Genomic DNA, 114,381 nt, shown 5'->3' with positions numbered 1-114,381 from the left:
TATATTCGAACAGCAGAAGGGGTTAAGCATATAAAAACTGGCACGAGCCAGCCTTTTAGTTCCCGGCCTCTTCACTACCGGAACTTTGCTTACCCGCTAAAGAACATCGGTAATACCGAATATGAGATATGGTTAAAGGTTGCGTCAGATAGCTCCATACAAATTCCTTTGAGTTTATGGCCTGCACAGGTTTATTTCGAAGAGGAAACATTAAGCTCTTATGGCTGGGGCATATTTTGCGGGATCTTGTTGGCGCTAACACTGTATAACCTGTTTCTCTATGTTTCAGTGAAAGACCCTACATACATTTTTTATGTGATGTATCTGGTTGGGTTACTGGGAACGGTATTGTTCCTAAATGGGCTGGGGTTTCAACTATTCTGGCCCGGTAACGAGAGTTTAAACCAGCACGCGCTGCTAATTTTTAGCGTATTCGCCGTTTTTGGCGCGCTGCAGTTTTCCCGCTCCTTTTTAGGAACCAGAAAACTCACCCCAACGTTTGATAAGTTCATTGTTGGCCTAACATTTATATCGGCGGCCGCAGTGTTTATTGGGGTTGTTTTTGTCGATGTCAGTTTTCCAAAGATGTCTGGCTCTATTGCCGCACTCTTTTCGCTTGTGTTGATTGCTACTGGCTTAAAAACGCTGAAGCGAGGTAGCCCGACAGCCCCTTACTTTTTAATCGCATGGTCCTTTTTTCTGAGTGGCATTTTAATCTACTTGTCGAGCGTATTCGGAATGGTTCCAACTAACTTTTTTACCGAAAGCGCGATGCAGTTTGGCTCAGCAGCAGAGGTTATTCTGCTCTCTTTAGGGCTGGCACAGCGAATTAAAGTAGACAGAATGTTGAAATATGAAGCGTTGGAGTCAAAGCATCAGACAATATTAAAGTGGCAACAGGCGGAGAAGCGACTGCTGGAACGTGCAAGTTATGACTCACTCACCTCTCTGCCCAATAGTACGTCACTGTATAAGCGCATCGAAGATTTAAAGACCGAACCCGGTGGTGGCGTTAAATCGTTTGGGTTGGTTGTCATTCACTTTAACCGCTTCCACGAAATAAACAAAACGCTGGGTAAAAGTAATGCTGATCTTCTACTAATCAGAGCCTCTGACCGTTTGGCGCATGAGGCGGGGCGGGTAGATCATGTTTTACCTGTCGATAGAACGGATGACTATTTCCATTTTCTATCGGTTCTTGATGGGGTTAGCTTTGGCGTACTGGTTGAAATGAGTTCAGACACGCAGGCCCCGAACTATGTCGCTGAAAAACTTTTGAGCGTTATGAAAAAGCCTATCGAGCATGAGGGCATGTTTATTGATATTGATGCGATTGCAGGTATTGCGTTGTTCCCTATTCATGGGCAGGATCTGGATGCTTTAGCGCAACACGCGACTATCGCGCTTGAAAATTCAAAAAAGGCATCACAAAAGATAACCACTTACTCACCGGATCAGAACTATTACAGCACCCGTCGACTATCTCTGATGGGCGACCTGTCAAAGGCCATAGAGAACGACAAACTGGCACTGTTCCTTCAGCCACAGATCGACTTATCGACATCAAAAGTGGTGGGGGCTGAGGCACTTATTCGCTGGAGTCATGATGTGCACGGGTTTGTCAGGCCTGATGAGTTTATTCCTCTCGCTGAGCAGTCTGGCTTGATCAGGCCGTTGACTGCATGGGTGGTTGAAAAAGTGCTGCAATATGACAAAAAGTTTCAGGGGCTGGGGCATAACATTCAGCTCTCGGTGAATATTTCAGCCAAAAATATAGTTGAAATTAACTTTGTCAAAAATACATTGGATCAGCTGCTTGAATATGGTGTCGCGCCTGAAAGAATCGTGTTTGAGATGACAGAAACAACGATGATGGATAACCCGGATAAAGCGCTGAGCGTTCTTAATAGCCTCAGTGCGTTGGGTATTAAACTCAGCATTGATGACTTTGGTACCGGTTACTCATCGCTCTCATACCTAAACCAACTACCCGTTGATGAGTTAAAAATAGACCGCTCTTTTGTCTCTGATATGTTGCAAAACCCACAGAACCAGAAGATTGTTGAAATGACGGTTAATCTGGCTCATACCCTGGGGCTAACGGTTGTGGCGGAAGGCATAGAAGATCAGGAAACCATGCTGCAGCTCCAAAAGCTGGGATGTGATGTGGCTCAAGGTTATCATATCGGGCGGCCAATGCCTGAAGAGGCCTTTCTGAGCTGGCTTGAAAAAGAGTCACACAGCAATATCAGGTCTATCGCGCGAATTCTCAACGCTGACTAGTTAAAACAGTTCTTGTCGTATGAGGCTACTCGTTATTCGCTAAATCTTTGCGGGGCTGTATAAATGTTGCTCTCCCTCCCTTCACATTTCTGAGTATTGGCTATACTTAAGCTTAGCATCAGGAAATGCGGCTTCAATGTTGCCTCCTTCCCCCTCATTGTATTGATAGATGTAGTGATCGAAGTATTGGTCGAACACGGTTTGTTGTGCTGCTTGTGCCAAATATCGTGTATGTCGAGGGAGTGGCATGTCTACCGGCCGCGTCAGAATCTTGTTTAATTTGAAGGAGTAAAGTAAGCAAATGAGTGCTTCTACTACAAAAAAAAGCAATAAAAAAAGTGCTGACGTGTCTCCAGATATCATGGATCCGCAAGCCCAACTCAGGGAAATTCAACAGCTACTGTTTGGTCAGCAGGTCGCAGAAGTTCGACAAACCATTGAAAACTTGAGTGACCATAATGAAAAGCAGTTTGCAGAAATGGATCGGCAAATTACTCGCTCAATTAAAGAATTGAAAACTCATTTAACTGACAGGTTGGATGATTTGTCGGCGCATGTCACCAAGTTAAATGAAGAAGCGCAAAATCGAGATGCCTTATTAGAGGGCGAAATTTCGACGTTGCAGCAAGACCTGGACGCATTCCAAAAGCAGACTGTTGCCGCGCAGGATTCGCTCGAGGCGCAACTTTTCTCTGAAGCAGAAAAGCTTGCTGCAGATATGGAAGGAAAATACAAAGACGTGCTTGAAAAGCTGGGCAGTGCTAAGGGAGACTTGTCTGACAGAAAAACTGATAGAAAGACGCTTGCAGAGCTGCTGGTAAACATGGCGAATAGCCTGGAAGGTGAACCCAGCTGATATGTCAGAATCTCAAGGCAAAACGTCTATTGGCGAAATAGACAAAGGTTACGCTGAGAGCTCGGAGGAAGAAACGGAGCCAGATAACAACTACCTGAAATTGCGGCGGTTGTTATTGGGGGAGGAGTACTCTTCTGCATTGAATCGCTATATCACCAAAGAAGAAGATGCTGAACGCGTTTCAGAGGTGCTACCGAAAGCGGTTAGGCTCAGCACCCAAACAGATTTGGGTGAGGCTTTGTCGCCTGTTGTCGACAAAGCAATTGAGCAATCGATCGAACAAAACCCTACCCGTATTACCAATATTTTATTTCCTATTATAGGGCCTGCAATTCGTAAAGCGGTTGCCTCAGCGCTGGCTGAAATGGTCCAGTCACTGAATACCCTGCTCGAACAGAGCTTAACCCTTGGTTCGCTTAATTGGCGAGTGCGTGCCTGGCGCGCAGGCATGCCATATGCGCAATATGTTTTGCTGCAGACGGTTGAATACCGTGTTGAGCAAGTTTTGCTGGTACATCGGGAAACCGGTCTATTGTTAAACTCTGTCACCGCATCTGAGGTGGAAACACAAGACCCTGAGCTGGTATCAAGCATGCTGACCGCAATCAGTGACTTTGTTTCTGACTCGTTCTCTGCGGGAAAAGAAACACTTGAACGCATTCGATTCGGAGACCTGGAACTCCACCTTTTGGTAGGGCCTCATGCTGTTCTGGCCGTTGCCGTCAGAGGTTCGGCCTCTGATGAGTTAGCCCTGAAAGCCAATACCACAATTGAGACGGTTCATGCGCAATTTGACCATCAATTGGTTCACTTTGAGGGGGATCGCGCGGAATTTGATGAGACCACTCCGATCCTGTCAGAATGCCTGCTAACCCAGAAGGTTGAACAGAAAGAAAAGAAAAAGCCTTGGTTGGCACTGATATTATTGCTGTGCGTCGCCGCTTACCTTGTTGCAAACAGTATTGAAAGCTGGCGTATCCAAAGTCGATACCAAAAAGCAGAGGAACTGATTAGCCGCGAGCCGGGATATACTGTGCTATCGAGCAAGCGTGAAAACGATCAACTCTATGTCAAGGCGCTACGTAGCCCAGAGTCACGACCTGCATCGACTCTTCGCGACAATCTACTAAAAGGTGAAGGTGAAGGTGAAGGTGAAGGTGTAGGTGAAGGTAAAGGTGTAGCCGTGTTGATTGATGCGACCGTTGTCCACATGGGGCCATTGCCTAAACCCGAGGTAAAGCAGGTTGAGAAGGTGTCGGAAAAACCAGTGATCGATGTTGAGGCAATGACAAACTCCCTGCTTGCCGAAGGAGAGGAGGTCAGCATTATTGCGCAGGGTGAGTCTCTGAGTATTAAGGGGGACGTCAGTGAAGCAACACGTCAGCGGCTGATGAATAGCGAGGTGTTAAATAGCTATTATGAAGAGGCTGACTTCAGTGGTCTTACTGTTCTTGAAACGGAAACAGAACTGGAAAAATTCAAGCAACTGGTCGAGAAGGTGCAGAGCACAGTGTTCTATTTTGAACCGAATGAGTCCAGGTTATCTGAAGATGAAGTGTTGAAAGTACCCGGGGTTGTTGCAGCCATCAACGAGATGGAAACCATTGCTGCCGCAGAGAGGATCCGCGATTTGCAGATTATCGTTATGGGCTTTGCGGATCGCTCGGGATCTTCGTTTGGAAATAATACCGTGAGCCAACAGCGAGCAGACAGTATAAGGACTATACTGACTGATAATGCTGTGTCGTCTGATATTATTGTTGCCTGGGGGGTAGGCAATATTGATTTGGATGTGGTGTCGGATCAGGCTCAGCGAAGAGTAACGCTTCAGGTTCTGTATTCAGATAAAACAAGGCAACCGAATCAGGCTCAGAGTGCTGACACGCCTACCGGAAAAGGTGATGAAAAGGACGTTAACCCAGGAGATTCGTGGTGGGTAAAATGATCGCTAAAAAAGTTTGCATGGTAGGCCCGTTTGCCGTTGGCAAAACGAGCTTGGTACGTCGCTATGTTGAAAGTATTTTTAGCGATACATACCTTACCACGATCGGCGTGAAAATCTCTAAAAAAACAGTGGATGCATACGATGGCCAAGTACAGCTGATGATTTGGGATATCGAAGGGGTTGATGTGTTTACCGAGCTTAAACCCAGCTATCTTAGGGGGGCTTCAGGGGTTTTGTTGGTACTGGATGGGACGCGGCCAGCAAGCGTTGATATGGCGGAAGAGCTATCGAAGTTGCTTGCTGAGCAGTTACCCGGTGTACCTGTTGTAGGGCTATTAAACAAGAGTGACCTGACCTATGAGTGGAAGTTAGGTGACTCGGATATGAAGGGAATAGAAAAGCTTGGGATTACTCTCATTAAGACAAGTGCCAAAACCGGCCACAATGTTGAATTGGCATTTGATACGATCGTTGAAAAAATGGGGCTTGGGTCAGGAGTGCCCGAATCGACATGAGTATTTTGGATGGAGTCGTTGAAGAACTTGGCGTTGTGGTGCTGGTTAGAAAGGAAGAAGGTTTTTTTCAGCTAATCAACAACCAATGCATATGGTTCAGAAGCCTTTTAGAGTTACTTGCCTGCGATTTACCGAAGAACAGCGCAGAGATTGACAGTGCGTCTTTGTGTGCTGCATTCCCGTTCATAGAGAACTTTTTAATTGATGCAGACACGGTATGGGAGACTACAGATGCAGAGTCCGTTCGCTCAGGAATATGGACTGAAACAGACCCGTTTGGCTATGAACATCAATTAGAAGCCAGGGCATGTCAGCTTGATGGTCAGGCTGTTTTGCTCATCGAAAACCACACGGCCTCATTTTCTGAACGTCATGGTGTGTATCAAAAAGCGCGTGATATCGCTTTGTTAAATGAAAAGCTGGCATCAGAACTCAACCAACGTCAGCGCGAGCTACAGAGCGAAATAGAGCGACATATATTGCAGGATACCTCGATCCAAAGTGTGGCTGAAAGTGTCAAGGGTCATACCTCTGCAGTGATGATATGTCAGCCCGGTGGTCAGATTGAAGTCATTAACAAAGCGCTGATAGACATTTATCAAATAAGCGATGAGGCGGATCTGAAACGCGTATCGCTGTTGGATCAGTGGATCAGTGAGGCTGAGAAACAGTACCCTGAGCTGAAACGGGTCATCGAGAATGGCTCGTATTGGGAGGGTGAATTTGAAAGCAAGAGTTCAGGCGGGCTTGATCGTTGGGTTCGCCTTACAATAGGCCCTATTAAAGATGATGATGGCAGTGTTTCCCATTATGTTTGTGTAGCCAATGATATCAGTGAGTTTCGAAATATGGACGCCGCAGGAGGAGGGGATGGCGGCTACGATTTTACTACTCATCTTCCCAACCGAAGGCACTTTTGGCGGCACATTAATAATGTAGCGGAGGCTGGCCTGGCCGGTGAATACGGCATAGGGCTGATGTATATCGATCTGGATTACTTTAAACGTGTAAATGATAGTTTAGGGCATCAGGCAGGTGACTTTTTACTGAGCGCAATCGCGTCGAGAATCTCTCGCTGTGTTAAGCATCATGACTTTGTTGCGCATTTGGGGGGGGACGAATTTGTTGTGCTGGTGCGCTATATCGAAGATGTCAACCAGCTAAGTATTGTTGCTGATCGATTGTTAGCATCAATCCATGAGCCGCTATTTGTAAATGGGCAGTCGATTTTGATGTCTGCCAGTATTGGTATTACCACTCAATTCGAAAAGCAGTTTGACCCCACCCTGTTGGTCAGGCAGGCCGACTTGGCAATGTACGCCGCCAAAGAGTTGGGTAAAGGTCAGTCGCGTTTTTATGACCCGTCTATGGAGTGCAATATTCCCCATAAGTTACAGCGGGAAAGGGAGCTGATTGATGCGGTAGACAGGCAAGAGTTTGTGCTTCATCTTCAGCCTCAAATCAGCATATCGGGAGAAGAGGAGGTTCGGGTAGAAGCGTTGATTCGCTGGCAGCACCCGGTTCATGGTTTGCTGCATCCGGCAGACTTTATTGCGATTGCTGAGGACTCCGGGCTTATTATCCCTATTGGCTCCTGGGTGTTGCAACAGGCATGCAGAATAGGTGTCGATCTATTGGGCGAGAATAAGAGGGCCTGCATCGCGGTAAATATCTCAGCTAAACAATTAAAGCACCCTGACTTTTATAAAATACTCACGAAGACGCTGACTGAAACTAATTTTCCTGCTCCATTGTTGGAGTTGGAGATAACTGAAAGTTGTTTTCTTGAAGACTTGAATACGGTTATTTCGCTAATAGAGAATATTAGAAAACTCGGCGTTACGATTGCGCTTGATGACTTTGGAACTGGGTTTTCGTCACTTAATTATTTGCGTCAGTTGCCAGTAGATTATTTAAAAATTGACCGTTCGTTTATACAAGGGCTTCAAGTGGATCGAGAAAGCCAGGCTATCACCTCGTCGGTTATTAACCTGGCTCATGAGCTGAATATTGATGTGATCGCGGAAGGGGTTGAGACTGCCGAGCAGTTTGATTTTCTTCGCTGCCGTCAGGTTCACTTTGTACAAGGTTACTTGTTTTATAAACCCTTGTCTGTGAGTTCATTGGTTAAGTCGTACCGACAAATAAAGTCTTTGAACGATAAAAACAAGCTGGATCAATAGACTCGCCTGCGGCGGTTATTCGCTGGGTACAAATATCAGCTTTCCTTTTCCTACTTTGATATCGGCCGGTATGGTCGAAATAACTCTCTGTGTAAAGTCGGATTGGTCCAGACGGTAAACCGGGACGGTTTCCAGCAGTTTTGCCAGTACGCCCATAACATTATCAGTGACCAGCTTACTATTACCCTTGAAAAACATTGAGTCTACGCTGCTATCGAGCAGCTTTAGCCGTCGAATGTATATTGCGTTATCTTTGCTGATATATACGGGGGCACCTTCAATACTTACTGACACATCAACTGGCAATTCCATTAATACAGCATTGATGGCTATCTTGCCTTCTAATGCCAATTGAACAACGTCCCTGTTATCAGGACCAACGGCTATATCAATATCGTTGAGTTCTAGGCTGAGTGGTGAGCCCGCCTTCAACTGTTCATGATCAAACTGTTTAACCGCGTTTTGAAAGTAAGACTCAAGCTGAGACTCCGAGACTGTATAGCTGCCCATTGAGGCACAGCTGCTTAAAAAAAGTGTTGCAATGACAAGTACAAAAGCTTTCATACGGCCAACCTTTAAAATGAAGTGGGTTGTTCAATCTCATAGATTGCGTCACTAATGGTATCGAGCTTACTCACCAAAACTGTCTGAGCGTCGCGTAACCCTTGATTGTAATAGAACGCACCTAACTCCTTTGCGAAAAAATCCAGCAAAAAGTCTGCTTCAAATTGCCCAATTTCGTGGTCTAACTCGTCTTGAAAGTAGCGCTGAACTTTGTTGATTAAATGGTGCTTTTCTTCCTTTGAAAATTTTATCTCGGGCATGTGGCGTTATCCGTTATCAATCTTTCTTATCAATGGTGATTTCAATATGTTTAGTCGCTCCGGCAAACCACTTTTGCACGTATAGCGAGCCCACAATAGGTGCAGAGCCTTCCTGAGGTGTTTCTTTGTAGCGTACGCTGTTCTTGGTCTCTTTTTCGTACTCAAACTTTACGGTCACTTTAGACATTGGTTTCTCTTGTTTTCTCACTCTTGCTATTGGCTGGTGCTGACAATGTAACGGTGCGCCAATGCGTGTCAGTTTTAATTACGTCAATAGGATAACAGGAACTGGCGTGCAATGCAGAGAGTATGGCAGCTGTTAACAGGGGCTCTGATAAAACACTCCCCTGGGGGTTAGTGTTTTATCAGCTCAAGCCATGTTGGCTGATTTGAAATGCCGCTCTTCATATCGTAGGTTAGTCTATGGGTGCCATGACAGCGAGCACATGCCTGTACTGCCAGTGTGCCCAAGTATCTGCCCTGGTCTTTTGTTGTGCCGCTTTTCAAACTCTCTTCAAGACTATTCATGGTCTGGGTGATCGCATCTCCCGGATACACCTTGGTGTCTTTTTTGTGACAGTCTGAGCACACTTCACCCATCACAGTTAAGCCATTTTTAAGTGCTGAGAATGACGCTAGCGCAGGTTCTTTCATGCCATCTTCAGAAAAAATCTTAACCTGATTAACCTGTTCGGTTAGCTCTGCCATATGGGTGTTGAATGAAACGGACGGGGATATATTGATAGATGAAAAGTCGGGTGCCCGGAACTTCAATGCAGTGACTGTTCGATAGTCCGAATGACACGAGTCGCAGCTTTGGCGAATTGTTTCCAGGTGATTTAATGCTTGGCCATACTGCTGGTTTTTTATGTCTGCCTGTAGCTGGTTGATCGCGCCAATCTCAAGTTTTCTGGACCACTCTGGAACCATTTTGGCTATTTTCAGGTAATGCTCACTGAGTTTATTGGACCACTTCTCCAGGCTATCCGTATTGCCCTTGGTGCTAGCAATATCGCTTTGGTTTTTTTCAATATAATACCGTACTGCCTGCATCTCCCGGCGTAAACTAAACATGGTATGTAGCCATACTTGTCGCTTGTTTTCCGGTTTATACCATTGAGCTAAAGACTCGGGAGGCTTTTTAAGAACAATCAGTTTATCTTTGTGGGCATAAGCAACGGCACCAATCACAAAGATCAGCAGACATTGAATAATCATGAAGTGAGGCCATCGCATGGGGAGGTCTGTCTTTTGTTAAGTTAATATTTGAACAGAATAAATCTTTCAGTGAAGTAACTATTTGATATCCATAAACCTGCGGCCCTCATGGTGATAGAGGGTAAGAGAGGAATAGCGACTTAATACTAAACAATTAAACGTGATGGCCAGTAGCAACTTACTCGTCGTTACTGTCACTGCTTGCCGCAGCTTCAAGCTCTTCAATATTCTTAAGTGCGTTATCAAGCTTTTGCTTGTTTTGATCGCTTGTCTGCTTCAATTGGTTATAAGCAGATTGAAGTGTTTTGTTCTTTTTACGTTGTTCTGCAAGCTGGCTCTTCGAACGTTCAAGAAGCTTGTTTGATTCTGCTGTCGCTCGGCTTGCTTTGTCAGCTTTTTTTTCTGCTGCGTTCGCTTTTTGATCAGCGGCCAATAACAGCTTTTTTAACTTCTTAATCTCATCGTCTTTTGTGATCTCTTCGAGCTTTTCAATCAGATCGATTGTGATGTTTTCAGGCATGGATATAGTGACTCTGGGGTTGGTTAAGTTTATAAAGTGAGCAATATAGTTAAGAATGCTAGTATGTTCAACCTAGAATTTGTATCTGGTGATATTTTGTGTTGACTTAATGGCGAGTCGCGACTATGTAAACGCATGATTTTGGCAGGGAAAAGCAAGAATAAGCGGGCATTTGATTGTAGGCTTTTTCGTTTAGCTTATTGATATATAGCTACTTTTTGTCTGATATAACTGTTTCAGGCTATACTTGGAGTAGCGCAGGGACAGCGCTATTTTCATTTCGTGCTATTTTTCGAAATAGATACGCTATAAATTTCAATCGAGGTTGGTTACGTTGCCCAATGTAACAATTGAACACAATGACTTTCGGCGATCTGCTGTTAACTATTTCCCTTTTACGGTGCCTTCCCTGCGAGAATCGGCACCACCCATTAGCCCTGTTGACGTGACTACTATACCGTGCAGACCACTATTGAGATCGCGAATATTAACGTTGTGCCCTTTGCTTTCAAGAGGGGATTTGAACTTGGAAAGTGCTGTACCCGCTTCAAGGTCTGTCGTGCCGTTTCGGTTGGTTATGTTTGGCAGGTCGATGGCTTGTTGAATATCGAGCCCCCAATCCAGAACGCCTATAATTGCCTTGGCGACGTAGTTGATGATTCGGCTGCCGCCAGGGGAGCCTATAACCATTATTAGCTGATCATGCTCATCGAATACCATCATAGGAGACATTGAGCTACGGGGCCTCTTATTGCCTTCCACTTTGTTGGCAACGGCTTGGCCATTTTTTTCGCTACGGAATGAAAAATCGGTCAATTGATTATTGAGAAGAAACCCTTCCACCATCAGTGTTGAACCGAATGCCATTTCAATGCTGGTTGTCATGGATACCGCGTTGCCTGATGCATCGACGATAGATATATGAGAGGTGGATGGTTGCGCGAGGGTTTTCCCCTTCGAAAATGGGGGGGGGCCGGGGATTTTTCCGGCTGAGGCTGAACCCATGTCTTGCTGTTTGTCGATCACCGCAGAGCGCTCTTTTAGATAATCCAGATTGAGCAAACCTGATACCGGCACCTTAACAAAGTCACTATCAGCGATATAGTAGTCTCTATCTGCATACGCAAGTCTGGATGCCTGGCTAAACAGGTGTATTGCGTTCAAGTCCATCGGTGAGTATTGCTTGAGCTTATAGGGCTCAAGTAGTGACATAATCTGCAACACGGTAATCCCCCCTGAGGTTGGAGGCCCCATGCCGCACAGTTTGTATTGGCGATAAGGCGCGCAGACGGGGGGGCGCTCTTTAGCCTGATAAGCGATGAGATCTTTCTCGGTTAGTAAGCCGGGGTTGTCATGGGCTCCTTGAACGGCTGCTACGATCTGCTTGGCGATGTCGCCGGTATAAAACCCCTTGGGGCCTAGTGTCGCTATTTTTTTGAACGTGTTTGCGAGCTTAGGGTTGCGGAGTAGTGCGCCTGTTTGCAGTGGTTGTCCGTTAGGAAAGAAATATGACTTCGCTGTTTCATATCGACCTAATGCCGGGTTGGTATTGTTGGCAATAAGCAGGTGTAATCGCTCCGAGACCTTAAAGCCATTTTCAGATAATTCGATTGCTTCTTTAAATAGAGAACTCCAGGGGAGTTTTCCATGCTTTTTATGGGCCTCGGCCAGCATTGCGATAACACCAGGGGCACCAACTGAACGGCCGCCTGCCAGTGCCTCCCACCAGTCCATGGGCTGGCCTTTATCATCAAGAAATAAATCGCTGGTCGCCGCTGATGGGGCTTTTTCCCGACCATCCCAACTGGTCAGTTTCCTGCTGGGCTTATCCCAGTGGAGGAGAAATGCGCCTCCCCCAATGCCCGAAGACTGGGGCTCCACTAGTGTCAAAACCATTTGCACTGCGATAACGGCATCAACAGCGCTACCACCTTCTGCGAGAACTCGGTAGCCTGCATTCACGGCGTAAGGGTTTGCCGCTGATACCATGAATTGCTCAGCGGTCACTGCAGACTTTTGCTGGATTCCTGTTGCTGCCTCCGGGTCTCGTGCCTCAGGCACTGGCTGAGATGCGAAGCAGGCAGCAGAGATCAGAGTCATTGTAATCGCAATGCATATTTGGCTTAAGGCTGACATAGATAAATCCGTGTTTTTTGGCGTCCAGTTTGGTCTTTCGTTCTTTTTATTCTGTTACGTTGATTACACTCTAGTGTAGGCGAATAACCGTGTTTCGCGCCGATTAATTATAGTGACGACTAAGCAGACCCCTAACCTCAGGTGTGATGTAGCGTTCAGACATTATGTAGCGTTCATCTGTTATGTAGAGTTCAAGAGTAGTAGCGCTGAGATATTTCTTCATAGTTTGCGATAATCTTGCTGACATAGAGGCTGGTCTCTTCATATGCTGGCATCAAGCCATACTGGGTATAGATAGGCTCGCTTGTCCATGTTCTCGAAAGCCCTGCATTATAGGCAGCAGAAGCTGCAAGAATATTTCCGTTTCTAACTCTTAATGCATTCGCCAGCATTTTTACCATGGCAAAAATGGGCTTTTTATAGGTGAAGCGTTCATCAAACTGGTTGAAGAACTCTATTTCACCAAACAGATCCCGCTTGCCTAGCTCATTAATGTTGGTTTCCAAATAGTGAGTATAGTTCTCTTTTGCTTCGGTAATGTTTTGGTTGATCTCCTTAAGCCCTTCCAGATACTTCAGTTGCTTTTCTGCTTCTATAGCGCCGGACTTACCCTGCACCATGAAATCCAGCGCTTTTCTTAAATTAAAGAACTTTGCGCTTTTATTGCTCTTTATATAGTTATTCCGCTCTTTTATGAGCGTATCGTACTGTCGAAGCGAGTTTGCGAGTTCCGGCTTTTTATAGGGGGCCAGGTGATGTTCGGGGAGGTCGCCAGCGACGATCATTTGGTGCCCCGCGCGGGCTGTGTAAGGCATAAACTGGCAAATACCGGCGGCTAGAGAGCGGGATAACGCGAACTCACAGAACAGTGACTCAGCCTTAATCTGTGAAAGCACCCAAATGGGGTCGACCGGATAGAGCGCTTGGTGGTGTGCGATGGCTTTGTTAATCCAATAGATAATATTGGTTAGACGCTTCTCAAAGTCTATTTGTTCAAAGGGTTGATTCCAAAACTGTAGCGTGATGCCGTTGTAATGGGTTTTCATAAAGTCATAGACAGCGCGTTCCAGCTTTACTCTATTGTTGTTCGATAGCTCGAAAGAGGTGTTGCGATCAATAAGAAAGCGCAATGAATTTGCTTCGTTTGATGGCTCTGAAGCGGTTTGGCCAAATGCAGAGACGCTTAATGTAGAAAGGCCTAATGTAGCTAGCGCAATGCCCGAGCCGGTGGTAATAAAGGCACGTCTGGACAGCTTATTTGATCCGAGGTTCATGCAGGGTTCCGAGGCTAAAGGTGTGAACAAGAGTGCCAGGATTATTACAAAATAACGGGAAGAGGAATATATTCAAACGGCTTATATTATCTAAAATATTTGTAATCTCTGTGCTTGGGGGATACATCTCATTAGAAGAAACCCCGTTATAGCGCTGAGATTATGACTGCTTTTCTGGCGATATAGAACACCGCCCTCGGTCTGTATTCGGCTCTACTGTTTGGTGTACTCGCTTGCCTAACTCATCTGCGCCGCCAACGTAGCGACCATCAAGCCATATTTGGGGGACGGTTATCGGGGTTTTAGGGCCGACAATGGGTTTTACCCTCGCGAGCATTTCATAAAGATCTTTAGGGTTTTTTATAACGTCATGATAGTTGTACTCAATGTTGGCATTGTCCAAATAGTGTTTAGCTCTCGCACAGTGGGGGCAGGTGCCTTTACCAAACAGATGGTTGCCAGTAGGGGCGTTCTTATGGGCAAATGCTTCAATGACCGCTTGAGTCAGTACGCCTCGGTTTAATGCGGCCCCCTGACTTATCACTCTTCCTTCAACCATCACAATGGGGGCGTGCCAACCCCCTTTAACAAGTGGCTTCCACCACTCTGACAGCCAGTCACGAAGTTCAAGCTTGACTAGAATCCCGCCTAACTCTGTGTCTAGGGTGTCTTGAATGACATCGGCAGTGAGCGAGCATTCACCACAGGGAATTTTGACCTTAAAAGGCCCCCATGCTCCAGCCCAACGGTAGAGCGTTACTTCAACAGGTTTCGCGTCTAACATTTGATACTCTCAAACTTCGAAGGTAGATTAACTAAAGGACAGGCAGGGCAAGCCAAAGTTCAATCAGCGTGGCGCTCTAAATAGATACGTTGAGTTCTCTATATTGAAAATAGGTCAGACAGAATCTCTATTGAATATTGTACTGGCTTAATAATTGGTCAAGCATTCCGCTGCTGTATATATCCTCAAGCGCTAACGACAGCTGGTGGGCGATAGAGTCCGGTACCAACTGTACAGGAAAGTTCTCTGGGGAAAGAGGCATGGCCGGGTTATAGTGGGGGTTGGGCTGCTCTTTGTAGATGGGGGAAAAGCGTGATATGCCCGCATAGAGCTTTTGGGACTTACGCGGGCAGCAATGCTTATGCGTTTGAATGTTGAGGTGAGTTAAATCACTCGCGCCTTCTTTCTCTAAATATCGGTTATAGTCCTGCGTATCGATTTGGTAAAACACATTGCGACCCCAGCTGATCATTTTTATGGCCTTTGAGGGCGTGTGTGCCAGGCATGGCACTTAACTAGTTGGGTGAAAGTCCCGATACCAGGTATTCGCAGAGCCGAAGGTTAGCCAAAGGGCAAGGGCCAACTCGTGAGGGGCGGTCTGAAGGAAGCTCAAGGCAAATTCGCGGGGCGATGAACAAGAACCCAATAAGAGGTGTGACGTATTCGGGGCCAGTGGGCACGTGACCATTAAGCCCTCCATCTGCAATCGGGATACGTTTTATAAATTGGGCGTCTACGCGAGGAAAGTTAAGTGTCTTACCCTGGGAGGTCTCCTGATGTTGCGCTGGGACGCTGCGTGCAGCTGAAAACCGCTGAGGGTCGAGCAATTGACCCCGACCGCACAGGAGAAGTCAGCAGAGGGCATAGTACCGGTGATTACTCGGCTGGATTTTTTTTTCCAGAAGTGAATGTCTAAGGGAAGGCCCGAACGGTGCCCTTTATCGGGTTTAAATGAAGAGAGTAGTTATTGAAACAATGGATCTAGGTATGGCATCCGAACAGGATGAAACCCAGGTTGGGTTATTCAAAGAAGACGCTCCGGTTATCAATGATCAACTGATGGAACGGGTGCTGGAACGTGAAAACCTCCAACGTGCTTTCCGTCAAGTCAAACGCAACAAAGGAAGCGCGGGGATAGACGGGATGACCGTTGACGACCTGACCGCCTTTGTCAATCAACACTGGCCCAAGATTCATCAACAACTTCTGGAAGGTAACTACCGGCCACAACCGGTCAGACAGGTAGAAATACCCAAGCCCAAAGGCGGTGTTCGGAAATTGGGTATACCAACGGTACTAGATCGCTTAATCCAACAGGCATTGCTCCAGGTCTTACAAGCAGAGTGGGACGGAAGCTTCTCCCATTTTAGCTATGGTTTTAGACCGGGCAAGTCGGCCCATCAGGCTATCCGTCAATCGCAACACTTCATCAATGAAGGGTATAAGTGGACGGTGGACATGGATCTGGAGAAGTTCTTCGACAGAGTGAACCATGACAAGCTGATGAGCCTGATTAAACGCCGAACCCAAGATAAGCGTGTTCTTAAGCTGATCAATAGCTTCCTAAAGGCAGGAGCACTAAGCGGAGACGTTTGGGTTCCAGCTTCAGAGGGTACGCCCCAAGGAGGCCCCCTTTCACCACTGTTAGCGAATGTGCTCCTGGATGAATTTGATAAAGAGCTCGAAGCGAGAGGGCACAGGTTCGTGCGCTACGCGGACGATTGTAACATCTATGTGAAGAGTGCTCGTTCAGGCGAGCGCGTGTTGGCCTCGGTCACACGCTACTTATCAAACCGGCTAAAGCTCAAAGTAAACAGTGAAAAGAGTGCAGTTGATCGACCTTGGAATCGCTCATTCCTGGGATTAACGTTTAGCCGACGAAGAAAGCGAAAGGTGAGCGACGAGTCAATACAACGTTTTAAGTATCGAGTCCGTCAAATAACCAAGCGAACCCGTGGGCGTTCCATAGAAGCAATCTACAAAGAACTTTCGGCGTACATGCGGGGCTGGAAGGCTTACTTTGGTATAGCGGAAGTAAAGTCTCCTTTATTAGACCTAGCTAAATGGGTACGGAGGAAGTTAAGATGCTATCTTTGGAAGCAATGGGGACGATCAGGCTACCGGCAGTTAAGAAAACGGGGTATAGATAGATGGCTAGCCTGGAACACGGCGAAGTCAGCGCATGGCCCGTGGCGTTTGAGTGGGAGTCCGGCGTTAAGATACGCACTGCCAACGAAGTACTTTGTGGCAGTGGGTATACCGGAACTTGTTGATCGCAAATAACTCAATCAACCGAACCGCCATGGTACGTGATCCGTATGCCTGGTGGTGTGGGGGGAGAGGCATCGTGAGGTGTCTCCCTATCCCGATTAAGCCAACTAGCGCCTGATAAGGAAGTTGTTGTCGTTTTGCCTTCTCGACCGTTGTTCTACCCGCCTCAATGATCCATGTGAGCCCATGGTTTTTTATCTCTCCAATGCTTTCCAAATGAGAGACACTCAAAGGTGTTAAACCGTAGTATGTTTCATCCCTGAACAAACCATTTGGGGTGTAAAACAGGAATAGCGAACGTTTCTCATCAAACCCGGTGCTTGGATAAATATCTATCTTGCCTGATTGAAGCTGTCTTAAGGTTCGCTTCTTGGGGAAGCGTTTGATTACTAACTTGCAGCCGACTCTCTTGGCGGCTTCTGAATAAAGTGCCTTATACAATCCGCTGTTATTGGGCGATGGGGCCATATAGTCCGGTTTGCCTACATCCTTGTATGTCATTGAAAGTTCACAAGGAGGCTTAGCCAGTGAAGTGTTGCTGGTAGCAATTAGAACAGCGAAAATCAAAAACAGTTTTTTCATTGAACTGACTTATCGGTACGCCTAAGGCGATTAGTGGCGAATCTTTTGTATAGCTCTTTAAGTGTAGACTATTGTTGGCTGGTTTGGGTTGGTAGGGAGACTTGTTGAGTCGCAGGTAAGAGGGCTCTCACAAACCGCTCTATAGTCACTGACTGCTGTTGGAGAGTTAAAATTAACGAGCTCCCACCGTATAGAGCCATTATTTAACTCTACAAATTACTGCTTAAGTAAGTGTCATTCGTCACCGATCCCTTTATTTGTTGAAGGCGTGACTTCGCACTGCTTCATATACTTACATTGCAGTTGGGCGATGCTCCCATCGTGCTTCATTTCTTCATATACAGATCTAAAATCAGCCACTATTTTTGGTGATGTCTCTTTGTTAAATCCCACATAATAGGATTTGCTGTCATCAATCAAAAAAGCTTTCTCCAATTTAAGATTGGGGTCGTTCAGCTTGGCCATTCTCCAATTTAAGACAGGCTCCACAAACACAATCAGGTCTATACGACCATATCTTAATAGATCAAAGCGCTGTTTATCGCCGTTTACTATAATTAGATGCTTGTCAGCTTTAAAGCCATTTTTCAATAGAAATTTGGTAATAGCCTGGCCTCTAATGACGGCAGTTTTAAACGCTTTAGCATCGTTTAGCGTTTTGATTGAGATGTCATTTCTACGTCTTGCCTTATAAAAGAACACTTTTCTTGGTGCAATAGGCCCTAACCAATGATAGTTGTCTTCTCTCTCTTCTGAGCGCGTTAACGTATGGATGACTGTGTTGGCTGCTCGCAGAGATTCTCGCTCAGCGCGTGCCCAAGGATGTATATTGAAACTACCTGTGTGCTTGGTTTTAGCGAGTATCGCTTTTAGAATATCTACTGTGAAACCTTGGATTTTCCCATTTTCTTCGAACTCAAAGTGAGTGTAGTTTTCAGCCACAAATGTTAGGCGCTCAGCAATCGAGTGATTCGGAAAGAGGCAGGAAATGACCAGTAACGCAAACAGTACTTTCATGGACTAGGTGTATCTGATTGACTGTAGGTTAATCTACCTATGGTAAACGCACTAAGTTTGGATGTACAGTTTCGGATTTTTATGCGCGTTTTTAACAAGGCACCACGTCATAAAAAAGTAACCGTTTTTAACAAGATACCCATTAAAGAAACGCAAAAATCTAAATGTCAGTTTAGTAACTAAACAATTAAATTGCATCATGTACGACTGGTTTGGAGGTTACTATTCACTACTGAGCGAGTGATACCGCGCACTTAAGGTTCTAATGGCAACTTGAAGATAGGGGGCGTCCTCAGATCGACCTGATGTTTAATACTTTTTGTAAAAACGTACTGAAAAGTCGAAAAGATAGCTTATTTAAAGCCACAAACCCATCAATATTTAGAGTGTACTAAACTGTGTGCTAAATTCTGATGAGAGATTGAGCTGATGCTCTGGGTGCTTCATATCTTATTGATATGAAAAAGTGGTGGCTACACCGGGATTCGAACCTGGGACCCCATCATTATGAGTGATGTGCTCTAACCAACTGAGCTATGTAGCCGCAACATTTGAGGCGCGTATTTTGTTGTTTTTGAAGGGGGATGTCAACCCTTTTTTTCATCCTTGTAAAACAGTTAGTTACATATATAACAATTATTTATCTATTCGTCATACGTCTCTAATGTTCTTGAATGCTCCCGCATGTAGACAGTTTGTAGACACTATTTTTCTTCCAATTTGCCCAATCTCCACTCATGCAAGGTAACCGTTTTTAGTAGCTGGCTAACGGTTCGGCCATGCCAGACAATCGCGCCCAGTATGGCCCCTTGAATGATAACGCCTAAATCAAGATTCAATGGCATCCGGTTTACCTTCGGGCATCACTACAGACAACACAGCCAAAACGCCGCCAATGCTTTGAATGACCCCTTCGGTTGCCGCAGTGGCTACTTCGCCTGGTATACCAAAAATCGTGAGCAACAAGCCCAACCCTGCCATAGTAGAAGGTTCTTTGACTCTGCTAAAAATGGATAAAAACTTTTCCATGGTTAAAACTCCTGATTAGGATTAAAAAAATCATACAACCAGGTTCCAAACGTGTCGTGTTCGTCACCGGTCAGTTTTTGTGTGATGGCATTGGCAACACCGTAAAAAATGTTTTCCTGGTTAACCGGGTTAATAGCCTCTGCCACATCCCCCACCGCTTCAACGGTTTTGTTTTTCATGTACCAGGCACCGGCTACACCAACACCAACCAGAATTAAAAAGTGTTGGGTTTTCATGCCATCATGACCCCTTCTTGAATCAATGACTGGTCATAGGGTTGTACCCCGTTTTCATGCTGTATGATCGTCGTAACCAGTGCGGTCATGACCGTTTCGTTATGCACATCAACCAACTGGTCAGGGTCAACACCAACAACAGCCGCCACATGATCAACATACGCCCCGGTATCATTCTCATGAGGTGGTGCCCAACGGTTGATAATGCCGCGTACGGTGTTTAAACCGTATTTGCTGCTATAGGTTTTGATAATACGTGCAATTGCCCGAATGCCATATCTCGCATCATTAAACTGATAAAACCGGCTATCAGTTTGCGTATCTGACAATCCGTTCCATGCAATACCGTTGTTTTCAATATTCCCAGGGTTATTGTTGCGAATCCCCCGTGGTAGTTGTTTTTTGCTCATCATCCAGAAAACCACACTAGCTATCGTCAGGTAGAACGTTACCTTCACTGTCCACCTCTCGCCATTGTTTGTAATATCGCTTTTTTCCAAGAATACTTTCATCATAACTATCAAGCGATATCATTTGAGGGTGCTCAACAGCACTAGACAACTGAGAAACCCCGATACAAATTTTTTCGTCATTAATTTGTGCGTAAAAATTAGACATATTCAATCACCTGCCATGTCGCGCCAGCTTGTATCGTTGCATCACAATCAATCGTTATCGTGCTTGTTGACAATACTCCCGTCCAGCCACCACCAATACCGTAGTAATTTTGCTGATACGTAATACCATAGCCGCGCCCGTTCAATATTAGAATCGACTTTGAAACATCAACGCTTGATATATTTACAACCCCGGCCCCGGAGACGGTACCGCGCTGAACGCTTTTTATCGGACTAGGATTTTGCCCAACTATCATTTGCTATCTCCAAACGTTTTATAGTTCAGTACTGCTCCGGAATTATTGAACATATAAACCGCAGCCGTGTTTTTGAACGTATGGTATCCAGCTGGCAGTGGAAAGCTGGCCGCACTCGCAGGATTCGCACCCGAGACAAACGCCGGTTGATCGATATAAACAACCGTCTCTATCCGATTGATATCAGCGGTCAATATTTCAACGCTTGCATTATTAGCGATAGTTCCAGACGACTCTGTTATTGAGTTACCGCCTACCGCTGCTACGGAAAGAAGCCCATTGATATCAATATCACCTGATAATCTTGAGTCCGTAGACGGAAGATCAGACACAAGGATCGTTACAGTTTGATCAACAGGGCTTACCAATTCGAACCACTCAAACGGTGCCCCATTAGCGGCAACATCAACACCGATACCCGCCATAATATCTGAGCTATGGCCAGTAGATGTTCTCAATGTCATCCGCCCGGTTCCGGTAATAATCCGAAAATACCGGCCCCGGATGGCGTTGTGATTCCCAATGCCTGCTTTCAAATCAATATCAAATAGATTCATTATGCCGCTCTCATCATCGCAAGGGCCATAAAGCCAACCACCGCAACAGCGCCGCCCATTCCCCACTTAACCATCGTGTCAGTATTTCGCTCAGTTGCATCCTTAGTGCTCTGGAAAACATAATCCATCGCTTTGCCGCTCATAGATTGCGCCTGAATATTTGCCTGGTTAATCTGATCATTAGTGGATTCTGCCAGATAAGCATATTCTGATATTGATCGCTCTGAGATATCAGAAATAGCCTGATTTGCCTGGCTATAAGCTGCATCTAAATTGCTGGAATGATCTCTCGATAGCGCTAATATTGAGCTATTAGCCGCCTGATAGGCTTTTCCAACTTCTGCGGTTGAATGCATCGCGAACTCTCTGTTTTCGTCCGCTTCATTTTGAACAAGGTCTATAACCTGACCTGCCGACCTTTCAAGGTAGCCGCCAAAGTCTCTCGATAAATCAAATGACTCAACCGCCAAATTGCCAGCGGCATCGATGACCTCAGTTCCCAAACTATCAGCCAGATTGATCGCGCTATCTGCAATAGCGCCATTGGCATTAACAGCATGAGCACTGACAGCCGCTGCCGCCTGCATAGCTCCATGATCCGTTGAGACAATGGATATATCACCCATTGACGATTCAGACATGTTCACATTTTTGGCAAATCCACTGCCACCACCACCGTTACCATAATCAATATTGTTAAAATAATTCTGCTTATTAACGGTTGACTGGGAACTCTTTGATTTACTTCCCATTGCAATTAAACCTCATCACTATCTCAGACTGAGACCAGCCCAATCTTTCATAAATTCTTTTTAGCCCGGGGCGCTTTATGTGCGTCCTCATTGACTCAATACCGTAATCTTTCGCCACCTTCATAAAAGACTTAATTACTCGCTTGGCCCCGCAGCCTTCACCCAACACAATGACTAACTCCAACATTCCGCTAGGCTTAGTTTCTTCAACCCTGGTCACGACATAACCGCAAGAATCAGGCTGGTCAAACTGCCAAAGCTGACCTTCACCGTTGAGTACTTCACGTTTGACGGCTTCAAGAACAGCGGGCGAACCCGCCGCCCTGGCTAAACCGTTTTCAGCTTCTGGGCACCATGCAATTTGCCTCATTTGCGTTTAACCAGGTAAAAGACCCCCACCACACCGGCGACAATTAGCCAGGCTGGTATACTGGTGCCCCCTACGGTTACAGGAGGTGGGGCAAAATTGAATGTACTCCCAAAATTAGCCCCATAGTCACCATTTCCAGAAGTGGCAGGCCCACCGCTGAGGTCTATTCCTCCCGCGCCGCCCGACATAGTTGGAATCATTTCATCACCTTAGCCAGAAATATCACGCCTAGAACGGCCCCCGTAACCATCAGCACCGTTTTATTTACCGGCGTACCAAAGACATTTACCGATTCACCACTAGCCAAACCATTTTCTATCTGTTCAGGTGATGCCGGGTGAGCGTTGACGTTTTGATCAATGCTTGATGGCGTTCCGATCAACTCTGCCTGATCTTGGGCGGCCGCTCCTGATACGTTGCCCGATTTAATTCTTTCATGCTCCAGGTAAACACCGGCGAGCGTTTCAAACGCGTCACCAATGCCCCCGAAGTTTTCAAAGAATCCACTTGTTTGAGACATGGAGAACCCTCCTATATGCCTTGGAATCCGTCGATATATTCAACCAGGGTTGTTAACGCCCCGGAAGAATCAATCGTTGGCTTCAGACGCATGTCTTTTAAGTGGGCTGTTGGCATGTACTGCTTCAACTTACCTAGCAAATTCATATCAACATGGGTCGCTTTAGCAGTAAGCGGCGTGCGGCCATGCTGTTTTTGAACGGCTTCAAGTAAGTCTTTAGGAAACTCAACCACTTTACCAGAGCCAGCACCGTTGTTGATCTCAAGCTCTACTTCGCTCACATCATCTTTAAACAAGTGAAACGCGGTAATACGCGCACCGCGTGGGATATTATCAATATCCTGCCTGCCACTGGTTGCAAACGTGGTGGGGAATTCACGCAACTTAGTGATTAGCCCCATTGGGGCCGCTGCTCGACGAATAGCGTACGTTTCAATAGCCGGGTCAGTAACTGCCCCGTCAAGATCAAACTGAACAGTCAATGACGGAATGTCGAGTGTGCCCATACTGGTCAAGGCTCGTTCCTCTTCCGTCGACATTTCAGGCCGATAGAACCACAACGTCAAAAAGCCGGTTGACTCATCACGCTGGTAATAGCTGTTAATGTCAGCAATAACACCGCCGTCTTTAACATCCCATTGAGCCTTGGCACCTGTTAGAACTTTCAAGTTCTTCATTTGTACCGGCGTTACATTCGTTAATTTAAAAATTATCGAATCATACGACAATCCAAGCGGGCAGTGTTGAGTCACACGACCACCGGCCACAACGTTATTAGGTTGCGATAGTCTTTCAAATGAACGTGACATTTAGCCCCCTTTTACAACAGTGGCAACAGAGCCTAAGCCCGCTTTTCGTGCGCCAACAACCAGCACACCAACAACGATAGAACCGACAACCATTGAGGTCACCATCTTCCAATCGATGTTACGTTTTACTTTGTCTACAGTGTTCATGTAGTCCTCTCAATCAATTAAAAAATACGCTGTTTAACGTAGGTTTTTAGTTGTATCGAGGGAGAACCGAAACGGTAAAGAGGGGGAACCTATAGGTTCAAATTAGATTAAAAAAAGATCAGGAACGTAAAAAATCACGTTCCTTAACGTAATAATCAAGCAAATTGGTTACGTTTTCGGCTCTTTTCACCGTAGGCCTTGTAGGGAATTTTAACTTTTTCCCAGGTCTCGCCATTTTTGGTGAAGAACTCCAGCGGCTTAAGGGCTTCCACCTGGTTAGCCGGAATCCCAAGCACTCGTTCGATGTACTTGGCATCATGGGCCGACTGCAACCCGATATAGACCTTATGGGCCTGTGTAATCAGCGATTTCGGTATTTCCTGAACCCGCTGGGTATTGGACACCACAATACCACCGTACTTTCGAGCACGTTTCTGTAACTTGCCCAGCCCCGGCAAGGTTTTCTGGCCCATTTCGAGATCGGCCAGCTCTTCGAGAACGATGTAAGTATCAAAATCGCCATCCAGTACCCGCCAAACTACTTCGCAGAACCATGTAAACGTATCCTGATCATCTTCACCATTCCACCCCAGCCGAAAGGGCTTACCACTTTTAACGGCAGCTTGAACCGCTTTTAAAAACTTGCCCTTGTTATCAAACCGCGTGCAATAGTGGTCGTTGTCAACATCCCAGAACAGAGCGCGAACGCCCCGCCTGGGTACCACTACGTTTCGCATGGCTTGCGATTTACCGCCACCGGTCTTCGCGGTCACAAACACATGGCGAAGCGGCAAAGAACTATCTTCATTCCTCGCCATTGATTGTCTCCCCGGGGCGTTCCGGTTTTTGCTCTTCATTTGCGGCCTGAATTTGCTTTTCGATCTGCTGAGCCGTCCAGATCGTCACACCCATATAGGTTCCCGCTTTGATGTACGGGTCATATTTCTTGAGTGCTTCGGCTAACCAAGGGGGCATGGTGCCGCCCATTTCCAGCGCCAAAGGGGTTAACGCCTCGGTTCCTGCTTCCCGGTCAATCAACTCATCAATATTGGCCGATGGACAAACGAACCGATCAACACCCCACAGAAAGCCCCCGTTTAACTTTTCAGCAAACGCCCGGGCACGTTCCAACTCATCAACCGAGGGTTCATTTTCGGCCTGTGCCTGGTTAGCGGCTTCAACGCTTTCGGCCTCGATCAGATCATCCAGCCCGAACTCTTCATTTTCTTCAACTGCATCCAGTTCTACTACGTCACTCATGCTATAGGTTCCTTAACCTGGTTAATTAGCTGGCAAATGCCAGTAAGCCCGCCGCTACCATTCCCAAAAATGCCAGTGGTGCCCATTTTTTCTTGGTTGTTGCCGGTTGTTCGGCCGGTTCAATCTCGGTTGTGTCCGGTTCGTTTTCGGTTGTACAACCGGATCCGCCGATATCGCCAGACCCCCCATGTTTACTAGGTTCGCTCGGTTCTACAACCGACTTTTCAGCCACATTGGGTGGCTTAACCGGATCCGCGCCGGCGCGCCATTCTGTTTGGTTGTACAACCGGGTTTGAACCGCTTTTCCGGTTCGCTGGTCTGCACCACACTCACCGCAACGGGTATAAAGGAACCGGCCAGAACCGCGTCTGGCCTGATGAACGGATGCCGTACCGCCGCAACCGTCACATTGAATGGTGCCCAGCACCGGGTTATCACGCTTCGCCACGAGTCACCTCTCTGGTTGCCAGTTCACCTAACAACCGAGCCGCCTCGGTTATCACCTCTTTCGCTTCTTTGGGAAGCATGGGGTGCTTAAACGCATCTGCACGCTCAATTAACTTTTGAGTCCGTTCGATTAAAAACTGATTGTCCATGACTGCATACTCCTATGGATAAATACACAGCTGATTATTCATACAGGCTATCAAAAAGCAAATTCTTATAGTTTTGCACTATCAAAAGCCCGAAGGGCATAAGCCGCTGCACAGGGCTGGCTAGTGGTATGCGCTCTCACGGCGCAACAGCGCGATTTTGAATCAGATATGGAATTCCACCGCTTGCGGTGGTTAATAAAGCCCTTACAGGCTCCAGAGGCCCCAGAATTTGAACTTTAGGCACGGATAAGCCAAACGGCGCTTGAGTGAAAAGAACTTCTCGACTTGTCGAGGCATTCTTAGGCCGTAGGCCTTTATATTACGTAGTAATTTTCACGTAGTGTTTAGTCATAGACCTATCCATTATCGGGCTAAGACTTAACTGTTAATAAATAAACGGGGCATACCGCATAAAAGCGACAAAGACTTAATTGTGTATAACTCAGGAAAGTGAGGCGGCACCATAAATGCCAGGCAAAAAAAAGCCCTAACAAGTAGGGCAAAGCGTAAGTTATAGGGTGCAAAGCAGCGCTTAAATACTTTCAGGTACAGTCCAGCCTCTCGGTAGACCGAGCCAGTAAGTCAGTTAGTACACTGAGGCTTGAGGGATTGTGCGAGTTGTTTAAGGTAGTTTCGGTGGTCATCAGGGCTATCAAGCCCCTCAGCGGCGGCTATGTCGCGCATGTAGGATGTAAATGTCTCTCTGCTGATGCGGTTTTGAATGGCGTTGAGCTTTTTCTTTAGTTTCTTACGGGCCTTCTCCTGGAACTTCTGGAATTTGGTAAACAGGCCCAGCTCATGGAACAACTTAACAGAGATCGAACGAACCGCCACGGTGTGCACTAGCTCGCCCTCTGTATCACGTTCTGACTTGCGAATGGTATTGGCATAGCCCCATTTCCTGATATCACTCAAGGCTTGCCAGATGCGGGATAACGAAAGGCCGGTCTTGTCGGCCATATGCTGGCAACCAAAGCGCACAAACTTACCGGTACCTTCATCCACCACGCCCAGATGAAGAGTGGCAAAGTTGGAATAACTCATCATGTAACATAACACCGAGGCCACCGCTTCACGGCGTTCGCTTCTAACCTGGCGTTTTGCTTTTTGAAGTCGTTGGGTGCGGGCCGATCTTAAATAGCGGAAAGGGTTAGAAGCCCATAGTCTGATGGTCTTCTGGGTTTCATTGATAAAGCCGTTACGGTGCTCACGAAATACCTTAAGGTCATTCTTGTCATGCCCGCACCGGTTACCGCTGATGGTTGCTGAACTCACTAGCTACCCCTAATCGTTTAGGTTTGTAGTGGCTTCAAGGTGTTCAATTATGTGCCCTACCATTTGCATGGCATATTCAGACAGGGCTTCACGGGTCAAAGGGTCGTCACAGTAACGCAATTTCATTAAAAGCTGTTTAGCAATAATTGCACTGCTGACGATTTCTTCTTCACGGGACATAGACTACTTACCTTATGCTCTTCTTTTCTCCCCGTTCCCTGGTGTTAATGCAGTGGTTCCTGCTACTGCTAAAGTAATGGTTGTTGTAAATGGCTATCGCCCCAGTGTGGGCAGCATATCGTTGTACTCTTGTGCGTAATCCACATCGATGTTCATCAACTCGGCCACGGTCAGATCGCCCACGCTTTTACCGGTAGCGGCAATCTTTCTGGCTAAACCTTCGGTGTAGTGGCAATTGCACTCAGCTATGGCACCAATGGTCGTAGCGGCTTCAACAAGCTTTCTTTGGTCTTCCTTACTCATCTCTCCAACCCTCTTGTTCCATGGCTTCCTTAATCAGCAAAGCGTTATTCACCATGATGGCGCCACGTTTGCCGGGTTCTGAGGCCAGCACAATCGACGGAATCATGGCCTTTTTGATTCTCGAACGAACCTGTTCAGCGGACAAACCGGCCCGCCTGGCGTATTCATCGATCGATAAATATGGCGTATCGATATACAAAACTGGGCTATTCATTGTTACTATCCTAAGGTTTTGCGTCTTAAAAGGTCTTAAATGTTCCGAATGGAACAATTAAGGTAATGATAGGAGTACAAGTGGAACCTTGTCAATGAATATGTGTGAAAAAATAAAAATTATCAGGAAGGCAGAGGAGTTAACTCAGAAAGAATTTAGCGAAGAGGCGGGTCTTTCAATATCTGCAATTAAAAAATATGAAACAGGAAGGCGAACACCGAATGGTATTGAGCTTGAGAAAATTACAAAAAGCGATCGCTTTAAAAAGTACACGCTCTGGCTAATGACCGACGAGGTCGCACCGGAAGCAGGGCAGATCAGCCCTGAGATTGAGGAGCAACGGAAGTTAAGCAACGGCTAAAGCCCACCCGGGAAGGTTATTCGATATCGGCAAAAATTTTGGAGATTTGGAGAAATAAATGAGTGAAGAGATATACGAACAAGATAAGATACCGGCTGACATAGACCCATGGGAGCCGGTAATGATTGAGAAATTTGGACAGTATGTAAGAACCGTAAAAGGCGATGATTTTGAATGCCCTATGTGTAATAACGATGGATTGTTTCAAGCTGACGGAGAACGAAATGACAAGATGAATTTTGAAATCATTTGCGGCCGCTGCGCCTATGTAATGTCGTTTAAGTTCGACCTTGCCAAAGAGCTTCTGGAAGGGTTTGAACCAAGATATAAGGATGGAACATGAAGCGCATCGGCATTTATATAAATTCAAAAGAATTAGAAGACTTATCTCCTAAAGTCGTGAAGCTGGATAAAAAAGTTTCAAATATTGAGAAGGATATTGATAATTTAAAAAGTAATTGCGGGGAATTTAAGCAGGATATTAAAGAGATTAGAGGGGCTAGGTTAAAAGACTACGTCTTAATTTTTAGTGTAATGGGAACAGCTGCTTTTGGCGTTGTTAAATATATTGCTAGCTTACACTTGCCACCTGGATGAGTGCTATAGTGGCCTCCTTTTAGAGTTATGGAGCCTAATATGAGCAACGACCAAACCATAGAATCAAATGCAGAGAAGTTACTAGAACACCTTCAAAACGACTATTACTCGTTTGGTTATAACAAAGGTTATTGTGAGGCATGGGACAAGGTAAATAACATCAATAACAGAAGAATTTTGCTGATGTGTGCTTACTATGCCCTGTTTGGTTTTGTTCTCGGATATTTTTAATAATTTGCTCGTTAATGGTCTTTAAGCTGCATTGCGTAAAATATATATAGTAATAATTTGCGGCATTTTGCTACAATTAACTGCACAGTAGTTGTAATGCAAGTTAAATGGAGTTCCAAAATGGCTACAAGTATCAGACTGTCAGATGATTTAATGGCAGACGCTGAGGTTTACGCCTCAGCAAGCAATCGAACCATACCCAAACAAATAGAGCACTGGGCAAAAATAGGGCGAGTAATGGAAGAGAACCCGGACTTATCCTATGAGTTTGTAAGTGATGTATTGGTCGCCGAGGCAGAAATAAAAGCAGGTCGGGTTAAAAAGTATGTCAGACGAAAAGACAGAAATTGAAGTCTATACCACACGCACCTTTGATAGGGTTTATGATCGCCTGAGCGATGATAACCAAGAGGTCGTAGATAACGAAATTGAAGAGATAATAAAAAACCCAAAAATAGGCCAACAAAAGAAAGGCGACTTACAGCACCTTAGGGTGCACAAATTCAGCCTTGAAGATAGCCAGATACTACTAGGGTATCACTTCAATGATAAAGCACTTGAAGTCTATCTAATGTATCTTGGGCCGCATGAAAACTTTTACCGAGACGCCAAACAGCGCCGCAAGGCAGATTTGAAGATTATTAAGTAATGACGGTCAAAAAGGATGGTGACAAATGGAAAGTTGACGTATGGCCCTGGGGGCGAAACGGTAAACGGATCCGTAAATGGTTCACCACCCAAACCGAGGCGCAGCGTTTTCAGCGCTATATTCTCAACAAGGCTCACACCGACAAAGACTGGACACCGGCCCCCGCCGATAGGCGCACTTTGCGTGACCTGGTTAAACTTTGGTACACAGCCCACGGTCAGCACCTCAAAGATGGTGAGCGCCGTAAGAAAAAGCTGTACCTGGCATGTGAAGCAATGGGGGAGCCTGTTGCGAAAGACCTTAAGCCTCAAACCTATACGAATTATCGAAGTGCCCGGAGAGGGGCAGGAACGACCGCTAAAACCTGCAATAATGAGCTGGGTTATATCAATGCCGTGTATAACGAACTGCATCGAACACAGGTTATTGACTATGAAAACCCTCTAAAGCCGGTTCGTCCGTTTCGCATCGTTCAAACCGAGCTGTCTTACCTGGACCCGGAGCAAATAACCGAGCTGCTGCAAACCATCCGCACGACCACCCGAAACCCCCATGTTCTGCTAATAACAAAAATCAGCTTGGCGACTGGTGCGCGATGGGGTGAGGGTGAACAGCTACGGCCTCAACATGTTAAGCCTGGCTTAATCACGTTTGTTGATACCAAGAATTCTAAAAATCGCTCAATACCGATTAATGAGTCGTTGTACAGTGAGATAACCGCACATTTCAAAGAGTATAAAGGGTTTGAGGAGGCGCATAGTGCGTTTCTCTATGCGTTGTCTAAAACGTCGATCAAGCTACCCAAGGGGCAAGCCGCGCACGTTCTCAGGCATACATTTGCCAGTTACTTTATGATTAACGGGGGAAATATTCTGACGTTGCAGCGAATATTAGGGCATTCCAGTATCACAATGACCATGCGCTATGCGCACCTGGCACCAGACCACCTGGAAGCCGCATTGCGGTTAAATCCGTTACAGGGTGTAGACAGTATGTAGTCAGTTGGCCTATTTATGGTGGCTATAGAAATGAAAAAACACCTGTAAAACAAGTGTTTATTAATAACGCCGGCTAGTATTAAAGGGGGATGTCAACCCCCCAAACTCATGAATCTACAACAAGTTGTGATTATTCACGATTAATTAGACATTGAAGCGGAAGTGCATGACATCGCCGTCTTTAACGATATAGTCTTTGCCTTCTAGCCCCCATTTGCCTGCTTCTTTTGCGCCTTGTTCTCCATTGTATTGAATGAAGTTGTCATAGGAGGTGACTTCCGCGCGAATAAAGCCTTTTTCGAAGTCGGTATGAATAACGCCTGCCGCTTGTGGGGCCGTAGCGCCGACCGGCACAGTCCAAGCTCTTACTTCTTTTACACCTGCAGTAAAGTAGGTCTGGAGCCCAAGTAGTGCGTACCCTGCTCGAATGACCCGGTCTAGCCCCGCTTCTTCCATACCGAGGTCGGCCAGGAACTCTTCTTTCTCTTCGTCATCAAGCTCTGCTATTTCTGCTTCGAGCTTATTGCAGATAGGCACAACAACAGCGTTCTCTTCTGCGGCAATGGCTTTGACCGTATCGAGGTGTGGGTTGTTCTCGAAGCCATCTTCATCAACATTGGCAATGTACATGGTCGGTTTGATGGTCAGTAGGTGCAGCTCTTGAAGTAGTGCTAACTCATCATCTGTTAGGCCAGCGGTACGAACAGGTTTGGCTTCATTAAGGTGCGGCAGTAGCTTTTCCAAAATTTCAATTTGTGCTTTGGCTGTTTTGTCGCCGCCTTTGGCTATGCGGCCGATGCGCTTAATCGCTTTTTCTACGCTATCAAGGTCGGAGAGTGCGAGTTCAGTGTTAATGACATCGATATCGGCTGCGGGATCAATTTTTGACGCGACGTGAATAACATTTTCATCGTCAAAGCAACGAACCACGTGTGCGATGGCATCCGTTTCCCGAATGTTGGCCAAAAACTGGTTGCCAAGCCCTTCGCCTTTGGAAGCGCCTGCAACAAGGCCGGCAATATCAACAAACTCCATGGTGGTGGGGATTACACGCTCAGGGTTGACTATAGCGCTTAGCTTTTCTAGTCGAGGGTCAGGCATAGGAACAACGCCGGCGTTAGGTTCGATGGTACAGAAAGGGAAGTTTTCTGCGCCAATACCTGCTTTGGTAAGTGCGTTAAATAGTGTCGATTTACCTACATTTGGTAGGCCGACAATGCCACATTTGAAACCCATAGACTTAATCTCTGACAAGCGTGTATAAAAAAGAGGCGACATTATACCTGCTGTAAAGTAGCAAATAAATGGGGCATTGTTGTCTAGGAAGGTGCGCTAGCTATTAGCTGCCATCGCTCTGCTTAAGCTGCTGGATGTACTTTTAGTGTGACTTTTTGAAGGGAGCGAGGGTTCAGGAGGTGTGGTTTTGATGAGGTATAGTTTCGATGAGGCATAGTTTCGATGAGGTATAGTTTCGATGAGGTATAGTTTCGATGAGGTATAGTTTCGGTGAGGCATAGTTTCGATGAGGTATAGTTTCGATGAGGCATAGTTTCGATGAGGTATAGTGTTGGGCAGGATAGCTATGAGATGGTGTCGTATTGAGTTGGCGAAGTATTGAGTGGGTGAAGGATTGAGTAGCTGTAGTTTTGAGGGGCTGTAGTATTAAGGGGCTATGCTTTGAATGCATGAAGGCGGTTCATTGCCTTTTGCCAATTTCCATCGATAATTTCAGGCAGCACCCGGTTGACTTCATCAAAGACCGCATTGAGTTGCTCGGTTTCTTGCTTTCCGATCTTGCCAAGAACATGGCCGGTGACTCGTTCGCTACTACCTGGGTGGTCTATGCCCAAGCGAAGTCTATAAAACTGTTTGTTGCCACCAAAATGACTAATGATGTCCCTTAACCCGTTATGTCCGCCATGACCTCCACCTTGTTTTAGCTTTAGTGTTCCACACGGAATATCCAGTTCATCGTGAGCGACAAGCACTTCTTCAGGTTTGATTTTGAAGAACTGGCAAATGGCATTAACCGCTAAACCGCTTCGGTTCATGAATGTGGTGGGGTTTAAAAGATGTAAGTCGTGACCATGAAGGTTAATTTTGCTGTATAAGCCGTGGTACTTTCTTTCTGGCCTGAGCGAGCTGCCCGAATTTTTAGCAAGGTCTTCAACGAAAAGAGCCCCAGCATTATGCCGGGTATTCTCATATTCACGGCCTGGGTTACCCAGGCCAACGATTAGGCGAATGTTATCTGGCACGATCTGAGGCTCTCTTGCTAAGGAGTAAGAAGGCTTATTCTTCGCCTGCTTCCTCTGATGCTTCTTCATCTTCAGATGCAGCTTTCTCGCCCTTAGGCTTGTGTACTGCTGCAACAGGAAGGTCGTGGTCTTCGCCTTGCTGAAGCGCTGCAATAGTAACACCTTTAGGTAGTACAAGGTCTGAAAGGTGGACAATGCTTTCTACGTGAACGTCAGCCATGTCAACTTCGATGTACTCTGGAAGATCGCCCGGCAAGCAGGTGATTTCAACATCTGTTGCCTGGTGGAATATTGCGCCACCTTCCATTTTAACGCCCACACAAGATTCTTCGTTAGTGAAGTGTAGTGGAACGTGTACGTTGATAGGCTGGTTTTTACTTACACGCAAGAAATCAGCATGTAGAATCTCGTCACGAGCAGGGTGACGCTGAAGATCTTTAAGGATTGCGCTCTCTTCTTTGCCGCCAACGTTGATGGTCAAAATGTGAGAGTAGAACGCTTCATTTTCCAACGACTTAATAATCTCGTTGTGCTTTAGCGTTAAAGATACTGGCTCTTTATCTCCACCGTAAATGATGGCTGGAACTAAGTTCTCTAAACGACGAAGGCGGCGGCTCGCACCTTTCCCCTTGTCTGAACGAACTTCTGCGTTAACTACAAATGCATCAGTCATTTGTTATTCCTCAATTTATAAAATAAACCTCTACTGCGACCTTGCGACCAGATCGACAGTATGGGTGTTTCAAATGGCAGCCAGAGCTGCCGGCTAATACGACAACGAGCTTCCCGTAGGAAGCTCGCTATCAATAATACGACTCTCTTTCTTTACGACAGCTTATTGGTGCGCATCTGTCGTAAGGCGCGTGATCAGTCAAACATCGCGCTGATAGATTCTTCGTTACAAATTCTTCGGATTGACTCCGCTAATAAGCTAGCCATCGAAAGGGGGCGGATTTTACCACATTTCAGCGCTTTGTCACTAAGTGGAATTGTATCTGCTACCACTAACTCATCAAGGTTGGATGAGCTGATGTTCTCTATTGCCGGGCCTGAGAGTACCGGGTGAGTAATATAGGCAACAACCCTCTCTGCGCCGTGTTCTTTAAGTGCTTCGGCGGCTTTGCATAGTGTGCCTGCTGTGTCTACGATATCATCAATCAGTAAGCAGGTTTTGCCTTCTACGTCACCAATGATGTGCATAACCTGTGAAACATTGGCTTTAGGTCGGCGCTTGTCGATGATGGCAAGGTCGACATCGTTCAGACGCTTGGCCATTGCTCTTGCACGCACAACACCGCCAACATCGGGAGATACCACCATAAAGTTTTCGTAGTTGGTGCGCTCGATATCATCAACCAGAACAGGAGTGGCGTAAATGTTGTCAACGGGAATATCGAAGAAACCCTGAATCTGGTCGGCGTGAAGGTCTACGGTTAAAAGTCGGTCAATACCAACGCCGGTCATCATGTCTGCAACCACTTTTGCACTAATCGCAACTCGCTTGGAGCGAACCCGGCGATCTTGTCTGGCGTAACCAAAGTAGGGGACAACTGCTGTGATTCGGGTGGCAGAGGCTCTACGCAAGGCATCTGCCATTACGATAAGCTCCATGATGTTGTCATTGGTTGGGTAGCAGGTTGGTTGAATGATGAATACGTCTCTTCCTCGAACGTTTTCATTGATTTCTACTGAGATTTCGCCATCGCTAAACTTTTCAACGACTGCATTACCCATTGGGATGTGGAGAGCCTCAACGACTTGAGCGGCCAGTTTCGGGTTAGCGTTACCAGTAAATACCATTAACTTAGACACGACGAATACCTTCAGGATAATTATCGAATATAGTATGAGGAGGAGGTGGAATAATGGCTGGGGTGGCTGGATTCGAACCAACGCATGACGGGATCAAAACCCGTTGCCTTACCGCTTGGCGACACCCCAGTAATATCATTTATGATACTCTTTAAGTTTCTTCAGTTTTAATTGGTCTCAACATATAAGGGGGAGGAGTTGAGTCCTTTACTTATGAAACCTTTAATGCTTTTAGGAAGCTTCGAGAAGGCTGATTCAGCTTGTTCTCTAGACTCAAATGCCGCAAATACACAAGCACCTGTTCCGGTTAGTCTTGATCTACCGTGTTGATTGAGTGTCTGAATAGCTTCGTTTACCTCTGGGTAAAGTTCGCTAACAATCGCCTCGCAATCATTTTGGAAGTTCTTGACTTCTCCCTCAAGAGCGGGCGCTATTTTCATCTTTGGCGTGTCTCTTGTCAAGCGTTGGTGAGAAAAAATTTCACCGGTATCGACATGGCAGTCGGGTGTGAGGACGATGTACCAATGCTCAATTGGGTTGGCGGGTGTAAATAGTTCGCCTACGCCTTCTGCCCAGGCTGCATGGCCGCTAATGAATATTGGCACATCTGCGCCCAGGGTTAATCCCAGTTTTGTTAGCTGCTCTGTTGTAAGATCGCACTGCCATAGCTGGTTAAGTGCAACAAGTGTTGTCGCCGCATCGGAGCTTCCCCCGCCAAGGCCTCCGCCCATTGGTAGATTCTTTTCAAGGTTAATCAAAATACCACAAGGGTTTTGTCTGTAGGGTAAAAGCAGGCTTGCCGCTTTGTATATAAGGTTGTCTTCAAGACTGACACCGTCAATTTCGGGCGTTATTTGGATGGTGTGTTTAGCTGTTGGGGTGAAATGCAATATGTCACTGCGATCAATAAACTGAAATAGTGTTTGAAGTTCGTGATAGCCGTCTTTTCGTCTACCGTTGATATGAAGAAATAGATTTAGTTTGGCTGGCGCGGGCAGGGAGATCGTTTTTTGTTGCATGTCGTATTTAGTTTAATTGCCAATCGTTAATGATAACGGTTATTTTGACCTGTTGCTGTCGCAGAACCACTTTTCCAGGCAGGCTGACACTGCGAGATGGGGTGTATTTTGAATAGTTGACTTGCCACCCGTTCTGAACCAGCTGAGAGAGCTGCCCCTGACTATCAAACTTTAGCTCTTCTACTTTGTCGTCAGGTGACTGGACGGGCGCGGGTATTCCTTTGACCCAGTATCTGAGTTGCTCTATTGGCAAGGGCCAGCCTATGTGTTGTTGTATTAATTGTCTTGGATGTCGAGATATTACAGGTTCTTCGCCGGACTCGGTCATTGAAATGTAGTTTGGGTTGCCTTCTATGCGGGTGGCCCCTAGACCGAAAATGGTTGAAGAGAGGTCGATAGTGAATTGGGCTTCTTTTTGTTTCCAGCTGTTAATGACGGCACTGTCAATTCGCTCAGGCACTCTAACTCCAATCTTTCCTGAAATCTCCCAGCTATCGATGGCGGATACTGCCGCCACTGTTTCTCGCCAGTTGACGGGTTCTGTCAGCGTTAACGGTGTTTCAATGGTACTGGCGCAACCTTGCAGGAGTAGTAGAAGCAGCGCACCTTTAATCCAAATAATGTGCTTGCCTGAGCGTGTTGAGCTATTCATGTAATGCTGCTTTGTTGTGTGGGTTGGGCGACTATTGCTGAGCGTTTGCCGGAGCGTCGTCCAGCGATACGCCGAGCCGTTTCATCGTGTCTTGAACAATAGTGCTTTTGCTCTCTTTGGCTTGGGACACCTTAAGAGACTCTTTCCAAAGAGTCAGTGCTTTATCTTTTTCGCCACTCTGCCACAGAACCTCCCCCAGGTGGGCTGCCACCTCTGGGTCAGGGAATTGAGCGTAGGCAAGATTTAAGTATTCAAGCGCTTTTTCCAGATTGCCCATTCGGTAATAGACCCACCCCATGCTATCTAATATGGCTGGGTTGTCCGGGTTTAGCGCGTAGGCCTTAGTGATGAGGTCATAGGCTTCCATCACTCGGGTTGTTTTGTCGGCGAGCGTATAACCAAGCGCGTTAAGCGCAACCGCATTATTAGGCTCTGCCGCAATGATTGTTCTCAGGTCGGCTTCCATCTCTTCAAGTCGCCCCGCTTTATCCAATAGCATGGACCTTGAGTAAAGGAGTTTGGCGTTGTTGGGAAAGTCCATGAGAGCGATATTGATTGAGCCTAGAGCCAGGTCTTCTTCGTTAATATCCAGCAGCAAGTTTGCTTCAATCAGCCAAAAATTTTCCGCCTGATCAGGGGCTGCCTTTCTGAGTTTTTCCAGCCCAATCAGGGCCTCATCCAGGCGGCCTTCTTCTGCCATTAAAAAACTGGCTCTGGATATGGCTGAATAAAAGTGGGTTCCGCTTTCAACGCTTAAGTAATGTTGAATCGCTTTAGCGGGCTCTTTTCTGCTATCGGCAATTCTGCCAAGATAAAAGTGTGATTCGTTTGTGTGTTGTTGGGCTTCCAGGAGGATGTTGAACTGCTCAATGGCTTCGGCTTCGTCTTTATTTTCAAGTGAAACTAAAGCATACGAGAGTCTTAATCCTGCAACGTCGGGAAATCTCTCCATTAGCTCCTTGAAGACGTCCTGTGCCTCGTCCAGTTGTTTGTTATCAATTAATAGTCGGCCGTAAAGCGTTCCCATTTTTCGGTTTTCGGGGAACTCTTCAGTTTTTTCTTTCAGGTATTCGGTGGCTTCTTCCAATTTCTTCTGGTCATATAAAAGCCCGGCTTGAAGCAATATGGCGGGTTCGAATTCAGGTTCTTGCTGTAAGAGTGGGGCCAGGGTGGCAATAGCATCATCCGTATGACCTGTATTTTTTTGCATGACGGCGAGGCTGTAGATGACCTCTTTGTTCTCAGGGTGGCGTTCGTATAACGATGTGTAGAGATTTAACAGTGTCTGTTGTTCTTCTGCCGGTAATGTTTTTGCGTGTGCGGCTAGCCTGTCCAGATCGGCATTACCTTCCAGCTCTATAATGTTCTCCATATAGCCCATGGCTTCTTCATACTTTTTGTTGCGGGCGTGATGAAAAGCGGCTAATTGGTTTGCTTCAATATCATTTGGCTCAACTTCTGCCCATACTTTTGAAAGCTGAAGTTGAGCATTGCTGGCTTTTAGATATTGGGCGATTCTGAATGCCCGCTTGATGATTGCGAGATCTTTGGTTGTGCGTGCCTGCTGCACATAGTTAAGTAAAGTAATGTCATAGCGGCCTCGTTGCGCGGCTATTTCTGCTGTTAGCAGGGCATACATGGTCTCTGAGTCAAACTCTGCATATTCGATAACAGGGTCTGCAGGAGGGATTTGGTTAGCAACTAACTCAGAAGGTGTTTTGGGGGTGTCATCTATTTTTGCTTGTGAATTAAGAGACTGCAAGGAGCAGCCAGAGGCAAGCGCTATCAAAAAGACTGGAGATATCAGTCGAAGAATATTGTGTACACTGAATTTCATTTTGTTATTTATTCGCAGCAATTGTCAGGCTTTATGATGACACAAGAAAAAAAATAAGCCTACTCTGATAATGAAAAATTAAGTGACTGTAACTTTTTTCTATGGTGACTGCCTGCTGCTCTGACAGGTTCGCTTTGAATTGCTGTATTTATTGGCTTTGATCAAGGAATGGATTAGACGTTTTCTCTATCCTCTGACGCGCTTGTCTATTATGAGTAATCATTACCGACAGTAAATATTCACAACCGTGACGCAGGGTTCAGTGGCCTTATTGTCGAACGCCCTGTAAAATGCGAGCTTTTAAACTCAAGTATAGGTTTTTCAGATTATATGGCGTTGCTGGCGTTAGGTATCAATCATAAAACTGCCTCGGTTGCAGTGCGCGAGAAGGTTGCCTTTTCGCCCGAGAGGATAGTGTCTGCACTCCAGGAAGCGCAAAAGGTATCTGCCGTGAGTGAGGTTGCTATCTTATCAACCTGTAATCGTACTGAGCTTTATTGTGCAACAGAGCTTGAGGGAAGTCGTGCCCTGCTTGAGTGGTTGGGAGATTACCACGACCTTAAATTCGGTGAGCTTGAGTCATGCAGTTATGTTCACTGGGATGAAGACGCCGCCCGGCATATGATGAAGGTCGCCAGCGGTCTTGATTCTTTAGTCTTGGGAGAACCGCAGATTCTAGGGCAGTTAAAGTCGGCCTATGCAACTGCTCGTGAAGCTGAAACAGTGGGGGGGGAACTGGGAAGGCTCTTTGAGCAGACTTTCTCGGTTGCCAAACGAGTAAGAACCGATACAGCCATTGGCGAAAACCCTGTCTCCGTTGCTTACGCTGCCGTTCATCTGGCGAACCACCTTTTCTCGGATATGAGCAGCAATAGAGCGTTGCTAATTGGGGCGGGTAGAACGGTTGAACTGGTGGCCAGGCATCTCAAAGAAGCGGGTGTGCGTGATATTACTGTTGCTAACCGAACACTGTCGAGAGCTCAAGAATTGGCTCAGGAAATACAGGGCGATGCGATTCTACTCTCTGACATCCCGGACCGCCTCCCTTATGCAGACATAGTTATCGCTTCCACTGCCAGCCAATTGCCTATTCTGGGCAAGGGTGCGGTAGAAAGAGCGTTAAAAATGAGAAAACACCGACCTATTTTTATGGTCGATATTGCGGTGCCACGAGATATAGAGCCTCAGGTTAGCGAGCTTGAAGATGTATACCTTTATACAGTTGATGACTTAAAGCAGGTTATAGACGAAAACGTAAAGTCGCGCGAAGGGGCTGCACGGGAAGCTGAGCATCTTGTTGAAAGTGGCGCAGCCGAGTTTATGTTTCAGATACGAGCGCTCTCTGCGACCAGCACTTTGAAGCAGTTTAGAGGTCAGGTCGAGGATATTCGAGATACAGAGGTTGAGAAAGCACTTAAAGTTATTCGCAATGGTGGTGACCCTGAAGCCGTGTTGAAAGGGTTGGCAAGAGGGCTGACCAACAAAATTATACATAGCCCTACCGTTCAGGTTCGCAAAGCCTCAGCAGAGGGGCGAGTAGAGGTGACGGACTGGCTTAGAGAGTTGTTTGAACTACCTACTTCGAAGGCCGACACCGCTTCCACTGATAAGCGTTAACCTTTTATCCCAACGGTACCGATATCGCTCTGATGGGCAAATTTTATTGCTTATACATGAATATTTATCTCTTATTCATATAGAATACGGCCACTGGGTTACTAGAGCTTTTGGGCGCGAATAGATGTTACGGTGGAATTTTCGCGGTCAATCAAGCTTGCTAAAACAATACGACATTAAGTTTGATAGGCCTTAGTTGGGCCTGCTATACCTTAATTGAGTTCGGCGCCTTTTCTTGACAGGTTGCAGTAATACCACGTTGTAGTAATACCAAGCTGCAGCAATACCAGGCTGCAGCACTGTCAAACTGTAGTATCGCCAAACTGCGCTAAATTTAACGGAATTATGGTAAAAAAACCAAAATGAAAGCATCAATAGTTGCAAAACTGGATAACATTAGTGAACGCTACGAAGAGATTGGCGCACTGTTAAGTGACCCGGATGTGATTGCAGACCAGAATAAGTACAGAGATCTGTCCAAAGAGTACTCTGAATTAGAGCCTGTTGTTAAGTGTTTTGCTGACTATCAGCAAGTTGACGATGACATTGAAGAAGCCAATATGCTACTTCAGGATGGCGACGCTGATATGCGCGAAATGGCGAAGGAAGAGTTGGCTGATGCCGAAGCGCGTAAAGAGTCACTTGAATCTGAACTGCAAAAACTGTTACTTCCTAAAGACCCTAATGACACCCACAACGTGTTTCTTGAAATTAGAGCAGGCACGGGGGGGGATGAAGCGGCGATATTTGCAGGTGATCTATTTAGGATGTACTCCCGTTATGCAGAGCGCCAGCGCTGGAAAGTTGAAGTAATAAGCGAAAGCCTGGGTGAGCATGGCGGTTATCGTGAAATTATTACCCGCCTGGTGGGGGATGGCGTTTACGGCCAGTTAAAGTTTGAATCAGGGGCTCACCGTGTTCAGCGAGTGCCAGAAACCGAGTCGCAAGGCCGTATCCATACTTCGGCGTGTACCGTCGCTGTAATGCCAGAAGCAGACTCCCTTGAAGAGATCGATATTAATAAGGGTGATCTCAGAATAGACACCTTCAGGGCATCGGGTGCGGGTGGTCAGCACGTCAACAAAACGGATTCTGCAATTCGAATCACTCACCTGCCTAGCGGTATTGTCGTTGAGTGCCAGGATGAGCGCTCCCAGCATAAAAACAAGGCAAGAGCGATGTCCCTGCTACAAGCCAAGCTTAATTCATCGCAGCAAGATGCCGCGGCAAAAGAGCAGGCTGATGCCCGTAAAAGCCTGGTAGGAAGTGGTGATCGTTCAGAGCGAATCAGAACATATAACTACCCTCAAGGGCGTATTACAGACCACCGTATCAACTTAACGCTGTACAAGTTGGCAGAGGTTACAGAGGGTGATTTGGATCCGATTATAGAGCCTCTGTTGCAGGAGTATCAGGCGGATCTTCTTGCGTCTCTAAGCGAAGAGTAATGTCTGTATCTATTGCTGATGTACTTCGACAGTCAGAGTTGCCTGAATCAGAAACGCCTGCGTTAGATAAAGAGGTTTTGCTCTGCCACGTTTTAAACAAAGACAGAACCTATCTTTTTACATGGCCGGAAAAAACGCTTGATGAGCAACAGTTGTCAGCGTTTTATGCGTTACTTGAACGTCGTCAGAAAGGTGAGCCGGTCGCTTACCTGACGGGCGTCAGGGAGTTCTGGTCACTGTCATTAAAAGTAGACCAATCCACGTTGATTCCCCGGCCTGATACTGAGCGGTTGGTAGAAGTCGCGCTGGAAGTTATGCCTGATAGCCCCCTTAATGTTGTTGATTTAGGGACTGGGACGGGAGCAATTGCCTTGGCCTTGGCATCTGAGCGAAAACACTGGATGCTCACAGGCATTGATCAGTCAGAAGAGGCTGTTTCCCTTGCCAAAGAAAATGCCAGCCTTAATCGGCTAGAGAGGGTTGGCTTTAAAGTAGGCTCGTGGTGTGATGGTATACCGCCCCGCAGTGTTGATTTAGTGGTGAGTAACCCCCCTTATATTGCGAGCACAGACCCTCATTTGCGAGAAGGTGATGTCAGGTTTGAGCCGTTGTCTGCACTGGTGGCAGAGCAGAATGGGCTGTCAGACATTGTTGATATTGCCAAGCAGTCGAGTGAGTGTTTAACGGCTAATGGCTGGTTAATGATCGAGCACGGGTTTGAGCAAGCTGCTGAAGTGCGCAGAATCTTTAAAGGATACGGCTATACTGACGTATCAAGCTACCAGGATTTATCGGGAAATGATCGTGTCACTATCGGGCGTTGGCCTGGGCTGTAAATTGACTGCAACTATCAGGAGGTGAGGTATGACATCAGGCGATGATAGCTATGAGTTTAATGATGAGCAGCTATTGCGTTATAGCCGTCAAATTATGCTACCTGCATTTGATATTGCCGGGCAGTCTCGTTTAGCGACCAGTCGCGTTCTGGTTATCGGTATGGGAGGGCTAGGCTCACCTGTTGCGTTATACTTAGCGGCTGCGGGTGTCGGTACGCTGCACTTGGTTGATTTTGATGAAGTCGATCTTTCGAACCTTCAGCGACAAATTGTTCACACGCTCGCAGGCATTGGCAACAAGAAAGTAGACTCTGCTAAAGAAACCATTGCTCAAATTAACCCCGATACGAATGTTATTGCTCAGGCAGCGCGGCTGGAGGGTGAACGGCTGCTTGAAGCGGTTACTGAAGCTGATGTTGTTGTTGATGCGACAGATAACTTCTCTTCCAGGTTTGCGATTAATGCAGCCTGCGTTCGCAGCAAAACTCCACTGGTTTCAGGGGCGGCAATACGAATGGAAGGCCAGGTTTCAGTGTTTGATGTGCGCAATGGCGATGCACCTTGTTACCAATGTTTGTATTCAGATATATCAGAAGAGCAGCTGACCTGTTCTGAGGCAGGCGTTATGGCTCCACTGGTTGGTATTATCGGCTCTGTTCAAGCGATGGAGGTGGTGAAGCTTATTTCTGGGATGGGGCAGGCCCTTATTGGAAAGTTACTCATCCTGGATGCGATGACGATGGAATGGCGAACCATGCGACTGAAAAAAGACCCTCTGTGCAAAGTGTGCTCTTCTGACGCATAGTCTCGCTGAGCCCGCGCTCAGGCAGCATTATTCACCCCATATTGAGATGGTTCCGCCAGTATTATAATTTCCCTGGATGCTAATTTCGTTCAGCATGTGCCCGCCGCTGGCAGTATTGCCTGTGTCGTTCAGATAAATGCCTTTTGCACTGTAGCCGTCGCCTACGTAATTGATACGCTCAGGGAGACCTATCACCAGTGTGCCGTCTCCTTCAATATCCAGTGTGATTGCGCCGGTAATATCAACGGCCAAAGAGACTTCATCAACGAAGTAGTGCGCCTCATTACCTCCATTATGATCACGAGTAACATAGTCAAGCTTATAACCTTTGGTTCGTCGACCGTCACTTTCATCGGCGGGGGTGTTGGGGTTATCAATACTGCCACTGCCATGGGCATTGACTCTAAGGTGGGGAATTTCAATAGATAGTCCCGACTGCCCCGACACCTTTGAAAGCTCGTTTTCCTCTAACCCAACCATTTCTGCATTGGATATTAGCGAAATACTGCCTATGGCAAGGCCGCTGACGGCGTATAGTAAGCGTTTTATCTTCATCATATTTTCCTTTAAACCGTTTAGCCCGATGACTCTTTAATTCCGTACGTTGAATACCAAATGATCCAGCGTAACCCCATGTATTCGGGATTCGCTCATTTGGCCGTGCGGCATTTGGGTTGTTAGCGTTATATTGGCTTTGGGACGGCTGGCATCATAAGCGGCGTGTTCAACGTCAGGAAAGCCGCCACCAGACTTAATGATTAAACCGGACGCTTTAGTAAAGGGTTGCGGGTCGGAATAGGCGATACGATAACCTTTTGATGTTGTCTCAATTGTTGCGGACTTCAAGTGCAGGTTTGTAAGGCTGAAATCCTTAAGAACCATATCTCTATCTGCATCAAATACCCCATCGGGTTGCTCCGTTTCAAATAACCACTGATCGATAGAGAGTTCATCGATGTTAACGTTAAGCAAGAAACCTTCGCGCGAGCTGGCCCCTCGACTGCCATCATCCAGCAACACACTTTCAATCTTATAGCCTTGAGGAATACCACTGATATCCAGACTGCCGGTGATGGCAATGTTATCAATGGTGACTCGGCCAAAATTCAGGTGATCTGAAGGTGTGCCGCCAGCGGCAATATTTGGATTGCCAGGGTCTGGGTCTGGCGTATTTCCATAAACGGCATCATATTGCAGGTCAACATTGTTCCAGCCAGAACGATCAGGCAGGTCTATTCTTAAAAAGTCCTGCTCGGCAAGCGAAGTGCCGTTCTTTGTGACATCTCCGTCAGAAATGCTGTTAACAGATGGATCCAGGCGCACGGTGCTAGTGCTCAGTGGCGATGAGCGGGTGCCGATGCTGTCTGCTGAAAACTGGAAGTTCTTTCGGTTAAGGCTGGAGCCATCGGCTGCAACCGTGTTGAAGCTGCCCGCTTCTGCCACTCCGTCTATCGCTTCGCCGTTAAACTTTATATTCTCAAAGGCGAAGTTGAACTTTCCCTGGCCATTCACACTGCTTAACTGCTCATCTGATAGCGCTTCCAGTGCATTTGCAGGCAGCCACGGAATAGTGCCTGCGAGCATAATGAGTGTTTTAGTTATTGATGATTTCATCGTCTACAACCTCTTATGCCGACTTAAAATATAGGCTGGTATTGTTGGCGTGGATTATTGTCCCCAGTGGCAAATAGTATCTGGCTAAGAGAGGCTGCAATATCTGTATGGGCTTCTACATAACCTGCCGTTGTATTTTGAGGATCATTGAAAGGGATCGCCAGATTCCAACCCGGAAGGTCAGGTCTGTTCGAAGGAATAATGCCACTCAAATGCTGTGACCACTTAGCTCCGTTTACCGATCCATCACTATTGACGAATGAATTACCTCCACCCTGAGTGAGTGATATGTAAAAGTTTTCAACATTATGAAAGTCCAGGCTTTCTATGTGTTCAAGGTTTATCTCTTTACCGCCCTTGCTTTGCCCTAGGGCCGTATTGCCTGTTAGTTGAACGTTATTCGGGGTGTTAGCGCACCAGATGCCGTTACATTGGCGCACACCGGGGGCGGGTGTTTGTGCATAGTTACCGGTTCCGTCTGGCGTATCTCCGATAATATTGCCAAAGCTGTCTTTTGTTCCACTGCCATATACCTGGGCTCTTATCAGGCCGCCGGTTTCTGCCAGCACACTTAATGTCGGGATGTAACCTGAAATGGAGTCAATTGAAACAGGCGTGTGTCCTTCCGCTTTACCAAAGCCAATACGGAACCCTCTAAATGATTTGCTACCATCGGCGTGGTGTTGCTGCTGTATTTCAATATAGGGATCTTCAATATAGAAAGGTTTCTCAGCCGACTCCCCAAAGCCAAAATTGCGTAGTGCGATATCGGGTACTCCCTGGCCATTGTCGTCTTTGTAAATTGAGTTGTTCGTGCCGCCGTAGTCGCCGAGGGTTAGTTCTTCCGCAAATGCATGAAACTCTCCGTCACCGTTTATTTGCAGGCGGTGAACGGTCGCATCGACATGTTCAGAGACTGAGCGTTTTTCTGTACGATTAAAGCCAATGCCTTCTTTCTTGCTAAACTCAACACCTACCAGGTGATCGAGGTCGTAACTGATGTCGGTGGCTGAATATTGTATTGCAGACTGACCTGTAATTGAGCGAAGGTCATTTTCTTCCAATGGCTTTAGTTCAGCTTGACTGGCGGTACTGATCAGGGTAAATGCTATGCAGGCGAATACACGCTGATTTTTTCCTGCGTATGGGGTCATTGCTTATGCCTCCAATATCCATATTGACTATCTTGTCCGACCATTCCGAGTTTGAAATTAAAGTTACAGCTGTAACCTAAATAATCACTACTTAAAACGGTCTTACCTTTGCGTCGGCTTTTTCAATGTTTCTATCCATCAGATGTGGAATAGAATTTTGTTATTCTTATTATGAGGTTGTATCTTTTTTAGTTGTTATGGGGTGAACGATAATGGAATTTTAAAGGGGCGATATTGGCTGAGCTGACAACTAAAAAAGTCGTGATAGCCATTCTCAGGGTACATATGTACCAATAGTTAAGTGGTTCTTCTGTGCCATAATTCGATAATGGGTGCCGTATGTTTAATAACGAACATATTTGGTTTGTTTTTTTCAAATTAGAGTGTTTTTGGGTCTTTTTTCGGCCAGCTAGGGTGTAAATAAGGTGTGTTGAAGCTCAAGTTGAAGACGGCATCGCTGGTCTTCAGTGAGAACATTAAGAATTGAGACTTTCCAGAGTTATGATGCAACTCACACCGTGACTATGACGCAGTACCTCTCGCCAAAGGCCTGCCTCGCGACAGTTTTTGTTATTACGGCGTGTTGAGGTGATGGCTTGCCGTGATATTGGCTTAGGGCTAAAGGGCTTTGGATTGCAGGTGATCTGTCATCATGTAAGATGGGGCAGGCTGTTTATATAACAAAGCCAGGAGCGACTGGGGTTCGATGATATGGATTTCAGTTCGCTTGACCGTTAAATAACCACAAGATTGAAAGCGGGTTAATGTTCGGCTAATTGTCTCTGCTGTGACGAACAGGTACTGGCTCATTTCTACGCGAGACATCGGTAAATTAAAATGATATCTGGCGTAATTTTGATGGTGCATTCGTGCTGCAATATTGAGCAGGAAATAAGCCAGCTTCTGGTCTGAGTCAAAATTGCCAATCAGTGCTGTTCGGCGGTTAGCTTCACGCAGTGCCCGTCCCATTAAGGCCGTATGGTATTTTGCCAATACCAAAGGCTGTTCTGATAGTTGCCAGTACTTATCCATCGGGAGTATGAACAAGCGAGTGGTGCAAAGTGCTATGGCTTCATAAGGCATATCGCCCATTGCTGAACTATCAAACCCCAGCAGGTCGCCCTGAAGATAAAAACCAAGAACGGTTACCGTTCCATCAGCATCGCAGACTTGAGCTTTCACGGCACCACTTACAACGACACAAATTGAACCCGAGCTGTGCATGAGTTCAGATACAGGGTCGCCTTTTTGAAACACTCTACAGGTACCATTTTCGTTGAGGCTCTGTTTTAGCTGGTTTGGCAATCCATCTGGCCAAGTAACTAATTGCTTGGTATTGGCGCAATTTATCTTTAATGACATGGTTGTATCAAAAGGGTTTACAAGGTCTTGCATGGTGTAGCGCCCCCCTTAGGTTGGTCAAATACGTCCCGTACCCAGTGCTGGTTGTGCGGGATGACTCTATATCGTGCCCAGATAGAAAACTCGTTGCGTGAGCAGTTTGAGCTTTTGCCACAGTCTTGGCCTCCGACTACCTTGTAGTAGATGCGCCGTCTTGATACTCCCGTGACCAGGCGAACCGACCAGTTAATTCCGAGCTGCCCGTTACTATAGTGATGGCCTTCGACTATTGAGTCGGGTGTGGTAGTGGTATCTGCCCTGCGAGTATGCTGCATTGCTTGTTCAAATATTTCACTCAGGTCTTCTGCAGTCACATCAATGAACGAGTCCAGTTGTTGCAGTGCTGTAACAAAGTCCTCTTGTGTTAGCCCATGGGTTCTGCGGGAGCGCTTATGCGCTTTCAGGCGTTGCGATTTACTGAGGCCGTGAGCAGGATAACTTCGCCATTTAAACAGGCTATTAAACACGACTGCCGCTAATACAAGCAGCATTACGTTGGTCAAAATAGGGGTGACTACAAAACTGTATCCCATGCTGTGTATAGGCTCGCCCCCAATGACGGCCAATAGGGCGGTTGCCCCACCGGGCGGATGAAGACACCTGAGGTAATACATGGCCAGAATCGCCAGACTTACAGCACAGGCACTTGCTACCGCGGTATGACTAAAAGACTGGAAGCAGAACACACCAATGGCAGCAGACAGTGTGTGCCCTCCCACAACTGGCCATGGTTGTGACAAAGCGCCATGAGGTACTGCAAACATAAGCACGGCAGAGGCTCCCATTGAGGCGACAATAAAGACCGAAGAGATGCTGTTGTCTGTGCTGATTGACAAGCTATAAACAACGGCAATGCCCAATAATCCGCCTAAAGATGAGAGCAATTTTTCCTGATGAGAGGTGGTGTTTTGCTCAATCCCTAGCGCCAATGAGATCTCTCTTAACCAATACTTATACATGCTGATGTGGATACCTGGCCCGACACTCAATGAATAGGGTGGCACTGATGATGCTGCTCGCTGGTGCATGCACCAAATTAATGCGCTTTAGTGACAAGCTTGGAGTCTATAGCTGATATTAATCGTTGTATAATGAATATATTTAGCTTAATAATGCAATAATATTGATATTAACGAGTAGTGAACGTTATGGATGTTGAACTGGCGCGAACCTTTCTTGAAATAATGAGTGCGGGGAGTTTTCTTGAGGCGGCTGAGCGGCTACATGTTACGCAAACGGCGGTTACAGCGAGAATAAGCAGTCTTGAGTCAAAACTCGGTTGTAAATTGTTTATTCGTAATCGTTCCGGTGCGAAATTGACGCCAGATGGTGAGCGATTTGTAGGATATGCAACCTCTCTGGTTCAGGTTTGGGATAGAGCCCAGCTAGAGATGAAACTCCCCTCAGGGGTCGATACTCGACTGTGTATCGGAGGTGAAACCAGTTTGTGGACGCCTGTTGTGGTCAACTGGGTATTATGGATACAGAGTCATGTCACGAATATTGCACTGCATACCGAAGTAGCAGACCCTGAAAACCTGATAGAAAAGCTCAGTAACAATAGTCTTGATGCCATTATTGTCCATCAGCCAAACTACTATTCCGGGTTTGTCGTCGAGCAGTTGATGGAAGAGAAGCTAATTCATGTTCGCTCTATTGAGAATCCAATGCCTGATCTATTTGTCGATTGGGGGCCTGCATTCCGCTCACAATTTGATGCGGCCTTACCTCAGCCCAGGCAGACCACCTATTCATTTAGTTTGGGGCCTTTGGCGCTTCAGGTTATGTTGCAAAAGGGAGGGAATGGCTACTTTCGCACTCGGGTAGTTAAGCAATATATCGAACGCGGAATTTTGGAGCGGGTACCTGATGCCCCCGAATTTACTCATCCGGTCTACTTGGTCTATCGCCAAGGAGAGATGACGGGGAGTTTGAAGAAGGCGTTAACCGGGCTTCGGTTGTTAGCCAACGAAGATGCTCGATGGTTCATATAAAAAGCCTGGGGAGCAGAATGGGGTAACTGAAGAGAGAAAGGTGGCTGCAAGCGCGTTCGTCGAACTTGCAGCTGAGTGTTTAAAGGTTAGCTTCGGCAAACTCCGCCAGTATTGATCTTGGGACGCCTTTGAGGTGAATGTGGCCACCATGTTTAAAACGCTTAAAACGTTCTGTCATATAGGTGAGCCCTGAACTCAAGGGGCTTAAATAGGGGGTATCGATCTGCGCAAGGTTACCAAGGCAGATGACTTTACTCCCTGTGCCAGCTCGCGTAATAATTGTCTTTATCTGGTGTGGTGTCAGGTTTTGGGACTCATCAATAAGTATCAAACTGTATTGAAAGCTGCGCCCCCGGATATAGTTTAATGACTTAAACTGCAGTGGCACTTTATCAAGTATGTACTCAACGCTGCCATGGGTGTTCTCATCATCCTGATGGAGCGCTTCCAGGTTGTCGGTTATAGCACCTAACCAGGGTTCCATTTTTTCGGTCTCTGTGCCAGGTAAAAAACCAATATCTTCATCCAGTCCTTGCACACTGCGGGTGGCAATAATACGTTTATACAGTTTGCTCGCAACGGTCATTTCAATTGCAGCGGCCAGCGCCAGTATGGTTTTTCCAGAGCCGGCCGCGCCTGTAAGGTTAACAAGGTGAATCTCTGGCGACAGCAATAAGTGCAGGGCAACGGCTTGATAGATGTCTCTTGGTATCAGCCCCCAGGCCTCCTGTTGCATGAGGTCGTCGTGATGCATATCTTCAAGCACGACTTTCTCATCATCCAGATCAGTTACTTTACCAATAAACCCCTGTTCGTCTATTACAAACTCATTGATATGAAGTGCTTCAAGCGGGCCTTCGCGTTTAAGAATATGCTCGGTGACGCCTTCACGCTGGATGGTTTCGACTTTGTCGATGTTATCCCAGAATGAGTTTTTAAACTCGGTATAGCCTGAAGGGAGCAGTTCAACATCATCAACCAGTTGGTCGTTATGGTAGTCTTGTGCTTCGACGCCAAAACCACGGGCTTTCAGTCGCATATTGATATCTTTGCTGACGAGGATAATTTCGCGGCTTTTGTGGAGTGATTGAAGGTCAGCGAGACTATTGATTATTTTGTTGTCGTTAAGGTGTTCAGGAAGGTGAGGGCCTTTTCCGTCAATCGGGTTCATCAAAATTGAAATGGTACCCAGTGGTTCAGATTTTTCAGAGCGCTTAATAGGAACACCTTTTTCAATCTGATTAGGTGTTGCATTGCCAAGCAGCTGGTCGATCATCCGAATGGCTTGCCTGCAATCTGCGGCGATAGATTGTTTGACTGCTTTTAATTTATCAAGCTCTTCAAGCACGGTCATCGGGATAATGACTTGATGCTCTTCAAAGTTTAGGATGGCGCTGGGGTCGTGAATGAGGACGTTAGTATCGAGTACATATGCTTTCTTTTTATTTCTGCTTACTGCCATGCAATAAATACCTCTTTGAGCAAAACTCTGGATTTTGCTAGTGGGGTTATGTGAGCACCGTCTGTCGCTTCTAATAAAAGAGTATGTCCCTTTATTAAAATTAGTATGCAGTGGCAATAATTACAAAAAATATATAAGTAGGGAAGTGTTTTGTGATGAACCCAGGTTACGCTTGGTTACTGAGTGCGCCTTTCCAGAGGTTTTTTAACGATAGCGCCAGGTCTTTCTTGAAGTCAGGTATTACCGTATTGAACGGGTACTGCTGTTGCAATGGTTTTAGTTTCTCCGGCCAGTTTTGCATCTGCCATAACCCTAAAATAAGGGCGTTGGTATGAAGTAGCAGGCTCCCGCATTGGCCTTTTGGAAATTGTGGAAAGGCTTTGATAAATAGCTCATCAATCAAGTCGATCTTGTCTATCAACATAAGCTTGAATTCGCCCACGATTTCGATATCGACATTCTGCTCAAGTACCGGACTTGCCATGCTGGCTAATGGCATGAATAGAGGGTTGTTATCAAGAAAGTTAATCAGTGTGCTCAGTAGTTGCTCTACTAATTCGTCAGGGGATGCAGGAGCATCAAGCAGTTTAATCACTTCGACCATCAGTGTTTCATAATCTTCTGATAGCATCGCCAGGAATATCTCTTCCTTGGTTTTGAAGTAGAGATAGACGGTTCCTTTGGCAAGTCCTGCCTTGCGGGCAATACTGATGACTGAAGGTAAGCCGCTTGTATTGGCAAGATACAGTGCTTTTGCTGCGTCTAAAATAGATTGCCGCCTAGCCGCTTTTTCGTTGTCGTCAATGGCTCTGAGTCGTTGGGTCAAGCATCTCACGGCGGTGTTGCGTCCTGTATCAATTTAGCTGCAATGAAGTGAAGGCCCGTATTGTACAGAATTTAGCTATTGAGCGTCAGCGATTATTTTCAACAGATCGTAGGTTGTGATAATTCCGGTGACCTCACCTGCATGAATAACGAATATTCGGTGCAGGTGTTCGTCCATCATTATTTCTGCGATTTCAGGTATTGGTGCATCTTCTTCCACAGAGAATACAATCGGCGTCATGATGTCGCGCACCTCGACGGGGACTTTTATCATCTCTTCAAAAATAAACTGCCTTAGGCGACGAGCTTCTTTCAGCTCTTCGTCGGTCATCTTCTTTTCGTGTTCACTTGAAACGTTATTCAAATGAAAATCTGCGATATCCTTAAGCGTGGCAATGCCGATTACTTCACCCTCATCATCAATCACGGGGCTTCCGCTAATCTCGTTATCTGACAAGAATTTAGCGAATTTTTGCATGGTCCATGATTGAGGGACGGATTTTACATGGGGGGTCATTATGTCGCGCGCGACAAGAGTCATTGCGGGTTCCTTTTCACTATTCCAGTTTTACGCATTTTACCCCCGCAACCTGTATTTTAGAAGTGGCAACACAGCCTTAGGTGACCTACTGGCGTGTTAATTTGGAGTCAACACCGTTAATTATGCCTTGCTGGTCAAACAGAATATTCGCGTCTTGATACTTGGGTTGTTGTGCAACTTTTTCCAGCTGCTGAAGTGACTTGACGGGGATATCAACGATCAGGGAGTTGACCAGCCAGCCGGGCAAGACTCCACCAGGTTCTGTGTGCTGCAGCCAGACCATTTTTGTTTTGTTTTCTTTGAGTGCTTCAAATGTATAAACCGTTTGTGCAACGTCGACCCTCTCCAGCTCGTCGTTTATTTCTTTTTTGTTTTTGGCTGCGTTCATGTGCATCAAAATTTTGCCGCTTGCCGGATCGCTGGTTGTTTTGATGTGCAGCACATAGTCCCGGTCTTTGAATGGCCAGGGCATATCGTTGACCGAGTATGCGTAACGATCATTAAAACTTGTTTCATCAAATGAGTTGGCGACGGTGCAGCCTAATACCCACTCCATACATGAGAGGGGGTTGGCCATTACGGCCATGACATTACTAAGAGGTGCATCAATCACGGTGACTGCTTTAAACGCCTTAAAGCTTGAGCCTGGGTGAGGGCGGGTGAAAATAACAATATCCCCCTCTTCGGTTTGTTTTTCCCAGTCAGGCGCATCCATTGGAATTTCTTCGGAGATTGCGTGTGCAGAAAATAGTGTTGTTATTAATAGAGCTGAAACAAGTGATAAAAAAGAGCGAGTCATAGTTAAACTTTTTTAGTAAAGAAATTAGGTTTGGCATTTACAGCTGCTTTTAGTATAAAAGCTCTAATTAGAATATAAAATGCGCCTGTATGTTTTTTTCTGAAAATACGATGACGATTAAAGAAAACGCGACATCGATTTAAGAAAGTACTATACCTTTTTAATAAAAGTACTATATCAGTTAGTAAAAGTACTATATCCGTTAATAAAAGCACGATATCAGTTAAATGTGACACTTTTTAGCCATTTAACAGATAGATAGCCGGTGAATTCTAACATTGGTCTGTGTTTATAAATGATAATTCATATACATTTTGGTAAAAATGTGCGAATAAACAGGGTGTTCCGGGCGCGTGATGAGCAGTTAAATTGAAATGAGCATGATTTAGTGAAGAGAAGGCGTATGAAAGAGCTTGAAAGTATGAAATTGGTGCAGGATAACGCGAGCCCGGTATTTGGCGAAATATCACAGCCTGTATCTGAGGTGAACTATCAAGACTTTGATTTTCGCACACCGATGGATAAACCTGTGAAAGGTATCCGTAAGCGAATGGCGTTTAATCAGTTTCAGTTTGTTGGGTTAATGAACGAAGAGATTATCGCTGGCATCGCGATTGTTGATCTAAAGCTGATTAGCAATGTATTTGTTTATGTTTATGACCTAAAAACAGGCGAGTTATTTGAAAAGAGCTTGCTGCAGCCTCTGGCAGTGGCTACTAACATTGAAGAAAAGCCTGATACTGGCCACAGTCGTTTTAAGCAGTTCGGAGATAGTGTTGAAATAACCACCAATGCAGACGGAAGTGAGCGGTATTTGAACGTTAGCCTGGGGTGCGATGTTTCAATGGATGTAACGGTTTTTCAGCCCGCAGATTTCTCACCATTGAGAATTTGTTCAAAAGCAGGCTATAACGGCTGGGTTTTCACTCAAAAAACAGCGGGACTCGCAGCTGAAGGAAGTATTGAATTGAATGGACGTAGCTACGTGCTGACATCTCAGCGTTCATCAGCAAGTACAGACTGGAGTTGCGGTTTCATGCGCAGAGAAACCGCCTGGAACTGGGCGTGTTTTTCAGGTTTATTGAAAGATGGTCGGCGGGTAGGGCTTAACCTTGCTGCCGGCGTTAATGAAACAGGCGTTACTGAAAACTGCTTATGGATTGATGGGGTTTTGACCAAGCTTAATATGGCTGTTTTTGAGTTTGATCGTTATCAGCCGGAAAAACAGTGGCGAGTTAAAACAACGGATGGACTACTGGAACTGACTTTTCAGCCTCTTGGAAAGCGTGAGGAAAAGATTGATGCGATTATTCTCGCGTCTAACTTTAAACAGATGTTTGGCCACTTTAGTGGTTGGATGATTGATGCCAAGGGCGAGAAAGTAGAGCTGGATAATATCCCAGGCTTTATGGAGGATCACTACGCTAAGTGGTAGCGTGTTTGGTATTAACAGCTTAAGCGCTGTCAATATGGCAGTGCTATAACCGTAGCTTTGACGATGCGAAGCATATCAAAGCTACGGAGCAGCTAGCTGCGTGGTTAATCCGGCAGCGTGACGTTAAGCTCAAGCACAGAGCAGTTGCCGTTGTTATCGAGTTGAACCTGAACCTGATCCTGATCGATGGGCGCATATTTGCGGATTACATCCAGAATCTCCTGCTGTAGTTGTGGCAGGTAGTCGGGTTGGTCGCGCTTCGTGCGTTCATGGGCCACAATAATCTGCAGCCGTTCTTTGGCAATTGATGCGGTGTTTGTTTTCTTTGTTTTAAAGTAGTCCAAAAAACTCATGCTTACCCCCTAAACATCCTTTTGAAGAATCCTTTTTTCTCGACTTCAAGAAAGCGATGTTCACGTTCTTCGCCCAGTAATCGATCAACAGCATCCTGGTAAGCCTGGCCTGCATCGCTGGCTTCATCAAGTATAACCGGAACACCCTGATTCGAAGCGCTCAGAACGGTCTGGGACTCAGGGATAACCCCCAATAATTTGATTGCCAATATATCTTTCACGTCTTCGACGCCAAGCATTTCGCCGGTTTCGGCCCGTGCAGGATTGTACCGAGTCAGCAGCAGGTGCTCTTGGACTGGGTCCAGCCCAAGTTCTGCCCGCCTTGATTTACTCTGCAATATGCCCAATATTCGATCAGAGTCTCTAACCGAGGATACTTCTGGATTGGTAACAATGATGGCCTCATCTGCATAGTAAAGGGCCATTTGAGCACCATGCTCAATACCCGCAGGTGAGTCGCAAATAATATACTCGAAACGCTCTGATAACTCGTTAAGAACGCGCTCGACACCTTGCTGTGTTAGGGCATCTTTGTCGCGAGTTTGAGACGCCGGCAAGATAAACAAGTCATCAACGTGTTTATCCTTGATTAAGGCCTGATTAAGTGTCGCCTCTTCATTAATGACATTCACGAAATCATATACAACTCGGCGTTCGCAATTCATGATGAGGTCAAGGTTTCTAAGACCCACATCGAAGTCAATTACGACAGTCTTGTGTCCGCGTTTTGCCAGCCCCGTAGAGATGGATGCGCTGGTGGTTGTTTTTCCAACACCACCTTTGCCTGATGTAATAACTATTATCTTAGCCAATGTCTGTTTCCCGTTTGTCATGGTTAATCGTTGCTGATTGTCCCTATCATCCTGTCAGCATTTGCGGCCAAATCAATGTATTGGGCCTGTGCGGGCGAACCCGGCATGCTGTTGTTATATAATCCTGCAAAGCCCTCATGAGACTAATTTATGAGTGCTTTTACCGTCAAAGTTTCATCTGAAAGATGAATTTGAGCGGGTTGTTTCCAGTGACCATTTTGCAAATCTTCGCTGATTTTATACTGTCCAGCAATGGAAACAAGTTCTGCTTCCAGGCTATGGCAAAAAATACGTGCTTTAGTATTGCCGCGCACCCCCGCCAGGGCTCTGCCTCTTAGCGGGCCATAGACGTGAATGTTTCCATCAGCAAGAATCTCTGCGCCGGCACTAACCTGGGCAAGCACTATTAAATCGCCATTTTGAGCATAGATTTGCTGCCCGGAGCGTACAGGCTGATAAATAATGCGAGTTTCCTGAGCTTTGATGTCTGCTGCGGCTGAGCTTTTAATGTTGTCATCAGCAACACTGGCAGCAGCGTTGTTATCTGCCTTATTGCTCTCTGTGCTTTGCGGTTCAGGGTTGTTTGTTTTGTCTGAATCGCCTGCTGACGGTGTACTTTCCGACGATTGAGTTGAGCCTGCCTGCTGTTCGTTTTCAACAGCATGTATTTCAGTGGGTTCGTTATTCGACGTTGAGCCACGCTCTTTCTGGGCTGACATTGTCGCCAGACCTGCCAGTTTCGCCGCGATTTGCTGTGTTTCGCTTCCCCCCCTGACTGCGATCGGCTTGATTGAAAAGGTACTGCAGATGCGAATGATTTTCTCAAAATCTGCCGGGCCTTTTGAGCTATCAAATTTAGATAGGCCGATGACGACTGGCAAGTTGTTAAAAAAGTCGGGGGCCTGCTCCGCTTTTGCTGAAAGTTCTGCGGAAAATTGCGATGGCTCGAAATAACTTAGCTCTAATACGGTAAAGGGCAGAAGAGAGCCTTTTAGTTGCAAGCAGCTGCTCTGCTGTATTGAAGATGCAGTTGAGTTCATGGATACGTCCTAGCATTCGTCCCTGAGATGCCAACACCTTTACAGGTGATTCCCGAGAGTGCTTAGCTTTAGGTGATTAATTGTAATTTGCTGGCTATCTTAACACGATCCTCTAGTTATGACTCTTTTTTTACCCGTGGATAACCCAATCAAAAAGTAATAACAAAGCGCGCCTTGCTCACATTTGTCGATAGATGTCATAATTAGCTGTATATATGAACAGTTCTGCTGTTGTGTGCAGCTAATACTGTGGTGTTTTCGGTAACGTGAGTGGAGTTGTAGTCAGGAGATGCGCGCAAAATGGGCATACGAAAGATAGTTCACTGCGACTGTGATTGTTTTTATGCTGCCGTTGAGATGCGAGACAATCCTCAGCTCAGAGGCAAGGCGCTTGCTGTCGGAGGTTCTCCAACCTCCCGAGGGGTGATTGCAACCTGTAGCTATGAAGCCAGGCAGTATGGTGTTCGATCTGCAATGTCATCAGCCAAGGCCGCGCAACTCTGTCCGGACTTGATCTTTTTGAAGCCCGACATTCCAAAATATCAGGCTGTTTCCAGGCAGATTCATGAAATTTTCAGACAATACACCGCTTTGATAGAGCCTTTATCGCTCGACGAGGCATATCTTGATGTGACTGATAGCCCATACTGCTCAGGCAGTGCCACGCTTATAGCCAAAGAGATCAGGGCAAAAGTGCGTGAGCAACTCGGTATTACCATATCAGCCGGAGTGGCCCCCAATAAATTTCTCGCTAAAGTGGCTAGTGACTGGAATAAACCTGATGGTATTTTTGTTATTCGACCCGCTGATGTTGCGGCGTTTGTTACTCAATTAAATGTTTCAAAGATCAATGGGGTGGGTAAAGTAACAGAAGCCAAACTTAATCGTATGGGGATTGAGACTTGCGGTGACTTGCAAGCATATAGCGAGGCAGAGTTGGTGAAAACGTTTGGTCGATACGGCACTCGTTTGTTTGCGGTCTCAAGAGGGGTAGACAACCGCCCGGTTCAGACTTCGCGAGAGAGAAAATCTATTTCCGTAGAGCATACGTTTTCAGATGACCTTGTGGGTATCGACTCGATTGTCGAACGGCTTCCTGTGCTAATGGATGAGTTAAGAGGGCGATGCAGGCGCAAACTTGATGGGCAACGGTTTGTTACCAAACGGTTTGTAAAAGTGAAATTTTTCGACTTTAAACAAACAACGCTGGAGCAAAAGACCGGTGCCATTGCTGAAGAGTGGGACTCTGTTGATGCATACCGGGTGCTGCTTGAAGCCGCTTGGGGGCGAGAGGGGAAACCAGTTCGGCTTTTGGGTGTGGGGGTGCGGCTCAATGATGGTGACTCAATTAGTACCGGGCAGTTACCGCTGCTGTGAGCGCTTTTCACGACTACTGCGCGTGCAAGGCAGCGTTAATGCGCGAACAAGACAGCGTTAAAAAATGGCTCAAACTGCTCATTTATATCTATAAACTGCGCTTTTTCGTCATTTTTTGCCTTGGCTTTGCTTTGCTCATGACGTCGTGCAACGCGCTCACTGTAAAGAAATGCCCATTTGTAATATTCTCTCTTCGTTGCTGTTTTATTGATGGCCTCTGATGCCTATAATAAGCGGCATTCTTAACATGCAAATGTTACTTAAATATATTACTTGGTTAATGTTTTGATCCTCCTTACATATGAGTAGTGACCAATCATAATAATGAAAGCAGGTTTCTAAAGGTAATTCATGACAACGATTATTGATCAATTGGATGAAGGTGTTGAACGGGTATCACTCAAAGAGTATACCGAAAAAGCATATCTCGACTATTCGATGTATGTCATTCTTGATCGGGCATTGCCTCATATCGGAGACGGGCTAAAGCCCGTGCAACGTCGCATTGTTTATGCGATGTCAGAGCTGGGTCTGAAGTCTACTGCCAAGTATAAGAAATCTGCAAGAACGGTGGGTGATGTGCTGGGTAAATTTCACCCTCATGGTGATAGTGCCTGCTATGAGGCAATGGTGCTAATGGCACAGCCATTCTCCTACCGCTACCCGTTAGTTGATGGTCAGGGTAACTGGGGGGCACCGGATGACCCTAAATCATTTGCAGCCATGCGTTATACCGAATCCAGACTGGCTCACTACTCAGAGTCGTTGTTGAGTGAGCTCGGCCAGGGCACCGTTGATTGGGTGCCTAACTTTGATGGTACGATGGAGGAACCGGCAACACTACCGGCTCGTCTGCCTAACCTGCTATTAAATGGCACGACGGGAATTGCAGTGGGGATGGCGACGGATATTCCCCCACACAATCTGAGAGAAGTGGCCGCTGCCTGCGTGCGTTTGCTGGAGGAGCCTGCTGCAACCACGGAGCAATTGTTAGAGCACGTTAAGGGGCCGGACTTTCCTACTGGGGCAGAAGTGATAACCCCGCAGGAAGAGTTGCGAAAAATATATGAAACAGGCCGTGGCTCGTTGCGGATGAGGGCGGTATATACACAAGACGGTGGCGATATTATTGTTACTGAGCTGCCTCATCAGGTTTCTGGCGCTAAGGTGCTTGAACAGATTGCGTCTCAAATGCAGGCCAAAAAGCTCCCGATGGTGGCTGATTTAAGGGATGAGTCTGACCATGAGAACCCTACACGACTCGTTATTGTGCCGAAATCGAATCGAACCGATGTTGATGCGCTGATGGCCCATCTGTTTTCAAGCACAGACCTTGAAAGAACCTATCGTGTTAACATTAACGTTATTGGTATTGATGGCCGCCCGGCCGTTAAAGGCCTTGTCACAGTACTTTCGGAATGGCTTCGTTATCGTACTGATACGGTGAGAAGGCGACTTGAATATCGTCTTGACAAGGTTCTGAAGCGGTTGCACCTTTTGGAAGGTTTGCTGACTGCGTTTCTCAATATCGATGAAGTTATACATATCATTCGCACGGAAGATGAGCCCAAAGCAGTTCTGATGCAGCGCTTTGATCTGACTGATATTCAAGCAGACTACATTCTCGATACCAAGTTGCGGCAGTTAGCGCGACTTGAAGAGATGAAAATTCGAGGCGAGCAGGACGAGCTTGAAAAAGAGCGAATTTATTTAGAGAAAATATTAGGGTCTGCACAACGGTTAAAAACGCTGGTTAAAAAAGAGTTGATTGCCGATGCAGAAACGTTTGGTGATGACCGCCGTTCCCCGATTGTCGCCAGAGCTGAAGCGAAGGCATTTTCTGAAACGGATTTGATCTCGTCTGAACCCGTGACTGTCGTGCTGTCTGACAAAGGCTGGGTAAGGTCTGCAAAAGGGCATGATATTGACCCGGCCGGACTGAGCTATAAAGCAGGGGATAGCTATGCCCTGTCTGCCAAGGGGCGTAGCAACGAAGGGGTTGTGTTTTTAGACTCAACGGGCCGAGCTTATACACTCCCCGCACATAGCTTGCCTTCTGCAAGAGGTCAGGGAGAACCCCTGACCGGGCGTATTAACCCCCCGTCTGGTGCAACCTTTAAAGGGGTTGTGATGGGCAAGCCAGATAATAAATTGTTGATGATGACGGATGCGGGTTATGGCTTCGTCACCAGTGTTGCCGACCTGCAAAGCAAAAATAAGGCGGGTAAGGCCGCTATAAGTCTGCCAAAAGGTGCAGAAGTGATGATGCCGGTGCCCGTTGATGACAGTGCCACGCAGTATCTGGTGGCTGTGAGTAATGAAGGCAGGATGTTGGTTTTCCCTGTAAGGGATCTGCCAGAGTTATCCAAGGGTAAGGGAAATAAAATTATTAGCATCCCTTCTGCCAGAGTGCAGAGTCGAGAGGAGCTAATGGCGCTGGTTACGGTGTTTGGTGAGGAAGACCGTTTGATTATCCATTCAGGCAAGCGCCACTTGAAACTGCGCTTTAGTGATTTGGAACACTATCTGGGAGAAAGAGGGCGAAGGGGGCACAAGCTGCCGAGAGGCTTGCAGAAAGTTGACCGCATAGAGGTCGTTTCAAGCCAACAAGAAAGCTCGGATGACAGCGGTGATGGCGAGTAATCGCGCATATTAAGTTGATGCAGGGAGGCCGCTTTATGAAAGGTAGCTTCCCGCTAGAAGCCAAGATAAGCACCCGACACGTTTTAATTGAATGACTGAACCGATTGAGAAGGGCCATAGTGTGAGCGAAATAGTATTAATAAATGTATCGGGCCAGGATAAGCCAGGGCTAACCTCTGAAATTACTGAAATAATGGCTCAGTATCAGATCAGGATTTTGGATATTGGGCAGGCGGTTATTCATGATCACCTGACATGGGGAATCCTGATAGAGCTGCCTAAAGAGCAGTCGTCCTCGCCTTTGTTGAAAGACTTGTTGTTCAAAATGCATGAGTTGGGGCTTCCTGTTCGTTTTGAGCCAGTATCTAAAGAAGAGTATGAGAACTGGGTGAAAGGTAAAGGTAAAGCACGTTACATTGTTACGCTGCTTTCGCGCTCAATTACAGCGGATCAGATTGCTCAGGTATCAAAGGTAACCGCTCAGAACGGTTTGAATATTGATAATATCTCTCGTTTATCGAGCCGCCCTCCCGTCGAAATAGATGAAAACGAAAGCCAGGCGTGCATAGAGTTCTCTGTTCGCGGGACGCCGCCGGATCTCGATCAGCTACGCGCCCAGTTTCTCCAAATAGCGTCTGATATGAATGTTGATATTGCGTTTCAGGAAGACTCTGTTTTTCGCCGTAATCGCCGATTAGTGGTGTTTGATATGGACTCCACACTCATCGATGCGGAGGTTATCGATGAGCTGGCCAAGGAAGCGGGCGTCGGTGATCAGGTCGTTGCAATAACCGAGCAGGCGATGAGAGGTGAAATTGATTTTACCGAAAGTTTTGCGCGTCGAGTAGCGCTGCTTAAGGGGTTGGATGAGTCGGTACTTGCTAACGTTGCAGCACGACTACAGCTGACAGAAGGGGCTGAAAGGCTCATTGGTACGCTCAAGGGGCTCGGTTACAAAACGGCCATTTTATCAGGCGGCTTTACTTACTTTGCGAACAACCTGAAACAAAAACTCGGTATCGACTACGTGTATGCCAATGAGCTGGAAATTGAAAACGGGAAAGTCACAGGGCGAGTGACAGGGCAGGTTGTTGATGGTGCCCGTAAAGCTCAGTTGTTGCTCGAAATTGCTGAAAAAGAAAATATTCAACAACAGCAGGTAATTGCAGTCGGTGACGGAGCAAATGATCTACCTATGCTGAGTAAAGCAGGTTTGGGTGTTGCTTTCAGAGCTAAGCCGTTGGTGAAAGAAAGTGCCAAGCACTCCATTTCAACCTTAGGGCTTGACGGGATCCTATATCTGATTGGCTTCAGAGATAGAGAGACTGAGTAAACTGGATATTAAGAACGGTTTGCGGGTCGGCTTTTAGTCGACCCGCAGCTTTTTAATCTGCCAACAGTACTATTTTGAGCCGATTACTCACTACTCTTCACTAAAATCGTAGTTCATTTCTGCAGCTGGTGGCTGCAAGTAATAACCCTGAATGTAGTTAACGCCGGCCTGCCAGAGGGTTGATAAGATCGAGGCATTCTCAACCAGGGGCACGATAGTTAGCTTGCCCTGCGCCTGCAGCGCTTTGATCATCTCTTTTACTTGCTCCCGAGTCTCTTCATCTTTTTGAATTTCATCGGTGAACGAGCCATCAAGCTTAACGTAATCAGTCTCAACATGCTTAAGCATATTGAATGGGTTTAACGCACAGCCAAAGCGACTGATAGATATTTTACAATGAAGTTCTCTCAGACCTTTGGCGAAATCTTTGGCCTGTTTTAAATAGGTGATGGCATCTGACTCGTTAAACTGGAATATCAATGAGTCGCCGGGTAATCTGGCGGCTTTTAAGGCGACACTGAGCCAGGGCATAAATGTCTGATCCTGAATGGTCTCGGCAGTGAGGTTCAAAACCAGCTTGGTCTGGTGCCCTTTTGAGCGGTGGCTGCTTAGGTGTTTGATGGTTTGCAGAATTACCCAACGGTCAATTTTACTGGCCATTTCAGATGGCCCGGATGGCGGTAGAAAATCATAAGGAGAGACTTCGTTGCCTTCATTGTCGAGCATCCGCAAGAATGCTTCGTAATGCTCCTCACTTTCACCCCGCAGACTAATAATTGGCTGAAATAAAAGCTTAAAGCGGTTGTCATCCAAGGCCTTTTGCAGGCTGGATACAGTGGTTCCACCTTCGTCATCAACGGCAATTTTCGGGGTATATACTAACACGCCGTTACCGCTCTCTTTGCCTTCTTCCTGTCTCACATCGTCGGATGCACTATGAGAACGACCCAGAAGATCTTGTGCTTTAGGGGCATTTTCGTTAATCAGTGCAACACCAACGCTTGTGGTAACCTGAACTGTTCGCCCTGAGACGTCAGACATATGCTGTTCGACTGCATGGCGTATTTTTTCCGCGGTCGCCTGTGCTTCTGCATCATCCTGAGACATTGCCAGCAGGCCATAGGCGTCGTCACTGATTCGTGCCAGCGTCCATGATTCCTCCGTTTGCTCTCGCAGTACGTTAGCGATATCGCTTAATACTAAATCGGCACCAGCGATACCGACATTGGATTTGATCTGGATAAAACTATCGAGGGCAATGTAGTAGAGCGCGCCTGATTGCCCCTTGGATACCGCTAGCTCAATGGCATCGTTTAGCTTTTCCATCAGGTATTGGCGGTTATAAAGCCCTGTCAGCAAGTCCTGACTGCTGATCTCTTTCAGTTTTTCTTCCAGTTCGGCACTGTCTTGCTCTGGTCTGATAACTATCTGCGTGCATGGCTCACTGTCATAGGTAGCGACAGAGAACGACATATTGACCTTGACTTCAGAGTCGTCGCTTCTTCGGCTTACACAAGTAATCTGCTTTTGTTCTTGCTCACCTTCGCTGTAGAGTTTGGTGACTTCTTTAAACTCGTCCTGGCTATCAGGTGTTAACGTATCTAGCACCGGAATACATATCAGCTCATCGATGTCGTCGTACCCGAGGAAGTCCATATATGAGCTGTTGGCATAGATGTGCATACCATCATTGATATATGCAATAGCGTCTTTTGAGCTGTCCAGCAGCAGTTGACAGCGCTTTTCTGCCTCTCTGAGGTGCACTTCAATCGAGCGGCGGTTTCGTCGCTCATACAGATTATTGAGTTCGCGATTGATGGCCAGGATAAGGTGTTTTCTATCTGTAAACGGGATAACATCCTGTGCACCGGCTTTCATGTAACTGACGATGGCTTCGTCGTTTAGCGAGTCGTTCAAAACAATGAACGGAATGTCTTTGTCCAGACGCTTGATATGGGAAAGAGAGGCCAGCGCATTAAACTCAGTTTCCTCTTCCCGGGCAAGAAATAGATCCCATGAATGCTCTTTGAGTGATTCCAGCAAGTCTTCTTCTGACGTGACTCTATGAGCTCTGGTTGCTTTGCCCGAGTTTCTCAGTAAGCTGACCATCTCTTCTGCATCATTTTGTGATTGATCCAGAACCAGAAGGTGGACTGTTTCATTTTTCTTTCGCATTAACTCTACTTCTATCAGGTTAGGTTATGTTATGTGGGCTTTAAAACGTGCGATTAACTGAGTCTGTGCTCTCTGTTGCTGGCGCTATTGCATTCAGGGAACGCTTGTTTTTATTGGGCTTATTCGGTTTGCAACGCCATTCTATGTTGTGGTTAACAGCGGCTCAAGCATGGTGACTCAGCTATGAAGCCAGAGGTACCATTTCTTGAATGGCGTCACACTTTCAGAGAGGCGGGAGCCTCTCCAATCGGCTTACTACTGTAATTCGTTGCGACGGTTTATTTCTACAGTGAAGGCCATAGCGAATCGAAATCATCTTCCTCACTACTCTTGGTTACTTTGGGGGCCTCGGTGATATTCGCCGTTGAGAACACTTTTAGTTCAAATTGGCTGAAGCTGCCTGTTGCAGCCACTCGTCTGTTTAACTGGCACTTTGTCTCTTGCCCTTGCTGGTTGAGCAGAATCTTTTGGCCAGTTTGAAATGGCAATCTGGGAGTGATGAGGGTCGCCGCCTGACCTATCGATGAAAGCTCAGGAAGCAACAAGCCTCTCAGGTACTCACTGTGATCGCCGGTTTTCTGGATCAGCTGCACGCCGCAAGGTTGAGCAGAAGGCGCCAACAGCTCTATCCCTATTTGGGTTCCGTGCTGCTTAATTTGTCTAATCCAGCGTATTACCGCAATGCTCCACGGATGCGACTCACTTTCTCGAATGCCTAGAACTTCTCCTGCCTGAATGTTGCCGGGGATTTCTCCCAGCCACTGCAAACAGTAGCCACCAGGGCTGGTGTTTATAAGTGGCGCATTATAGTGTTTAAAGGTGCTTTTCTTCTGTTTTTCTTCGTCGTAGATTGAACGGGTAAAATTGACCGGGATACTGGCGTGTTCTTCGGTAACGGAACCAGCAGGCCCTGCATCAAAGGCATCAGACCATGCGTCATTCTGATTTTTGCTGCGTTGCAAGAAAACATTATCGTTATCTGGCTCAAGGTGGCGTTTTATCATGTCTTGAAGAAGTTGAGTATTGAACTCTACCTCTCCAGAGCAGAAGTAGTGAGCGGCGCTCAGACCTGTGCACAACTGCAGATGCCCCTTGCTGGACATACGCTTGAAATTGCGTTTGGTTAAGATACCCAGCGCTTGAGCGAGGTGAGCTATCAACTGATCCTGAATATTACCGGGAACTTCGATGAAACTGCTGGCGTCATGATCTTTACGGCCGCTTGATGCCAGGTAATCCGTCAAATGCTGAACCAGCGTTGTTGTATCGAAGCCATAAAAATGGTCTGTCAATGAATCATGCAGCAAGCTTCGGTATATGGGTGGTGAATCATTATCCATATTGAGCACAAAGGTTGAGCTCGAGGAGTAGTATTGACCAACCTCTGTGTACGATGCCCAAATTTCGAATGCGTTGTATATTTGTGCGAGGTCGCTCTGTCTTAGCTGGTTAGTCTTACAGCAGCCAAGTAACAATAACCTTTTGTATGCGTCTTCAATGAGGGTTTCCGATTTGCTGATATTTTGATCGTCTTTAATGGCGTACTTTAGCAAGTCGGACGCTTCTGCGAACTTAAAAATGGAGTGTGACTCCAGCCAGACATTTTTGGGGCTGGGGCAATATAACTGTGATGACCTTAAGACTGTGCGCGCATATTCGCTGATAACTCTGTGGCAAGCGACCGCCAGGCTTTTCTTGGCCTTTTCATTTTTAATTTGTTCAGCGTTTTCTAAAATAACGACCTTATACCCGGTTGCAAGGTGCATCTGCAATGCTTGTGACAGGTTTGCTATTTTTCGCTGTTTTTCGGGCAACACTATGGGTTGGTTAAGGTAGTGCTTTGACAACTCGTTACATACATATTGAATTGCAGGTCTCACCAGCTCAAGCAGTTGGCTACGTATCTGCGGTGAGATAATTAACTGGTTTAGCTCAATAATGGCATGATAAAGCTGTCGGGCACTTTCACCGATATTGGCCATGGGGAGCGAGCTAACCCATTCTTCAAACGAGTGAGGTGTTGCATCGCAAAAAGAGAGCGTGGCCAGGCTTTGTTCTGGAATCGAAATGTTGGGTTTTTTTACCTGGCTAGTCATTAAGGAACACCATATTTATCATACAAAATACACAGCACAACCCCTCAGAGAGTCATAACACTCTAGGCAGGGGAAGAAGTCGTTGACGCTAAAATTAAGCTGCTTTGCAACTATCTATAGAACGCAAGTACTCATAGAACGCAAGCCTATAGAATACAAGCACCTACCGGAAAGAATAGCAGAGATTTAACAAGTGTCAGTAAAAACTGGTTGATGGTCTGATATTTATCCCAAATAGGTAATATTTTTCATTGTTTTACTTTTTAAGCTTTTAATATTATTGCATTACTTTAACTTTTCAGCGCTAAAATTATGTAAAAAACTGTTAACCGGTTTGGTGATATCGCTCTTTCTGTAGACTTAGGGCTTCTCATTACCTTTATTCCAAAAATAGATCCAATGGAGTTTTAGAAGGTTTGTGGGGGATTTCGGCTACCAGCTTTGGCACCAGATAGCCCGGCAGTGATGCTAGCATATTGGTATAAATCTCATTTATCCGGCTCTGTTTAAGGTCGAAGTGGGCTGCACCTTTAATTTTATCGAGGCGGTGCAAATAGTAGGGAAGGGCGCCAGCTTCAAAGAGGTCTTCACTGAGTTTAATCAGTGTTTGGCTACAGTCATTGATGCCTGCCAATATAACAGATTGATTTAGAACCAGAGTGCCCGTGTCTTTGATTGCTTTTATTGCGTGTTTAACCTGTTCATCAATTTCATTGGGGTGGTTGATATGTAGCACCATCACTTTTTGCAGCGAAATATTTGAAAGCCAGGTAATGAACGGCTCATCAACTCTTTGAGGAATGACAACGGGCAGGCGAGTGTGAATTCTCAGTCGCTTGATATGCGGAATTTTACTGATCTCTGTTGATAGCCAGTGCAGTTGCTTATCATTGTTAACCAGCGGGTCGCCTCCGCTCATGATGACTTCATTCAGTTCTGTGTGGTGGCGAATATATTCGAGCGCGACAGACCATTGCTCCTTTGAGAGGCGGTTGTCCGAATACGGAAAATGTCTGCGGAAGCAATAACGGCAGTTGATAGCGCAAGTTGACCCCGAAACCAGCAGTACTCGGCTTTTGTATTTATGAATCAGGCCTGGAACCGAGTTATAAGTGTCTTCTGCCAGTGGGTCTGCCGAATAGTGAGTTGGCGAGACGGTTTCTTGATGGGCGGGTAAGACTTGTTTTAATAAAGGGTCGTTTGCGTTGCCTTTCTCGATCCTATGCAGATAGGGCTCGGGAACAAACAGTTTAAAGTCCTCATTTGCTTTCCCTGAAATGCTGGAAAGGGGAATGCCTAACCGCTCCGATAACGTCTTTGGTGATGAAATTGCGTTAGAAAGCACCTCTTTCCAGCTAGGAACTTCGACAGCATCAAGGGTTCGCGGTATCATTAGCTACTTTCCATTACAACATTTATGTAGTGTTTCTGAGCAGTAGTGAATAGTGCTCAAAAATTTTATCGTTAATTTTACAGATCGGTGAGGAACAATGGCCAACTATTCTACCAATGAATTCAAATCAGGTGTTAAAGTTATGCTCGAAGGCGACCCGTGCGCCATGCTTGAAGTTGAGTTCGTAAAGCCCGGTAAAGGGCAGGCCTTTAGCCGAGTTAAGTTGAGAAACCTTAGAACTGGGCGAGTTTGGGAGCGTACCTTTAAATCAGGTGAGACGCTGGAAGGGGCTGATGTTATTGAGCTGGATATGGAATATCTGTATAGCGATGGAGAGTTTTGGCACTTCATGTTAACAGATGGTTCATTTGAGCAGCACGGCGCTGATGAAACGGCTGTTGGTGATGCTAAAAAATGGCTCAAAGAACAGGTTGTTTATACCGTCACGTTGTATAACGGGGCACCATTGACGGTTACCGCACCTAATTTTGTTGACCTTGAAGTGGTAGAAACAGACCCAGGCCTTAAAGGGGATACCGCTCAAGGTGGAACTAAACCCGCTACATTGTCGACTGGCGCGGTTGTCAATGTACCTCTCTTTGTTAATATCGGCGAAGTTCTTAAAATTGATACACGAACGGCTGAATACGTTAGTCGGGCAAAAGGCTAATACGTGGCTGGTTCAGTGAGCTGGCAGCCTAGTTGTCAGCTCGCAGCTTTGAAACTGCGAGCCAGGATACTGTCTGAAACCAGGCAGTTTTTCTCTGAAAGAGGGGTGTTGGAAGTCGATACACCACTTTTATCGTCTGCTACGGTGACTGATTTGCACCTTGCCAGTATTGCTGCAACGGTTGACCTCCCCAATCATAAATCTCCACTGCAAATGTACTTGCAGACCTCTCCTGAGTTTGCCATGAAAAGGCTTTTGGCCTCCGGCTCAGGGCCGATTTATCAAACCTCAAAATCATTCAGGAACGGTGAGTCCGGAAAGCGGCACAACCCGGAATTTACCATGCTGGAATGGTATCGGCCGGGCTTTGATCTGGCGGCGCTGATGGACGAGGTTGCAGAGTTTATATCGAGCGTCGCTGGTTTGCAGACGCCTGATGTTATGACCTATCAACAGGCGTTTGAAGCGCATTTAGGTATTAACCCTCATCGTGTTGATGATGACGTGCTCCACCAACTGGCAAAGGAAAAGACCGGGATAACCGGTGACAGTTTATCTCGGGACGATTACCTTGACCTGCTATTATCTCATTGTATTGAAGCACATTTGGGCCATGACAGACCTGTTTTTATGACTGAGTACCCTGCAAGCCAGGCTTCGCTGGCCAAAGTGAAAGAGATAAACGGCGTATTGCTTGCCCAGAGGTTTGAGTTGTATGTAAATGGCTTGGAGTTGGCGAATGGTTATGATGAACTGGTTGATGGGGAAGAGCAGTTGCGTCGTTTTGAGTCTGACAATAATGAGCGGCAGATAAATGGGTTGCCAGAGGTCGCCATTGATTACCGTCTTGTTGATGCCCTGAAGGCTGGGTTGCCCGAATGCTCTGGGGTCGCACTTGGGCTTGATCGCCTGCAAATGGTTATGCAGGGAGCGTCCTCTATTGGTGAAGTGATCGCGTTTCCGGTTGAGCGGGCCTAAAGCGTATTAAACGCCTCAGGCCGGCCCAGATAGCTAAAAAATTAGCAGCTCAACGCGCTGATTATCTAATTAAGGCTTTTGAGTCTGCAGGCTGGCAAATGGTTGACCCATTCGAACCCCGGAACCTGCGACTAACTCGTCTGTAAATTCTGCCATATTTTCCGGGAATGCTAACACGACAGTTGACCCTAACTTAAAGCGACCCATTTCATCACCTTTGTTGAGATGTATCGGGTTAGAGGGCTCTGCAGGGTACTCGGTGACTTTGAGCGCTCTAACCGGAGGCGCAACCTGGCCTGACCAGACTGTTTCAATCGCTGCAACAATCATCGCTCCGACTAACACCATGGCCATAGGGCCGTGCTCAGTATCAAAAATGGCCACCAGACGCTCATTTCGGGCAAACAGCCCTGGTACGTTTTCTGCGGTAACCGGATTCACAGAGAATAACTTCCCTGGAACGTAGATCATCTCTCTCAAGGTACCCGACAATGGCATATGTATACGGTGATAATCTTTAGGTGAGAGGTAGATGGTTGCAAATTTTCCGCCCATAAAAGGCTTTGCCCGGGCTATGTCTCCCCCAAGCAGATCGATTAGGCTAAATTGTTGACCTTTAGCCTGGAATATCTGGCCGTGGACAATATCTCCCAGCTGGCTGATTGCACCATCCACCGGGCAGCACACCTGGGTGTTATCTTCAACAATCGGGCGTAAGCCTGGCTTCAATTCACGGGTAAAAAAGTCGTTAAAGCATGGATAGTCACTGGGGTTTTCTTTGGCAGCCTCAGTCATATTGACGTTATATCGTTTTATAAACCACTTTATAAAGGCATCTTTGATTTGTGGCTGCTTGCAGTCTGCTAGCATGCCGACCGTTCTTGAAAGCGTGTGCTGAGGTGTTAAATACTGGCTAAGAACAAATAAGTTATCGAGCATTAATCATTTTTGCCTATTGTTGATCTTTTCGAATACAGATAAATTCGAAAGGTATGTATGTTTGGAGTGGTATCTCTTAGATGTATCATATGATGTACATGTTAAGCGACTATCTATCACTGTGTCTTGTACCCACAATTTTACTGCTTTGACTTTATAACTCAAGGTTGGCGTGCAGATGTGAGAATCAATACGGCGTTCTACCGTGAGTTTTAACCTCTATGCTGAACGACAAGGCCTAAAGCTCGACCGGTGTTTCGGGACGGTTTCCCCACTCGGCCCAAGAGCCATCATAGGCTTTGATCTCGCTGAATCCTAGTACCTTCGCGACCAGATACGTAAACCCTGAACGGTGGTGGGTCTGACAGTGAGTAATTACTTTCTTATCCGCTGTAATGCCCAGCTCTGTCAGTGACTCCAGCAACTGTTTGGGGTCTTTCATTCTGAGTGCGCGTTTAGGGTCCATTGCCTGAGTCCACTCAAAATTTACTGCGCCCGGGATATGTCCTTTTTTAGCTGCCAGCACTTTCTCACCGCGGTACTCTTGGGGGGATCGTGCGTCCCAGATGACGGTAGATGTTTCATTAAGTGCTTCAAGAACTTCTTCAAGTGATGCCGTGTGGTTGTGGTTGATGCGCACGCTGTAGTTTGATGCCTGAGTGGCCTTAACTATTTGGGTTAGAGGTCTTTGCTCATCATTCCAGGCAAGGTAGCCGCCGTTTAGATAGGAGTATCGCGCATGCCCAATGCAGTCGAGTAGCCAGATGAAACGGCCAGCCCAGCCTCCACCCTCATCATCATAAACAACGACATGTTTGTCTTCCGTTAAGCCTATTTTCTGAAACAACTGCTCCAGAGATGCCTCTGTGGGTATTTTTCCAGGCGCTGGCGGGGTTCCCAGCTGAGTCTCTGCCGGTGAAATATGGACAGCACCCTCAATATGCCCCTCTTCGTAACGGGCAGGGTTGCAAATATCAATAATGAGCAGCGACGGGTGTCCAATAAGCGATTCAAGTTGCTCAGACTCAAGCAGTAGCGGGATATTCTGTTGGGTATCTTCCATGGGGTAAGCCCTTTGTAGTCAAAACTAATGGATGAGTTTTTAATATGCCGATATTACCAGATTTTATGACCTCTCTTGAATCTGTTATTTCACCCGTTTAGTGAAAGCCTGAAAGTGTTTGCCTATGTTTTTTTGGCCCTTTTAGCGGCCAGATATTGCAAGCAGTGTGTTGCTGCGCTGCACATATACTTAAACTGCTTATAGTCGTAGTCAGTTAGCGGTTGGTTGTCGTCGCCCGAATCAGCATAGAATACAGCGACAGGTTTTTGATTAACAAATATGGACATCAGGAAAAACTCCTTCGCGCCGCTAGCAACCTTAAATTCAGGAGGAATCATTGCCCAGATATTTTTATTGCTTGTGGGTTTAACCCAAATGCTGGATGGCTTTTCGATGAGCCGTGAAAAAAGCGTTGGTTTTGTCAAATCTGTCTGAAAATTGCTTAACTGAGGGTGGTTGCTGGTACCCACGTTATAGTATGCCTTTAAGCGTGTTTCGTTTGTATTCACCAGCGCCACAATAGCTTTCTGCAAACCCAGGCCATAGGCCGTGCATTGTGTTGCCGCATTCATTAACTCATGTAAATCAACAAAGTTATCAGGGTTTTTCAGCATGAGCTCGGTGAATTCGGTAAAGATATTTTTATCCCCTCGGCGAGCACCCGTTGGCGCAACAGTTTTTGTGGGCTGCTCTTTTTTAGCTATCGGCTTAGCCTTTATTTCTTCAGGTTTTATGACGCCCTGTTCGGAGGGGCTTACGCCTGCTTGTTCTACGTCATGGCTTGCTTTGGCTATTGCGGCCTCGACGGGTGGTATCGCTGGTGCTGCCTGGTCTGTCGGTTCGGTTGCAGGGGGGGCAACCACGCCCTCAGTGGCCGGTTTGGCGGCCTGAGCCGCTTTTGTACTGACATGCAGTTTCTCCCTTGGAGGCAAAAGAAGCCTGGCTGCGGGGAGTAGTATTCCGGGTATCGGGTGCTCCCTTGACATTTCAACGGCGCAGCGATGGGTTAACGTTATCGCCTGGTCGAGCGGTATCCCTAAATAAACAGATATCACTTTTTGCACCCTCAGGGTTGAATGCGAATACCAATCCTGCGACGCGTAATATGCCAGTAAATTGGCCAGTGTAATGGCAAATGCGGATTTGGAACTTATGAGGTTAATATGCTGATCATCAACTTTGATTGGCTTTCCATTGGGAGCCACATGCTGACTCATTCTAATCCACTGTTTGGGGGTTAGCTGATTGTCTGGCAAATAACAGCGCTTGGTTAACGGTGGCAGGTTGAGATGTTCAACCAGCTTAGCTGCTAGCTCTGGAATAGTGCACCCCAGCACTTCTCTCTCTGCCTGATGGGGGAGCTTGGCGCTTTCCTGAACTGCGTGGCGAACCAGCTTCATTTCCGGCGTTGCAAAGCGCCACAAGTACCACATAGGAATCCCGCAGAAGAGGGCACCCCAGTATATGTCTTCTTTTTGGCCAAGCTTTTTAAACTCGGAAAACGTGCGAGCCAAATATGATGCTAGCAAGCTAGAGCTGATCGCCCGGGCATAATAATATTGCTGAACATTATCGACCTTTGGTTTGTGACTGGGCAGCGACAGGGTGAGTTTTTTAAGGTTTTCTGTGCCTATCATGCTGATTGCATGATCCAGTGTTTTGCTGAAGGGGGCGTCTTTACCTTTACCCTGATTGGCTTTACTCATGATGTGATATGAGTAAACCGGGTCTTTGTTGGCTTGTTCTGCAATTTTTTTGTAAGGGAGTTTGTCTTCTGTGATTCTTTTTAAAATTTGTTTTCCAACAAAAGGGCCAGTGGGAAGGGTTTGTGTAGAAAGAAATTCTGACCACTCTTTGGCGCTGGCCGGTGTATCTTGATTATTCATAAGTATTTGTTAAATGATTAAAAATGTTCTTAACTAACTATAGTATGAAATAGCAAAAACGGTACAAATTAGTAAAGGCCGTGTGAAATAACTGGCTGATCTACAAAAAGACAACTGTTTCGGCATGGGCTATTTCACTTCTATGGAATAACATATGGTATTAAGTGTCCACTTTTTTGGTTTATAGTTTATGGCGTTAATTTTTGGATCTATTATTGTTTTGGCCAGTGTTTTGGGGGGCTATGTGCTCTCTCATGGAGAGATAGCCGCACTTTGGCAGCCCTTCGAAATACTGATTATTGGTGGCGCTGCATTTGGTGCCTTTATCGTATCGAACCCGTTTCATACTGTAAAAACGGTTTTTGCCAGTTTGCCCTCTCTGTTAACAGGCTCCAAGTTCAATAAAGCGATGTATATGGATTTGCTGAGTCTGCTGTACGACATTTTTGATAAATCCCGTAAACAGGGCGTGATGTCGATAGAGGCGGATGTTGATGACCCAAACTCCAGTGAAATATTTACCCGTTATCCGGCGATTTTAAAAATGCCTGCGGTTATTGAGTATATTACTGATTACTTGCGGATTATCAGTACTGGGAACATGGCTTCTCATGAGCTTGAAGGGTTGATGGATCTTGAAATTGAAACAAGGCAGAGCGAGCTCGAAGAGCCAGCGCACGCATTGCAAAAGGTTGCAGACGCGCTACCGGGGTTTGGTATTGTTGCCGCAGTACTGGGAATTGTGATAACGATGGGCTCTCTTGGTGGCCCACCAGAAATGATCGGTACACACGTAGCGGCGGCATTGGTCGGGACGTTCCTGGGTATATTGCTGGCTTATGGTTTTGTTGGGCCGATGTCGACGCTGATGGAACATATGGTTCATGCTGAAGTTAAGGCGCTGGAGTGTATCAAAGTCAGTATTCTTGCCACGATGGGCGGAATGGCTCCTCAAATGGCGGTAGAGTTTGGTCGCAAGGTGTTGTTTTTTGATGTACGACCCAAGTTCCAGGAGCTTAACGACCATGTTAAGTCGCGCTAATGGTTTTTATTCTGCAGTTGGATAAGGTGTAGAGAGTGGAAGATCTACCTCCTATTATTGTTCGCAAAGTTGTGAAAAAAGGTGGCCACCATGGCGGCGCCTGGAAGGTTGCATTTGCCGACTTTGCAACGGCGATGATGGCATTTTTCCTGGTGTTATGGTTGAGTGCTACTGCAAGCCCAGAGCAAAAAGAAGCTATTGAAGGCTATTTTAAAGACCCTATCGGGTTCGTTGAGGGTGGGAGTCCAAATCCCGTTGATCTGGATGGCAGTGCGGCGGTGGTTCGCGCCTCTTCGGCCGATCAGCAGGATACCGAAATACAATTTGAAGATGATGAAATTGAACAACTTGCTGACAGTATAGAGGAAGAGCGACTACAAGACTTGATGATGACGCTGCAAGAGAAGATTGATGAGAATCAGACGCTGCAAGAGTTCAAAGATCAGCTATTGCTCGACATCACGCCTGAAGGGTTGAGAATTCAAATTGTTGACCAGTCGAAAAGGCCAATGTTTGACAGTGGCAAATCAGAGCTTAAGTTTTACTCTGAAGACTTATTGGTTGAGCTGGGTAAGACGATCTCGCAGGTTCCTAATAAAATAAGCTTGACCGGTCACACGGATGCATTGCCATTTTCAGGGCGAGAAGGTTATACCAACTGGGAATTGTCTGCTGATAGAGCAAATGCAGCCAGGCGTGCCGTCGTTGCAGGAGGTGTTGATGAGGATCAGGTCTCAAGGGTTGTAGGGTTAGCCTCTTCGGTATTGTTTGATCAAAAAGATCCATTTGCAGCAGTTAACCGTAGAATTGCGATTATTGTCTTAAACAGAAAGGCAGAGGACGAAATTACTCGGAATGCCGGCGTCAGGGATGCAGGCACCAATCAGAAAGAGAACAGCAACCAAAAAGAAAGCGCCGATAAGTTGGAAAGCGGAACCTGGTTTGACGATGCCGAAGAGGTAAACCCGGACGATGTGTCATGGTAGGGCGAAGTGCTACTGACATGGCGAAGTGCTACTGACATAGCTGGACATAATGCGGTTTATGCTAGATTTGTCCCTAATCTCTAAGCGTTAACCCTCTAGCATTCTGGTCTTCTATCGCATTTTTGATTCGTCGATAACTTACCATTCTTCTTTCTGTGATTTCGCCACTTTTAACGGCCGCATTAATCGCACATTTGGGCTCGTTTTCATGGCGACAATCCCTAAAGCGGCAAAGACCTAAATGAGGGCGAAACTCAATAAAACCCTCCAGTAGTTCCTGTTCACCAATATGCCACAGCCCAAACTCCCTGATCCCGGGGGAATCAACCAGGTTTCCGCCACTGGGTAAGTGAAATAGCTTGGCCGTTGTAGTGGTATGGGTGCCTTTACGAGTGTTTTCAGACAGCGCCCCGACTCGAATATCGAGTTCAGGGAGCAGAGACTGAATAAGTGACGATTTGCCAACGCCTGATTGGCCAACAAATACGCTGGTGTGTTGATCCAGCCAGCTTAACAGTTCTGACATTCCCTCACTGCCATCGCCTTCTCTGGGCGCTTTAACAGAGGCCCTGATGGTGTGGTAACCCAGTGACTCATACAGGTTCATCATGTCGTCGATTGGCTTGCGGTTCTGTTCCGATAACAAGTCAGTCTTATTCAGTAGAATAACAGGGGGAATACCTACGGTTTCAGCGGCGACAATATAGCGGTCAACCAGCCCCTGGAAAGGTTCAGGTTCAGGGGCGATAACAATCACGATATAGTCAATGTTGGCCGCCACGGGCTTCAGGTTGCCAAAGTTGTCAGGGCGTTTCAGGATGGTTTGTCGGTCGAGGCGGGCTTCTATAACGCCGGTTAAATCTTTGCCTGCTCGCCAAATGACTCGGTCGCCTGTTACGAGCGAATCAATGTTGGCCCTGACGTGACAGCGGTGAATCTCGCCTTTATCTTCTCCTTCAATGGCTTCAATATCCAGCAGTTGGCCAAAGTGCGCAATAACAATACCTTCTTGCTCTTCGCTTAAGTCTCCCGCTTGCATCTGTCTGCTAATATCGCGCTCGCGTTTTTTAGCCCGCAGTGTGCGCTCTTCCTGAACTTTCTCAATGCGCCACTGCTGTCTTCGATTGAGCTTTCGTTTGGCCATATTTATTAGGAGACCTTTAATTTATTTTGAGCTGAGTAAATAACTGGTAACATGGCTCAATGATATTGGATTTGTAGATGATTAGCAGCCCTCGATGGCTGATAAAGGACATTTTATGGCTAGAAATGAAAATCTGGTGTGGATAGACCTGGAAATGACGGGGCTGGAGCCAGATGTTGACCGTATTATAGAGATTGCGACTATCGTAACGGACGCTGATTTGAATATTTTGGCAGAAGGGCCTGTTATCGCTGTTCATCAGCCTGATAGTGTATTGGCGCAGATGGATGAGTGGTGCACCAACACTCATGGTGCTTCAGGTCTGACCCAACGAGTCAAGGATAGCCAGATTTCGGAAGCTGAGGCTGAGCGACAAACAATCGAATTTATTGCGAAATATGTTGATAAGGGTGTTTCCCCGCTCTGTGGTAATAGCATTGGTCAGGATCGACGCTTTTTAGTTAAGTACATGAAAGAACTTGAGGGCTTTTTCCATTACCGGAATCTAGATGTGAGCACCGTAAAGGAGTTGGCTAAACGCTGGAAACCTGAGGTGGCGAGCAGTTTCAAAAAGAAAGGTGTTCACTTGGCGCTTGATGACATACGCGAGTCCATTGGGGAGCTGCAACATTATCGGGAGCACTTTTTTAAGGTCTGATTTGCTTATAGCGTACGTTCTAAGGCGTGATATCTTCTATCCTTAGCTTGTTCTCGTGCTGCTTTAATGCCCATTTGACATGCTCTTTTACGATGTCGGATGGGTGGTTCTGTTTTTCGTTCAACGCCGCTACAACCTTTTTTGAGCTTGGTGCATTGCCGAGCGCTATTGCTATATTTCGCAGCCAACTCTCGTAGCCCGCCCGACGAATGGCAGAGCCTTCGGTTAATTTAAGAAAAGTCTCTTCTTCCCAGTCAAATAAATCCACCAGGTCTGGTGTGGTGAACTGGTGTCTGGGAGAAAAATCGCTCTCCTGTGATGACTTTGAAAAACGATTCCATGGGCATACTAACTGGCAATCGTCACAGCCGAAAATACGATTTCCCATCAGAGGCCGTAGCTCTTCCGGAATTGCGCCTTTCAGTTCAATGGTCAAGTAAGATATGCAGCGCCGGGCGTCTAGAACATAGGGCGAAACAAACGCATTGGTCGGGCATTTGTCGAGGCAGGCCGTACATTGTCCGCAATGATCTTTTTCGTATGGTGGGTCAATCGGCAGGGGGATATTGGTGAATATTTCACCCAGAAAGAAATAGGTGCCTGCTTGACGGTTGATGATCATTGAACTTTTGCCGAACCAACCCAAACCACTTTTTTGCGCAAAAGCCCGCTCCAATACCGGAGCGCTATCAACAAATGCCCTGAACTGAAAGCCTGACATTGCCTCGTTGATCTTTTGCGACAGCAGATTTAGTCGCTTTCGAATCAGTTTGTGATAGTCTCTTCCCAGTGTGTAGCGAGAAATATAGCCTTTATGTTTATCCTTTAGAACCTCAATCATCCTGCTGTCTTCAGGCAGATAATCCATTCTGAGAGAAATGACGCGTGATGTTTCTTCTACCAGTTGATCAGGGTGATAGCGCTTGCTTCCATGCTTACCCATGTAGTCCATATCGCCTTGATACTTGTTCTCCAGCCACTGAATAAAGCGCTCTTCATGCTTTCCAGGGTCTACATCGGTGATACCTACTTGCTGGAAACCGAACTCTCGCGCCCACTGATGAATGTTTGACGCTAAGGATTGCAGATCTTCCTCCGAGGGCGTTGTTTGGGAGGGGCTTGTTGATAGCGGTATGTTCAAAATATTCCCTTCGGAAAGTATGTACAGCGTTTGGCGTCTACATTAAAAATTGTTTATAAAATGATCTTTCTGTGACAGTTTGCTACTATTTACAGTAATCTAAAGTTGAATCTTTAAGCGCTTTATCACCTTATCAGCCAAGCGTCAGCTAACCTGAAACGGGTGTTGAATGCACAGTCAAGCAAACAGCACGTTATTTAAATCGACATTATACGACAAACTGCGATATGAATAGAGAGTCAGGGCTACAATTATCGGCGTTTAAAGAGCCTTTTTTGCCAACGGGGTTATACACCGCCAAGCAAGTTAGAGAACTCGATAAGCTTGCGATTGACAGGGTACCCATCGAAGGCTTCGCGTTAATGAAAAAGGCGGGGAGAGCCGCTTTTAGGCGACTGTTGCGGCACTGGCCAGAAGCTGGGTCTTTGTCGGTATTTTGCGGTGGAGGAAATAATGGTGGCGATGGGCTGGTTATTGCGGGGTTAGCCGCTCAAAAGGGAATAACGGTCAAGCTTGTTTTACTTGCTGAGGCATCTTCACTAAAAGGAGAAGCCGCGTCTGCATGGCAGTGGTTGCAACAACGTAATGAGTTTCAATCGATTGACATCGAAACTTGGCCGCTGAGTGCTGAACTTGAGTGTGATGTGATTGTGGACTGTTTGCTGGGCACCGGATTGACTGGAAAGGTCAGAAATAAGTATGCAGAGGCTATTGATGCTATTAATGCCTCAGGAAAACCTGTTTTTGCCGTAGATATACCCTCGGGGTTATGCAGTGATACCGGGCGAGTGCTCGGAAGTGCGGTGAAGGCTCAACGTACCATTACTTTTATTGGCCTTAAGCAGGGGCTACTAACCGCTGACGCGCCTGATTATGTGGGTGGTCTGGAGTTTGACGCGCTCGATGTACCTGAGGCGGTCTTTAATGAAATAGAACCCGGCTGTCTCAGGGCTGATTGGAAAAATTTTAAAACACAGCTTCCGCGCAGAAACAGGAACGCCCATAAAGGTGTGTATGGCCGGGTGCTGGTAGTGGGTGGTGACTACGGCATGGCCGGAGCCGCTTTAATGGCTGCGGAAGCCGTTGCTCGTGCAGGAGCGGGGCTGGTCTACGTGGCGACACGACCGGAGCATGTTGCACCGTTTGTGGCACGCTGCCCTGAATTGATGGTTCGAGGTATTGAGGAGCCACAGGTGCTCGAAAGCCTGCTCGAAAATATTGACGTGATCGTTATTGGGCCAGGGCTGGGGCAGGGGGCTTGGGGGCAGCAACTGTTTCAGTTGGCGATGAAAAAGAATAAGTCTATGGTTATTGACGCAGACGGCTTGAACATATTGGCGGCGCTGAACATTACCCCACGGGATAACTGGATACTCACACCGCACCCGGGTGAGGCTGCGAGGTTATTGGCGTGTTCGGTCAACTGTATTGAAAAAGATCGGTTCCGGTCTGTTGTTGACCTGCAAAAGAAATACGGCGGGAGCTGCATTCTTAAAGGCACAGGGACGCTACTTGCCATCAATCAATACAAAACCGAGTTAAGCGATACGACAGTCTGGCTTGCTAATACCGGAAATCCAGGCATGGCAAGTGGTGGAATGGGGGATGTATTGAGCGGTATTATAGGCGGTTTACTGGCTCAAAAAGGTATCGATTTATCGATTGTCGCTCCTGCAGCCGTGACTCTGCATGGTGAAGCTGCGAATTTGGCGAGTGTTTCAATGGGAGAGTACAGCCTCTTGGCGTCTGATGTCTTGAATGCTATTCCGCTTTTGCTTAAGGATATCTGAGCAAGTGACGTGTTGATCGTGTAATGAATGACGTTCAAATTCCAGACGCTGAACTGTTAGAATAGCGATCATCAAAATGAAGTTTTTAGTAGTTGATAATAGGTAGGGCACAACGGTTGTTAGAAGTAGTTAAGCTTGGTCATGATCAGCAAGGTGTAATATTAGAGAGCGAAGCTGATACCGTCGCGTTTGGGGCGATAGTGGCAAGCGCATGTGAAGGCTCAGCAGTCATTTTTTTACACGGAAATCTAGGCATGGGTAAAACAACCCTATGTCGAGGGGTGTTGAATGCGCTAGGCCATCATGGGCGAGTGAAAAGCCCAACCTATACGCTTGTTGAACCTTATGAACTGGATTCCGGAACCGTCTATCACTTTGACCTTTATCGACTCGGTGAGCCGGAAGAGCTCGAATTTATGGGTATTAGAGATTATTTGAGTGAAAAGGCACTGGTGCTTATAGAGTGGCCGGAAAAAGGTCGGGGCATTCTTCCTCAAGCAGATATTGAACTGACCCTTGATATCAGTGGAACCGGTCGAGTCGTTTATTGGGAAAGTAAAACAGCGCATGGCGAATGTTGTGTCAATCGGCTGATGAAAAAACTCTCTTAAGGTTGTTTGTTTTGTTGTTAGGTGGTGTGAAGTCAATGAGTACACGTGAAAATAAAACAGGCTCGTATTTTGTCGTGATGTTAAGCGCTCTGCTGCTATGCGCGTCGTCTATCACTTATGCTGCCAGTGTTACCAACGCAAGAGTCTGGCCTGCCCCGGATCATACCCGGCTGGTTTTTGAAATTACCTCCAGTATCGAGCATAAGCTCTTTAGTATGAGCAGCCCCGACAGAATTGTTGTGGATATGAGTAATGTTAAATTAGTGACAGATTTATCTGAACTATCTCTAGCTGGAAGCCCTATTAAAAGGATTAGGTCGGCAGCCAGGAATGGCGATGACCTGCGTGTTGTGCTGGATGTATCAAGAAAAGTTTCACCTAAAAGTTTTCTGCTAAAACCAAACCAGCAGTATGGAAACCGTCTCGTTATAGATCTGTATGAACGACAATCAAAAAGCAGTGCGCCCAGAACGGTAAAGTCTGTGGATAATCAGCGCCAGAAGAGGGATATCGTGGTTGTTATTGATGCCGGACATGGTGGGGAGGATCCAGGAGCACTAGGGCCTGGGCGCGTGAGAGAAAAGGATGTGGTGCTGGCCATATCTAAAGAGCTAAAAGCCCTGGTAAACGCAAAAAGGGGCATGAAAGCGCAGATGACCCGTAATGGCGATTATTATGTAGGATTGAGACAGCGAACAGGGTTGGCCAGAAAGCACAATGCTGACTTATTTGTATCTATTCATGCGGATGCGTTCAATAAGCCTCAAGCCAGTGGTGCGTCTGTGTACGCGCTGTCAAAGCGGGGCGCGACTAGTGAGGCGGCCAGATGGTTGGCGAAGAAAGAGAACAGCGCTGATTTGATTGGTGGTGTTGGTGGTGTAAGCCTTGATGATAAGGATGATGTGTTAGCAGGGGTACTGCTGGACCTTTCCATGACGGCCAGCCTTAATGCCAGTTTGGGGGTTGGCAGCCATGTTTTGAAAGCAATGGGGGGTATGACAAGGCTGCACAAGAAACGGGTGGAGCAGGCCGGCTTTGTCGTGCTCAAGTCGCCTGATATACCTTCTATATTGGTTGAGACCGGGTTTATCTCAAACCCTGCTGAAGCGAGTCGTCTTAAAACCAGGAAATATCAGAAAAAGTTAGCCAACGCTATCTATCGGGGGATGGATACTCACTTTAGAACGTCACCTCCGCCAGGAACATTGCTCTCCTATGAACAGTATAATCGAACTGCTTCCATGCCCAGAAAATACAAGATACGAAGAGGTGATACTCTCTCTGGCATTGCTAAACGAAATCAGGTGACGGTTAGTCAGTTAAGAAAAGAAAATAGCTTACGCTCTGATCAGGTGAAAGTTGGTCAGGTTATTCGGATACCTGCGTCCTGATCTTTAGATGAAGCGAGATCTTTACACGACTACTGCGCTTACAAATACAGCGTTAAAAAATGACTCAAAATGGTGCGCTCTCCTGGGTCGACCGGGACTTATTACTCATAAACTGCGCTTTTTCTTCATTTTTTGCCTTGTCTTTGCTTCGCTCGTAACGTCGTGCAAAGGTCTCGAAGCATAACTAAAGGGCCAGAATGGTATATGTTTCTTTCAAAAAGATGAGATATTTTTAATCTTAATCGTATCTGACTTTTTGCTTGTTTCTGGTATTATTTTCTATCGCTTCCTGTGCAGTATTTTACGCCTAACCGCTCCTGGCTTGTTGCGTAATAAATCAGGCTTTGCTGCACTTAAAATTACTCCATTCTCAATACGCTGTGATAAGCAGCGTGGGTACACTATTAATAATGAGTCGAATACATAAGTTATCTCCTCGTCTTGCTAACCAGATAGCAGCGGGTGAAGTTGTCGAACGGCCTGCTTCCGTAGTGAAAGAGTTACTGGAAAACTCACTTGATGCTGGTGCCCGAAGGGTTGATATCGATGTTGAGAACGGCGGAATAAAGCTTATCAGAATTAGAGATAATGGCATGGGGATCGCGCAGGATGATCTCCCGTTAGCATTGAGCCGACATGCCACCAGTAAAATAGATACGCTGGATGACCTAGAAGCCGTGGCTACGTTAGGTTTTCGAGGAGAAGCCTTAGCCAGTATTAGCTCTGTCTCTCGCTTGTCACTTACCTCGCGCCCGCGAGCAAACGGCAGCGCGGTTGCTGCTGAGGATGCGGCCCCCCTCATTCAGCATGAATCAAGTGCGGACGGGGCCTGGAAGGTAGAAGCTGAGGGGCGGGATATGGATGCCAAAGTTAGCCCGGCAGCACACCCGGAAGGCGCAACGGTTGAAGTTAGAGATCTTTTCTTTAACACGCCAGCAAGACGAAAATTTTTAAGAACAGAGAAAACCGAGTTTGGTCACTTGGAAGAAGTGGTAAAACGGCAGGCTCTCAGTCGTTTTGAGGTTGGTTTCTCCCTTCGCCATAATCAACGCACGATTCACTCACTCAGGCCTGCTGTTTCATTGCAAGATAAGGAGCGGCGAGTTGCGGCCTTGTGCGGTTCTCAGTTTATGGAAAACGCTGTCGTCATTGATGTTGAGGCGTCCGGGCTTAAATTGTGGGGGTGGGTTGCACTGCCTACCTTCTCAAGAAGCCAGGCAGACCTGCAGTACTTTTTTGTCAATGGGCGAGTTATTCGTGATCGCCTGGTTGCTCACGCTGTTAAGCAGGCTTATCGTGATGTTTTATATCATGGCCGGCACTCTGCTTTTGTACTTTATTTGGAGCTGGATCCTGCCAATGTTGATGTAAATGTGCACCCAACCAAGCATGAAGTCCGTTTCAGGGACGGGCGCTTAGTTCATGACTTTATTTTTAGAAGCCTGCACAAAGCGCTGGCTGATGTTCGGCCTGATGATCGTCTCAACCCGGCTGCTTCAGGGAGTGTGGAAAGTGGGGGAGGAGTAACACCGGGGGCATTAGTACCTGGGTCTCCACCAGTCGCTGCCCAATTTGGCAATGGGCAGGCCGTTGCTCCCTCTTATGGCGCGCAAGCCGCCATGCCGCTTAGAGAACCGGTTTCTGCAAACCAGATACAAGAGCAGATGTCTGGGTATGGTGCTTTGCATCCGAATGGAAATATCAGTGGTGGCGAAAGTGCACAGTCAGTCCTAAGCCCCGTAAGGGAAAATGATTCTGAACAGGTCGATCCGCCGCTCGGGTATGCTATTGCGCAGTTACATGGTGTATACGTACTGTCGCAAAGCTCACAGGGCCTGATCGTCGTGGATATGCATGCCGCTCATGAGCGTATTACCTATGAACGCATGAAACAGGCGTATTATGCTGAGGGTGTTAAAGCACAACCGCTATTGGTTCCCGTTACCATCGCGGTCAGTCAGCGCGAAGCATCAGTGGCAGAAGAATTTAATGACGCCTTTGTAAAGTTAGGTTTGCAGATTGAGCGAATTGGGCCCGAATCCTTGATTGTCAGGCAAGTACCTGCGTTCCTTCGAGATGCCGATAGCGAGCAGCTGGTGCGGGATGTGATTTCAGATGTGACCGAGCATGGCACCAGTGACCGCGTTGAAGCGCTGGCCAATGAAATGATGGGAACCATGGCGTGTCATGGTTCTGTTAGAGCCAATCGACAGCTGACTATTCCTGAAATGAATGCTTTGCTGCGCGATATGGAAGCGACTGAGCGAAGTGGCCAGTGCAACCACGGTCGGCCGACATGGACATTGGTGACCATGTCTGAGTTGGATAAACTCTTTCTGCGGGGGCGCTAATGACTCAGACAATCGAGCAAGCTGGGGCTGCTAGCGATAAACCACCGATAGCGATATACCTTATGGGGCCCACGGCTTCAGGTAAGACAGATTTGGCGGTTGCGCTAACCAAGGCGCTGCCGTGCGATATTATTAGTGTCGATTCCGCTCTGGTTTACAAGGGAATGGATATTGGTACAGCCAAACCTGATGAACAGGTGCTTAAAGAAGCCCCTCATCGCTTGATTAATATCTGCGAACCTACTGGAGCGTACTCGGCGGCGCAGTTTAGAAGTGATGCGCTAGAGCTGATGTCATCCATTATCGCAAAAGGGCGTATCCCGCTGCTGGTCGGTGGCACTATGATGTACTTTAAAGCGCTTGACCAGGGGCTTGCTACGTTACCCTCTGCAGATCCTGTTGTCAGGCAAAAGCTGCTTGATGAAGCCCATGAAAAAGGATGGGAGCACTTACATCAGAGACTGTCTGAGATTGACCCTGTATCAGCGAAAAGAATACACCCTAATGACCCCCAGCGCCTCCAGCGAGCACTGGAGGTTTATGAGGTGTCAGGCAAAACATTGACAGAGTTTTGGGCCGAGCAGGCAGAAATAAAAGAAAAACAAGAAACTGGACAGAATATTGATGAGCATTACACTAATTGGGGAAGGGATTCTTTTAGTGCTTTGTCGTATAATGCGGTAAATTTAGCTGTATCGCCTAAGAAACGCTCGACGCTCCATGACAGAATTGCGCTTAGGTATAAGCAGATGCTGGATAATGGATTTGTTGAGGAAGTTGAGGCGCTGTACAAATCTGACCAGTTAGACCTGTCTATGCCCTCCATGAAGTGCGTTGGATACCGGCAGGTTTGGGAGTATCTTGATGGTAAACTCAGCTATGATGAAATGGTAGAAAGAGGCATTATTGCTACTCGGCAGTTAGCAAAAAGGCAGCTAACCTGGTTAAGGCGGTGGCCTAATTTGAACTGGTTTGAGTCAGAAGATCCAGAATTACTTGCCAAGGTATTGAAAATAGTACACTCTGCCACCAATTAGTATTGTAATTTGGAACGCGTTAAACATTTTTAGTTTGTCGTCAGCAGACTGAAGGAAAGAATTAAACATAAAAACAGGAGATTAGAGATGTCGAAAGGGCACTCACTACAAGACCCTTATTTAAATGCATTGCGCAAGGAGCGTATTCCAGTATCCATTTTCCTGGTGAACGGCATTAAATTACAAGGACAAATAGAGTCGTTTGACCAGTTCGTTATTTTACTTAAGAACACGGTCAGCCAGATGGTATATAAACATGCCATTTCTACGGTTGTTCCAGCTAGAAATGTTCGCTTGGCTCCAGCAAACCCTGCTGAAGAAGGCGAAGGAAATACTTAAGATAGGAAGTAATCAGTTTGTTTGAACGTCCGGATACGGGTGAGCGAGCGGTATTGGTTCACCTGGATTTTACGTCCGATCGTGAACGCGAAGACCCTCAAGAATTTAAAGAACTAGTCAGATCTGCTGGCGTTGAGCCTATGGTTCTGGTTGAGGGTTCTAGAGGGCATCCTAGTCCACGTTATTTCGTGGGCGAAGGAAAACTGGATGAAGTGCGACAGGCAGTGCAGCTTTATGATGCTGATGTTGTGCTATTCAATCATTCGCTCTCCCCAAGTCAAGAACGCAACCTTGAGCATGCTTTGCAGTGCCGTGTTATTGATCGCACTGGCGTTATCCTCGATATTTTTGCCCAGCGGGCACGAACTCACGAGGGGAAGTTGCAGGTAGAATTAGCTCAGCTGGAACATATGTCGACGCGATTAATTCGTGGTTGGACCCACCTTGAAAGGCAGAAAGGGGGGATTGGCATGCGAGGCCCTGGTGAAACGCAGTTGGAAACTGATCGGCGTTTGCTTAGAGCTCGCATCAAATCAATCAATAAACGCCTGGACAAGGTGCGAAAGCAGAGGGAGCAGGGAAGGCGTGCCAGAGTGCGCGCAGATATTCCAACTATTTCTCTGGTTGGTTATACCAATGCAGGCAAATCGACACTGTTTAATCGTATCACTGAATCGAGCGTTTATGCTGCCAATTTGCTTTTCGCAACGCTAGACCCAACACTTAGGCGTATCGAACTTCCCGATGTCGGGCCTGTTATTTTGGTCGATACGGTTGGGTTTATAAGACATCTGCCGCACAAGCTGGTGGAGTCTTTCAGGGCAACACTTGAAGAAACATGCAACGCTAACTTGCTGCTTCATGTTATTGATTGTGATGATGAAAACAGGCTTGATAACATTGAGCAGGTCAAGCTGGTACTTGAGGAAATCGAGGCGCATGATATTCAGGCACTGCAGGTTTATAACAAACTGGATCTTTTGGAAGATCGCCAGCCCAGAGTGGATCGGGACGAAGAGGGGAAACCTATCAGAGTATGGGTTTCTGCCAATACTGGAGAGGGTATGGAGCTACTGCTTGATTCTATCTCTGAACTGTTGGCGGAAGACCTTGTTCATGCAAGACTTTTACTCGAAGGGGCACAAGGTCGACTACGTGCGCTGTTTTATGAAGCGGGAGCGGTGGTTGATGAAACGTTCGATGATCATGGTCAGGGATGTTTGGAGATACGCATTCAACGGCAGGACTATAATCAGTTATTGCGCCGGGCAGATATAAACGAGAGCGAGCTGGTTTTTAAGGAATAGCCGTTAAGGCGGGAATAGCATACCTGCCTGGGCCTCTGTGAAATGGCTGTCTGAAGAATAATTAAATTTCACTAATGTCACTTGCTGAATTGGATTTAGATCAATAGTATTTGTGCTAATGCGCTGGGTGAGAATATATATAGGTTGTGGGGAGAAGCTTTAGGCTACTCTTCTCCCAGAACTATGAAAGCCATCTGATGTTTAACTTTAGAATGTAAAATAACGGAGAATCCTATGGCCTGGAATGAGCCGGGTGGTAATAGAAATGATAAAGACCCTTGGGGTGGTGGCAATCGCGGTAATGAACAAGGACCGCCAGATTTGGACGAAGCCCTGAAAAAAGGGATGGAAAAGTTGAACAAGTTATTTGGTGGTAAATCAAATAGCAATGGAGGCTCAGGCGGGCAAGGTAATGGTTCCAGTGCTGCGACAGGCGGGATATTCGTTATTGTAATAATTGGCCTGCTTATTTTGCTGGCGGTAGAGTCTGTATATACCGTAAACGAGCGAGAAAGAGCGGTTGTGCTTCGTTTCGGAAAATATGCTGAAACATTAGGCCCAGGCTTACAGTTTAAGCTCCCGCTAATTGATCGTGTAGAAAAAGTTGATGTAACCCGTGTGCGCTCTGCCGCAACTCGAGGTCACATGCTAACTGAAGACGAAAATATCGTAGAGATTAATCTGGCTGTTCAATATGTTGTAAAAGATCCTAAGGCATTTGTGCTGGATATCCGAAATGCGGAACGCACACTGGACTATGCAACGGACGCAGCCCTGCGGCATGAAGTTGGTAGCTCTGAGCTTCATCAAGTACTTACGGAAGGTCGATCAGTCCTGGCTGTTCGTACACAGGAACGTTTACAGCGATCTATGGACTTTTACCATTCCGGGTTGCAGGTAAGTAAAGTGAACATTGAGAGCACCCAGGCACCGGCCGAAGTACAGGACGCGTTTCAGGATGTTCAGCGAGCGAAGGAAGACGAGCAGCGAGTTAAAGCGGAAGCCGAAGCTTATCGTAACAAGGTTGTACCTGAAGCAAGAGGTATGGCTCAGCGTATTCTGGAAGAAGCAAGCGCGTATAAAGAAGAAGTTATTGCTCGTGCAGAAGGTGAAACTTCGCGTTTTCTTAAACTGCTATCTGTTTATGAAAAAGCGCCTGAGGTTACCAGAGAGCGACTGTACATTGATACGATGCAGCGTGTGATGAGTAAGAGTAGTAAAGTTTTGGTAGATGTTGAGGGTGGAAACAATATGATGTATCTGCCTTTGGATAAGATGATATCAAGCACTCCCTCTGTCTCTAGCAGCTCTCCTTCAAGATCGGTTACAACAGGAAGGCTTAGCAGTGATGAGATAGGGAGCTTGACTGATCGTGTATTGCAGGAGTTGCGTACCAGACAGTCTGATAATACGACCAGAAGAGGGAGACAGTAATGAGTCCTAAAGCTATTGGCATTCTATTTGTAGCCTTAATCGTACTTGTAATCGGCTCTTCTGCTATCTATGTTGTTCCTGAAACGCAAAGCGCCGTGAGGTTACGTTTTGGAGAACTGGTTGAAAACGAGATTCAACCAGGGCTGCACTTCAAGGCACCCTTAATAGACGAAGTAAGAAAGTTCGACGTGCGAATCCTTACGCTGGACGTTCCAGAACGACAGTATTTGACCATTGAGCAGAAACCACTGGTCGTTGACTCTTTTGTTACCTGGCAGGTAGGTGATGTTGCCAAGTACTACAAGAGTACATCTGGTGATGAAACTCGCGCAGTCATGCTGTTATCTTCACGGATAGACAATGGACTACGTGACCAATTCGGTATTCGCACCATGCATGAGGTTATTTCTGGTCAGCGAGACGAGCTGATGCATGAGTTGACCAAGGCAATGAATGCGGTTATGACCAAGGAGTTTGGCATCAGCATTGTTGACATCCGTATAAAAGGTATCGATTTACCTCAAAAGGTTAGCAGTGATGTATATCGCCGAATGAGAACTGAGAGAGAGAAAGAAGCTCAGGAGCACCGCTCCAAAGGCCGTGAGTTAGCAGAGGGTATCAAGGCGGATGCTGATCGTCAGAAAACGATTGTTGAAGCGGAAGCTTATCGCGAGTCAGAGGTGACCCGTGGTGAGGGCGACGAGATCGCTGCACAGATCTATGCTGATGCATATAACAAAAATGCAGAGTTCTACTCCTTTTATAGAAGTTTGTTAGCCTATGAGGATGCGTTCTCTAATAAAGGAGACGTTCTTGTTGTTGACCCAGAGAGTGATTTCCTTAAATACTTGAAACAATCTCAAGGGCAAAAGAAGTAAAAGTCTGATAAAATATGGCAAAAATAAGACCGGGGCATTAGCGGACTAATTCCCCGGTTTTTTTGTGTGCAAGAAAAGGGTAAAATCGCCCTCTTGATGATTAAGTGATCGGTTTTCTACTGTATAACCTCACTTATTTGATTAATTTAACTATAGCGATCATTTGATGTGGCAGGAAATAGGTATCGCCTTCAGCATGCTTCTGGTGATTGAGGGAATTATTCCGTTCTTATACCCTCAGCGATGGAAAAATATGGTTCAGGCTCTGGCACAAATCGATAATCGTTCAATGAGAATTATCGGGCTTGCAAGCATGTTATTGGGTACGCTGCTGCTTTATTTGGTTCGTTAATTAAAGCGTAAAATATTAGTTTCATGAACGCTCGCTAGTGGCGTACATTATGAAATGTACTTTGAATAGATTCTGACAGGCATAAAAATGACAGTATCAGATCGCTGGTTACTTCCCGATGGCGTAGACGAGTTACTTCCTCCCAACGCTCGGGGTGTGGAGCAGCTAAGACGGCGGCTGTTGGATAACATATCTAACTGGGGCTATGAACTCATTACCCCGCCAATGATAGAGTACCTGGAGTCGTTGCTAACCGGCACGGGAAACGACCTTGACCTGCAAACCCTGAAAGTAACAGACCAATTGTCCGGGCGCCTTATGGGGGTTCGTGCAGACATTACCCCTCAGGCTGCAAGAATAGATGCCCACTGCTTGAGACGTCAGGGGGTTACAAGGCTTTGCTATGCCGATGCAGTGATCCATGCGCGTCCTGCTCACTTGTTAACAAATCGTTGCCCACTTCAAATCGGGTGTGAGCTATTTGGTGAACCCTCTCAAGCTGCTGATATTGAAGTTATCTCTTTAATGCTGGATACATTGAAACTGGCAGGGTTGGAGAAGGTTCATGTTGATCTGGCGCACGTAGGAATCTACCGAGGGTTAATCGCAGACGCTGGTTTTGACCACGATACAGAACTTGCAATTTTTGATGCGATCCGTAGAAAGTCCATACCAGAGCTGGATCAGCTATTATCTGGTGAGTTAGGAAATGCTGATGTTGCGAATATGTTGTTACAAATGGCGAACTCGGCAGGTGGCATTGACGCCATTCACAACATTAAATCAATTCTGGCAGGTGCGTCAGCAGAGGTTTTAGGTGCTATTGAGCAGCTAGACTCTATTTGTGAGCAGTTGCAGCAGCGCTATCCAGATGTTGAGCTAGGCTTCGACTTCTGCGAATTGCGTGGATATAACTATCATACCGGTCTTGTGTTTGCTGCCTATCACGTTGATTATGGCCACGCAGTGGCGCAGGGTGGGCGATACAATGCCATTGGAAAAGAGTTTGGCAGTGACCGGTCGGCGACAGGGTTTAGTGCCGACTTAAAGATTCTTGCGTCTTTGGTTTCACCGGATGGAGTTAAAGGAGAGCCAGGAATTTTAGCGCCTTTAGGGAATGATATTAGCCTCTGGGCTGAAATTGAACGTCTTAGAAAAACTCAAAGGGTTGTACAGTCTTTTTCGTCAGCTATTGAACAAGATACTGCGGCTGAATTGGGTTGTGATAGAAAGTTAGTTAAAGAAAATGATGACTGGGTGGTTCGGCCCATTTAATGGCCTAACCACCTTTCTTGTTTTCAATGAAATGAATGGGGATTGAGCTGATCGATAGTGTACTTTTGAGTGAACTATGATCATGTGACAATCTCGCTTTAATACAGTATTTGTTTTAACAGAGTATATTAACGATGGGCAAAAACGTAGTCATTTTGGGCACCCAATGGGGTGACGAAGGTAAGGGTAAGATAGTTGACCTGTTAACAGAACAGGTTGCTGCTGTTGCTCGCTTTCAGGGTGGTCATAATGCAGGCCATACATTGGTTATTGATGGCGAAAAAACCGTTCTTCATCTTATTCCTTCAGGTGTATTACGCGATAATGTGACCTGTCTAATCGGAAATGGTGTTGTTCTGTCACCAGAAGCTCTGTTGAAAGAGATGGGCGAACTTGAAGAGAAAGGTGTTCCTGTTCGGGAGCGTCTACAGATCAGCCTGGCTTGCCCACTTATACTGCCTTTTCACGTTGCTTTGGATGTGGCACGTGAAAAAGCGCGAGGGAACAAAAAGATAGGGACAACCGGGCGCGGTATCGGGCCCGCTTATGAAGACAAAGTGTCCAGAAGGGGGATCCGTTTAGGTGACCTTTGCAATAAAGAGCGATTTGCTGAAAAACTGCGAGAAGTAATGGAGTATCACAACTTTGTTTTGGAGAACTACTACAAAGTTGAGCCTGTTGATTATCAAAAAACACTCGATGAAACGTTGGCAATGGCAGAGCAAATACTGCCTATGGCTATTGATGTTGTTGATGAGCTGCATGACTATCGTAAAAAAGGCGAGAATATCTTATTTGAGGGTGCCCAGGGTTCATTGCTAGATATAGACCACGGTACATACCCTTTTGTTACCTCATCAAACACAACGGCTGGTGGTACTGCGACCGGAAGTGGTTTTGGACCTCTTTATCTTGACTATATTTTAGGTATTACTAAGGCATACACTACACGTGTTGGTTCAGGCCCGTTCCCTACCGAACTATTTTGTGATCAAGGCGCTCACCTGGCTAAGAAAGGGCATGAGTTTGGCGCGACAACAGGTCGGGCACGTCGCTGTGGCTGGTTTGATGCCGTTGCACTTCGCCATGCAATTCAGATTAATAGTGTATCGGGTATCTGCTTAACAAAGCTGGATGTGCTAGATGGTCTGGATGCGATTAACGTTTGTGTTGGCTATAAAACCAAAAATGGTGAGGCGTTGACTCGGCCACCAGTGGATTGTGACCACTATGAAGATCTGGAGCCAATCTACAAAGAGATGCCAGGTTGGAGTGAAAGCACGCTTGGCGTGCAAACACTGGAAGGTTTGCCTGAAAATGCAAGAAACTATATTAAGTACCTTGAAGAGCAAATCGAAGCGCCTATCGATATTATATCTACAGGCCCGGATCGTAACGAAACAATTGTTCTGCGCAGCCCATTTGCATAGAGCTCGTTAATTGAATTAGTCCAGACTAAAAAGGCAGGGTTTTTACCCTGCCTTTTTTATAGCCTACCGTTTAATCGCGCGTTGCTTGGCCTGGATTCGCCAGATAGAAAAACAAGCTTATTCTATTTGGTTGCAACAAAGGTCGCTCTTAACGGCGCAGGGTAGCCTTCGACTGTTTTAGTTGTATCAGTTGGATCGAGAAAACTATCAAGCGACTGGTACTGCATCCAGTCGGTTCCTCTTTGCTCTTCTGATGTTGTTTTGTTTAAGTCAACAAGCTTAATGTCTTTAAAACCTGCACGGCTGAGCCATAAACTCAGCGTATCACAGCTAGGAATAAACCAAACGTTCCGCATCATTGCGTAGCGGTCTTCAGGCATCAGGCATTCCCCTTTTTTTCCTTCAATGACCAGTGTTTCCAGTACCAATTCACCGCCCTTTCTCAGCGTGTTTTTTAGCTCTATAAGGTGGTCAATCGGAGAGCGTCGATGATATAAAACCCCCATGGAAAAGGTTGTATCAAAGGCTTCAAGGTTCGCTGATACTTCTTCCATCCGTACGGGTAATAAATGAACAGGAAGCGCTGGGCCACAGTACTTCTTTATTGCTTCAAACTGGGTGAGAAATAGATAACTGGGGTCGATGCCGATAACGCGAGCCGCGCCTTCGCCCATCATGCGCCAGCAGTGGTAACCGGAGCCGCAGCCAACATCCAGTACCAATCTGTTTTTTAGCGGGGATATATGGGGAATAATGCGATCCCACTTCCAGTCTGAGTGCCACTCTGTGTCGATGTGGGTGCCAAATAGTTCAAATGGCCCTTTTCTCCATGGGCTTAAAGCCATCAGGGACTGATCTAATTGTTGCTGCTCTGGTTCCGTTAAGGGATTCGTCGTATTGGCAGTAATCGCTGATGTATTTAAGGTGACATGGTCTGGCGTAACATCTGGAAGCCTACTTAGTGCGTCTTGCCAGCGTTTGAGGTCTCCGTGAGGGTTTTCAAGTAATCGTTCTTCAAGTTGAGGTATCAGGTCATCCAGCCATCGATTAAGGGGGCCTGATTTCATGTATTGGAACAGGTCTTGGTATAGTTTGTAGAAATCCACAGTCATAAGCCAGTTGATAATATTACAGGAAATTATTTGATTGCCAGAAATGATACAAAGTTGAAGCACTGATACCAAACTAGTGCTTCTGAAAAACCAGAATCCAAAAGGCGCTGTTTATGCTCTTCTATTGTTTCAGGAATAAGCACTTGCTCTAGCGCAGACCGCTTCTGGCTGATTTCAAGGTCACTATACCCGTTCGCTCTTTTAAAATCGTAGTGCAATGCTTCGAGTGCCTCTTGCTCTGCTGTAGGACTGAAGTGAACTTTTTCAGACAGGATAAGTGCGCCACCCTTGCGCAGGCCGTTTGCTATGCTTTTTAGCATTTTGGGGCGGTCTGCCTGCCTAATAAACTGAAGCGTAAAATTTAGCGTCACAACGGATGCATTTTCAATCGTAATGTTTCGAATATCATCACAGCGAAGGTCTACTGGCGTGGCTCCATTATCGAGTTCTATATAGTGCTCACATCGCTTAATCATGGCCTCTGAGTTGTCGATTGCTACAAGCTTGCACTGGGTGTTTTTGAGCCCGTGGCGCATTGCAAGGGTAGAGGCTCCCAAAGAACAGCCAAGATCGTAACAGTTGGTGTCAGGTTTTGCGTAGCGTTCGGTAATAAGCCCAATCATAGGAATGATTGTGGTATAGCCTGGAACCGATCTTTGAATCATATCAGGGAATACTCTGGCAACAGCATCATCAAATGCAAAGTCTGTGACGCGGTCTAAGGGAGAGGCGTAAATGTTGTCGGGTTGTTGATCTACCATTTTGTTACCAAAGATATAATGTTAAGACGCTATTGCGCATGATTTATCGTGACTCTAAAACGCTCAAGTGTCATTTTAGCCTACTGACGGTTTTTCCCCAATTGTCGAAGGGATCTTGAATAGCTTTATTTGCGAGATGACCATCCCAAGTAACATGAGAGCGCAACCTATGAGCGCCTTAGTGGAAAGCAATTCATCGAGCAGCATCCAGCCACCAATAGCCGCAAAGAGAGACTCAAGGCTTAATATGATGGCGGCGTGAGCGGGGTGTGCATTTTGCTGCGCAATAACTTGCAGTGTGTAGGCAACGCCTACTGATAAAAGCCCGGTAAAGAGAATGGATTCCCCTGCGAGCATGACACTGGAAACCTCAATTGTTTCAGTGAATAATGCGGTAATAAAGCTTAGCATGGCACAAACTGCGAACTGGACTACAGACAGTGCAATCGCTGAAACTTTAGGTGAATACTTGGCAATAACCAATACATGCCCGGCCCAGAAGAGGGCACCTATCAAGACTAGGGTATCACCATACTCCAGTGTTAAGTCATCCGTTACGCTTAAAAGGTATAGGCCGACCAGAGCAAGTATACAGCCCACCCAGGTTTCTTTTCGCGTGTACTGACCAAAGAACAGAGCTATGACCGGAACAATCACGATATAAAGGCCGGTGATAAACCCTGCTTTTCCTGCGGTGGTATATTGAATGCCGACCTGTTGAAATGTTGACCCTGCAAAGAGGAAAAGACCGGCAATAGCACCATAAAAAAATACCATGCCGGATGATTTCTCGTCCGAACGAGAGGAAAGCCACCACCATACGGGGATTAATGAAATTGTACCCAACGTAAAGCGAGCTGCATTGAACGTGAATGGGCCAATATGCTCCATTCCTGTGCGTTGAAATACAAATGCAAACCCCCAGATAGCGGCGGTTATCAAAAGTAGTGTATTAGATTGCAGGTTTGATTTTTTCATATGTTAATAACTGCTTAGCAGCGAACGCCACGGTTTTTATAATCGACAATAAGACCTTGCAATGCTGCGTCATCGTCTGACTGAATAAACAAATACCCATCAATGCACTGGGCCGTCTGGTTGGATGGTTTTCGAGAGATCAGGTGCTCTTCTCCTTTTTTAATCAGGATGGCTTGGTAGCTGCTTATAGGCTGCTCGTCTTTTGCTTCGTTGTGTTTAATTTTCCCTGTGAACTCTAGTGCGGTGATGGTAACCAGCACCGCGCAGATAACGGATATAATCAGTGTGTTTTTGCTAACCTTGTCATCATTCGAGGTTGTTTGAGTGTCTGACATAAAACGCTCCAAAGCTCTGCTGGTAAAGCTAAGTTAAAAAACTTAGTATTTGGATTAATTAAAAGAGACCTTCGCATGACTACTGCGCTCGCAAATACAGCGTTAAAAAATGGCTCAAAATGCTCATTTATTACTTATAAACTGCGCTTTTTCGTCATTTTTTGCCTTGTCTTTGCTTCGCTCATAACGTCGTGAAAAGGTCTCTAAAATAGTTTTAATGGTTCTTCGTCGAGCGCTGCAAGTTGCTCGCGTAGCTCTAATATGTGCTCGGCCCAGAAACGTTCTGTATTAAACCATGGAAAATGGTGAGGGAATGCCGGGTCGTCCCAGCGCTTGGCCAGCCAGGCACTATAGTTCATAATTCTTAGCGTTCTAAGCGCCTCAACCAAGAGTAGTTGTGCGGGCTCAAAGTCAAAAAACTCGTTATAGCCTTCGGCAATTTCTGACAATTGAGCGGTTTTCTGATGCCTGTCTCCAGAAAGGAGTAGCCAGATATCCTGGATTGCGGGGCCGTTCCGACAGTCGTCGAAGTCAACGAAATGAGGGCGCTCATTTCGCCAAAGCATGTTCCCGCCATGGCAGTCACCATGGATTCGGAACGTATTTAAATCAGGCAAGTGGCCCCAGGTCGTGCTCACTTTATTCAGTAAATCCCGTGTTAATGTTTCATAGGCAAGCTTCAACTCTTGAGGTATGAAATTATGGCAGAGTAAGTACTCTCTGCTGGCGACTCCCCATTCGTCTACTGTAATTGTAGGACGATGCTTGAACTGAGTTTGTGCTCCCACGGCGTGCATTCTTCCAAGATAACGACCAATCAGGAACAGGCTGTCAAGGTTATCCAGTTCAGGCGCATGTCCGCCTTGCCGTTTGAATATTGCGAAATTAAATCCCTGGTATTGGTGCAGTGTTTTGCCGTCTTCGCTTTTTATCGGTGGCACCACAGGAAGCTCGTGATCGAAAAGCTCCCAAGAGAACTGATGTTCTTCGAGTATAGCTGAGTCGCTCCAGCGGCCGGGGCGATAAAACTTCGCGATAACAGGGATATCTTCTTCTACACCCACTTGATAAACCCTGTTCTCATAGCTATTCAGAGGAAATATACGGGCGTCACTCAAGATGCCGAGGCTCTCGACAGCATCGATAACTGTTTCGGGTTTTAGATCATTATATGGGTGTGACTGATCTAAAGTATCTACCATTTATAGCCTCTACGGAACATTCTGATTGAGCGGGGCATAATACTATACTGGTTTTGATTTACGGTGTGATTATTTTTTGTCTGCAGGGGGGATTTACGCTTCCTACATGAGTGAAATTCAATTTATTATGGCTCATTCAAAATCTAACACTTTTATTAGTGTTTGTTTGTAGTATAGTCAGCTCGCAGTAGCCTTTTGGTGAGTGAAATAATAACAAGTTTAACGAGAAAACAGGGAGTTAAAAAATGAAGCAAATTATTTGTGTTCTTTTGTGTATTGTTTTAGCGGCATGCGCTTCTTCGTCACGCCGAAATGTACAGATGACGTATGATGAAACTGCGCCATTTGATAGTTATAAAACTTATACTATTGAAGCGATCCAGCAAGATCATCAAGCTGCAGGGCTTAATACCATGATTGAAAATGGGATAATTGGAGCCATGGCTGATAAAGGCCTGAGCCATAGGATGAATGGTAAGGCAGATTTGTTGATTCGGTATGCTACTCATATAGAGCGTGGTCAGGAGATGAAACTGGAACAAATCAGTACTGGGAAGGGGGTATATACCCGCAGCCAAATGGAGCCGGTTAACGAAGGTTCTTTGTTGGTTAACATAATAGACACTAAAGCAGACAGGGTCATCTGGAAGGCATCGTCTATCAGTGACATAACGGGGATAACAATTGAAGATGTTACCCAGATCGGCGTAGATGAAGCGGTGGACGAATTATTTGAAGGTTATCCCTCATCAATGTTCTGATGTACTTAAAAACAGGGGCTTTAATCTGCCGTAATGCTTCGTGCTATGGCAGATACCCTGCACTAGAGGGGGCGGCTTAGAACTCTGCCTCCTGCTCAGGAGGCGCGTTTCTTAGGCTTGATGCCTTGAACCCTGAACCAGTTTTCATCTATTTCCCATCTAACGTTTTCAAACCCGGAGTTGGACAAGACGATACTCTTTGCTTTTGCCTGCAGTCTGGCCATTTCTTTTTGGGCGTATTGCATCTGCTTACTGTTATCAGCAGAGTTTTCAAGCTCGGGAAATAGAAGCCGTAGTGCGATTGATGCGGGTACATCAGCTGACCTAAGGGTACCCATTACTGCCGTATTTGCGTCTTTTCTTAGAATACGAAAAGGGTAGGGATATTCGCCAAGTTCTTTATCTTCAAGCACAATATTATTAATAAAAATAATAGACATGTTGCTATAGACAATCCACGCAACAAAGAATGACGCAATTAGCATTACGATAGTGAATTGCTTCTTATCCGACATCACAGCTCCGGTGTTTGTCTGAGTTTATTATATGTGCAGAGTATGGCTGGTATTCTATCCCTCATCAACTTTAGTTGTCTATTCTGTATCAGGCAGAGCTCAGGTTTTTATGACCTTCGCAAAAAATAATGATTATTGATATAAAAGGGTTGATTAATCCACTCATCAGCCACATAGAATAGTAGTGCAGGCGTTGGATTGGTAATACTCTCCGCAGTGTTCAAATCTTCCTGACTGAACGCGTAAATTCCGTGATCTGGAGTTTTTGTATGGCACTTGATCTCTGCCTTATTGCTACAAGAATAAAGCTGGTTTGGCGTGAAAAGCCTGAACAAATTTGCTGCACTATCGAACAGATGGCGGCAGAGCTTAATATGAGTCGGCGTACTTTACAGCGCAAACTGAAGGAAGAAAACACTTGCTACATAAGCTTGCAAGATAGTGCTAGGCTTGATTTAACAAAGTGCTTCTTTGCCGCAGGAAAAAGCGTTGAAGAAGTCAGCGAGTCTTTGGGGTTTGCAAATAGACGATGTTTTACCCGAGCCTTTAAACGGTGGACGGGGGAGTCTCCAAAAAACTATAAAAAACAACCGTGAGAATAAAATAATGAAAAATTTTTCAGGTAAAACGATTGTTATTACTGGCGCAGGATCAGGTATTGGAAGAGGGTTGGCCAAGTCTATGGCACTGAAAGGTGCCGCCCTTGCGTTAGTTGATTTAAGTGAGGATAGCTTAAACGAAACGGCCAACATGTTATCGGATAACGCACTGAGCATCCGCTGTTACCCATTGGATGTAAGCGATAAAAAAGCGGTTTATGAGCTTGCAGATCAAGTATATAAAGACTTTGGTCGAGTAGATGTTGTTATCAATAATGCAGGAGTTGCGCTCAGTGAAACCGTAGAAGATATGAGCTATGACGATTTTGAGTGGGTTATGGATATTAACTTCTGGGGCGTTGTTTATGGTACCAAGGCATTTTTACCTTATCTAAAGCGCTCTAGCGAAGCTTATATTGTTAATATTTCGAGTATATTTGGTTTAATTTCAGTGCCAGCACAGTCTGCGTATAACGCCAGTAAGTTTGCTGTAAAAGGGTTTACGGAGGCTCTTAGGTTAGAGCTAAAAGGAACGACGGTGAACCCCATTTGTGTGCATCCGGGGGGCATTAAAACGAATATTGCGAAAAGTGCGCGCTTCTATAAAAGCATTGATGGTTCACTGGATCGCGATGAGGCGATGAATTTGTTTGATAAGTTCACCTGGACAACCCCCGATAAGGCCGCTGAGACGATCATCAATGGCATCGTTAAAAAGAACAAACGTGTATTGATTGGCCCTGATGCCAGGATTGTTGACTGGTTCCAGAGACTCCTTCCCGATGCATATGATCGAATTCTGGGTGTATTCTTAAACAAGTCCCTGTAGGTTTGTTGATGCTCGAACACTACCATGTAGAGTGTGTGGTTATTGGCGGAGGCATTGTGGGTATTGCCACTGCACGCCAACTGGCACTATTGGGGCATGAGGTGTGGCTGTTGGAGGCCACGGGCGAGATCGGGAGTGTAACCTCTTCTCGCAACAGTGAAGTGATACATGCAGGTATTTACTATCCCAAGGGGAGCTTGAAGGCGAAGCTTTGTGTTGATGGAAGGCGAAAGCTGTACGAGTATTGTCGACAGCGAGAGGTGCCCCACAACCAATGTGGCAAGCTCATTGTCGCCACGACCGATGCTCAGGTGAGTGAGTTGGATGCCATTCTGAGAAAAGGCAGAGCTAACGATGTTGAAGAGCTCGATATCGTTGACGGCGCTCAATTGAAATCGCTAGAACCTGATTTATCTGCGTTGGCAGCGGTTCATTCTAGGGTGACTGGCATTATTGATAGCCACCAGTTAATGCTTAATTTGAAAAATGATGCCGAGCAGGCTGGGGCGCAGTGCGTATTTAATAGCCCGGTTATTTCGGGTGAAATAGCAGAGTCTGGTATTGAACTCTTAGTAGGTTATAAAGACCCGTTTAAGCTGACCGCCAAACGAGTGGTGAATAGTGCGGGGCTTGATGCCGTTGCCGTTTTGTCAACGTTAAAACACTTTCCGAGTGAGTATATTCCTGCGTTTTTTATGGCAAAAGGAAACTATTTTTCTTTGCCTGGCCGAGTCCCTTTTAAGCATCTTATTTACCCAGTTCCTGAACCTGGAGGGCTGGGTGTTCACCTAACGTTGGATCTGGCAGGGCAGGCACGTTTTGGGCCGGATGTAGAGTGGATATCAGAGAAATACTACCCTGTTGATGAGTCTCGAAAAAAACATTTCGAAGAGGCGATTAAGCGTTATTGGCCCAAACTTCCACTGGCAAAACTGCAACCCGCTTATGCCGGTATCAGGCCTAAGCTGAGTGGTCCGGGCGAAAAGGCAGAAGACTTTATGATACAGGACGTCTCACAGCATGGAGTGCCTGGGTTAGTGAACCTGATGGGGATTGAGTCGCCGGGTCTGACTTCCTGTCTGTCAATTGCAGAGTATGTATCCAACCGAATTTAATGCTTAAACTGCACCACCAGACTGTGGATTTCATCAACCATTATGATTTCCTTTTACGTGTCATCAAAACAAGTCTATGAGCCACTAAAAAACAATCGATATCACTAATATATAGACTACTATTGTTATCAATGCGTAGGTGCCCGTTTTTTAGCGAGCAGAAAAAGAGAGGTGTGTTATCTGCAAAGGTATTTCTAAATGAGGAGCAATAGCCCTATTACGGTCTCATTTCTATTGCTGCCCGGTTTTTCATCGTTACCGATGTCGTCTGCGGTTGAGCCGCTTCTGGTATGCAACCGACTCGAAGGTGAAGAGCGCTACCGGGTCGAATATCTAAGCCTTGATGGCCAGCCGGTTGCCACTACTGGCGGGTTATCTTGCACCGTTAATAAGCCGCTGGCCGACTATGCGCCAGAAAGTATTCTGATGATATGCGGGTGCTCACCAGCGGATCACACATCTGAACAATCGCTCACTGATTGGTTGAAGAAGCACCATCGAAATTTCTCAGCACTAGGGGGGATTTCATCAGGAGGGTATGTGCTGGCAGAGGCGGGTTTATTGAAAGGGAAAAAAGCCTCCATTCACTGGTGGGGAGGGCAGCAGTTAATTGAACAGTTTGCTGATGTTAATGTGTCGAACGACGTTTTTTCGCTGGATAGTGACCGCTTTACCTGCAAAGGCGGAACCGCTGCACTGGATATGATGGTGATGCTGATAGGTCGTCAGCAAGGCGCGGATATGGGTGAAGCTTTAGCACAGTATTTTGTAAGAGAACGCGTGGGCGGTGATGAGTCATCACAGCGAAAGCTATTGTCCGCAAGCGAGCGCGACGAGCAACCAAAGTTGGCTGAAGCGATTGATCTTATGGAAGCCAATATTGAAGAGCCATTGACGGCGGATGATATTGCGCATCACGTTGCAATATCACGCAGGCAACTGGAGAGGCTTTATAAAAAATATCTGGGCTCTGTTCCATCAAAGTACTACTTGCAGATTCGGCTGGATTATGGCCGAAGTTTGTTGCACAACCGATCTGCAAGCATTGCTGATATAGCGCTACGCTGCGGCTTTTCATCTGGGGCTCATTTCAGTACGGCATACAGAAACTTGTATGGTCTAACACCGAGTGAAGAACGGGCGCGTGGTTAGTATGGACGAGCAATGTTTAAGTAGATTTACTCATAGCGCAAGCAAGCAGGCAGCCTTAGACTCCGCGCCATTTTGGTTAATATTTTGACTATTTAGGGTAACTAACGTGAAATATTCAGTTAAGTTTAAGCTAGCAGCGATGGTGTTAATACCGCTCAGTTGTGCCCTTTTCTTTTCGATTTCTACTTTGGTGGGGCTTTGGAAGAAGAGTGATGCGGCAAATAATGTTGATGACGTAGCGAGAAGACAGCTTGTCTGAAGCCCTGCTTAAGTTTGCTGACGATGTTGATAACAGTAGTCATTCGACTTTTACGTTTTGGCTGGTGCTGTCGTTACTGGTCACCGTGATCACCGTATTTTTATCACTGAAAAAATATCTCTGCGGTAATCAATGTTATCAAAGGTATTGCAGAGCAAACCAATCTGCTCGCGTTGAATGCGGCAATAGAAGTAGCCAGGGCAGGTGAGCAGGGACGTGGTTTTGCGGTGGTGGCTGATGAAGTAAGAACGCTGGCGCAGCGAACTCAGGAATCTACCGCAGAAATTGAAGCGATGATTCAGCAGTTTCAAAGTGACAGTACCAAGGCATTTGAGCAAATGAATGAGAGCCGTGCAAATGTTGATGGCAGTGTTTTATTGATGAGCGAAGTTGAAAAAACACTACTGAATATTGCTGCCGCCAACACCAGAATATCTGATATGACAACACAGATTGCAGCGGCTACCGAGCAGCAAGTTGCAGTCAGTGAGGATATTGCACAGAAAATGCAATCCATTGGTGACAAAAGCCAGCATGCCGCAACAGGGGGAGAGCAAATTTCTGCCGCGGCTCATGAGCAGGCAATGCTCGCCAGCCAGCTGCAACAGTTAGCATCTGAATTTAAAACCTAATTGTATCTTTAAACCTAACTGTACCTTTAAACCTATTTGCACCTTGAAAACCTAGTTGCACCTGCCTTGTCTTTTGAGCGGCGTACACGTCAGTGGCGGCCGCTCTGTCATTTAGTTGTGTATGGTGAAGCGATCACCACACTTCATTCCTAGCACTTTAGTCTACCCTGTCCTTATTTCGAAACACCGTGTCGCATATCTACAAACCTTCGCCTTAAAGCCAGACTAGAATACTCACTGTTGATTACAAAACGGCTGGAGGTTGGGCGTTTTGTTGGTAATTATTCTAGTGAGGCTGGCATGACAAATCAGAAAACAGTAACCCGCGAAATGTTTGATGACGTAATGGTTCCGAATTACGCACCCGGTAAAGTAATCCCTGTTCGCGGTGAAGGGAGTAAACTGTGGGATCAGAACGGAGAAGAGTATATTGATTTTGCAGGTGGCATTGCTGTTAACGTTCTAGGGCATGCACATCCAGCACTGGTAGGCGCTCTGAAGAGTCAGGGCGAGAAGCTCTGGCATTTAAGCAACGTACTTACAAATGAGCCAGCCATTCGCTTGGCTCAGCATCTAACCGAGCTCACTTTTGCAGATAAAGTCTTTTATGCCAACTCTGGCGCTGAAGCCAATGAAGCTGCCTTGAAGCTCGCTCGACGTTATGCGTGGGAAAAGTTTCCAGCAGAGCAAAATGGCGGCGTTGAGAAGAACGAAATTATAGCGTTTAACAACAGCTTTCATGGCCGAACACTGTTTACCGTTTCTGTTGGCGGCCAAGCAAAATACCGAGAAGGATTTGAGCCCGTTCCCGGCGGTATTAGTCATGTTGATTACAACGACCTGGACGCGTTGGCAGCAACAATATCAGACAAAACCTGTGCCGTTATTATGGAGCCGATTGAAGGCGAAGGCGGCATCGTACCGGCTACTCAGGCATTTATTGAGGGGGTTCGAGCACTGTGTGACAAGCATAATGCGTTACTTATTTTTGATGAAGTCCAAACAGGCGTAGGGCGAACCGGTGCCTTGTATGCTTACATGAACTACGGTGTGACGCCTGATATTTTAACGACCGCTAAAGCGTTGGGTGGCGGTTTTCCTATTGGCGCAATGTTAACCACCACCGAAATCGCGAAGAGTTTAGTGATTGGTACTCACGGCAGCACTTACGGTGGTAACCCTCTAGCCTGTGCGGTGAGTGAAGCCGTCATCAATATTGTTGCAGAGCCTGAAGTACTCTATGGGGTTAAAGCGAAAAACAAATTATTTGTTGATGGGCTGAATGCGATCAATGACAAGTATTCGATCCTGGAAGAGGTTCGTAGCGCAGGGCTATTAATTGGTGCTGCCCTCAACGAAAAGTGGCAAGGCAAGGCTAAAGACTTTTTGAATGCTGCCCAGCTGGAAAAGGTTATGGTTTTGGTCGCAGGGCCCAACGTCATCCGTTTTACCCCCTCTTTGGTGATCACTGATGAGGAAATTAAAGAAGGGTTGGCACGATTTGAACGCGCAGTCGCTAAGGTTGCTGGCTAGTGGGCGTTGCGTAATTTTCCGCAAGAATTGATTGGAGAGGTGATATGTTGATTGTCAGACCCAGTACTTTCTCGGATTTAGCCAGTATTGAAAAGCTGGCTAACCATAACAGTGCAAAGATATCCACGCTTCCGCAGCAGCGAGATAAGCTTAGTGAAAAAATCGACGCATCGACTCGCTCATTTGCGGGCGATGAGTCGATGGACGGCAAAGAGCAGTTCTTGCTGGTTATGGAAAATGCCGAGACCGGGGAAGTGCTGGGCACGGCGGGCATAGACCGCTGTGCTGGCAACGGGCAACCTTTTTATAACTACAGACAAGATGAGTTGATTCACTCTTCTCATCAGCTTCATGTGAATAACCATATTCCCGTTCTGTACATGACCCATGAGCTAACGGGAAAAACACTCTTTTGTTCGCTGACTATTGCCAGCGAATACCGGAACACAGACTATTTTGAGCTGTTATCGCGCTCAAGGTTACTGTTGATCGGGTTATTCAAAGAGCGCTTCAATGAAGACATTATCATTGAAATACAGGGTGTTAGCGATGAAGATGGCGAATATCCTTTTTGGGATAGCCTTGGTCGTCACTTTTTTGATATGGACTTTGCAACGGCGGACTATTACTCCGGTATCAAGAGCAAAACATTTATTGCAGAGCTAATGCCGTCCCACCCGATTTATGTTCCTTTGCTTTCTGATGCCGCACAAGCTGCGGTTGGAACGCCTCACCCTCTAGCAGAGAAAAACTGTCAGTTGCTCCATCGCGAAGGGTTCCGGGTAGGCAAACATATTGATATTTTTGACGGTGGGCCAACGCTGGAAGCCCCCGTGAAGCATTTAAACACAGTGAAAAGCTTGCAGTCCAAAACCGTCAGGATCAGCGAGTCGACTCGAGGAGGTGTCAAGTATCTTATCTGCAACGGAGCCTTCTCAGATTTCAGGTGTGTTGTTGGACAGCTAACGGATGGTATTGGTGATGTTATTCGCATCAACCAGGCGCTTGCTAAAAACCTCAATGTATCTGAAAACGAGCGAATAACATTTGCGCCGCTTTGAGCTGATTGCTTCGGGCAGGTGATGCAGCGGTCAATAGTGGATATATGACGTATGTATAAAATTGAGAGCCAAGCGAAAGCGGCACAAATTGATGGGAGGTGAGTGCAATGATGATCATTCGTCCAATTAATGGAGATGATTTTACGGATCTTTGCCACTTGGCAAAAAATACCGGCTTTGGAGTGACGTCTCTGCCGGATAACCCGGATCTGCTGCAAACCAAAATAGACAAAGCCGAGAAAGCATTTGCCAAAAAAGTTGATGCGCCGCACGCAAAATACATGTTTGTGCTGGAAGATACAGACAGCAAAAAAGTTGTTGGTGTCTGTGGTATTGAGTCTCAGGTCGGGCTTGAAGAGGTTTGGTACAACTATCGAATTAGTACAACGGTGAATGCATCGACAGAATTGGGTGTTCATAACCAGACACCGACATTGTATTTAACGAATGACTTAACAGGCTGCTCAGAAGTCTGTTCGCTGTTTCTTGATGCTGACTATCGAAAAGACAGCAATGGTTTGCTGTTGTCAAAAAGCCGGTTTTTATTTTTAGCTGACTTTCCTGAAATGTTTAGTGACAAAGTTTTTGCTGAGATGCGAGGTTATTCCGATGATCAGGGCCACTCTCCATTTTGGGAAGCGCTGGGCAAGAAATTCTTTACTATGGAATTTTCTCGTGCAGATTATCTAACGGGCGTAGGGGGCAAAGCATTTATTGCAGAGTTAATGCCTAAGCACCCCATTTATCTGCCGTTTTTAAGTAAAGAGGCGCAAGAGGTAGTCGGCAAGGTTCATGAGAATACAGAGCCTGCCCGAGCAATGCTTGAATCAGAAGGTTTTAATTTTAACGGTTTTATCGATATTTTTGATGGTGGCCCTGCGATCGAAGCGTTTGTGAACAATATTCGAGCAGTGAGAGAGAGTTTTAAACGCCATGCTCAAATCGTTAAAAACCCTAAAGAGGCCAGCGGGGTGGACAAGTCGCTTTATCTTGTCTCTAACAGGTCATTCTCAAACTTCCGTGTCGCACTCGTTCCTGGGTCTGCCATAAGACAAGATACCATTGATGTTTCGGTTGAACTCGCAGAGCAGTTGCAAGTTTGCTCCGGGGACGTGCTACGTGCTGTCAGCTTAAGAGAATTGAAGAGGTAACTATTTTGAATAATGAAGTGAATATAGACAATAGCTCAGCATCAGGACAGCTTTATATCAATGGTGAGTGGAAAGAGGGGCAAGGTGCAACCCTTGACTCAATCTGCCCGGTTTCTCAGCAGAAAGTGTGGTCTGGGAGATCCGCTACAGAGAACGATGTTGATAATGCCGTGACTGCTGCGCGAACGGCTTTTGCCAGCTGGAAAAAACGTTCAATTGAAGAGCGAAAAGATATTGTTCGACGTTTTGCTTCGCTATTGGGCGACAACAAAGAGCACCTTGCCCAATGTATTGGCAAAGAAACGGGTAAACCATTGTGGGAGTCTCGAACCGAAGTTGCGGCGATGATCGGCAAAATAGAGATATCGATTAATGCCTATGAGGAGAGAACCGGAACACAAGAGAACGACTCGGCAGCGGGCCATACCGTGTTACGTCACAGGCCCCATGGTGTGGTGGCGGTTTTTGGCCCTTATAATTTCCCCGGTCATCTGCCTAATGGCCATATTGTCCCGGCGTTAATTTCCGGTAATACGGTGATTTTTAAACCGAGCGAGCTGACGCCAATGGTGGCGGAAGAAACGGTTAAATTGTGGGATCAGGCAGGCCTTCCCTCTGGTGTGTTGAACCTGGTTCAAGGGGCTAAGGAGACAGGGCTAGCATTGGCTGCGCATGAGCAGATAGATGGCCTGTTTTTCACCGGTAGCTCTGGCACTGGTCATATTCTGCATAAGCAGTTTGCGGGCCGCCCAGACAAGATATTGGCGCTGGAAATGGGAGGCAATAACCCTCTCATTGTCGATAATCCAGCTAACTTGGACGCAGCTGTACATCACACGATTATGTCTGCATTTGTATCAGCCGGACAGCGCTGTACCTGCGCCAGAAGGTTGTTAGTGCCGGAGGGGGAAGAGGGTGATGCGTTTATTGAACGTTTGGCGGATGTCGCTAGTCGCCTGAAGGTTGATGCTTATGACGCAGAAGATCAGCCGTTTATGGGGGCGCTTATTTCGCTTGATGCCGCCCAAGGGTTACTCGATGCCCAAAAATCGTTACTTGAATCAGGCGCAAAGGCTATTTTGAGCATGCAGCAGATAAAGGCGGATGCCGCGATGCTAACGCCGGGCATTCTGGATGTAACCAATGTCCCAGATTTTCCAGACGAAGAGCACTTTGGTCCATTGCTGAAAGTTATTCGCTATAGCCGTTTTGAGCAGGCTATTGATATTGCGAATCAAACCAGTTTTGGTCTCTCTGCAGGTCTGATCAGTGATGATCGAGCCTTATATGAGCAGTTCATTGATGAAATTCGAGCAGGAATAGTCAACTGGAACAAGCCGATTACCGGCGCCAGCAGTGCAGCGCCATTTGGCGGAATTGGCGCGAGTGGCAACCATCGGCCAAGTGCATACTATGCGGCGGACTATTGTGCCTACCCAATGGCATCGGTCGAAGATGAACACGCTTCATTGCCCGCTCAGTTATCCCCAGGGCTTGATATGTCCTAACAGGACGCTGGTTGTAAACTTAGACCAAAAAACGCAAGAACAGTAAAAAGGTAGGTAATATATGGCAGCACATGAACTCAACTTCGATGGTTTGGTTGGGCCAACTCACAACTATAGTGGATTGTCCTACGGTAATGTCGCCTCTGAAGAAAATGTGATGGCTGTATCAAACCCTAAAGAGGCGGCCAAACAAGGGCTTAAAAAAATGAAAGCCCTTCAGGATATGGGGTTTAAACAAGGCATCTTGGCTCCTCACCATCGGCCGAATACAGACGTCTTGAGGTCGTTGGGGTTTTCCGGTAATGATGAAAAAGTACTGGCCGAGGTAAGTCGGGTTTCACCTGTATTACTGGCGGCGGTGTCTTCCGCATCCTGTATGTGGACAGCTAATGCCGTTACGGTTTCACCGAGTGCCGATACCTTAGACGGAAAAGTTCACTTTACTGCCGCCAACCTGAATGCCAAGTTCCATCGTTCGATTGAGCACGAACTGACGTCTAGCATTATGAAAGCCACTTTTGGTGATGAGCGCTATTTTGCGCATCATGCGGCATTACCTTCGGTCTCTCAATTTGGCGACGAGGGGGCCGCTAATCACACGCGTTTTTGCTCTGATTACGGCAATGAAGGCGTTGAGTTTTTTGTATATGGACGAAGAGCATTTGACGAGGCGGCACCCAAGCCGGACAAGTATCCAGCGCGCCAAACCTTAGAAGCTTCTGAGGCCATTGCAAGGCTTCATCAGCTACCTGAAGACAGAGTTGTTTTCGCGCAGCAAAAACCATCCACCATTGATGCCGGGGTGTTTCACAACGATGTGATTGCTGTTGGGAATGGCAATGTGTTGTTCTACCATGAAGAAGCGTTTTCAGATACTGAACACGTACTTTCGGAATTAGACAGAAAGCTAAAAGGTGCGTCACTAACCCCTGTTAAAGTCTCCAGTGGGGATGTTACCGTTGACGAGGTTGTTCGCTCTTACCTGTTTAATAGCCAGCTATTGTCCAAGCCTGATGGTTCAATGATGTTGATTGTGCCTACCGAGTGTAAAGAGGTGGCCTCTGTTTCATCTTTCCTGGATCAGTTAGTTGCATCCGGTGGGCCAATTAACCAGGTAGAAATGTTTGATCTTAAGCAGAGTATGCAGAATGGTGGAGGGCCTGCCTGCCTGCGCTTACGTGTTGTATTAACTGAAGAAGAACAGGCTGCGGTGAACCCTCATGTGATGATGTCTGACCAGTTGTTTGAAACACTGAATCAATGGGTAGATAAGCACTACCGGGATCGATTAACAGCAGATGATCTTGCAGATATCGCGTTGTTGAGAGAGTCAGAAGCGGCCCTGGACGAGTTAACTCAAATTCTCCAGTTAGGTTCCATCTATCCATTTCAGAAATAGCAGCAGATGTTGATAGAGGGGGCAGGTTGGCTGCACCCCTCTGTCAAAGCATCACGAAGACTTGCCAAGTCATCATCGTTGCTTAATAGCACAGAATGGCGCTAGTCTGGTACTGGTGTGCCGCGTCTAATGAAGCACCGGGGTAGAGGGTTGGCCTGGCGTCTGCCCCATATCAACCAGCCTAAGCATTATTCCTGCACGTTGGCCGACGCCGACTTTGCTATTGGGAAACACGATATACTCAACCTGATCCTTCACTCGATAGCTCTGTTCTTTATCCTGCCAAATTAAACTGCCTTTTGGATACTCTCTGAAATTGCTGACATCTTCAGGGATAAACAACTGAAAATCTTTACCTGTGTTTATGATCTCATGAGTTGCGATAAAACACTGAACCCGGTGCTCAGGTCTTCTTGGCTGAGGCCAGCTTCCTTGCAACCGAAGTCGCAGGTTCTCAGTGATAGCTCGATATTTATAATCTATATTGTGGCCAAAAGGTCTCACCTTGCCGAGTTCTACGGTAAAGCTTTCAGCATCGTAGTTTTCAGCAGTATGGGAAGAAAAAGTGGTTGCTGGCGTTGTTTGAAACAAAAATGCTTCTATATCACTAAAAGCTAGAAACTGAAGTTGTACCGGGTTCGTTTCGCGGCCTGCGACATAAGGATAAATCGCAAATCTTTCAAAGACCGAATCACGGATAGCGGTATGAAGGTCGTAGTGATTAACAGGGTATTCGTCTTGTGAGTGTTTACCACCTTGGTTAACAAACAAGTCTACATATTGCTCAATGAGTGCGGCTCTTTTTCCTTCAATTGAATTGCAATATGATTCAGATTTATGGAGCCCACAGAACAGCCGGTTGAGATTGTGTTCGATAAACCGTTTACCTTCGACCATTGCCTGAGGGTTACCCAATATAAACAGTGTCGGAACTTTAATTGGGTACTGATCCTCAAGCACTTCGTTAATCAGGGTATTACAAAATTCGATTGGTGCTGTTTCGTTGCCGTGGATACCAGCAGATAAAATTAGTTTTGTTGGTTTAATACTGTTGTTATTTGTCGCAGGAATGAACTCCAGAATGCCGAGCGCGTGTAAAATGGCTTTAGAACCATCCTTCAACAGGGTTGTACGTGGCTCGACTTCCTGCCTGGCGTTTTCCAGTGTATGGCTGAGAAAGTCAGTGCTATGGCCAAAAAGTGCTTTTTTTGCGCTCTTTTCTATGTCTGTCATGATCGCTCTTTTCTATGTCTGCCATGACCGCTCTTTTCTATGTCTGTCATGACAGTGGCTTTAAGTGTGCTAACAGTTTACTTTCAAGATGGCGAAAACCGAATATTAATGCAAATGTGATGCATAAGTAGATGGCCGCAACAAATAAAAACGCATCAAAAGGCGCATAATAACGAGAATAAATATCTCGTGCGGCACCCGTGAGATCGACAATTGTGACAACGCTGGCAATTGCACTGGCGTGTAGCATAAATATCACTTCATTGGCGTACGCAGGTAAAGCGCGGCGAAATGCACTGGGCAGTATTACTCGCCGCATACTTACTGTCCAGGACATACCATAGGCTTTAGCTGCTTCAATCTCTCCCTTGGGAGTATTCTCGATTGCGCCCCGGATAATCTCGGTTGTATAGGCTGCGGTGTTTAGCACAAAGGCGATTAGGCAAGGGTAAAATGCTTCACTTAGCACATTATCCCAAAGCCAGGTGCCCTTGATGCTGTCAATTTGAGAGGTGCCGTAGTAAATAAGAAAGAGTTGGACGATAAGTGGTGTGCCACGAAAGATGTAAACATAAAGCCAGATAGGTTTGCTGATCCAAGGGTTGCTGGATGTTCGCAGTATGCCTAACGGTAGTGCAAGAATTGCCCCCAGTACCAGGGCAAAGAATACCAATTGAACAGTGATAACGAAACCACCCCAGTAATGAGCCAGCGTGGTCGGATTAAATATTTCGTTCTGAGCCAGTAAGTGATTTAGTTGTTCAAGCATGGTCTATCCTTTCACTACGCCAGCGCTGTATTTTTGTTCGAGCTTTTTCAGCCCCCACTCAGAAAAGGCGGTCATCAGTAAGAAGCCAAGTATAACCGGGAGCAGAAAGCGAAATGGTTCGTGTGTCGCTTTCGCCGCCTCTGAGGCAAGGCGTACCATGTCAGAGAGGCCTATAACTGAAACCAGGGCTGTTGTTTTCAGCAAAACCAACCAGTTATTACCAATACCCGGAAGAGCATGTCTCATCATCTGCGGAAACATAATACGGCTGAATATCTGCCAGGGAGTCATCCCATAGGCTTTTCCCGCTTCAATTTGCCCAAGTTCGACGGACTGAAATGCGCCTCGGAAGGTTTCCGCCATATAAGCGCCAAATATAAACCCAATAGTAATGACGCCTGCGGTGAATTCGTTTACGTTTATCCATATGTCCGAGTCAAATGTGTCGTTTATCCAGTCGGAAACGTTGTTCATCAACATTTGCCCGCCGAAAAATATCAGCATCATTAACACAAGGTCGGGAACTCCACGAATAAGCGTTGTATATACGGTCGCGATACCTTTGAATACAGGGTTTGGAGATAGCTTGGCCATCGCCCCCAAAAGGCCAAGAATGATAGCCAATAGCAAGGAAAGTATTGCTACCTCAACGGTTAGAACGGCTCCTTTTAATATGGATGGGCCGTATCCATGAAGATCAAGCATAGTCATACACCGCTAAGGTTAAAGATTTTTGGGGCAACAAAATAATGCCCCCTCAATAATCCAGCCAGAGCTAGAGTGGTGTATTAGCTCTGGCTTTGATTGTGTAAATTTAGATCTTGATATTGTAGGTAAAGTACTTCTTCATAATCTTGTCATATGTGCCATCTTCTTTAAGCTTCTTCAGCGCTTTGTTGAACTTGTTTGCCAGTTCTTTATCGCGCTTGCGAAACGCTACGCCGATACCGTCCCCAACTGGAATGGTGTCACCAACTGTTTCATAGTCGCTATTGGTAAGGATTGTTTTCTCTCCCACTGGGTAGTCAAGAAATACCACGTCTAGGCGTCCGCCAGTGAGGTCAAGAACCAGGTCATCTGCGGTAGTGTATCTTTTTACTTCGACCACATCGCCGAGGTTATCGGTAACATAGTTATCTTGAAGAGTGCCACGCTGAACGCCTACTTTTTTGCCTTTCATGGCATTTTTGTCTGAGGTATTCAGGTTAGCGCCTTTTTTAGCGAACCAGCCAGATGGTGTATTGTAATAACCCTCTGAAAAGAGAACTTTTTTAGCGCGCTCTTCGGTGATGGACATTGATGACATTATTGCATCATACTTGCGGGCCAATAGACCTGGAATAATTCCGTCCCATGCTTGTGGAATCCACTCGCATTTTGCGCCAATTTCAGCACATACTGCGTTCCCTAAATCTATTTCAAAGCCTGTGAGGGTACCGTCTGCAGCCTTAAATTCAAATGGTTCGTAAGGTATGTCGACCGCGATACGAACTTCTTTCCAGTCCTTTGCGTGAAGTGACCCAGCGGCTAAAGCCAGCATACAAGAGACAGCGATGATCAGTTTTTTCATTATTAACCCCTTTTATCGATTGTTTTATCAGTGTTGCTTTATTACTTCTTTTTCCTATTAATCAGTCTGTTAGCGTTTAATCTGGATAACGTTAATATTTGGGAGCAAGAAACTGCTGCATCCGTTCAGAATCTGGATTATCAAACACCTTTGATGGCGTGCCTTGTTCCTCGATTAGACCTTGGTGGAGAAACAAAACTTGGGATGAAACATCTTTTGCAAAAGCCATTTCATGAGTCACTACGATCATTGTGCGGCCTTCTTCCGCCAGGCTTCGCATTACTTTCAAGACTTCTCCGACCAGCTCGGGGTCAAGGGCTGAGGTTGGCTCATCAAACAGTAATACCTCAGGTTCCATAGCTAGCGCTCTGGCTATTGCGGCTCTTTGCTGCTGGCCCCCTGACATTTGGGCAGGGTAGTAGTCCCGTCTTTCGTAGATGCCAACTTTATTAAGTAAGGATGCGGCTTTCTCTATCGCTTCTTTCTTGGGTATTCCCAGTACATTGACGGGGGCTTCGATGATATTTTCCAGTACCGTCATGTGAGACCATAGGTTGAAACCTTGGAACACCATTGATAGACGCGCTCTCATTTTCTCGACCTGCCTCGGGTCAGCAGGCACTCGAATACCCTTTTTGTCTGTTTTGAACTTTAACTGTTCGCCGTGGACAATTATTTCTCCCGATGTAGGTGTTTCAAGTAAGTTAATGCATCTCAAGAAAGTGCTTTTTCCAGATCCTGATGAGCCTATAAGCGATATTACATCGCCTTTTTGAGTTTCAAGCGATATGCCTTTTAACACCTCAAGTGTGCCAAAGGTTTTGTGAACATCATTAACTATAAGGGGAGCGATTTCTCCCATAAATTTCTCCTGAACTATCAGGTTTATTTATCTGCAAAAAGTATGTTATTTGTAGCGATTATTTTATTTGATGGCAATGTTCAAATTGCCTGTATACAGCGTATTAATTGCTTTATATCTTCTAAATAAGGATAGACAATAAATCTGGTTTGTACTTATTTATTGTATTTAGAGGTATTGCTAACAATTAACAGGGGAAGAGTATCTACTCGTCGTGTACTTCCGCGAGCACTAACTTGGCGGTAATTGATTTATGTGAGCGCGGAGAAATAGCGCCAGACTGCTTAGTTAAGAATAGTGTAACGGCATGCAAAAAACAGGAATGGTAATTGGCAAATGCTTTCGTCAGTATACTTATCATAAAAGTGGGACTTATAGTTCCGACTGTCCATGTTCTTTTGTATTAGTTAGTACGGGCAATCCTGGCACTCAGCACTTATCATTATTTTAGTGCGCCTATTCTTTCATGAGATAAATTAGAAAATCAACAGTCTGGAAAGAATAAAACGATATATAAATGATATTAGTTAATGCTAGCGAGCGCTCTCAGGCTTGGAAGTGGCCTGTTAATTTATTGCCTCTGAACTAGTATTATGAATAGGGTCTCCAAATTTTATGGGCTGTATAACGATATGATTTGCTTGTTGTCTCAGCGCTTAGTTGCGAATGTGTTAAGCGTCGTACTACTGCTCTTTAGTTTTTCCGTACCGTCAATGGCGGGTGGTGTGATCAGGGTGTGTCTTGATGAAAGCGAGTGGTACCCATTTACATTTGTTAAGTATGGCGCCGCCAGCGGTATACATATAGATATCATTAAGCATGCATCAGGTCGAATAGGTATGCCTTTGGTATTTGTTGCTATGCCCTGGAAGCGTTGTCTCAGAGAAGCCAGCCAGGGCCGGGTTGATGCTGTTGCTACCGCATCTTATAACGATGATCGAGCTGCTTTTCTCAAATATCCTGATGATGCTTCGCTGGCTGGAAAGTCTCCGCACAGGGTGATGCAGGTAGAGTATGTAATTGTCACGATGAGCAATGACAGTTTCGAATTTGATAATAATATTGAAGATATCCCTCGTCCAGTAAGAGCTCCCAGGGGGTACTCAGTCGTTGCAGACCTCAATAAGCTTGGGATTCCTGTTGATGATAATGCGGCCAGTGATGAAATTAATATTAGAAAGCTGCTACGCGAAGGAAGGGGGACGGTTGTGGTTATTCCAGAAATGGCTGAAAAGCTCAATCAGAA

At 46.3% G+C, this 114,381-nt stretch carries 123 protein-coding genes and 2 tRNA genes (2 of these 125 cut by a window edge); 52 read left to right on the top strand and 73 right to left on the bottom strand.

The features are described from left to right. A protein-coding gene (locus MY523_RS12760) for an EAL domain-containing protein (protein ID WP_250655078.1) crosses the window boundary here: on the top strand, positions 1-2,283 show its 3' portion. The gene continues 336 nt to the left of window position 1, outside the view; the window shows 2,283 of its 2,619 coding nt (coding positions 337-2,619); its start codon lies beyond the left edge, outside the window; it ends in the stop codon at positions 2,281-2,283. 81 nt (positions 2,284-2,364) lie between these two features. On the opposite strand, the gene MY523_RS12755 is transcribed toward MY523_RS12760, so the two are convergent. Beyond that, positions 2,365-2,532 (bottom strand): hypothetical protein, encoded by a 168-nt coding sequence (locus MY523_RS12755; RefSeq protein ID WP_250655077.1) that lies wholly within the window; start codon positions 2,530-2,532, stop codon positions 2,365-2,367. Positions 2,533-2,584: 52 nt separating this feature from the next. Here MY523_RS12755 and MY523_RS12750 point away from each other — a divergent pair, with 52 nt between their 5' ends. Genes MY523_RS12750 through MY523_RS12735 form a run of 4 tightly spaced genes read left to right on the top strand, consistent with a single transcriptional unit; the run spans position 2,585 to position 7,782 of the window. Beyond that, on the top strand, positions 2,585-3,139 hold the full coding sequence (locus MY523_RS12750) for a hypothetical protein (protein WP_250655076.1): 555 nt from the start codon (positions 2,585-2,587) through the stop codon (positions 3,137-3,139). A gap of 1 nt (position 3,140) precedes the next feature. Then, the gene (locus tag MY523_RS12745; RefSeq protein WP_250655075.1) at positions 3,141-5,084 is read left to right on the top strand and encodes an OmpA family protein; all 1,944 of its coding nucleotides are present in this window, start codon (positions 3,141-3,143) and stop codon (positions 5,082-5,084) included. Further along, positions 5,081-5,599: a Rab family GTPase gene (locus MY523_RS12740; protein ID WP_250655074.1), complete on the top strand. Its 519-nt coding sequence runs from the start codon at positions 5,081-5,083 to the stop codon at positions 5,597-5,599. The genes MY523_RS12745 and MY523_RS12740 overlap by 4 nt, the downstream gene beginning before the upstream one ends. Then, the gene (locus tag MY523_RS12735; protein WP_250655073.1) at positions 5,596-7,782 is read left to right on the top strand and encodes a putative bifunctional diguanylate cyclase/phosphodiesterase; all 2,187 of its coding nucleotides are present in this window, start codon (positions 5,596-5,598) and stop codon (positions 7,780-7,782) included. Before MY523_RS12740 ends, MY523_RS12735 begins: the two co-directional genes overlap by 4 nt. 15 nt (positions 7,783-7,797) lie before the next feature. Here MY523_RS12735 and MY523_RS12730 read toward each other — a convergent pair whose 3' ends face one another. The 9 genes from MY523_RS12730 to MY523_RS12690 form a co-directional block, all read right to left on the bottom strand. Beyond that, entirely contained in the window at positions 7,798-8,346 is a 549-nt protein-coding gene (locus MY523_RS12730) for a YceB family lipoprotein (RefSeq protein ID WP_250655072.1), read from the bottom strand. 11 nt (positions 8,347-8,357) lie between these two features. Next, on the bottom strand, positions 8,358-8,606 hold the full coding sequence (locus tag MY523_RS12725) for a DUF2164 domain-containing protein (RefSeq protein WP_250655071.1): 249 nt from the start codon (positions 8,604-8,606) through the stop codon (positions 8,358-8,360). A 16-nt stretch (positions 8,607-8,622) separates the two neighbouring features. Continuing rightward, positions 8,623-8,793 carry a hypothetical protein gene (locus MY523_RS12720; protein WP_250655070.1) on the bottom strand — a complete coding sequence of 57 codons (171 nt, stop codon included), beginning with the start codon at positions 8,791-8,793 and terminating at the stop codon, positions 8,623-8,625. 167 nt (positions 8,794-8,960) lie between these two features. Next, on the bottom strand, positions 8,961-9,824 hold the full coding sequence (locus MY523_RS12715) for a multiheme c-type cytochrome (protein WP_250655069.1): 864 nt from the start codon (positions 9,822-9,824) through the stop codon (positions 8,961-8,963). 178 nt (positions 9,825-10,002) lie between these two features. Then, positions 10,003-10,344 carry a hypothetical protein gene (locus MY523_RS12710; RefSeq protein WP_250655068.1) on the bottom strand — a complete coding sequence of 114 codons (342 nt, stop codon included), beginning with the start codon at positions 10,342-10,344 and terminating at the stop codon, positions 10,003-10,005. Between the two features lie 384 nt (positions 10,345-10,728). Further along, positions 10,729-12,480, bottom strand: a complete 1,752-nt coding sequence (gene ggt / locus MY523_RS12705; RefSeq protein WP_250655067.1) for a gamma-glutamyltransferase — start codon at positions 12,478-12,480, stop codon at positions 10,729-10,731. 191 nt (positions 12,481-12,671) lie between these two features. Then, complete coding sequence (locus MY523_RS12700; protein WP_250655066.1) at positions 12,672-13,754, bottom strand: transglycosylase SLT domain-containing protein; 1,083 nt, start codon at positions 13,752-13,754, stop codon at positions 12,672-12,674. A gap of 160 nt (positions 13,755-13,914) precedes the next feature. Further along, positions 13,915-14,538 carry a glutaredoxin family protein gene (locus MY523_RS12695; RefSeq protein ID WP_250655065.1) on the bottom strand — a complete coding sequence of 208 codons (624 nt, stop codon included), beginning with the start codon at positions 14,536-14,538 and terminating at the stop codon, positions 13,915-13,917. 127 nt (positions 14,539-14,665) lie between these two features. Then, positions 14,666-15,010: a hypothetical protein gene (locus MY523_RS12690; protein ID WP_250655064.1), complete on the bottom strand. Its 345-nt coding sequence runs from the start codon at positions 15,008-15,010 to the stop codon at positions 14,666-14,668. Between the two features lie 279 nt (positions 15,011-15,289). On the opposite strand from MY523_RS12690, the gene MY523_RS12685 reads away from it, so the two are divergent. Both MY523_RS12685 and ltrA read left to right on the top strand, forming a co-directional pair. Further along, a complete protein-coding gene (locus MY523_RS12685; RefSeq protein ID WP_250654867.1) occupies positions 15,290-15,454 on the top strand; it encodes a hypothetical protein in 165 nt (54 codons plus the stop codon). 35 nt (positions 15,455-15,489) lie between these two features. Further along, positions 15,490-16,821: a group II intron reverse transcriptase/maturase gene (ltrA, locus tag MY523_RS12680; protein WP_250654866.1), complete on the top strand. Its 1,332-nt coding sequence runs from the start codon at positions 15,490-15,492 to the stop codon at positions 16,819-16,821. Here ltrA and MY523_RS12675 read toward each other — a convergent pair. From MY523_RS12675 to MY523_RS12560, 24 genes are all read right to left on the bottom strand, one after another. Next, complete coding sequence (locus MY523_RS12675; RefSeq protein ID WP_250655063.1) at positions 16,753-17,391, bottom strand: transporter substrate-binding domain-containing protein; 639 nt, start codon at positions 17,389-17,391, stop codon at positions 16,753-16,755. The genes ltrA and MY523_RS12675 overlap by 69 nt on opposite strands. Positions 17,392-17,625: 234 nt before the next feature. Further along, on the bottom strand, positions 17,626-18,408 hold the full coding sequence (locus MY523_RS12670) for a substrate-binding periplasmic protein (RefSeq protein ID WP_250655062.1): 783 nt from the start codon (positions 18,406-18,408) through the stop codon (positions 17,626-17,628). 467 nt (positions 18,409-18,875) lie between these two features. Next, positions 18,876-18,952 (bottom strand) — tRNA-Met (locus tag MY523_RS12665). Between the two features lie 160 nt (positions 18,953-19,112). After that, positions 19,113-19,253 carry a hypothetical protein gene (locus tag MY523_RS12660; protein ID WP_250655061.1) on the bottom strand — a complete coding sequence of 47 codons (141 nt, stop codon included), beginning with the start codon at positions 19,251-19,253 and terminating at the stop codon, positions 19,113-19,115. After that, positions 19,237-19,437 (bottom strand): hypothetical protein, encoded by a 201-nt coding sequence (locus MY523_RS12655; protein WP_250655060.1) that lies wholly within the window; start codon positions 19,435-19,437, stop codon positions 19,237-19,239. Before MY523_RS12655 ends, MY523_RS12660 begins: the two co-directional genes overlap by 17 nt. Positions 19,438-19,439: 2 nt before the next feature. Beyond that, on the bottom strand, positions 19,440-19,673 hold the full coding sequence (locus MY523_RS12650; RefSeq protein ID WP_250655059.1) for a hypothetical protein: 234 nt from the start codon (positions 19,671-19,673) through the stop codon (positions 19,440-19,442). Continuing rightward, positions 19,670-20,086, bottom strand: coding sequence for a hypothetical protein (locus MY523_RS12645; RefSeq protein ID WP_250655058.1), 417 nt, complete (start codon positions 20,084-20,086; stop codon positions 19,670-19,672). Before MY523_RS12645 ends, MY523_RS12650 begins: the two co-directional genes overlap by 4 nt. A gap of 13 nt (positions 20,087-20,099) precedes the next feature. Further along, positions 20,100-20,291 (bottom strand): hypothetical protein, encoded by a 192-nt coding sequence (locus MY523_RS12640; RefSeq protein WP_250655057.1) that lies wholly within the window; start codon positions 20,289-20,291, stop codon positions 20,100-20,102. Then, the gene (locus MY523_RS12635) at positions 20,284-20,547 is read right to left on the bottom strand and encodes a hypothetical protein (RefSeq protein ID WP_250655056.1); all 264 of its coding nucleotides are present in this window, start codon (positions 20,545-20,547) and stop codon (positions 20,284-20,286) included. Before MY523_RS12635 ends, MY523_RS12640 begins: the two co-directional genes overlap by 8 nt. Further along, positions 20,544-21,104 carry a hypothetical protein gene (locus tag MY523_RS12630; protein ID WP_250655055.1) on the bottom strand — a complete coding sequence of 187 codons (561 nt, stop codon included), beginning with the start codon at positions 21,102-21,104 and terminating at the stop codon, positions 20,544-20,546. The genes MY523_RS12635 and MY523_RS12630 overlap by 4 nt, the downstream gene beginning before the upstream one ends. Next, positions 21,104-21,856, bottom strand: a complete 753-nt coding sequence (locus MY523_RS12625) for a hypothetical protein (protein ID WP_250655054.1) — start codon at positions 21,854-21,856, stop codon at positions 21,104-21,106. The genes MY523_RS12630 and MY523_RS12625 overlap by 1 nt, the downstream gene beginning before the upstream one ends. After that, positions 21,846-22,226, bottom strand: coding sequence for an N-acetyltransferase (locus MY523_RS12620; protein ID WP_250655053.1), 381 nt, complete (start codon positions 22,224-22,226; stop codon positions 21,846-21,848). The genes MY523_RS12625 and MY523_RS12620 overlap by 11 nt, the downstream gene beginning before the upstream one ends. Further along, a complete protein-coding gene (locus MY523_RS12615; protein WP_250655052.1) occupies positions 22,223-22,426 on the bottom strand; it encodes a hypothetical protein in 204 nt (67 codons plus the stop codon). Before MY523_RS12615 ends, MY523_RS12620 begins: the two co-directional genes overlap by 4 nt. Further along, a complete protein-coding gene (locus MY523_RS12610; protein WP_250655051.1) occupies positions 22,423-22,746 on the bottom strand; it encodes a hypothetical protein in 324 nt (107 codons plus the stop codon). Before MY523_RS12610 ends, MY523_RS12615 begins: the two co-directional genes overlap by 4 nt. Positions 22,747-22,757: 11 nt before the next feature. After that, positions 22,758-23,555, bottom strand: coding sequence for a major capsid protein P2 (locus MY523_RS12605; protein ID WP_250655050.1), 798 nt, complete (start codon positions 23,553-23,555; stop codon positions 22,758-22,760). Further along, positions 23,556-23,702, bottom strand: coding sequence for a hypothetical protein (locus MY523_RS12600; protein WP_250655049.1), 147 nt, complete (start codon positions 23,700-23,702; stop codon positions 23,556-23,558). Between the two features lie 155 nt (positions 23,703-23,857). Then, positions 23,858-24,520, bottom strand: coding sequence for a hypothetical protein (locus MY523_RS12595; RefSeq protein WP_250655048.1), 663 nt, complete (start codon positions 24,518-24,520; stop codon positions 23,858-23,860). Further along, positions 24,507-24,962 carry a hypothetical protein gene (locus tag MY523_RS12590; protein WP_250655047.1) on the bottom strand — a complete coding sequence of 152 codons (456 nt, stop codon included), beginning with the start codon at positions 24,960-24,962 and terminating at the stop codon, positions 24,507-24,509. The genes MY523_RS12595 and MY523_RS12590 overlap by 14 nt, the downstream gene beginning before the upstream one ends. A gap of 25 nt (positions 24,963-24,987) precedes the next feature. Then, a complete protein-coding gene (locus tag MY523_RS12585; RefSeq protein ID WP_250655046.1) occupies positions 24,988-25,410 on the bottom strand; it encodes a hypothetical protein in 423 nt (140 codons plus the stop codon). Further along, positions 25,397-25,558 carry a hypothetical protein gene (locus tag MY523_RS12580; RefSeq protein WP_250655045.1) on the bottom strand — a complete coding sequence of 54 codons (162 nt, stop codon included), beginning with the start codon at positions 25,556-25,558 and terminating at the stop codon, positions 25,397-25,399. The genes MY523_RS12585 and MY523_RS12580 overlap by 14 nt, the downstream gene beginning before the upstream one ends. Before the next feature lie 582 nt (positions 25,559-26,140). Further along, positions 26,141-26,833, bottom strand: coding sequence for a hypothetical protein (locus MY523_RS12575; RefSeq protein ID WP_250655044.1), 693 nt, complete (start codon positions 26,831-26,833; stop codon positions 26,141-26,143). Positions 26,834-26,842: 9 nt separating this feature from the next. Next, the gene (locus tag MY523_RS12570) at positions 26,843-27,013 is read right to left on the bottom strand and encodes a hypothetical protein (RefSeq protein WP_250655043.1); all 171 of its coding nucleotides are present in this window, start codon (positions 27,011-27,013) and stop codon (positions 26,843-26,845) included. A 93-nt stretch (positions 27,014-27,106) separates the two neighbouring features. After that, the gene (locus MY523_RS12565) at positions 27,107-27,316 is read right to left on the bottom strand and encodes a hypothetical protein (protein WP_250655042.1); all 210 of its coding nucleotides are present in this window, start codon (positions 27,314-27,316) and stop codon (positions 27,107-27,109) included. Next, positions 27,309-27,530, bottom strand: a complete 222-nt coding sequence (locus tag MY523_RS12560) for a hypothetical protein (RefSeq protein WP_250655041.1) — start codon at positions 27,528-27,530, stop codon at positions 27,309-27,311. The genes MY523_RS12565 and MY523_RS12560 overlap by 8 nt, the downstream gene beginning before the upstream one ends. Positions 27,531-27,624: 94 nt before the next feature. On the opposite strand from MY523_RS12560, the gene MY523_RS12555 reads away from it, so the two are divergent. From MY523_RS12555 to MY523_RS12525, 7 genes are all read left to right on the top strand, one after another. After that, the gene (locus MY523_RS12555) at positions 27,625-27,891 is read left to right on the top strand and encodes a helix-turn-helix domain-containing protein (protein WP_250655040.1); all 267 of its coding nucleotides are present in this window, start codon (positions 27,625-27,627) and stop codon (positions 27,889-27,891) included. 58 nt (positions 27,892-27,949) lie between these two features. After that, positions 27,950-28,234, top strand: a complete 285-nt coding sequence (locus MY523_RS12550) for a hypothetical protein (protein ID WP_250655039.1) — start codon at positions 27,950-27,952, stop codon at positions 28,232-28,234. Further along, on the top strand, positions 28,231-28,488 hold the full coding sequence (locus MY523_RS12545) for a coiled-coil domain-containing protein (RefSeq protein ID WP_250655038.1): 258 nt from the start codon (positions 28,231-28,233) through the stop codon (positions 28,486-28,488). The genes MY523_RS12550 and MY523_RS12545 overlap by 4 nt, the downstream gene beginning before the upstream one ends. 39 nt (positions 28,489-28,527) lie before the next feature. Then, positions 28,528-28,719 (top strand): hypothetical protein, encoded by a 192-nt coding sequence (locus MY523_RS12540; protein ID WP_250655037.1) that lies wholly within the window; start codon positions 28,528-28,530, stop codon positions 28,717-28,719. Between the two features lie 120 nt (positions 28,720-28,839). Beyond that, the gene (locus MY523_RS12535; RefSeq protein WP_250655036.1) at positions 28,840-29,070 is read left to right on the top strand and encodes a TA system antitoxin ParD family protein; all 231 of its coding nucleotides are present in this window, start codon (positions 28,840-28,842) and stop codon (positions 29,068-29,070) included. After that, positions 29,045-29,368: a type II toxin-antitoxin system RelE/ParE family toxin gene (locus MY523_RS12530; protein WP_250655035.1), complete on the top strand. Its 324-nt coding sequence runs from the start codon at positions 29,045-29,047 to the stop codon at positions 29,366-29,368. The genes MY523_RS12535 and MY523_RS12530 overlap by 26 nt, the downstream gene beginning before the upstream one ends. Further along, a complete protein-coding gene (locus tag MY523_RS12525; RefSeq protein WP_250655034.1) occupies positions 29,368-30,366 on the top strand; it encodes a phage integrase in 999 nt (332 codons plus the stop codon). The genes MY523_RS12530 and MY523_RS12525 overlap by 1 nt, the downstream gene beginning before the upstream one ends. Before the next feature lie 144 nt (positions 30,367-30,510). Here the strand turns inward: MY523_RS12525 and ychF are convergent, their stop codons facing one another. The 8 genes from ychF to MY523_RS12485 form a co-directional block, all read right to left on the bottom strand. After that, positions 30,511-31,602, bottom strand: a complete 1,092-nt coding sequence (ychF, locus tag MY523_RS12520; protein ID WP_250655033.1) for a redox-regulated ATPase YchF — start codon at positions 31,600-31,602, stop codon at positions 30,511-30,513. A 434-nt stretch (positions 31,603-32,036) separates the two neighbouring features. Further along, positions 32,037-32,624 (bottom strand): aminoacyl-tRNA hydrolase, encoded by a 588-nt coding sequence (gene pth, locus MY523_RS12515; RefSeq protein ID WP_250658818.1) that lies wholly within the window; start codon positions 32,622-32,624, stop codon positions 32,037-32,039. A gap of 34 nt (positions 32,625-32,658) precedes the next feature. Next, a complete protein-coding gene (locus tag MY523_RS12510) occupies positions 32,659-33,297 on the bottom strand; it encodes a 50S ribosomal protein L25/general stress protein Ctc (RefSeq protein ID WP_250655032.1) in 639 nt (212 codons plus the stop codon). A gap of 194 nt (positions 33,298-33,491) precedes the next feature. Continuing rightward, positions 33,492-34,436, bottom strand: a complete 945-nt coding sequence (locus MY523_RS12505; protein WP_250655031.1) for a ribose-phosphate pyrophosphokinase — start codon at positions 34,434-34,436, stop codon at positions 33,492-33,494. A gap of 54 nt (positions 34,437-34,490) precedes the next feature. Continuing rightward, positions 34,491-34,565 (bottom strand) — tRNA-Gln (locus tag MY523_RS12500). Positions 34,566-34,603: 38 nt separating this feature from the next. Beyond that, the gene (gene ispE / locus MY523_RS12495) at positions 34,604-35,455 is read right to left on the bottom strand and encodes a 4-(cytidine 5'-diphospho)-2-C-methyl-D-erythritol kinase (protein WP_250655030.1); all 852 of its coding nucleotides are present in this window, start codon (positions 35,453-35,455) and stop codon (positions 34,604-34,606) included. Between the two features lie 7 nt (positions 35,456-35,462). Beyond that, positions 35,463-36,107 (bottom strand): lipoprotein insertase outer membrane protein LolB, encoded by a 645-nt coding sequence (gene lolB, locus MY523_RS12490; RefSeq protein ID WP_250655029.1) that lies wholly within the window; start codon positions 36,105-36,107, stop codon positions 35,463-35,465. A gap of 31 nt (positions 36,108-36,138) precedes the next feature. Then, positions 36,139-37,944, bottom strand: a complete 1,806-nt coding sequence (locus MY523_RS12485; RefSeq protein WP_250655028.1) for a tetratricopeptide repeat protein — start codon at positions 37,942-37,944, stop codon at positions 36,139-36,141. A gap of 330 nt (positions 37,945-38,274) precedes the next feature. Between MY523_RS12485 and hemA the strand changes: the two genes are divergently transcribed. The 4 genes from hemA to MY523_RS12465 all read left to right on the top strand — a co-directional run bounded on the left by hemA (position 38,275) and on the right by MY523_RS12465 (position 42,650). Next, positions 38,275-39,561, top strand: a complete 1,287-nt coding sequence (gene hemA, locus MY523_RS12480; protein ID WP_250655027.1) for a glutamyl-tRNA reductase — start codon at positions 38,275-38,277, stop codon at positions 39,559-39,561. Between the two features lie 362 nt (positions 39,562-39,923). After that, positions 39,924-41,009: a peptide chain release factor 1 gene (gene prfA / locus MY523_RS12475; RefSeq protein ID WP_250655026.1), complete on the top strand. Its 1,086-nt coding sequence runs from the start codon at positions 39,924-39,926 to the stop codon at positions 41,007-41,009. Further along, a complete protein-coding gene (gene prmC / locus MY523_RS12470) occupies positions 41,009-41,845 on the top strand; it encodes a peptide chain release factor N(5)-glutamine methyltransferase (protein WP_250655025.1) in 837 nt (278 codons plus the stop codon). The genes prfA and prmC overlap by 1 nt, the downstream gene beginning before the upstream one ends. 28 nt (positions 41,846-41,873) lie before the next feature. Continuing rightward, positions 41,874-42,650 (top strand): HesA/MoeB/ThiF family protein, encoded by a 777-nt coding sequence (locus MY523_RS12465; RefSeq protein ID WP_250655024.1) that lies wholly within the window; start codon positions 41,874-41,876, stop codon positions 42,648-42,650. Between the two features lie 27 nt (positions 42,651-42,677). Here the strand turns inward: MY523_RS12465 and MY523_RS12460 are convergent, their stop codons facing one another. The 5 genes from MY523_RS12460 to MY523_RS12440 all read right to left on the bottom strand — a co-directional run bounded on the left by MY523_RS12460 (position 42,678) and on the right by MY523_RS12440 (position 47,823). Further along, positions 42,678-43,208, bottom strand: coding sequence for a DUF6160 family protein (locus MY523_RS12460; protein WP_250655023.1), 531 nt, complete (start codon positions 43,206-43,208; stop codon positions 42,678-42,680). A 33-nt stretch (positions 43,209-43,241) separates the two neighbouring features. Next, positions 43,242-44,264: a hypothetical protein gene (locus MY523_RS12455; RefSeq protein ID WP_250655022.1), complete on the bottom strand. Its 1,023-nt coding sequence runs from the start codon at positions 44,262-44,264 to the stop codon at positions 43,242-43,244. Positions 44,265-44,287: 23 nt separating this feature from the next. Further along, positions 44,288-45,418, bottom strand: a complete 1,131-nt coding sequence (locus MY523_RS12450) for a hypothetical protein (protein WP_250655021.1) — start codon at positions 45,416-45,418, stop codon at positions 44,288-44,290. A gap of 618 nt (positions 45,419-46,036) precedes the next feature. Beyond that, entirely contained in the window at positions 46,037-46,813 is a 777-nt protein-coding gene (locus MY523_RS12445; protein WP_250655020.1) for a Crp/Fnr family transcriptional regulator, read from the bottom strand. Further along, complete coding sequence (locus MY523_RS12440; RefSeq protein WP_250655019.1) at positions 46,798-47,823, bottom strand: HPP family protein; 1,026 nt, start codon at positions 47,821-47,823, stop codon at positions 46,798-46,800. Before MY523_RS12440 ends, MY523_RS12445 begins: the two co-directional genes overlap by 16 nt. A gap of 144 nt (positions 47,824-47,967) precedes the next feature. Between MY523_RS12440 and MY523_RS12435 the strand changes: the two genes are divergently transcribed. Continuing rightward, positions 47,968-48,813, top strand: coding sequence for a LysR family transcriptional regulator (locus MY523_RS12435; RefSeq protein ID WP_250655018.1), 846 nt, complete (start codon positions 47,968-47,970; stop codon positions 48,811-48,813). A 79-nt stretch (positions 48,814-48,892) separates the two neighbouring features. Here the strand turns inward: MY523_RS12435 and MY523_RS12430 are convergent, their stop codons facing one another. The 4 genes from MY523_RS12430 to MY523_RS12415 all read right to left on the bottom strand — a co-directional run bounded on the left by MY523_RS12430 (position 48,893) and on the right by MY523_RS12415 (position 52,440). Further along, positions 48,893-50,275, bottom strand: a complete 1,383-nt coding sequence (locus MY523_RS12430; protein ID WP_250655017.1) for a PhoH family protein — start codon at positions 50,273-50,275, stop codon at positions 48,893-48,895. A gap of 166 nt (positions 50,276-50,441) precedes the next feature. Then, positions 50,442-51,101: a TetR/AcrR family transcriptional regulator gene (locus tag MY523_RS12425; protein ID WP_250655016.1), complete on the bottom strand. Its 660-nt coding sequence runs from the start codon at positions 51,099-51,101 to the stop codon at positions 50,442-50,444. A gap of 75 nt (positions 51,102-51,176) precedes the next feature. Then, the gene (locus MY523_RS12420) at positions 51,177-51,641 is read right to left on the bottom strand and encodes a CBS domain-containing protein (protein WP_250655015.1); all 465 of its coding nucleotides are present in this window, start codon (positions 51,639-51,641) and stop codon (positions 51,177-51,179) included. Positions 51,642-51,726: 85 nt separating this feature from the next. After that, on the bottom strand, positions 51,727-52,440 hold the full coding sequence (locus tag MY523_RS12415) for an START domain-containing protein (protein WP_250655014.1): 714 nt from the start codon (positions 52,438-52,440) through the stop codon (positions 51,727-51,729). A 403-nt stretch (positions 52,441-52,843) separates the two neighbouring features. Here MY523_RS12415 and MY523_RS12410 point away from each other — a divergent pair, with 403 nt between their 5' ends. Next, positions 52,844-53,875, top strand: coding sequence for a DUF2804 domain-containing protein (locus MY523_RS12410; protein ID WP_250655013.1), 1,032 nt, complete (start codon positions 52,844-52,846; stop codon positions 53,873-53,875). A 104-nt stretch (positions 53,876-53,979) separates the two neighbouring features. Here the strand turns inward: MY523_RS12410 and minE are convergent, their stop codons facing one another. The 3 genes from minE to minC form a co-directional block, all read right to left on the bottom strand. Continuing rightward, positions 53,980-54,228 (bottom strand): cell division topological specificity factor MinE, encoded by a 249-nt coding sequence (gene minE / locus MY523_RS12405; RefSeq protein ID WP_250655012.1) that lies wholly within the window; start codon positions 54,226-54,228, stop codon positions 53,980-53,982. Between the two features lie 2 nt (positions 54,229-54,230). After that, positions 54,231-55,040, bottom strand: coding sequence for a septum site-determining protein MinD (gene minD / locus MY523_RS12400; protein ID WP_250658817.1), 810 nt, complete (start codon positions 55,038-55,040; stop codon positions 54,231-54,233). Between the two features lie 143 nt (positions 55,041-55,183). Next, positions 55,184-56,080 (bottom strand): septum site-determining protein MinC, encoded by an 897-nt coding sequence (minC, locus tag MY523_RS12395; protein ID WP_250655011.1) that lies wholly within the window; start codon positions 56,078-56,080, stop codon positions 55,184-55,186. A 306-nt stretch (positions 56,081-56,386) separates the two neighbouring features. On the opposite strand from minC, the gene dinB reads away from it, so the two are divergent. The 3 genes from dinB to serB all read left to right on the top strand — a co-directional run bounded on the left by dinB (position 56,387) and on the right by serB (position 61,433). Further along, a complete protein-coding gene (gene dinB / locus MY523_RS12390) occupies positions 56,387-57,457 on the top strand; it encodes a DNA polymerase IV (protein WP_370301528.1) in 1,071 nt (356 codons plus the stop codon). 351 nt (positions 57,458-57,808) lie between these two features. Beyond that, entirely contained in the window at positions 57,809-60,100 is a 2,292-nt protein-coding gene (gene parC / locus MY523_RS12385) for a DNA topoisomerase IV subunit A (protein ID WP_250655009.1), read from the top strand. A gap of 121 nt (positions 60,101-60,221) precedes the next feature. After that, entirely contained in the window at positions 60,222-61,433 is a 1,212-nt protein-coding gene (gene serB / locus MY523_RS12380) for a phosphoserine phosphatase SerB (RefSeq protein ID WP_250655008.1), read from the top strand. 90 nt (positions 61,434-61,523) lie between these two features. On the opposite strand, the gene MY523_RS12375 is transcribed toward serB, so the two are convergent. The 3 genes from MY523_RS12375 to epmB all read right to left on the bottom strand — a co-directional run bounded on the left by MY523_RS12375 (position 61,524) and on the right by epmB (position 67,097). Next, entirely contained in the window at positions 61,524-63,608 is a 2,085-nt protein-coding gene (locus tag MY523_RS12375; RefSeq protein WP_250655007.1) for an EAL domain-containing response regulator, read from the bottom strand. Positions 63,609-63,892: 284 nt separating this feature from the next. Then, on the bottom strand, positions 63,893-65,704 hold the full coding sequence (locus MY523_RS12370; RefSeq protein ID WP_250655006.1) for a cyclic-di-GMP receptor FimW-related protein: 1,812 nt from the start codon (positions 65,702-65,704) through the stop codon (positions 63,893-63,895). Positions 65,705-66,083: 379 nt separating this feature from the next. Beyond that, positions 66,084-67,097, bottom strand: a complete 1,014-nt coding sequence (gene epmB / locus MY523_RS12365; protein WP_250655005.1) for an EF-P beta-lysylation protein EpmB — start codon at positions 67,095-67,097, stop codon at positions 66,084-66,086. A gap of 97 nt (positions 67,098-67,194) precedes the next feature. On the opposite strand from epmB, the gene efp reads away from it, so the two are divergent. Together efp and epmA are read left to right on the top strand one after the other, a co-directional pair. Beyond that, entirely contained in the window at positions 67,195-67,767 is a 573-nt protein-coding gene (gene efp / locus MY523_RS12360) for an elongation factor P (RefSeq protein WP_250655004.1), read from the top strand. 15 nt (positions 67,768-67,782) lie between these two features. After that, positions 67,783-68,745 (top strand): elongation factor P--(R)-beta-lysine ligase, encoded by a 963-nt coding sequence (gene epmA / locus MY523_RS12355; RefSeq protein WP_256471445.1) that lies wholly within the window; start codon positions 67,783-67,785, stop codon positions 68,743-68,745. A gap of 69 nt (positions 68,746-68,814) precedes the next feature. Here epmA and asd read toward each other — a convergent pair whose 3' ends face one another. The 3 genes from asd to MY523_RS12340 all read right to left on the bottom strand — a co-directional run bounded on the left by asd (position 68,815) and on the right by MY523_RS12340 (position 72,633). Further along, positions 68,815-69,684 (bottom strand): archaetidylserine decarboxylase, encoded by an 870-nt coding sequence (gene asd, locus MY523_RS12350; protein ID WP_250655002.1) that lies wholly within the window; start codon positions 69,682-69,684, stop codon positions 68,815-68,817. A 238-nt stretch (positions 69,685-69,922) separates the two neighbouring features. Next, positions 69,923-70,747 (bottom strand): sulfurtransferase, encoded by an 825-nt coding sequence (locus MY523_RS12345; protein WP_250655001.1) that lies wholly within the window; start codon positions 70,745-70,747, stop codon positions 69,923-69,925. Positions 70,748-70,869: 122 nt separating this feature from the next. Next, entirely contained in the window at positions 70,870-72,633 is a 1,764-nt protein-coding gene (locus MY523_RS12340; protein WP_250655000.1) for an HDOD domain-containing protein, read from the bottom strand. A gap of 190 nt (positions 72,634-72,823) precedes the next feature. Between MY523_RS12340 and motA the strand changes: the two genes are divergently transcribed. Both motA and motB read left to right on the top strand, forming a co-directional pair. Then, a complete protein-coding gene (gene motA / locus MY523_RS12335) occupies positions 72,824-73,675 on the top strand; it encodes a flagellar motor stator protein MotA (protein WP_250654999.1) in 852 nt (283 codons plus the stop codon). 35 nt (positions 73,676-73,710) lie between these two features. Beyond that, positions 73,711-74,661 carry a flagellar motor protein MotB gene (gene motB / locus MY523_RS12330; RefSeq protein ID WP_250654998.1) on the top strand — a complete coding sequence of 317 codons (951 nt, stop codon included), beginning with the start codon at positions 73,711-73,713 and terminating at the stop codon, positions 74,659-74,661. Positions 74,662-74,734: 73 nt separating this feature from the next. Here the strand turns inward: motB and rsgA are convergent, their stop codons facing one another. Continuing rightward, entirely contained in the window at positions 74,735-75,805 is a 1,071-nt protein-coding gene (rsgA, locus tag MY523_RS12325) for a small ribosomal subunit biogenesis GTPase RsgA (RefSeq protein WP_250654997.1), read from the bottom strand. A gap of 115 nt (positions 75,806-75,920) precedes the next feature. On the opposite strand from rsgA, the gene orn reads away from it, so the two are divergent. Beyond that, positions 75,921-76,463: an oligoribonuclease gene (orn, locus tag MY523_RS12320; protein ID WP_250654996.1), complete on the top strand. Its 543-nt coding sequence runs from the start codon at positions 75,921-75,923 to the stop codon at positions 76,461-76,463. A gap of 19 nt (positions 76,464-76,482) precedes the next feature. Here orn and queG read toward each other — a convergent pair whose 3' ends face one another. Then, positions 76,483-77,604: a tRNA epoxyqueuosine(34) reductase QueG gene (gene queG / locus MY523_RS12315; RefSeq protein WP_250654995.1), complete on the bottom strand. Its 1,122-nt coding sequence runs from the start codon at positions 77,602-77,604 to the stop codon at positions 76,483-76,485. A gap of 227 nt (positions 77,605-77,831) precedes the next feature. Here queG and MY523_RS12310 point away from each other — a divergent pair, with 227 nt between their 5' ends. The 12 genes from MY523_RS12310 (at position 77,832) to MY523_RS12255 (ending at position 91,799) form a co-directional block, all read left to right on the top strand. After that, positions 77,832-79,394 (top strand): NAD(P)H-hydrate dehydratase, encoded by a 1,563-nt coding sequence (locus MY523_RS12310; RefSeq protein ID WP_250654994.1) that lies wholly within the window; start codon positions 77,832-77,834, stop codon positions 79,392-79,394. A 116-nt stretch (positions 79,395-79,510) separates the two neighbouring features. Continuing rightward, the gene (tsaE, locus tag MY523_RS12305; RefSeq protein WP_370300986.1) at positions 79,511-80,005 is read left to right on the top strand and encodes a tRNA (adenosine(37)-N6)-threonylcarbamoyltransferase complex ATPase subunit type 1 TsaE; all 495 of its coding nucleotides are present in this window, start codon (positions 79,511-79,513) and stop codon (positions 80,003-80,005) included. A gap of 35 nt (positions 80,006-80,040) precedes the next feature. Beyond that, a complete protein-coding gene (locus MY523_RS12300) occupies positions 80,041-81,396 on the top strand; it encodes an N-acetylmuramoyl-L-alanine amidase (RefSeq protein ID WP_250654993.1) in 1,356 nt (451 codons plus the stop codon). Positions 81,397-81,806: 410 nt separating this feature from the next. Then, positions 81,807-83,747, top strand: coding sequence for a DNA mismatch repair endonuclease MutL (gene mutL / locus MY523_RS12295; RefSeq protein WP_250654992.1), 1,941 nt, complete (start codon positions 81,807-81,809; stop codon positions 83,745-83,747). Then, positions 83,747-84,784 carry a tRNA (adenosine(37)-N6)-dimethylallyltransferase MiaA gene (miaA, locus tag MY523_RS12290; protein ID WP_250654991.1) on the top strand — a complete coding sequence of 346 codons (1,038 nt, stop codon included), beginning with the start codon at positions 83,747-83,749 and terminating at the stop codon, positions 84,782-84,784. The genes mutL and miaA overlap by 1 nt, the downstream gene beginning before the upstream one ends. 87 nt (positions 84,785-84,871) lie before the next feature. Then, on the top strand, positions 84,872-85,123 hold the full coding sequence (gene hfq, locus MY523_RS12285) for an RNA chaperone Hfq (RefSeq protein ID WP_250654990.1): 252 nt from the start codon (positions 84,872-84,874) through the stop codon (positions 85,121-85,123). 17 nt (positions 85,124-85,140) lie between these two features. After that, positions 85,141-86,430 (top strand): ribosome rescue GTPase HflX, encoded by a 1,290-nt coding sequence (gene hflX, locus MY523_RS12280; protein ID WP_250654989.1) that lies wholly within the window; start codon positions 85,141-85,143, stop codon positions 86,428-86,430. Between the two features lie 234 nt (positions 86,431-86,664). Next, complete coding sequence (gene hflK, locus MY523_RS12275) at positions 86,665-87,864, top strand: FtsH protease activity modulator HflK (RefSeq protein ID WP_250654988.1); 1,200 nt, start codon at positions 86,665-86,667, stop codon at positions 87,862-87,864. After that, a complete protein-coding gene (gene hflC, locus MY523_RS12270; protein ID WP_250654987.1) occupies positions 87,864-88,742 on the top strand; it encodes a protease modulator HflC in 879 nt (292 codons plus the stop codon). Before hflK ends, hflC begins: the two co-directional genes overlap by 1 nt. Positions 88,743-88,908: 166 nt before the next feature. After that, a complete protein-coding gene (locus MY523_RS12265; protein ID WP_250654986.1) occupies positions 88,909-89,094 on the top strand; it encodes a DUF2065 domain-containing protein in 186 nt (61 codons plus the stop codon). Between the two features lie 87 nt (positions 89,095-89,181). Beyond that, complete coding sequence (locus MY523_RS12260) at positions 89,182-90,369, top strand: ATP phosphoribosyltransferase regulatory subunit (RefSeq protein ID WP_250654985.1); 1,188 nt, start codon at positions 89,182-89,184, stop codon at positions 90,367-90,369. Between the two features lie 134 nt (positions 90,370-90,503). Further along, on the top strand, positions 90,504-91,799 hold the full coding sequence (locus MY523_RS12255) for an adenylosuccinate synthase (protein ID WP_250654984.1): 1,296 nt from the start codon (positions 90,504-90,506) through the stop codon (positions 91,797-91,799). A 122-nt stretch (positions 91,800-91,921) separates the two neighbouring features. Here MY523_RS12255 and cmoB read toward each other — a convergent pair whose 3' ends face one another. The 5 genes from cmoB to MY523_RS12230 form a co-directional block, all read right to left on the bottom strand. After that, positions 91,922-92,905 carry a tRNA 5-methoxyuridine(34)/uridine 5-oxyacetic acid(34) synthase CmoB gene (cmoB, locus tag MY523_RS12250; protein WP_370300984.1) on the bottom strand — a complete coding sequence of 328 codons (984 nt, stop codon included), beginning with the start codon at positions 92,903-92,905 and terminating at the stop codon, positions 91,922-91,924. 32 nt (positions 92,906-92,937) lie between these two features. Beyond that, positions 92,938-93,672, bottom strand: a complete 735-nt coding sequence (gene cmoA / locus MY523_RS12245; RefSeq protein ID WP_250654982.1) for a carboxy-S-adenosyl-L-methionine synthase CmoA — start codon at positions 93,670-93,672, stop codon at positions 92,938-92,940. 75 nt (positions 93,673-93,747) lie between these two features. Continuing rightward, positions 93,748-94,650, bottom strand: a complete 903-nt coding sequence (locus MY523_RS12240) for a DMT family transporter (protein ID WP_338021761.1) — start codon at positions 94,648-94,650, stop codon at positions 93,748-93,750. A 14-nt stretch (positions 94,651-94,664) separates the two neighbouring features. After that, positions 94,665-94,985, bottom strand: a complete 321-nt coding sequence (locus MY523_RS12235; protein ID WP_250654981.1) for a PA3694 family proteiin — start codon at positions 94,983-94,985, stop codon at positions 94,665-94,667. Between the two features lie 203 nt (positions 94,986-95,188). Next, positions 95,189-96,187, bottom strand: coding sequence for a serine/threonine protein kinase (locus tag MY523_RS12230; protein ID WP_250654980.1), 999 nt, complete (start codon positions 96,185-96,187; stop codon positions 95,189-95,191). Between the two features lie 245 nt (positions 96,188-96,432). Here MY523_RS12230 and MY523_RS12225 point away from each other — a divergent pair, with 245 nt between their 5' ends. Then, complete coding sequence (locus tag MY523_RS12225) at positions 96,433-96,948, top strand: DUF4136 domain-containing protein (protein WP_250654979.1); 516 nt, start codon at positions 96,433-96,435, stop codon at positions 96,946-96,948. Positions 96,949-97,043: 95 nt separating this feature from the next. Here MY523_RS12225 and MY523_RS12220 read toward each other — a convergent pair whose 3' ends face one another. After that, entirely contained in the window at positions 97,044-97,463 is a 420-nt protein-coding gene (locus tag MY523_RS12220) for a hypothetical protein (RefSeq protein WP_250654978.1), read from the bottom strand. A gap of 269 nt (positions 97,464-97,732) precedes the next feature. Between MY523_RS12220 and MY523_RS12215 the strand changes: the two genes are divergently transcribed. From MY523_RS12215 to astB, 10 genes are all read left to right on the top strand, one after another. Continuing rightward, positions 97,733-98,059, top strand: a complete 327-nt coding sequence (locus tag MY523_RS12215) for a helix-turn-helix domain-containing protein (protein WP_250654977.1) — start codon at positions 97,733-97,735, stop codon at positions 98,057-98,059. A gap of 10 nt (positions 98,060-98,069) precedes the next feature. Continuing rightward, positions 98,070-98,891: an SDR family oxidoreductase gene (locus MY523_RS12210; RefSeq protein WP_250654976.1), complete on the top strand. Its 822-nt coding sequence runs from the start codon at positions 98,070-98,072 to the stop codon at positions 98,889-98,891. Between the two features lie 8 nt (positions 98,892-98,899). Beyond that, complete coding sequence (locus MY523_RS12205) at positions 98,900-100,006, top strand: NAD(P)/FAD-dependent oxidoreductase (protein WP_250654975.1); 1,107 nt, start codon at positions 98,900-98,902, stop codon at positions 100,004-100,006. 198 nt (positions 100,007-100,204) lie between these two features. Beyond that, positions 100,205-101,158 (top strand): GlxA family transcriptional regulator, encoded by a 954-nt coding sequence (locus MY523_RS12200; protein WP_250654974.1) that lies wholly within the window; start codon positions 100,205-100,207, stop codon positions 101,156-101,158. Between the two features lie 375 nt (positions 101,159-101,533). Further along, a complete protein-coding gene (locus MY523_RS12195) occupies positions 101,534-102,049 on the top strand; it encodes a methyl-accepting chemotaxis protein (protein ID WP_256470535.1) in 516 nt (171 codons plus the stop codon). Positions 102,050-102,349: 300 nt separating this feature from the next. Next, complete coding sequence (locus MY523_RS12190) at positions 102,350-103,582, top strand: aspartate aminotransferase family protein (protein ID WP_250654972.1); 1,233 nt, start codon at positions 102,350-102,352, stop codon at positions 103,580-103,582. A 44-nt stretch (positions 103,583-103,626) separates the two neighbouring features. Further along, positions 103,627-104,643, top strand: coding sequence for an arginine/ornithine succinyltransferase subunit alpha (aruF, locus tag MY523_RS12185; RefSeq protein ID WP_250654971.1), 1,017 nt, complete (start codon positions 103,627-103,629; stop codon positions 104,641-104,643). A gap of 107 nt (positions 104,644-104,750) precedes the next feature. Further along, entirely contained in the window at positions 104,751-105,794 is a 1,044-nt protein-coding gene (gene astA, locus MY523_RS12180; protein WP_250654970.1) for an arginine N-succinyltransferase, read from the top strand. Positions 105,795-105,799: 5 nt separating this feature from the next. After that, a complete protein-coding gene (gene astD, locus MY523_RS12175) occupies positions 105,800-107,302 on the top strand; it encodes a succinylglutamate-semialdehyde dehydrogenase (protein ID WP_250654969.1) in 1,503 nt (500 codons plus the stop codon). A 61-nt stretch (positions 107,303-107,363) separates the two neighbouring features. Further along, positions 107,364-108,701: an N-succinylarginine dihydrolase gene (astB, locus tag MY523_RS12170; protein ID WP_250654968.1), complete on the top strand. Its 1,338-nt coding sequence runs from the start codon at positions 107,364-107,366 to the stop codon at positions 108,699-108,701. A 126-nt stretch (positions 108,702-108,827) separates the two neighbouring features. Here astB and astE read toward each other — a convergent pair whose 3' ends face one another. The 5 genes from astE to MY523_RS12145 all read right to left on the bottom strand — a co-directional run bounded on the left by astE (position 108,828) and on the right by MY523_RS12145 (position 113,135). Further along, complete coding sequence (astE, locus tag MY523_RS12165) at positions 108,828-109,934, bottom strand: succinylglutamate desuccinylase (protein ID WP_250654967.1); 1,107 nt, start codon at positions 109,932-109,934, stop codon at positions 108,828-108,830. 46 nt (positions 109,935-109,980) lie between these two features. Next, positions 109,981-110,703 carry an ABC transporter permease gene (locus MY523_RS12160; protein ID WP_250654966.1) on the bottom strand — a complete coding sequence of 241 codons (723 nt, stop codon included), beginning with the start codon at positions 110,701-110,703 and terminating at the stop codon, positions 109,981-109,983. Positions 110,704-110,706: 3 nt separating this feature from the next. Then, positions 110,707-111,408, bottom strand: a complete 702-nt coding sequence (locus MY523_RS12155) for an ABC transporter permease (protein WP_250654965.1) — start codon at positions 111,406-111,408, stop codon at positions 110,707-110,709. Between the two features lie 109 nt (positions 111,409-111,517). Beyond that, positions 111,518-112,273: an ABC transporter substrate-binding protein gene (locus tag MY523_RS12150; protein ID WP_250654964.1), complete on the bottom strand. Its 756-nt coding sequence runs from the start codon at positions 112,271-112,273 to the stop codon at positions 111,518-111,520. Between the two features lie 91 nt (positions 112,274-112,364). Then, complete coding sequence (locus MY523_RS12145; protein ID WP_250654963.1) at positions 112,365-113,135, bottom strand: ABC transporter ATP-binding protein; 771 nt, start codon at positions 113,133-113,135, stop codon at positions 112,365-112,367. 644 nt (positions 113,136-113,779) lie between these two features. Between MY523_RS12145 and MY523_RS12140 the strand changes: the two genes are divergently transcribed. Beyond that, a protein-coding gene (locus MY523_RS12140) for a substrate-binding periplasmic protein (RefSeq protein WP_250654962.1) crosses the window boundary here: on the top strand, positions 113,780-114,381 show its 5' portion. It continues 187 nt past the right edge of the window; 602 of the gene's 789 nt are visible here — the first part of the coding sequence; its start codon is at positions 113,780-113,782; its stop codon lies off the right edge, out of view.

It is taken from the genome of Alkalimarinus coralli (assembly GCF_023650515.1).
Taxonomy (GTDB): domain Bacteria; phylum Pseudomonadota; class Gammaproteobacteria; order Pseudomonadales; family Oleiphilaceae; genus Alkalimarinus; species Alkalimarinus coralli.
Note: the sequence above shows the minus strand (reverse complement) of the source record. Positions and strands in the feature narration are given on the sequence as shown.

Coding starts and splice junctions, on each gene's coding strand:
- MY523_RS12570 (WP_250655043.1), bottom strand. CDS start 27,013: ATGTCCCGTGAAGAAGAAATCGTCAGCAGTGCAATTATTGCTAAACAG.
- MY523_RS12590 (WP_250655047.1), bottom strand. CDS start 24,962: ATGAGTGACGTAGTAGAACTGGATGCAGTTGAAGAAAATGAAGAGTTC.
- MY523_RS12455 (WP_250655022.1), bottom strand. CDS start 44,264: ATGAAATCATCAATAACTAAAACACTCATTATGCTCGCAGGCACTATT.
- MY523_RS12670 (WP_250655062.1), bottom strand. CDS start 18,408: ATGAAAGTACTGTTTGCGTTACTGGTCATTTCCTGCCTCTTTCCGAAT.
- MY523_RS12650 (WP_250655059.1), bottom strand. CDS start 19,673: ATGAAAACCCAACACTTTTTAATTCTGGTTGGTGTTGGTGTAGCCGGT.
- MY523_RS12145 (WP_250654963.1), bottom strand. CDS start 113,135: ATGGGAGAAATCGCTCCCCTTATAGTTAATGATGTTCACAAAACCTTT.
- MY523_RS12640 (WP_250655057.1), bottom strand. CDS start 20,291: ATGTCTAATTTTTACGCACAAATTAATGACGAAAAAATTTGTATCGGG.
- asd (WP_250655002.1), bottom strand. CDS start 69,684: ATGCTCGATAACTTATTTGTTCTTAGCCAGTATTTAACACCTCAGCAC.
- MY523_RS12220 (WP_250654978.1), bottom strand. CDS start 97,463: ATGTCGGATAAGAAGCAATTCACTATCGTAATGCTAATTGCGTCATTC.
- hfq (WP_250654990.1), top strand. CDS start 84,872: ATGTCGAAAGGGCACTCACTACAAGACCCTTATTTAAATGCATTGCGC.
- MY523_RS12645 (WP_250655058.1), bottom strand. CDS start 20,086: ATGATGAGCAAAAAACAACTACCACGGGGGATTCGCAACAATAACCCT.
- MY523_RS12740 (WP_250655074.1), top strand. CDS start 5,081: ATGATCGCTAAAAAAGTTTGCATGGTAGGCCCGTTTGCCGTTGGCAAA.
- MY523_RS12550 (WP_250655039.1), top strand. CDS start 27,950: ATGAGTGAAGAGATATACGAACAAGATAAGATACCGGCTGACATAGAC.
- MY523_RS12555 (WP_250655040.1), top strand. CDS start 27,625: ATGAATATGTGTGAAAAAATAAAAATTATCAGGAAGGCAGAGGAGTTA.
- lolB (WP_250655029.1), bottom strand. CDS start 36,107: ATGAATAGCTCAACACGCTCAGGCAAGCACATTATTTGGATTAAAGGT.
- ggt (WP_250655067.1), bottom strand. CDS start 12,480: ATGTCAGCCTTAAGCCAAATATGCATTGCGATTACAATGACTCTGATC.
- prmC (WP_250655025.1), top strand. CDS start 41,009: ATGTCTGTATCTATTGCTGATGTACTTCGACAGTCAGAGTTGCCTGAA.
- MY523_RS12545 (WP_250655038.1), top strand. CDS start 28,231: ATGAAGCGCATCGGCATTTATATAAATTCAAAAGAATTAGAAGACTTA.
- MY523_RS12690 (WP_250655064.1), bottom strand. CDS start 15,010: ATGATCAGCTGGGGTCGCAATGTGTTTTACCAAATCGATACGCAGGAC.
- parC (WP_250655009.1), top strand. CDS start 57,809: ATGACAACGATTATTGATCAATTGGATGAAGGTGTTGAACGGGTATCA.
- MY523_RS12310 (WP_250654994.1), top strand. CDS start 77,832: ATGAATAGAGAGTCAGGGCTACAATTATCGGCGTTTAAAGAGCCTTTT.
- MY523_RS12635 (WP_250655056.1), bottom strand. CDS start 20,547: ATGATAGTTGGGCAAAATCCTAGTCCGATAAAAAGCGTTCAGCGCGGT.
- MY523_RS12535 (WP_250655036.1), top strand. CDS start 28,840: ATGGCTACAAGTATCAGACTGTCAGATGATTTAATGGCAGACGCTGAG.
- prfA (WP_250655026.1), top strand. CDS start 39,924: ATGAAAGCATCAATAGTTGCAAAACTGGATAACATTAGTGAACGCTAC.
- MY523_RS12615 (WP_250655052.1), bottom strand. CDS start 22,426: ATGATTCCAACTATGTCGGGCGGCGCGGGAGGAATAGACCTCAGCGGT.
- efp (WP_250655004.1), top strand. CDS start 67,195: ATGGCCAACTATTCTACCAATGAATTCAAATCAGGTGTTAAAGTTATG.
- motA (WP_250654999.1), top strand. CDS start 72,824: ATGGCGTTAATTTTTGGATCTATTATTGTTTTGGCCAGTGTTTTGGGG.
- MY523_RS12720 (WP_250655070.1), bottom strand. CDS start 8,793: ATGTCTAAAGTGACCGTAAAGTTTGAGTACGAAAAAGAGACCAAGAAC.
- MY523_RS12370 (WP_250655006.1), bottom strand. CDS start 65,704: ATGACTAGCCAGGTAAAAAAACCCAACATTTCGATTCCAGAACAAAGC.
- MY523_RS12345 (WP_250655001.1), bottom strand. CDS start 70,747: ATGGAAGATACCCAACAGAATATCCCGCTACTGCTTGAGTCTGAGCAA.
- ltrA (WP_250654866.1), top strand. CDS start 15,490: ATGAAGAGAGTAGTTATTGAAACAATGGATCTAGGTATGGCATCCGAA.
- MY523_RS12460 (WP_250655023.1), bottom strand. CDS start 43,208: ATGATGAAGATAAAACGCTTACTATACGCCGTCAGCGGCCTTGCCATA.
- MY523_RS12150 (WP_250654964.1), bottom strand. CDS start 112,273: ATGAAAAAACTGATCATCGCTGTCTCTTGTATGCTGGCTTTAGCCGCT.
- hflC (WP_250654987.1), top strand. CDS start 87,864: ATGAGTCCTAAAGCTATTGGCATTCTATTTGTAGCCTTAATCGTACTT.
- MY523_RS12300 (WP_250654993.1), top strand. CDS start 80,041: ATGAGTACACGTGAAAATAAAACAGGCTCGTATTTTGTCGTGATGTTA.
- MY523_RS12465 (WP_250655024.1), top strand. CDS start 41,874: ATGACATCAGGCGATGATAGCTATGAGTTTAATGATGAGCAGCTATTG.
- MY523_RS12230 (WP_250654980.1), bottom strand. CDS start 96,187: ATGGTAGATACTTTAGATCAGTCACACCCATATAATGATCTAAAACCC.
- astE (WP_250654967.1), bottom strand. CDS start 109,934: ATGACAGACATAGAAAAGAGCGCAAAAAAAGCACTTTTTGGCCATAGC.
- aruF (WP_250654971.1), top strand. CDS start 103,627: ATGTTGATTGTCAGACCCAGTACTTTCTCGGATTTAGCCAGTATTGAA.
- MY523_RS12710 (WP_250655068.1), bottom strand. CDS start 10,344: ATGCCTGAAAACATCACAATCGATCTGATTGAAAAGCTCGAAGAGATC.
- MY523_RS12445 (WP_250655020.1), bottom strand. CDS start 46,813: ATGCAAGACCTTGTAAACCCTTTTGATACAACCATGTCATTAAAGATA.
- MY523_RS12255 (WP_250654984.1), top strand. CDS start 90,504: ATGGGCAAAAACGTAGTCATTTTGGGCACCCAATGGGGTGACGAAGGT.
- MY523_RS12595 (WP_250655048.1), bottom strand. CDS start 24,520: ATGGCGAGGAATGAAGATAGTTCTTTGCCGCTTCGCCATGTGTTTGTG.
- MY523_RS12375 (WP_250655007.1), bottom strand. CDS start 63,608: ATGCGAAAGAAAAATGAAACAGTCCACCTTCTGGTTCTGGATCAATCA.
- MY523_RS12240 (WP_338021761.1), bottom strand. CDS start 94,650: ATGAAAAAATCAAACCTGCAATCTAATACACTACTTTTGATAACCGCC.
- MY523_RS12260 (WP_250654985.1), top strand. CDS start 89,182: ATGACAGTATCAGATCGCTGGTTACTTCCCGATGGCGTAGACGAGTTA.
- MY523_RS12715 (WP_250655069.1), bottom strand. CDS start 9,824: ATGATTATTCAATGTCTGCTGATCTTTGTGATTGGTGCCGTTGCTTAT.
- MY523_RS12215 (WP_250654977.1), top strand. CDS start 97,733: ATGGCACTTGATCTCTGCCTTATTGCTACAAGAATAAAGCTGGTTTGG.
- miaA (WP_250654991.1), top strand. CDS start 83,747: ATGACTCAGACAATCGAGCAAGCTGGGGCTGCTAGCGATAAACCACCG.
- MY523_RS12510 (WP_250655032.1), bottom strand. CDS start 33,297: ATGACTGATGCATTTGTAGTTAACGCAGAAGTTCGTTCAGACAAGGGG.
- rsgA (WP_250654997.1), bottom strand. CDS start 75,805: ATGGCCAAACGAAAGCTCAATCGAAGACAGCAGTGGCGCATTGAGAAA.
- MY523_RS12755 (WP_250655077.1), bottom strand. CDS start 2,532: ATGCCACTCCCTCGACATACACGATATTTGGCACAAGCAGCACAACAA.
- minE (WP_250655012.1), bottom strand. CDS start 54,228: ATGAGTTTTTTGGACTACTTTAAAACAAAGAAAACAAACACCGCATCA.
- MY523_RS12725 (WP_250655071.1), bottom strand. CDS start 8,606: ATGCCCGAGATAAAATTTTCAAAGGAAGAAAAGCACCATTTAATCAAC.
- astA (WP_250654970.1), top strand. CDS start 104,751: ATGATGATCATTCGTCCAATTAATGGAGATGATTTTACGGATCTTTGC.
- MY523_RS12420 (WP_250655015.1), bottom strand. CDS start 51,641: ATGACTCTTGTCGCGCGCGACATAATGACCCCCCATGTAAAATCCGTC.
- MY523_RS12205 (WP_250654975.1), top strand. CDS start 98,900: ATGCTCGAACACTACCATGTAGAGTGTGTGGTTATTGGCGGAGGCATT.
- MY523_RS12610 (WP_250655051.1), bottom strand. CDS start 22,746: ATGTCTCAAACAAGTGGATTCTTTGAAAACTTCGGGGGCATTGGTGAC.
- MY523_RS12210 (WP_250654976.1), top strand. CDS start 98,070: ATGAAAAATTTTTCAGGTAAAACGATTGTTATTACTGGCGCAGGATCA.
- MY523_RS12750 (WP_250655076.1), top strand. CDS start 2,585: ATGAGTGCTTCTACTACAAAAAAAAGCAATAAAAAAAGTGCTGACGTG.
- MY523_RS12735 (WP_250655073.1), top strand. CDS start 5,596: ATGAGTATTTTGGATGGAGTCGTTGAAGAACTTGGCGTTGTGGTGCTG.
- MY523_RS12580 (WP_250655045.1), bottom strand. CDS start 25,558: ATGGACAATCAGTTTTTAATCGAACGGACTCAAAAGTTAATTGAGCGT.
- MY523_RS12530 (WP_250655035.1), top strand. CDS start 29,045: ATGTCAGACGAAAAGACAGAAATTGAAGTCTATACCACACGCACCTTT.
- MY523_RS12430 (WP_250655017.1), bottom strand. CDS start 50,275: ATGGCAGTAAGCAGAAATAAAAAGAAAGCATATGTACTCGATACTAAC.
- minC (WP_250655011.1), bottom strand. CDS start 56,080: ATGAACTCAACTGCATCTTCAATACAGCAGAGCAGCTGCTTGCAACTA.
- MY523_RS12435 (WP_250655018.1), top strand. CDS start 47,968: ATGGATGTTGAACTGGCGCGAACCTTTCTTGAAATAATGAGTGCGGGG.
- MY523_RS12485 (WP_250655028.1), bottom strand. CDS start 37,944: ATGAAATTCAGTGTACACAATATTCTTCGACTGATATCTCCAGTCTTT.
- cmoA (WP_250654982.1), bottom strand. CDS start 93,672: ATGGTAGATCAACAACCCGACAACATTTACGCCTCTCCCTTAGACCGC.
- MY523_RS12160 (WP_250654966.1), bottom strand. CDS start 110,703: ATGCTTGAACAACTAAATCACTTACTGGCTCAGAACGAAATATTTAAT.
- MY523_RS12235 (WP_250654981.1), bottom strand. CDS start 94,985: ATGTCAGACACTCAAACAACCTCGAATGATGACAAGGTTAGCAAAAAC.
- MY523_RS12190 (WP_250654972.1), top strand. CDS start 102,350: ATGACAAATCAGAAAACAGTAACCCGCGAAATGTTTGATGACGTAATG.
- MY523_RS12155 (WP_250654965.1), bottom strand. CDS start 111,408: ATGCTTGATCTTCATGGATACGGCCCATCCATATTAAAAGGAGCCGTT.
- MY523_RS12410 (WP_250655013.1), top strand. CDS start 52,844: ATGAAAGAGCTTGAAAGTATGAAATTGGTGCAGGATAACGCGAGCCCG.
- MY523_RS12605 (WP_250655050.1), bottom strand. CDS start 23,555: ATGTCACGTTCATTTGAAAGACTATCGCAACCTAATAACGTTGTGGCC.
- MY523_RS12340 (WP_250655000.1), bottom strand. CDS start 72,633: ATGAATAATCAAGATACACCGGCCAGCGCCAAAGAGTGGTCAGAATTT.
- MY523_RS12200 (WP_250654974.1), top strand. CDS start 100,205: ATGAGGAGCAATAGCCCTATTACGGTCTCATTTCTATTGCTGCCCGGT.
- MY523_RS12225 (WP_250654979.1), top strand. CDS start 96,433: ATGAAGCAAATTATTTGTGTTCTTTTGTGTATTGTTTTAGCGGCATGC.
- ispE (WP_250655030.1), bottom strand. CDS start 35,455: ATGCAACAAAAAACGATCTCCCTGCCCGCGCCAGCCAAACTAAATCTA.
- MY523_RS12660 (WP_250655061.1), bottom strand. CDS start 19,253: ATGCCATTGAATCTTGATTTAGGCGTTATCATTCAAGGGGCCATACTG.
- MY523_RS12675 (WP_250655063.1), bottom strand. CDS start 17,391: ATGAAAAAACTGTTTTTGATTTTCGCTGTTCTAATTGCTACCAGCAAC.
- MY523_RS12565 (WP_250655042.1), bottom strand. CDS start 27,316: ATGAGTAAGGAAGACCAAAGAAAGCTTGTTGAAGCCGCTACGACCATT.
- mutL (WP_250654992.1), top strand. CDS start 81,807: ATGAGTCGAATACATAAGTTATCTCCTCGTCTTGCTAACCAGATAGCA.
- MY523_RS12560 (WP_250655041.1), bottom strand. CDS start 27,530: ATGAATAGCCCAGTTTTGTATATCGATACGCCATATTTATCGATCGAT.
- MY523_RS12600 (WP_250655049.1), bottom strand. CDS start 23,702: ATGAACACTGTAGACAAAGTAAAACGTAACATCGATTGGAAGATGGTG.
- astB (WP_250654968.1), top strand. CDS start 107,364: ATGGCAGCACATGAACTCAACTTCGATGGTTTGGTTGGGCCAACTCAC.
- ychF (WP_250655033.1), bottom strand. CDS start 31,602: ATGGGTTTCAAATGTGGCATTGTCGGCCTACCAAATGTAGGTAAATCG.
- MY523_RS12525 (WP_250655034.1), top strand. CDS start 29,368: ATGACGGTCAAAAAGGATGGTGACAAATGGAAAGTTGACGTATGGCCC.
- MY523_RS12695 (WP_250655065.1), bottom strand. CDS start 14,538: ATGTTAGACGCGAAACCTGTTGAAGTAACGCTCTACCGTTGGGCTGGA.
- MY523_RS12540 (WP_250655037.1), top strand. CDS start 28,528: ATGAGCAACGACCAAACCATAGAATCAAATGCAGAGAAGTTACTAGAA.
- MY523_RS12625 (WP_250655054.1), bottom strand. CDS start 21,856: ATGGGAAGTAAATCAAAGAGTTCCCAGTCAACCGTTAATAAGCAGAAT.
- hflK (WP_250654988.1), top strand. CDS start 86,665: ATGGCCTGGAATGAGCCGGGTGGTAATAGAAATGATAAAGACCCTTGG.
- orn (WP_250654996.1), top strand. CDS start 75,921: ATGGCTAGAAATGAAAATCTGGTGTGGATAGACCTGGAAATGACGGGG.
- MY523_RS12415 (WP_250655014.1), bottom strand. CDS start 52,440: ATGACTCGCTCTTTTTTATCACTTGTTTCAGCTCTATTAATAACAACA.
- epmB (WP_250655005.1), bottom strand. CDS start 67,097: ATGATACCGCGAACCCTTGATGCTGTCGAAGTTCCTAGCTGGAAAGAG.
- MY523_RS12630 (WP_250655055.1), bottom strand. CDS start 21,104: ATGAATCTATTTGATATTGATTTGAAAGCAGGCATTGGGAATCACAAC.
- MY523_RS12620 (WP_250655053.1), bottom strand. CDS start 22,226: ATGAGGCAAATTGCATGGTGCCCAGAAGCTGAAAACGGTTTAGCCAGG.
- MY523_RS12700 (WP_250655066.1), bottom strand. CDS start 13,754: ATGAACCTCGGATCAAATAAGCTGTCCAGACGTGCCTTTATTACCACC.
- MY523_RS12265 (WP_250654986.1), top strand. CDS start 88,909: ATGTGGCAGGAAATAGGTATCGCCTTCAGCATGCTTCTGGTGATTGAG.
- MY523_RS12655 (WP_250655060.1), bottom strand. CDS start 19,437: ATGGAAAAGTTTTTATCCATTTTTAGCAGAGTCAAAGAACCTTCTACT.
- MY523_RS12745 (WP_250655075.1), top strand. CDS start 3,141: ATGTCAGAATCTCAAGGCAAAACGTCTATTGGCGAAATAGACAAAGGT.
- MY523_RS12450 (WP_250655021.1), bottom strand. CDS start 45,418: ATGACCCCATACGCAGGAAAAAATCAGCGTGTATTCGCCTGCATAGCA.
- MY523_RS12730 (WP_250655072.1), bottom strand. CDS start 8,346: ATGAAAGCTTTTGTACTTGTCATTGCAACACTTTTTTTAAGCAGCTGT.
- hemA (WP_250655027.1), top strand. CDS start 38,275: ATGGCGTTGCTGGCGTTAGGTATCAATCATAAAACTGCCTCGGTTGCA.